Origin of the sequence: Pseudomonas sp. BRM28 (genome assembly GCF_002939405.1) — a bacterium.
Taxonomy (GTDB): Bacteria; Pseudomonadota; Gammaproteobacteria; order Pseudomonadales; family Pseudomonadaceae; genus Aquipseudomonas; species Aquipseudomonas palmensis.
On record NZ_PEFV01000001.1, the window covers coordinates 2,408,974 to 2,523,094 of the forward strand.

Annotated in this window: 99 protein-coding genes, 4 tRNA genes, 1 rRNA gene, 5 pseudogenes and 1 riboswitch (2 of these 110 running past the window's edge); of the genes and pseudogenes, 70 read left to right on the plus strand and 39 right to left on the minus strand. The window is 63.2% G+C overall.

What is annotated here, in order from left to right:
- Together CR917_RS11515 and CR917_RS11520 are read left to right on the plus strand one after the other, a co-directional pair.
- Positions 1-383, plus strand: the 3' end of a protein-coding gene (locus tag CR917_RS11515) for a LysR family transcriptional regulator (protein WP_078481788.1). The gene continues 529 nt to the left of window position 1, outside the view; the window shows 383 of its 912 coding nt (coding positions 530-912); the start codon falls outside the window, past its left edge; it ends in the stop codon at positions 381-383.
- Between the two features lie 100 nt (positions 384-483).
- Positions 484-954, plus strand: a complete 471-nt coding sequence (locus CR917_RS11520) for a hypothetical protein (RefSeq protein WP_078481789.1) — start codon at positions 484-486, stop codon at positions 952-954.
- Between the two features lie 6 nt (positions 955-960).
- Here the strand turns inward: CR917_RS11520 and pcaG are convergent, their stop codons facing one another.
- Together pcaG and pcaH are read right to left on the minus strand one after the other, a co-directional pair.
- Entirely contained in the window at positions 961-1,566 is a 606-nt protein-coding gene (pcaG, locus tag CR917_RS11525; protein WP_078481790.1) for a protocatechuate 3,4-dioxygenase subunit alpha, read from the minus strand.
- An 11-nt stretch (positions 1,567-1,577) separates the two neighbouring features.
- On the minus strand, positions 1,578-2,297 hold the full coding sequence (gene pcaH / locus CR917_RS11530; RefSeq protein WP_043860698.1) for a protocatechuate 3,4-dioxygenase subunit beta: 720 nt from the start codon (positions 2,295-2,297) through the stop codon (positions 1,578-1,580).
- Between the two features lie 193 nt (positions 2,298-2,490).
- On the opposite strand from pcaH, the gene CR917_RS11535 reads away from it, so the two are divergent.
- On the plus strand, positions 2,491-3,375 hold the full coding sequence (locus CR917_RS11535; RefSeq protein ID WP_043860699.1) for a neutral zinc metallopeptidase: 885 nt from the start codon (positions 2,491-2,493) through the stop codon (positions 3,373-3,375).
- 195 nt (positions 3,376-3,570) lie between these two features.
- Entirely contained in the window at positions 3,571-5,478 is a 1,908-nt protein-coding gene (locus tag CR917_RS11540; RefSeq protein ID WP_043860700.1) for a methyl-accepting chemotaxis protein, read from the plus strand.
- 97 nt (positions 5,479-5,575) lie between these two features.
- Here CR917_RS11540 and ggt read toward each other — a convergent pair whose 3' ends face one another.
- The 3 genes from ggt to CR917_RS11555 form a co-directional block, all read right to left on the minus strand.
- On the minus strand, positions 5,576-7,243 hold the full coding sequence (gene ggt, locus CR917_RS11545; RefSeq protein ID WP_043860701.1) for a gamma-glutamyltransferase: 1,668 nt from the start codon (positions 7,241-7,243) through the stop codon (positions 5,576-5,578).
- Positions 7,244-7,323: 80 nt separating this feature from the next.
- A complete protein-coding gene (locus CR917_RS11550) occupies positions 7,324-8,220 on the minus strand; it encodes a LysR family transcriptional regulator (protein WP_054916552.1) in 897 nt (298 codons plus the stop codon).
- 67 nt (positions 8,221-8,287) lie between these two features.
- The gene (locus CR917_RS11555; RefSeq protein WP_054916551.1) at positions 8,288-8,878 is read right to left on the minus strand and encodes an NAD(P)H-dependent oxidoreductase; all 591 of its coding nucleotides are present in this window, start codon (positions 8,876-8,878) and stop codon (positions 8,288-8,290) included.
- A gap of 186 nt (positions 8,879-9,064) precedes the next feature.
- Between CR917_RS11555 and CR917_RS11560 the strand changes: the two genes are divergently transcribed.
- The gene (locus tag CR917_RS11560) at positions 9,065-9,379 is read left to right on the plus strand and encodes a putative quinol monooxygenase (RefSeq protein ID WP_043860704.1); all 315 of its coding nucleotides are present in this window, start codon (positions 9,065-9,067) and stop codon (positions 9,377-9,379) included.
- Here the strand turns inward: CR917_RS11560 and CR917_RS11565 are convergent.
- Positions 9,369-10,133: a sulfite exporter TauE/SafE family protein gene (locus CR917_RS11565; RefSeq protein ID WP_104572308.1), complete on the minus strand. Its 765-nt coding sequence runs from the start codon at positions 10,131-10,133 to the stop codon at positions 9,369-9,371. The two genes, CR917_RS11560 and CR917_RS11565, sit on opposite strands and share 11 nt — an antisense overlap.
- 77 nt (positions 10,134-10,210) lie before the next feature.
- On the opposite strand from CR917_RS11565, the gene CR917_RS11570 reads away from it, so the two are divergent.
- Genes CR917_RS11570 through CR917_RS11600 form a run of 7 tightly spaced genes read left to right on the plus strand, consistent with a single transcriptional unit; the run spans position 10,211 to position 16,920 of the window.
- On the plus strand, positions 10,211-11,149 hold the full coding sequence (locus CR917_RS11570; protein ID WP_088513835.1) for a LysR family transcriptional regulator: 939 nt from the start codon (positions 10,211-10,213) through the stop codon (positions 11,147-11,149).
- Positions 11,150-11,190: 41 nt separating this feature from the next.
- Positions 11,191-11,796 (plus strand): CDP-alcohol phosphatidyltransferase family protein, encoded by a 606-nt coding sequence (locus CR917_RS11575; RefSeq protein ID WP_054916548.1) that lies wholly within the window; start codon positions 11,191-11,193, stop codon positions 11,794-11,796.
- Positions 11,797-11,826: 30 nt separating this feature from the next.
- Positions 11,827-13,584, plus strand: a complete 1,758-nt coding sequence (locus CR917_RS11580) for a bifunctional alpha/beta hydrolase/class I SAM-dependent methyltransferase (protein ID WP_043860708.1) — start codon at positions 11,827-11,829, stop codon at positions 13,582-13,584.
- Positions 13,581-14,900 carry a phosphatase PAP2/dual specificity phosphatase family protein gene (locus CR917_RS11585; protein WP_043860709.1) on the plus strand — a complete coding sequence of 440 codons (1,320 nt, stop codon included), beginning with the start codon at positions 13,581-13,583 and terminating at the stop codon, positions 14,898-14,900. The genes CR917_RS11580 and CR917_RS11585 overlap by 4 nt, the downstream gene beginning before the upstream one ends.
- Positions 14,897-15,352: a hypothetical protein gene (locus CR917_RS11590; RefSeq protein ID WP_043860710.1), complete on the plus strand. Its 456-nt coding sequence runs from the start codon at positions 14,897-14,899 to the stop codon at positions 15,350-15,352. The genes CR917_RS11585 and CR917_RS11590 overlap by 4 nt, the downstream gene beginning before the upstream one ends.
- A gap of 10 nt (positions 15,353-15,362) precedes the next feature.
- Complete coding sequence (locus tag CR917_RS11595) at positions 15,363-15,986, plus strand: lysophospholipid acyltransferase family protein (protein ID WP_104572309.1); 624 nt, start codon at positions 15,363-15,365, stop codon at positions 15,984-15,986.
- A gap of 1 nt (position 15,987) precedes the next feature.
- A complete protein-coding gene (locus tag CR917_RS11600) occupies positions 15,988-16,920 on the plus strand; it encodes a phosphatidate cytidylyltransferase (RefSeq protein ID WP_043860712.1) in 933 nt (310 codons plus the stop codon).
- 96 nt (positions 16,921-17,016) lie between these two features.
- On the opposite strand, the gene mmsB is transcribed toward CR917_RS11600, so the two are convergent.
- The gene (gene mmsB, locus CR917_RS11605) at positions 17,017-17,904 is read right to left on the minus strand and encodes a 3-hydroxyisobutyrate dehydrogenase (RefSeq protein WP_043860713.1); all 888 of its coding nucleotides are present in this window, start codon (positions 17,902-17,904) and stop codon (positions 17,017-17,019) included.
- Between the two features lie 10 nt (positions 17,905-17,914).
- Positions 17,915-19,441 carry a CoA-acylating methylmalonate-semialdehyde dehydrogenase gene (locus tag CR917_RS11610; RefSeq protein WP_104572310.1) on the minus strand — a complete coding sequence of 509 codons (1,527 nt, stop codon included), beginning with the start codon at positions 19,439-19,441 and terminating at the stop codon, positions 17,915-17,917.
- A 134-nt stretch (positions 19,442-19,575) separates the two neighbouring features.
- On the opposite strand from CR917_RS11610, the gene CR917_RS11615 reads away from it, so the two are divergent.
- The gene (locus CR917_RS11615; RefSeq protein ID WP_043860715.1) at positions 19,576-20,523 is read left to right on the plus strand and encodes a LysR family transcriptional regulator; all 948 of its coding nucleotides are present in this window, start codon (positions 19,576-19,578) and stop codon (positions 20,521-20,523) included.
- Here the strand turns inward: CR917_RS11615 and CR917_RS11620 are convergent.
- From CR917_RS11620 to rrf, 7 genes are all read right to left on the minus strand, one after another.
- Positions 20,520-21,011, minus strand: coding sequence for an OmpA family protein (locus CR917_RS11620; RefSeq protein WP_054916704.1), 492 nt, complete (start codon positions 21,009-21,011; stop codon positions 20,520-20,522). The two genes, CR917_RS11615 and CR917_RS11620, sit on opposite strands and share 4 nt — an antisense overlap.
- 5 nt (positions 21,012-21,016) lie before the next feature.
- Positions 21,017-22,294 carry a diguanylate cyclase domain-containing protein gene (locus tag CR917_RS11625; protein ID WP_043860716.1) on the minus strand — a complete coding sequence of 426 codons (1,278 nt, stop codon included), beginning with the start codon at positions 22,292-22,294 and terminating at the stop codon, positions 21,017-21,019.
- Positions 22,291-22,866: a YfiR family protein gene (locus CR917_RS11630; RefSeq protein ID WP_043860717.1), complete on the minus strand. Its 576-nt coding sequence runs from the start codon at positions 22,864-22,866 to the stop codon at positions 22,291-22,293. Before CR917_RS11630 ends, CR917_RS11625 begins: the two co-directional genes overlap by 4 nt.
- A gap of 115 nt (positions 22,867-22,981) precedes the next feature.
- Positions 22,982-25,060, minus strand: a complete 2,079-nt coding sequence (gene recD, locus CR917_RS11635) for an exodeoxyribonuclease V subunit alpha (protein ID WP_104572311.1) — start codon at positions 25,058-25,060, stop codon at positions 22,982-22,984.
- Positions 25,057-28,740 (minus strand): exodeoxyribonuclease V subunit beta, encoded by a 3,684-nt coding sequence (gene recB / locus CR917_RS11640; protein WP_104572312.1) that lies wholly within the window; start codon positions 28,738-28,740, stop codon positions 25,057-25,059. The genes recD and recB overlap by 4 nt, the downstream gene beginning before the upstream one ends.
- Positions 28,737-32,216 carry an exodeoxyribonuclease V subunit gamma gene (recC, locus tag CR917_RS11645; protein WP_078481802.1) on the minus strand — a complete coding sequence of 1,160 codons (3,480 nt, stop codon included), beginning with the start codon at positions 32,214-32,216 and terminating at the stop codon, positions 28,737-28,739. The genes recB and recC overlap by 4 nt, the downstream gene beginning before the upstream one ends.
- A gap of 135 nt (positions 32,217-32,351) precedes the next feature.
- Positions 32,352-32,467, minus strand: a 5S ribosomal RNA gene (gene rrf, locus CR917_RS11650).
- 123 nt (positions 32,468-32,590) lie between these two features.
- Between rrf and CR917_RS11655 the strand changes: the two are divergent.
- Positions 32,591-36,244, plus strand: a pseudogene (locus tag CR917_RS11655) (Ig-like domain-containing protein); the annotation flags it as partial.
- A 124-nt stretch (positions 36,245-36,368) separates the two neighbouring features.
- On the opposite strand, the gene CR917_RS11660 reads toward CR917_RS11655, so the two are convergent.
- Positions 36,369-36,791, minus strand: coding sequence for a YbaN family protein (locus CR917_RS11660; protein ID WP_370409172.1), 423 nt, complete (start codon positions 36,789-36,791; stop codon positions 36,369-36,371).
- Positions 36,745-37,332, minus strand: a complete 588-nt coding sequence (locus tag CR917_RS11665; RefSeq protein ID WP_104572314.1) for a YecA family protein — start codon at positions 37,330-37,332, stop codon at positions 36,745-36,747. Before CR917_RS11665 ends, CR917_RS11660 begins: the two co-directional genes overlap by 47 nt.
- 245 nt (positions 37,333-37,577) lie before the next feature.
- Here CR917_RS11665 and recQ point away from each other — a divergent pair, with 245 nt between their 5' ends.
- Positions 37,578-39,710: a DNA helicase RecQ gene (gene recQ, locus CR917_RS11670; RefSeq protein ID WP_043864126.1), complete on the plus strand. Its 2,133-nt coding sequence runs from the start codon at positions 37,578-37,580 to the stop codon at positions 39,708-39,710.
- A gap of 118 nt (positions 39,711-39,828) precedes the next feature.
- Positions 39,829-40,263: a MarR family transcriptional regulator gene (locus tag CR917_RS11675; protein WP_043864125.1), complete on the plus strand. Its 435-nt coding sequence runs from the start codon at positions 39,829-39,831 to the stop codon at positions 40,261-40,263.
- Here CR917_RS11675 and CR917_RS11680 read toward each other — a convergent pair.
- Positions 40,260-42,449, minus strand: a complete 2,190-nt coding sequence (locus tag CR917_RS11680) for a patatin-like phospholipase family protein (RefSeq protein WP_043864124.1) — start codon at positions 42,447-42,449, stop codon at positions 40,260-40,262. The two genes, CR917_RS11675 and CR917_RS11680, sit on opposite strands and share 4 nt — an antisense overlap.
- A 70-nt stretch (positions 42,450-42,519) precedes the next feature.
- On the opposite strand from CR917_RS11680, the gene CR917_RS11685 reads away from it, so the two are divergent.
- Entirely contained in the window at positions 42,520-42,804 is a 285-nt protein-coding gene (locus tag CR917_RS11685) for a SelT/SelW/SelH family protein (protein ID WP_054916592.1), read from the plus strand.
- Position 42,805: 1 nt separating this feature from the next.
- Here CR917_RS11685 and CR917_RS11690 read toward each other — a convergent pair whose 3' ends face one another.
- Positions 42,806-43,690, minus strand: a complete 885-nt coding sequence (locus CR917_RS11690; protein WP_104573156.1) for a DMT family transporter — start codon at positions 43,688-43,690, stop codon at positions 42,806-42,808.
- A 141-nt stretch (positions 43,691-43,831) separates the two neighbouring features.
- Here CR917_RS11690 and CR917_RS11695 point away from each other — a divergent pair.
- Positions 43,832-44,650: pseudogene (locus CR917_RS11695) on the plus strand (UDP-2,3-diacylglucosamine diphosphatase).
- 25 nt (positions 44,651-44,675) lie between these two features.
- On the opposite strand, the gene CR917_RS11700 reads toward CR917_RS11695, so the two are convergent.
- Positions 44,676-44,987, minus strand: coding sequence for a DUF962 domain-containing protein (locus CR917_RS11700; protein ID WP_043864120.1), 312 nt, complete (start codon positions 44,985-44,987; stop codon positions 44,676-44,678).
- 159 nt (positions 44,988-45,146) lie between these two features.
- Here CR917_RS11700 and CR917_RS11705 point away from each other — a divergent pair, with 159 nt between their 5' ends.
- Complete coding sequence (locus tag CR917_RS11705) at positions 45,147-46,232, plus strand: AraC family transcriptional regulator (protein ID WP_043864119.1); 1,086 nt, start codon at positions 45,147-45,149, stop codon at positions 46,230-46,232.
- Here CR917_RS11705 and CR917_RS11710 read toward each other — a convergent pair.
- Positions 46,189-47,643: a TrkH family potassium uptake protein gene (locus CR917_RS11710; RefSeq protein ID WP_043864118.1), complete on the minus strand. Its 1,455-nt coding sequence runs from the start codon at positions 47,641-47,643 to the stop codon at positions 46,189-46,191. The genes CR917_RS11705 and CR917_RS11710 overlap by 44 nt on opposite strands.
- Before the next feature lie 100 nt (positions 47,644-47,743).
- On the opposite strand from CR917_RS11710, the gene CR917_RS11715 reads away from it, so the two are divergent.
- Complete coding sequence (locus CR917_RS11715) at positions 47,744-48,307, plus strand: nitroreductase family protein (RefSeq protein WP_104572315.1); 564 nt, start codon at positions 47,744-47,746, stop codon at positions 48,305-48,307.
- A gap of 128 nt (positions 48,308-48,435) precedes the next feature.
- Here the strand turns inward: CR917_RS11715 and CR917_RS11720 are convergent, their stop codons facing one another.
- The 6 genes from CR917_RS11720 to CR917_RS11745 form a co-directional block, all read right to left on the minus strand.
- Positions 48,436-49,773, minus strand: coding sequence for a HAMP domain-containing sensor histidine kinase (locus CR917_RS11720; protein ID WP_043864116.1), 1,338 nt, complete (start codon positions 49,771-49,773; stop codon positions 48,436-48,438).
- Positions 49,774-49,830: 57 nt separating this feature from the next.
- Positions 49,831-50,247 (minus strand): Spy/CpxP family protein refolding chaperone, encoded by a 417-nt coding sequence (locus CR917_RS11725; protein WP_043864115.1) that lies wholly within the window; start codon positions 50,245-50,247, stop codon positions 49,831-49,833.
- 163 nt (positions 50,248-50,410) lie between these two features.
- On the minus strand, positions 50,411-51,088 hold the full coding sequence (locus CR917_RS11730; RefSeq protein WP_043864114.1) for a response regulator transcription factor: 678 nt from the start codon (positions 51,086-51,088) through the stop codon (positions 50,411-50,413).
- A gap of 7 nt (positions 51,089-51,095) precedes the next feature.
- A complete protein-coding gene (locus CR917_RS11735; protein ID WP_043864113.1) occupies positions 51,096-51,497 on the minus strand; it encodes a translation initiation factor 2 in 402 nt (133 codons plus the stop codon).
- Between the two features lie 202 nt (positions 51,498-51,699).
- Positions 51,700-51,999 (minus strand): YciI family protein, encoded by a 300-nt coding sequence (locus tag CR917_RS11740; RefSeq protein ID WP_088514522.1) that lies wholly within the window; start codon positions 51,997-51,999, stop codon positions 51,700-51,702.
- Position 52,000: 1 nt separating this feature from the next.
- A complete protein-coding gene (locus tag CR917_RS11745) occupies positions 52,001-52,597 on the minus strand; it encodes a septation protein A (RefSeq protein ID WP_043864111.1) in 597 nt (198 codons plus the stop codon).
- 66 nt (positions 52,598-52,663) lie between these two features.
- Here CR917_RS11745 and CR917_RS11750 point away from each other — a divergent pair, with 66 nt between their 5' ends.
- The 7 genes from CR917_RS11750 (at position 52,664) to arfB (ending at position 59,637) form a co-directional block, all read left to right on the plus strand.
- The gene (locus tag CR917_RS11750) at positions 52,664-53,527 is read left to right on the plus strand and encodes a PHP domain-containing protein (RefSeq protein WP_043864110.1); all 864 of its coding nucleotides are present in this window, start codon (positions 52,664-52,666) and stop codon (positions 53,525-53,527) included.
- Positions 53,528-53,540: 13 nt separating this feature from the next.
- Positions 53,541-54,170, plus strand: a complete 630-nt coding sequence (locus tag CR917_RS11755; RefSeq protein ID WP_043864297.1) for an L-threonylcarbamoyladenylate synthase — start codon at positions 53,541-53,543, stop codon at positions 54,168-54,170.
- A gap of 128 nt (positions 54,171-54,298) precedes the next feature.
- Positions 54,299-54,997 (plus strand): ScpA family protein, encoded by a 699-nt coding sequence (locus CR917_RS11760; protein WP_162484885.1) that lies wholly within the window; start codon positions 54,299-54,301, stop codon positions 54,995-54,997.
- 18 nt (positions 54,998-55,015) lie between these two features.
- The gene (gene scpB, locus CR917_RS11765) at positions 55,016-55,780 is read left to right on the plus strand and encodes an SMC-Scp complex subunit ScpB (protein ID WP_043864108.1); all 765 of its coding nucleotides are present in this window, start codon (positions 55,016-55,018) and stop codon (positions 55,778-55,780) included.
- A gap of 153 nt (positions 55,781-55,933) precedes the next feature.
- Entirely contained in the window at positions 55,934-56,998 is a 1,065-nt protein-coding gene (gene rluB / locus CR917_RS11770) for a 23S rRNA pseudouridine(2605) synthase RluB (RefSeq protein WP_054916588.1), read from the plus strand.
- Between the two features lie 703 nt (positions 56,999-57,701).
- A complete protein-coding gene (locus CR917_RS11775; protein ID WP_043864106.1) occupies positions 57,702-59,123 on the plus strand; it encodes an amino acid permease in 1,422 nt (473 codons plus the stop codon).
- 100 nt (positions 59,124-59,223) lie between these two features.
- The gene (arfB, locus tag CR917_RS11780) at positions 59,224-59,637 is read left to right on the plus strand and encodes an alternative ribosome rescue aminoacyl-tRNA hydrolase ArfB (RefSeq protein ID WP_043864296.1); all 414 of its coding nucleotides are present in this window, start codon (positions 59,224-59,226) and stop codon (positions 59,635-59,637) included.
- On the opposite strand, the gene CR917_RS11785 is transcribed toward arfB, so the two are convergent.
- From CR917_RS11785 to phhA, 5 genes are all read right to left on the minus strand, one after another.
- Entirely contained in the window at positions 59,631-60,830 is a 1,200-nt protein-coding gene (locus CR917_RS11785; RefSeq protein WP_058540765.1) for an MFS transporter, read from the minus strand. The two genes, arfB and CR917_RS11785, sit on opposite strands and share 7 nt — an antisense overlap.
- 137 nt (positions 60,831-60,967) lie before the next feature.
- Positions 60,968-61,099, minus strand: coding sequence for a hypothetical protein (locus tag CR917_RS27680; RefSeq protein ID WP_255002693.1), 132 nt, complete (start codon positions 61,097-61,099; stop codon positions 60,968-60,970).
- A 203-nt stretch (positions 61,100-61,302) separates the two neighbouring features.
- Positions 61,303-62,496, minus strand: a complete 1,194-nt coding sequence (locus CR917_RS11790) for an amino acid aminotransferase (RefSeq protein ID WP_104572316.1) — start codon at positions 62,494-62,496, stop codon at positions 61,303-61,305.
- Positions 62,496-62,852, minus strand: coding sequence for a 4a-hydroxytetrahydrobiopterin dehydratase (locus CR917_RS11795; RefSeq protein WP_036994257.1), 357 nt, complete (start codon positions 62,850-62,852; stop codon positions 62,496-62,498). The genes CR917_RS11790 and CR917_RS11795 overlap by 1 nt, the downstream gene beginning before the upstream one ends.
- A 44-nt stretch (positions 62,853-62,896) precedes the next feature.
- The gene (gene phhA, locus CR917_RS11800) at positions 62,897-63,685 is read right to left on the minus strand and encodes a phenylalanine 4-monooxygenase (RefSeq protein WP_043860279.1); all 789 of its coding nucleotides are present in this window, start codon (positions 63,683-63,685) and stop codon (positions 62,897-62,899) included.
- 272 nt (positions 63,686-63,957) lie between these two features.
- On the opposite strand from phhA, the gene CR917_RS11805 reads away from it, so the two are divergent.
- Complete coding sequence (locus tag CR917_RS11805; protein WP_043860280.1) at positions 63,958-65,517, plus strand: sigma-54-dependent phenylalanine hydroxylase transcriptional regulator PhhR; 1,560 nt, start codon at positions 63,958-63,960, stop codon at positions 65,515-65,517.
- A gap of 87 nt (positions 65,518-65,604) precedes the next feature.
- On the opposite strand, the gene CR917_RS11810 is transcribed toward CR917_RS11805, so the two are convergent.
- Positions 65,605-65,865 carry a DUF2790 domain-containing protein gene (locus CR917_RS11810; RefSeq protein ID WP_043860281.1) on the minus strand — a complete coding sequence of 87 codons (261 nt, stop codon included), beginning with the start codon at positions 65,863-65,865 and terminating at the stop codon, positions 65,605-65,607.
- 414 nt (positions 65,866-66,279) lie between these two features.
- Here CR917_RS11810 and acs point away from each other — a divergent pair, with 414 nt between their 5' ends.
- The 13 genes from acs (at position 66,280) to astE (ending at position 80,894) form a co-directional block, all read left to right on the plus strand.
- On the plus strand, positions 66,280-68,241 hold the full coding sequence (gene acs / locus CR917_RS11815; RefSeq protein WP_043860282.1) for an acetate--CoA ligase: 1,962 nt from the start codon (positions 66,280-66,282) through the stop codon (positions 68,239-68,241).
- 533 nt (positions 68,242-68,774) lie between these two features.
- The gene (locus CR917_RS11820) at positions 68,775-69,557 is read left to right on the plus strand and encodes an ABC transporter substrate-binding protein (RefSeq protein WP_043860283.1); all 783 of its coding nucleotides are present in this window, start codon (positions 68,775-68,777) and stop codon (positions 69,555-69,557) included.
- A gap of 90 nt (positions 69,558-69,647) precedes the next feature.
- Entirely contained in the window at positions 69,648-70,337 is a 690-nt protein-coding gene (locus CR917_RS11825; RefSeq protein WP_054916585.1) for an ABC transporter permease, read from the plus strand.
- Positions 70,334-71,032: an ABC transporter permease gene (locus CR917_RS11830; protein WP_054916584.1), complete on the plus strand. Its 699-nt coding sequence runs from the start codon at positions 70,334-70,336 to the stop codon at positions 71,030-71,032. Before CR917_RS11825 ends, CR917_RS11830 begins: the two co-directional genes overlap by 4 nt.
- Before the next feature lie 65 nt (positions 71,033-71,097).
- Positions 71,098-71,862, plus strand: coding sequence for an ABC transporter ATP-binding protein (locus tag CR917_RS11835; protein ID WP_043860285.1), 765 nt, complete (start codon positions 71,098-71,100; stop codon positions 71,860-71,862).
- A 107-nt stretch (positions 71,863-71,969) separates the two neighbouring features.
- Positions 71,970-72,950: a transcriptional regulator ArgR gene (argR, locus tag CR917_RS11840; RefSeq protein ID WP_043860286.1), complete on the plus strand. Its 981-nt coding sequence runs from the start codon at positions 71,970-71,972 to the stop codon at positions 72,948-72,950.
- A 318-nt stretch (positions 72,951-73,268) separates the two neighbouring features.
- Positions 73,269-74,489, plus strand: coding sequence for an aspartate aminotransferase family protein (locus CR917_RS11845; protein WP_043860287.1), 1,221 nt, complete (start codon positions 73,269-73,271; stop codon positions 74,487-74,489).
- A 128-nt stretch (positions 74,490-74,617) separates the two neighbouring features.
- Positions 74,618-75,637: an arginine/ornithine succinyltransferase subunit alpha gene (gene aruF, locus CR917_RS11850; protein WP_043860288.1), complete on the plus strand. Its 1,020-nt coding sequence runs from the start codon at positions 74,618-74,620 to the stop codon at positions 75,635-75,637.
- 62 nt (positions 75,638-75,699) lie between these two features.
- Positions 75,700-76,728: an arginine N-succinyltransferase gene (gene astA / locus CR917_RS11855; RefSeq protein ID WP_043860289.1), complete on the plus strand. Its 1,029-nt coding sequence runs from the start codon at positions 75,700-75,702 to the stop codon at positions 76,726-76,728.
- Positions 76,725-78,191: a succinylglutamate-semialdehyde dehydrogenase gene (gene astD, locus CR917_RS11860; RefSeq protein ID WP_173925083.1), complete on the plus strand. Its 1,467-nt coding sequence runs from the start codon at positions 76,725-76,727 to the stop codon at positions 78,189-78,191. Before astA ends, astD begins: the two co-directional genes overlap by 4 nt.
- 25 nt (positions 78,192-78,216) lie before the next feature.
- Entirely contained in the window at positions 78,217-79,566 is a 1,350-nt protein-coding gene (gene astB, locus CR917_RS11865) for an N-succinylarginine dihydrolase (protein WP_104572317.1), read from the plus strand.
- Between the two features lie 14 nt (positions 79,567-79,580).
- Positions 79,581-79,871, plus strand: coding sequence for a hypothetical protein (locus CR917_RS11870; RefSeq protein WP_043860292.1), 291 nt, complete (start codon positions 79,581-79,583; stop codon positions 79,869-79,871).
- 12 nt (positions 79,872-79,883) lie between these two features.
- Positions 79,884-80,894: a succinylglutamate desuccinylase gene (astE, locus tag CR917_RS11875; RefSeq protein WP_104572318.1), complete on the plus strand. Its 1,011-nt coding sequence runs from the start codon at positions 79,884-79,886 to the stop codon at positions 80,892-80,894.
- An 89-nt stretch (positions 80,895-80,983) separates the two neighbouring features.
- On the opposite strand, the gene CR917_RS11880 is transcribed toward astE, so the two are convergent.
- Positions 80,984-81,490, minus strand: coding sequence for a 6,7-dimethyl-8-ribityllumazine synthase (locus CR917_RS11880; protein WP_043860294.1), 507 nt, complete (start codon positions 81,488-81,490; stop codon positions 80,984-80,986).
- A gap of 93 nt (positions 81,491-81,583) precedes the next feature.
- Positions 81,584-81,735: riboswitch (FMN riboswitch) on the minus strand.
- Between the two features lie 213 nt (positions 81,736-81,948).
- Here CR917_RS11880 and alaS point away from each other — a divergent pair.
- From alaS to mgtE, 7 genes are all read left to right on the plus strand, one after another.
- Positions 81,949-84,567 carry an alanine--tRNA ligase gene (gene alaS, locus CR917_RS11885; RefSeq protein WP_043860295.1) on the plus strand — a complete coding sequence of 873 codons (2,619 nt, stop codon included), beginning with the start codon at positions 81,949-81,951 and terminating at the stop codon, positions 84,565-84,567.
- A gap of 90 nt (positions 84,568-84,657) precedes the next feature.
- Positions 84,658-85,893, plus strand: coding sequence for an aspartate kinase (locus CR917_RS11890; protein ID WP_043860296.1), 1,236 nt, complete (start codon positions 84,658-84,660; stop codon positions 85,891-85,893).
- Positions 85,894-86,077: 184 nt separating this feature from the next.
- A complete protein-coding gene (gene csrA, locus CR917_RS11895; protein ID WP_010226667.1) occupies positions 86,078-86,266 on the plus strand; it encodes a carbon storage regulator CsrA in 189 nt (62 codons plus the stop codon).
- A gap of 72 nt (positions 86,267-86,338) precedes the next feature.
- Positions 86,339-86,429: transfer RNA gene (locus CR917_RS11900), tRNA-Ser, on the plus strand.
- Between the two features lie 108 nt (positions 86,430-86,537).
- Positions 86,538-86,614, plus strand: a tRNA-Arg gene (locus CR917_RS11905).
- Between the two features lie 77 nt (positions 86,615-86,691).
- A tRNA-Arg gene (locus CR917_RS11910) sits at positions 86,692-86,768 on the plus strand.
- 383 nt (positions 86,769-87,151) lie between these two features.
- Positions 87,152-88,594 (plus strand): magnesium transporter, encoded by a 1,443-nt coding sequence (gene mgtE, locus CR917_RS11915; protein ID WP_043860297.1) that lies wholly within the window; start codon positions 87,152-87,154, stop codon positions 88,592-88,594.
- A gap of 56 nt (positions 88,595-88,650) precedes the next feature.
- Here mgtE and CR917_RS11920 read toward each other — a convergent pair whose 3' ends face one another.
- Positions 88,651-88,977, minus strand: a complete 327-nt coding sequence (locus CR917_RS11920; protein ID WP_003254499.1) for an Arc family DNA-binding protein — start codon at positions 88,975-88,977, stop codon at positions 88,651-88,653.
- A 4-nt stretch (positions 88,978-88,981) separates the two neighbouring features.
- Here CR917_RS11920 and CR917_RS11925 point away from each other — a divergent pair, with 4 nt between their 5' ends.
- The 17 genes and pseudogenes from CR917_RS11925 (at position 88,982) to CR917_RS12005 (ending at position 103,592) form a co-directional block, all read left to right on the plus strand.
- The gene (locus CR917_RS11925; protein WP_104572319.1) at positions 88,982-89,332 is read left to right on the plus strand and encodes a hypothetical protein; all 351 of its coding nucleotides are present in this window, start codon (positions 88,982-88,984) and stop codon (positions 89,330-89,332) included.
- Entirely contained in the window at positions 89,322-89,912 is a 591-nt protein-coding gene (gene phnN / locus CR917_RS11930) for a phosphonate metabolism protein/1,5-bisphosphokinase (PRPP-forming) PhnN (RefSeq protein WP_104572320.1), read from the plus strand. The genes CR917_RS11925 and phnN overlap by 11 nt, the downstream gene beginning before the upstream one ends.
- Before the next feature lie 109 nt (positions 89,913-90,021).
- A tRNA-Arg gene (locus tag CR917_RS11935) sits at positions 90,022-90,098 on the plus strand.
- 228 nt (positions 90,099-90,326) lie between these two features.
- On the plus strand, positions 90,327-90,755 hold the full coding sequence (locus CR917_RS11940) for a GNAT family N-acetyltransferase (protein ID WP_104572321.1): 429 nt from the start codon (positions 90,327-90,329) through the stop codon (positions 90,753-90,755).
- A gap of 294 nt (positions 90,756-91,049) precedes the next feature.
- Positions 91,050-91,475 (plus strand): annotated as a pseudogene (locus CR917_RS28065) (RHS repeat-associated core domain-containing protein); the annotation flags it as partial.
- A 326-nt stretch (positions 91,476-91,801) separates the two neighbouring features.
- Positions 91,802-92,419 carry a hypothetical protein gene (locus CR917_RS27080; RefSeq protein ID WP_146095004.1) on the plus strand — a complete coding sequence of 206 codons (618 nt, stop codon included), beginning with the start codon at positions 91,802-91,804 and terminating at the stop codon, positions 92,417-92,419.
- A gap of 97 nt (positions 92,420-92,516) precedes the next feature.
- Positions 92,517-93,722: pseudogene (locus CR917_RS11950) on the plus strand (RHS repeat domain-containing protein); the annotation flags it as partial.
- A gap of 5 nt (positions 93,723-93,727) precedes the next feature.
- Positions 93,728-94,153 (plus strand): hypothetical protein, encoded by a 426-nt coding sequence (locus CR917_RS11960; protein ID WP_058540068.1) that lies wholly within the window; start codon positions 93,728-93,730, stop codon positions 94,151-94,153.
- A gap of 557 nt (positions 94,154-94,710) precedes the next feature.
- Positions 94,711-95,214: a hypothetical protein gene (locus CR917_RS11970; protein WP_201023422.1), complete on the plus strand. Its 504-nt coding sequence runs from the start codon at positions 94,711-94,713 to the stop codon at positions 95,212-95,214.
- Between the two features lie 67 nt (positions 95,215-95,281).
- Positions 95,282-95,503 (plus strand): hypothetical protein, encoded by a 222-nt coding sequence (locus tag CR917_RS11975; protein ID WP_063611984.1) that lies wholly within the window; start codon positions 95,282-95,284, stop codon positions 95,501-95,503.
- Positions 95,504-95,660: 157 nt separating this feature from the next.
- On the plus strand, positions 95,661-96,089 hold the full coding sequence (locus tag CR917_RS27085) for a DUF6756 family protein (protein WP_146095005.1): 429 nt from the start codon (positions 95,661-95,663) through the stop codon (positions 96,087-96,089).
- A 997-nt stretch (positions 96,090-97,086) separates the two neighbouring features.
- Entirely contained in the window at positions 97,087-97,704 is a 618-nt protein-coding gene (locus CR917_RS27090) for a hypothetical protein (RefSeq protein WP_146095006.1), read from the plus strand.
- Positions 97,705-97,853: 149 nt separating this feature from the next.
- Positions 97,854-98,053: pseudogene (locus CR917_RS28070) on the plus strand (RHS repeat-associated core domain-containing protein); the annotation flags it as partial.
- A gap of 40 nt (positions 98,054-98,093) precedes the next feature.
- Positions 98,094-98,609, plus strand: coding sequence for a hypothetical protein (locus CR917_RS11990; protein ID WP_104572324.1), 516 nt, complete (start codon positions 98,094-98,096; stop codon positions 98,607-98,609).
- A 321-nt stretch (positions 98,610-98,930) separates the two neighbouring features.
- Positions 98,931-100,973 (plus strand): TonB-dependent siderophore receptor, encoded by a 2,043-nt coding sequence (locus CR917_RS11995; protein WP_104572325.1) that lies wholly within the window; start codon positions 98,931-98,933, stop codon positions 100,971-100,973.
- Positions 100,960-102,261 carry an ABC transporter substrate-binding protein gene (locus tag CR917_RS12000; protein ID WP_104572326.1) on the plus strand — a complete coding sequence of 434 codons (1,302 nt, stop codon included), beginning with the start codon at positions 100,960-100,962 and terminating at the stop codon, positions 102,259-102,261. The genes CR917_RS11995 and CR917_RS12000 overlap by 14 nt, the downstream gene beginning before the upstream one ends.
- The gene (locus CR917_RS12005) at positions 102,258-103,592 is read left to right on the plus strand and encodes a di-heme oxidoredictase family protein (protein WP_218278974.1); all 1,335 of its coding nucleotides are present in this window, start codon (positions 102,258-102,260) and stop codon (positions 103,590-103,592) included. The genes CR917_RS12000 and CR917_RS12005 overlap by 4 nt, the downstream gene beginning before the upstream one ends.
- A 91-nt stretch (positions 103,593-103,683) precedes the next feature.
- Here the strand turns inward: CR917_RS12005 and CR917_RS12010 are convergent, their stop codons facing one another.
- Positions 103,684-103,941: a hypothetical protein gene (locus tag CR917_RS12010; RefSeq protein ID WP_104573158.1), complete on the minus strand. Its 258-nt coding sequence runs from the start codon at positions 103,939-103,941 to the stop codon at positions 103,684-103,686.
- Positions 103,942-104,294: 353 nt separating this feature from the next.
- Here CR917_RS12010 and CR917_RS12015 point away from each other — a divergent pair, with 353 nt between their 5' ends.
- Positions 104,295-105,521 (plus strand): MFS transporter, encoded by a 1,227-nt coding sequence (locus CR917_RS12015; protein ID WP_043859956.1) that lies wholly within the window; start codon positions 104,295-104,297, stop codon positions 105,519-105,521.
- Between the two features lie 102 nt (positions 105,522-105,623).
- Here the strand turns inward: CR917_RS12015 and CR917_RS12020 are convergent, their stop codons facing one another.
- The 3 genes from CR917_RS12020 to CR917_RS12030 form a co-directional block, all read right to left on the minus strand.
- Complete coding sequence (locus CR917_RS12020; protein ID WP_146095007.1) at positions 105,624-106,208, minus strand: hypothetical protein; 585 nt, start codon at positions 106,206-106,208, stop codon at positions 105,624-105,626.
- Positions 106,201-106,848 carry a hypothetical protein gene (locus tag CR917_RS12025; protein WP_218278975.1) on the minus strand — a complete coding sequence of 216 codons (648 nt, stop codon included), beginning with the start codon at positions 106,846-106,848 and terminating at the stop codon, positions 106,201-106,203. The genes CR917_RS12020 and CR917_RS12025 overlap by 8 nt, the downstream gene beginning before the upstream one ends.
- Positions 106,849-107,158: 310 nt before the next feature.
- Positions 107,159-107,581: an NUDIX domain-containing protein gene (locus CR917_RS12030; RefSeq protein WP_104572328.1), complete on the minus strand. Its 423-nt coding sequence runs from the start codon at positions 107,579-107,581 to the stop codon at positions 107,159-107,161.
- A gap of 333 nt (positions 107,582-107,914) precedes the next feature.
- Here CR917_RS12030 and CR917_RS12035 point away from each other — a divergent pair, with 333 nt between their 5' ends.
- The 4 genes from CR917_RS12035 to CR917_RS12050 all read left to right on the plus strand — a co-directional run.
- A complete protein-coding gene (locus tag CR917_RS12035) occupies positions 107,915-108,787 on the plus strand; it encodes a universal stress protein (RefSeq protein ID WP_058540078.1) in 873 nt (290 codons plus the stop codon).
- 177 nt (positions 108,788-108,964) lie between these two features.
- Complete coding sequence (locus CR917_RS12040; RefSeq protein ID WP_100632841.1) at positions 108,965-109,867, plus strand: GGDEF domain-containing protein; 903 nt, start codon at positions 108,965-108,967, stop codon at positions 109,865-109,867.
- Between the two features lie 120 nt (positions 109,868-109,987).
- Positions 109,988-111,145, plus strand: coding sequence for an efflux RND transporter periplasmic adaptor subunit (locus tag CR917_RS12045; protein WP_104572329.1), 1,158 nt, complete (start codon positions 109,988-109,990; stop codon positions 111,143-111,145).
- Positions 111,142-114,121, plus strand: partial view of an efflux RND transporter permease subunit gene (locus CR917_RS12050; protein WP_104572330.1) — the 5' portion only. The gene runs 197 nt beyond the window's last position; 2,980 of the gene's 3,177 nt are visible here — the first part of the coding sequence; it begins with the start codon at positions 111,142-111,144; its stop codon lies beyond the right edge, outside the window. The genes CR917_RS12045 and CR917_RS12050 overlap by 4 nt, the downstream gene beginning before the upstream one ends.

Genomic DNA, 114,121 nt, shown 5'->3' on the forward strand with positions numbered 1-114,121 from the left:
CGGCCCCCATCGAACCGCACACCCTGGGCGAGCATGCGTTGCTCGGCTACAACCGCCTGGCCCAGCCGCAACGGCTGAGCCTGCAGGGGCCCGACGGGCAGCGCCTGGACGTGGCAATGCCCAGCCGGCTGAGCGCCAACTCGCCGATGGCGTTGCGTGCGGCGGCCATTGCCGGCCTGGGTATCGCCAGCTTCGACCGCTTCATCGTGCATGACGCCCTGCTCGACGGGCGCCTGGTACAGGTGCTGCCCGAATGGCAGCAGCCCTCCCGGCACGTGTACGCGATGTTCCCCCAAAGCCGCTATCTGGCGCCCAAGGTTCGGGCATTGGTCGAGTATGCGCGGGCGTACTACGCTGAACCACGATGGGAAATCAAGATGTGATCTGTGCAAGAAGCACACAGGTTCTGGGCTGCTTCTGCCGTATTTGTGCGTTCGTTGTTTGATTAACCTTCTTTCGATTGTTCATCAGAGGGTTTCAACCATGAAAGCACTTCGAGTTACCGCCGCCGGCTTGCTGTTGGCAGCTTGCGCCACTACCGCCGTGGCTGCGGTCTGCTACTGCACCGCCCCACTCATCTCCCTGCCGAAAAATGCGCTGACCTGGAAAGTGGTACCGGGCACCAACAACAACGTCACCTACGCTAACGTGCAGGGCGACATCCTGGGCAATGGTGCCTACGAGGCCTTCGTCAGTTTCCGTCCCGGTGTGGACAATGGCTACCACACCCACACCGAGACGTTGCCGACCGTGGTGATGAGCGGCGTGTTCTACGCCCGCATCAAGGACAAGAACGGCAAGCTGGTCGAGACCGAGTACCCGGCCGGTTCGTACTACCAGTTGCCGGCCGGGCTGGAACATGAGAGCGGTTGCAAGATGACCGCCAAGAAGGAGCCTTGCCTGCTGTTCCAGTACCAGCGCAACCACTTCGACCTGAACCCGGTGCCCCGCTAGGCGGCCTCAGAAATCGAAGAACACCGTTTCGCCTTCACCCTGGATGCGGATATCGAAACGGTAGGCCAGCTTGCCATCCACTTCGCAGCGCCGCGCGACCAAGGTCTCGCGGCGTTGTGGCTGTTCGATCAGGTTGAGCACCGGGCACTTGGCATTGGCCTGGCCCTCGTCGTCGAAGTACAGCCGCGTGTGCAGATGGATGTTGATGCCGCGGGCGAACAGGCTGACATTGATATGCGGTGCCATCGGCACGCCGGCGGCATTGGCGACCACACCGGGCTTGACCGTATGCAGCGTCCATTCACCGGCATCGAAGGTGGTGGCGGTGCGTCCGAAGCTGTTGAACGGTTGTTCCAGGTTGAATTCGCTGTGGTACTGCCCGGCCGCGTCGGCCTGCCAGAACTCCAGGAACGAGTCGCGCACCAGGTGGCCGTTGCCGTCGTAGACGTGACCGATCAGCAGGATGTGCTCGCCGGGCGCATCGCTGCGCGCCATGCGGTTCCAGATTTCCTGGTCACGGGTCGGGTTGCCGGCCGCTTCCAGGGCTAGGCCGATGTGCACGTAGGGGCCGGCGGTCTGCGATGGGGTTTCCGGCAGCAGTTCGATAGGCATGGCGGGGCTCCTCAGCGGTTTTCGAAGTGGGTCTTGCGCTGGCCGCGCAGAACGATGTCGAAGCGGTAGGCCAGGCAGTCCATGGGGTTGGCATTGGCCATGTCGAGCCGGGCGATCAGGCTCTGTACCGCGTCCGGGTTGGCGATCGACTTGACGATCGGGCACATCGGGATCAGAGGGTCGCCTTCGAAGTACAGCTGGGTGATCAGACGCGTGGCAATCGACGGGCCGCTGATCGACACGTGGATATGCGCCGGGCGCCAGTCGTTGGGGCCGTTGCGCCACGGGTACGGGCCCGGCTTGATGGTACGGAAACTGTAGTAGCCCTCGCTGTCGGTCAGCGCGCGCCCCACACCCCCGAAGTTGGGGTCCAGCGGCGCCAGATAGCGATCGTTCTTGTGGCGATAGCGGCCGCCGGCATTGGCCTGCCACATTTCGACCAGGGTGTGCGGGATCGGCTTGCCATACTGGTCGCACACGCGCCCGGCCACGATGATGCGCTCGCCGATGGGCAGGCCGCCGTGGTTGAAGTTCAGCAGCAGGTCATTGTCGTGCTCGGCAAATTTCAGGTGGGAGAAATCCGGCCCAGTGCTTTCGCTGACGGACTGTGGAATGCTCACCAGCGCCTGGCGAGGCGAGCGCGCGACGGAGGTCTTGTAGTCGGGGGTAAGGGCTTTCGGATGCCAGTTCCGATCACGGATAACGAAACGACTGGTGTCTTGTGCAGACATGCCGTTCTCCTCTTATTGGATTTTTGGAGGCCTGTACGGGCAGGAGTGATGGGCAGTGTGGCCGAGGCATGCACCGGCGAACATTGAAAAGAATCCTTGAACCCATAACCGTATGGTTATGTCCAAAGCGCTAACGCCGCCGGGCCGGGTGGACTAATCTTTATCTTCATATTTCAAGCTTGGGAGAACGCTCATGCTCTGGCGAAAAGGCAGGCGCAGCGACAACGTGGTCGACGCTCGCGGTGAAGGCGGCGGTGGTGGTGGCATGCGCCTGGGCGGCAAGGGCCTGAGCCTGACGGCGGTGGTACTGATCGTGGGGATCGGCCTGCTGACCGGGCAGGACCCGATGCAGATCCTTGGCCAGCTGAGCGGGCAGATGAGCGAACAGAGCGCGCCGGCAAGCACCGGCGAGCGCAAGGCACCACCGGCCGGCGACGAACAGGCCGAGTTCGTCGCCAGCATCCTGGGCGACACCGAGGACACCTGGCGCGCCCTGTTTGCCCAGGCCGGGCGCCAGTACAAGGACCCGACCCTCAAGCTGTTCAGCGGTCAGGTCAACTCCGCCTGTGGCTTTGCCTCGTCGGCGACCGGCCCGTTCTATTGCCCGGCCGACCAGCAGGTGTACCTGGACATGAGCTTCTTCAAGGAGATGGAAACCCGCTTCGCGGCAGCGGGCGACTTTGCCCAGGCCTACGTGATCGCCCACGAGGTCGGCCACCATGTGCAGACCCTGCTGGGGGTGTCAGCCAGGATCGACCAGGCCCGTCGCAGCGGCCAGCGCCTGCAAGGCGACAACGGCCTGCTGGTACGTCAGGAACTGCAGGCCGACTGCCTGGCAGGCGTGTGGGCCTACCAGGCACAGCAACGCCATAACTGGCTGGAGCCGGGCGATATCGAAGAGGCCCTGAACGCCGCCAACGCGATCGGCGATGACCGCCTGCAGCAGCAGAGCAAAGGCCGCGTGGTGCCCGACTCGTTCACCCACGGCACTTCCGCGCAGCGCGTGCGCTGGTTCAAGACCGGCTTCGCCAAGGGCGACCTCAACCAGTGCGACACCTTTGGCGCCAGCAGACTCTGACGCCTGTAATGGGGTGTTTGCGGCCTGGCGCAAACACCCTAAACATTTTGTTGATGGTTTTCGTCGGAATTGGAGAAAAAGCGTTTCAGCTCTGCAACATCCCGCCGATAAAGGCAGCTCACGTCAGCTGGCCTCCAAGAAAAACAACCTCCAGCGATTTAGATCAAAGAGCGCACAGAATCCTGGAGGGATCGCATGAACAGCTGGTTTGCCAATATCAGCGTCAACCTGAAACTCGCCCTGGGCTTCGGCCTGGTGCTGCTGCTGACCGGCCTGTTGGCCCTGACCGGCTGGACCAGCCTGGGCGGTCTGATCGACCGCAGCAACTGGATGAGCGACATCACCCAGCTCAACAACGAGCTCACCGAACTGCGCATCGCCCGCCTGCAGTACATGATTGCCGACGGTGACGACAAGCTCGCGCAGAATGTCCAGGCCAAGCTGGATACCTTCAAGGCCCGCCAGCAGAACCTGCTGAACACCTTCAAGAGCCCGGAGAACGTCAAGCTGCTGCGCGAACAGGCGCAGGTGGTCGCCGCCTACGAGGTGTCCCTGGCCAAGATGCGCAGCGCCTACAAGCAGGGTGGCGAAGCGCGCCGTAGCATGGGCGTTACCGCCAATGAGGCCGGTGCCCTGATGGAAACCCTGCTGGCCGACAGCCTGTCCTCTGGCCAGAGTGACAGCGAGCGCCTGGAACATCTCAAGCGCCTGACCACCGTACGCCAGCACCTGCTGCTGGCCCGCTTCGAGGTGCGCGGCTACATCGCCGACCTCACCCCGGAAACCGAACAGGTCGCCGCCCGCCAGCTCGACGCCACCCTGGCCGAAACCCGCCAGCTGGCCGCCACCGATGCTCGTGCCCGACCGCTCGAGGCCGCCACCCTGCACTACGCCGAAGCGGTGCGCAGCTTCAAGGCCGCCAACACGGCGATCGGCGAGGCGCGCAAGGAAATGACCACCCAGGGCTACGATATCGTGCGCCTGAGCGATGAGCTGTACGCCATCCAGCTGCAACGTCGCGACCTCGAAAGTGCCCAGGCGCGTACCTGGCAACTGGCAAGCACCCTGGCGGCGCTGCTGTTCGGCGTGCTGGCGGCGATCATCATCACCCGCCAGATCACCCGCCCGCTGCGCGAAACCCTGGAAGTGGTGGAGAAGATCGCCACCGGCGACCTAACCCACACCCTGCGCGTCACCCGCCGTGACGAACTGGGCGTGCTGCAACAAGGCATCCAGCGCATGGGCGAAACCCTGCGCGACCTGATCGGCGGCATCCGTGACGGCGTGACCCAGATCGCCAGTGCGGCCGAAGAGCTGTCGGCGGTCACCGAGCAGACCAACGCCGGGGTCAACAGCCAGAAGGTCGAGACCGACCAGGTGGCCACCGCCATGCACGAAATGGCGGCCACCGTGCAGGAAGTGGCGCGCAATGCCGAGCAGGCGTCCGAGGCCGCCACCGACGCCGACGGCCAGGCCCGCGCCGGTGACCAGGTGGTGGCCCAGGCCATCGCGCAGATCGAGCGCCTGGCGGTCGAGGTCAACCGCTCCACCGAGGCCATGGGCCAGTTGCAGCAGGAAAGCCAGAAGATCGGCAGCGTGATGGACGTGATCAAGTCGGTGGCCGAACAGACCAACCTGCTGGCGCTCAACGCCGCGATCGAAGCGGCACGGGCGGGTGAAGCCGGGCGTGGTTTTGCCGTGGTGGCCGATGAAGTGCGCGGCCTGGCGCAGCGCACCCAGAAGTCCACCGAGGAAATCGAGGTGCTGGTGGCGGGCCTGCAAAGCGGCACCCAGCAGGTGGCCAACGTGATGCATGGCAGCCGCAGCCTGACCGACAGCAGCGTGGAGCTGACGCGCAAGGCGGGTGCCTCGCTGGAGAACATCACCCGCGTGGTGTCGAACATCCAGTCGATGAACCAGCAGATCGCCGCGGCGGCCGAGCAGCAGAGCGCGGTGGCCGAAGAGATCAGCCGCAGCATCCTGAACGTGCGTGATGTGTCGGAGCAGACGGCGGCGGCGAGCCAGGAGACGGCGGCATCCAGCGTCGAGCTGGCGCGCCTGGGCAATCAGTTGCAGATGCTGGTCAGCCACTTCCGCGTCTGACCGCATCGGACGGCGTAGCCATCGCGGGTCAAGCCCGCTCCCACCAGGTTCAGCGAAACCTTGTGGGAGCGGACTTGGCCCGCGATGCTGTCAGCCCTTACTTGACGACCTGCCCCACCCCGCGTCCACGCGGGTCAGACGCGGTTTCCAGCGCCGAACCCGTCACCCGGATCGCCTGGATATCGCCCATCTCCCAGCCCTGGTCCTCCAGGGTGTAGCCCATCTTCTTCAGTTCCTCGGCCACCTTGCCATCGAGCGGCGCATAGGCGTCGTAGTAGATAGTGTCCTTGGGCAGCAACTGGTGATGCACACGCTGCGCCGCCACCGCCTTCTCCAGCGGCAGGTTGTAGTCGTACAGGTTGTTGAGCACCTGGAAGATCGAGGTGAAGATCCGCGAGCCACCCGGCGTACCCAGCACCAGCGTGACCTTGCCATCGCGGGTCACCAGGCTCGGGGCCATCGACGACAGCATGCGCTTGCCCGGCTCGATGGCATTGGCATCGCCACCGACCACACCGAAGGCGTTCGCCACACCCGGCTTGGCACTGAAGTCGTCCATCTCGTCATTGAGCAGGAAGCCCGCGCCCTTCACCACCACGCCGCTGCCGTAGTCCCAGTTCAGGGTGTAGGTGTTGCTGACCGCGTTGCCCTGCTTGTCGACGATGGAGAAGTGCGTGGTCTGGTGCGGCTCCAGCCCCGGGCGCACCTTGGCGGTGTCGGAGATGGCGGTCGGGTTGACCTCTTGCGCGCGCTTGGCCAGGTAGTCCTTGGCAATCAGCTGCGCCACCGGCACCTTGGAGAACGCCGGGTCGCCCAGGTAGTCGGCACGGTCGGCGAACACACGCTTCTCGATTTCCGAAAGCAGGTGGATATAGCGCGCCGAGTTCAGCTCGACACCCTTGAAGTCGGCTGCGCGGTTTTCCTTGATGCCCAGCAACTGCGCCAGCGCGATGCCGCCCGAGCTGGGCAGCGGCGCGGTGTAGACCACGTTGCCACGCCATTCGATGCCCATCGGCTCACGCCACACGGCCTTGTAGTCCTTGAGGTCTTCCTTGCTGACCAGGCCCTTGTCGGCCTGCATCTGCGCCACCAGCAGGTCGGCGGTCTTGCCCTGGTAGAACTCGCTCACACCCTTGTCGGCAATGCGCTCCAGGGTCTGCGCCAGCTCGGGCTGCCTGAAGGTCTCGCCCACCTTCATGCTGCCGAAATAGTCGTTGAAGTTGGTGCTGTCCTTGAACAGCCCCTGGGCATCTTCGCGGTACTGGTACTGCTTGGCGGCGATCTTGAAGCCGTTCTTCGCGTAGCCCACCGCCGGGGTCAGCAGCTCGGCCCAGGGCAGCTTGCCGAACTTCTGGTGCGCCTCCCACAGGCCCATCACCGTGCCCGGCACCCCGGCGGCGCGGGCGCCCACCAGGCTGAGGTTCTCGATGATCTCGCCTTTGTCGTCCAGGTACATGTTGCGGCTGGCCGCCTTGGGCGCCACTTCACGGTAGTCGAGGAAGTAGGGTTTGCCATCCATGTACAGGGTCATGAAACCGCCGCCGCCGATGTTGCCGGCCTCAGGGTAGGTAACGGCCAGGGTGAAGGCAGTGGCCACCGCGGCGTCCACTGCGTTGCCGCCCTTCTTGAGGATGTCGGCGGCGACCTGTGCACCATATTGATCGGGCGCGGCCACCGCGCCGCCGTCCAGCGTCACGGCATAGGCTGATGAGCTGGCGACGATCGCAGCGCTCAAGGTCAGCGTTCGAAACATCAGAGTGCGCATGCGGGTTTCCTTGGTGTTGTTTTTATCGAACAACCATTAAGGCGCATGCCCAGGGATTTTTCAAATGCCGCCTGCGGTTTTCAGCAGGCGTAGATCGACAGCTTGTGCTGGATGAAATCCAGAAAGCACTGGATACGCAGCGCCAGTTGCGAGTTGCGGTAGTACACCGCGTTGATCGGCTGGCGATAGCCGCTGTTGGCCTCGGCCAGCACCAGTTGCAGGCGGCCGGCCTGGAGGTCTTCGTGGGTCATGAAGTGCGACAGGCAGGCGATGCCTTCGCCGGCCAGCGCCAGGTGGCGCAGGGTTTCGCCGCTGGAGGCGCACAGGTCGGGGCGGATCGCCAGGCGGTCGCCTTCGGTGTGGCGCAGCGGCCAGTGATTGAGGGTTTCGGTCTGGGTGAAGCCCAGCAGCGAATGCCCGGCCAGTTCCTCCACATGCCGTGGCGTACCGCGCCGCGCAAGGTACGCGGGGCTGGCCAGCACATGCAGCGGGCTGCACCCCAGCGAGCGGGCGTGCAGGCTGGAGTCGGCCAGCTCGCCGATGCGGATGGCGATATCGGTGCTCTGTTCGAGCAGGTCGATGATCAGGTCGTCGGTGTTGAGCTCCAGCTGGATATCCGGGTACAGCTGGCGGAACTCCCCCACCCAGGGCACGATGGCATGCAGCATGAACGGCGCCGCCGCATTGATGCGCAAGCGCCCGGACGGGGTCTGGCGGTGCAGGCTCAGGCGCTCTTCGAGTTCGTCCATCTGTTGCAGGATGGCCTTGGCACGCTCGAAGAAAAACCGCCCCTCTTCGGTGAGGTCCATGCGCCGCGTGGTGCGGTTGATCAGCGTGGTGCCCAGCTTGGCCTCCAGCCGCGACAGGCTGCGGCTGATGGCCGACGGGGTCTGCCCGCCCTGTTCGGCGGCGGCGGAAATAGAGCCGCACTCGATGACCGAGACGAACATCTGCAATTCATCGGACCTGGCTTTCACGGCTGTTCCCTGGTGTGGCGTTCAGCCGTGATAGATAGCCGCTTGGCGTTGCCCGCGCAACCCTTCATCAGGCGCCAGTGTGGAAAACCCGGGCCAGGTGCTGCTCGTAGCCGGCCACGGCAGCCTCGACGTTGGGGTTCTTCATCACGTCGGTGGCCAGGTAGGTCGGCAGACCGCTCATGCCCAGGAACTGGTTGGCCTTGTGGAACGGGAAGTACACCGCGTCCACGCCCTTGCCTTCGAAAAACTGCGCCGGATCGTCGAACGCTTCCTGCGGTGCGTTCCAGGTCAGCGACAGCATGTACTGCTTGCCCTGGATCAGGCCGCCGCTGCCGTACTTGCTCGACGCATCGGAGCGGGTGCGCCCGTCGCTGGCGTAGAGGCTGCCGTGGCCGGCGGTGAACACTTCGTCCAGGTACTGCTTGACGGTCCACGGCGCGCCCATCCACCAACCGGGCATCTGGTAGATGACCACGTCGGCCCAGAGGTACTTCTGCACTTCTTCGGCAACGTCGTAGCCGCCATCGATGTAGGTGCTCCTGACGTCGAAACCGGCGCGGTCGAGAAACGCCAGCGCGGCCTCGTGCAGGGTCTCGTTCAGGCGGCCATCGGAGTGGGCGAACTGCTTGCCGCCGTTGAGCAACAGGATCTTCTTCATCATCTGCCTCATGTGTGTTCGGGGCGGCCAACAGAAGGGGCGGCCCGGTGAATGTGATGGCGGCAGATTAATCAGTTCAGCGCAGCGGAAATACCCTCGCGCGGGCAAAACGCTTTTGACCAAAAAGCACGAATTCAGCGCTTATTGTTGAAATAAGATTGGCTCACTTTTTACTGGAGCCTCCCCATGAGCGAACCCTACGGTTTCATCCTCAAAGCCAAGACCCGCCCCGAAAAGGCCGAGGAGTTCGAGGCGCTGTTTCGCAGCTATGTAGAACCCAGCCGTGCCGAGCCCGGCTGCATCGAGTACCACATGCTGCGCGACCGGCAGGACCCGAGCCTGTTCGTGTTCTACGAAATCTGGGCCAGCAAGGCCGCATTGGATGTGCATTCGGCGCTGCCGCACATGCAGCAGTTTGCCGAGCGGCGCATGGAGTACCTTGAGCGCGACTTCGACATCCAGCTGATCGAGATGCTCAGCCCGTCCTCGGCTAGCCGTTGAGCGCCAGATGGGCGCCCAGCAGCGCCAGGCCGATGAAAAAGCAGCGTTTGAACAGCACGGCACTGATGCGCTGACGCAGGCACTGGCCCAGCCACATGCCCAGCAATGCCGGTATCAGCACCACCAGCGAGGCCCCCAGCGCCTCGCCGCCCAGTGCGCCCTGCCCGGCAAGGCCCACGGCCAGCGCCAGGGTCGAGACGGTGAACGACAGGCCCAGCGCCTGCACCATCTGTTCACGGTGCAGGCCCAGGGCCTGCAGGTACGGTACGGCCGGTATCACGAACACCCCGGTGGCGGCGGTGATGATGCCCGTCACCAACCCGCACAGCGGGCCCAGCCAGCGCTCGTGGCGGGGGGCCAGGTGCAGGCCTGGGTGGCACAGGCCGTACAGTGCATACACCAGCAACGCCACGCCCAATGCGTGCGCCGCCCACGCGCCACTGTCGATGCCCAGCCAGATACTGCCCAGCAAGGTACCGATGAAGATCATCAGTTGCATCGGCCAGAGCCTGCGCAGCAATGCACGCAAGTGGCCACCCGCCGCCAGCTGCCAAAGGTTGGTGACCGTCGACGGCACGATCAGCAGCGCGGCAGCCTGCGCCGGTGACATAGCCAGCCCCAGCAACCCCATGGCCACGGTGGGCAGGCCCAGGCCGATCACGCCTTTGACCGTGCCTGCCAGCACGAAGGTAAGCACAACCAGCAGCGATAGCGCCGGGCCGATAGCCTGATAGAAGCCGAATAAAGTCGTCATGGGCCCATGCTGCCCTGCCCGCACGTCCCTGAACAGTTGCCATATACTGAGCCAGACTATTGCCCAGGCAGAGGCTCATGCATTTCGATCTGATTGACCTACGACTGTTTCTGCACACCGTGGAGTGCGGCAACATCACTGCCGGCGCCCAGCGCAGCCACCTGTCGCTGCCGGCGGCCAGCGCGCGCATTCGCGCCATGGAAAGCTCGCTGGGCGTACCGCTGCTGCAGCGCAACCGGCGCGGCGTGCACCCCACGGCCGCCGGCCAGGCCCTGGTCAACCATGCGCGCCAGATCGGCCAGCAGGTGCAGCGGCTGCAATTCGACCTGGGCCAGTATGCCCAGGGGTTGCAGGGCCAGGTGCGGCTGCTGTGCAACACCGCGGCGCTGACCGAGTACCTGCCCGAGCTGCTGGCGACGTTTCTGGCCCGCCACCCGGCCATCGACGTGGACGTGGTCGAATTGCCCAGCCTGCGTATCGTGCAGGCGATCACCCAGGGCGAGGCCGACCTGGGCATCATCTCCAATGCCGTGGCCAGCGAGCACCTGCAGAGCGTGGCGTTTCGCGACGACCCGCTGGTGCTGATCATGGCGCCGGATCACCCGCTGGCCAGCCACCCGCACCTGCGCTTTGCCGACACCCTTGAACATGGCCATGTCGGCCTGCAGGCAGACAGCGCGCTGGCCCTGTACCTGGAGGAACAGGCCCTGCACCTGGGGCGCCGGCTGCAGGTGCGGGTACGTGCCGAAGGCTTCGACGGGGTGATCCGCATGGTGGCCCATGGCGCAGGCCTGGGCATCGTGCCGCAGGCTGCCGTGCAACGCTGGCAAGGGGTGCTGGCGCTGCACAGCCTGGCGCTGGACGAACCCTGGGCACAACGCCAGCTGCGCCTGTGCAGCCGCAATTTTTCGGCGCTTCCCGGGCACACGCGCACACTTCTGCAAAGCTTGTCGGCAGGCGCTATTGCCCCGGCAGGGACAATCCACCCACAATCGCCTTCGCGCACCGCTATGTAACAAGACAATGCCGTGCCTACGAGCCGTAAAGGGAGTTTTCCGTGCCGTCGATCTACCAGTTGAAACCGCGCTTCCAGGCGCTGCTGCGCCCTATGGTCAAGCGTCTGTACGAGCGCGGCATAACTGCCAACCAGGTGACGGTCGCCGCCGCGGCGGTCAGCGTTGCGCTCGGCCTGTTGCTGGCCGCCGCACCGCACATCACCTGGCTGTTCGCCCTGGTGCCGGCCTGGATGCTGCTGCGCATGGCGCTCAACGCCATCGACGGCATGCTCGCCCGGGAATTCGGCCAGCAGTCACGCCTGGGTGCCTACCTCAACGAGCTGTGCGACGTGGTCGCCGACAGCGCACTGTACCTGCCCTTCGCCCTGCTGCCGGGCGTGTCGCCGGCGCTGGTGGTGATCGTGGTGCTGGCCGCGCTGGTGAGCGAATACGCCGGGGTGATGGGCCCCCTGGTAGGCGCCGAACGCCGTTATGACGGCCCGATGGGCAAGAGCGACCGTGCCTTCGTGTTCGGTGTGCTCGGTGCCGGCGTGGCCACCGGCCTGCTGAGCGCAGCGTGGCTCAACGGCGTGTTGCTGGTGGTGCTGCTGCTGTCGCTTCATACCCTCTACAACCGGGTGAGCCGAGGCCTGGCGCAACCCCGCTGAAGCCCTCCGAGCCAGATAAGGATATTTGCCATGCGCACCGCGCAATCCCTGCATTTCACCACCCATGACGGCGTAGAGCTGCATTACCGCCACTGGCCGGCCAACCGCCAGCCCGGCCAGCCGCGCCGCGCCGTGGTGCTGTTCCACCGTGGCCACGAACACGGCGGGCGCATGGCCCACCTGGTGGATGAACTCGACCTGCCCGGCCATGACTTCTTCGCCTGGGACGCCCGTGGCCATGGCGAGTCGCCCGGGGCCCGTGGCGACAGCCCGAGCTTCGCGTGCAGCGTGCGCGATGTGCAGACCTTCATCGAGCACATCGCCCGCGAGCATGCCATCGACGAACAGGACATGGCGGTGCTGGCGCAAAGTGTCGGCGCCGTGCTGATCGCAACCTGGGCGCATGACTATGCGCCGAAGGTGCGCTGCCTGGTGCTCGCCTCGCCGGCCTTCAAGGTCAAGCTGTACGTGCCGTTCGCCCGCCCGGGGCTCAAGCTGATGCGCGCCTGGCGCGGCAACTTCTTCGTCAACAGCTACGTCAAGCCGCGCCTGCTCAGCCACGACCCCGAGCGCATCGCCTCGTATGAAAACGACCCGCTGATCAGCCGGCCGATTTCGGTGAACATGCTGCTGGGGCTGTACGAAGCTGCCGATCGCGTGGTGGCCGATGCCCAGGCGATCCAGGTGCCGACCCAATTGTTGATTTCCGGCGCCGACTTCGTGGTCAAGCGCCAGCCGCAGGAGCAGTTCTTCGAGCGCCTGGGCAGCGTACACAAGGAAAAGCACGTGCTGCCCGGCTTCTTCCACGACACCCTCGGCGAGCGTGATCGCGGGCATGCGCTGGCGCGTATCCGGCGCTTCGTGGAGCACTGCTTCAGTGTGGCGCCCCAGCGCCCGTCGCTGCTCGATGCCGACCAGCTCGGCGCCAGCTGCGCCGAGGCCGAAAGCCTGGCTGCGCCGCTGCCACGCAACTCGCCGGCCGACCTGTACTGGCGCGCAACCCGCGCCGGCCTGCGCCTGGGCAAGGGCCTGTCGAGCGGGGTCAAGCTGGGCTTCGACACCGGTTTCGATTCGGGCAGCACGCTGGACTACGTCTACCGCAACCAGGCCACCGGCAAGGGCAAGCTGGGCCGCATGATCGACCGCAACTACCTCGACGCCATCGGCTGGAAGGGCATCCGCCAGCGCAAGCTGCATGTGGAAGAGCTGTTGCGCCTGGCCATCGAGCGCCTGCGCGAACAAGGCGCACCGGTGCATATCGTCGACATCGCCGCCGGCCATGGCCGCTACATTCTCGAAGCCCTGCAGGGCCTGGAGCAGCGCCCGGATTCGATCCTGCTGCGCGACTACAGCGAGCTCAACGTGCGCGAAGGCACGGCGCTGATCGAACACAAAGGCCTGGCCGACATCGCCCGCTTCGTGCAGGGCGATGCCTTCGATGCGCAGAGCCTGGCCACCCTTGAACCGCGTCCGAGCCTGGCGGTGGTATCGGGGCTGTATGAACTGTTCGCCAGCAACCAGATGGTCGGCGACTCGCTGGGCGGCCTGGCCCAGGCCGTGGCGCCGGGCGGCTACCTGGTATACACCGGCCAGCCGTGGCACCCGCAGCTGGAGATGATCGCCCGCGCCCTGACCAGCCACCGCGCCGGTCAGGCCTGGGTGATGCGTCGGCGCAGCCAGGTGGAGATGGACCAGCTGGTGGAAGCGGCAGGCTTTCGCAAGGTGTGCCAGCGCATCGACGAGTGGGGCATCTTCAGCGTCAGCCTGGCCCAGCGAGTTGCTGAATGAGCACAGTGCGCGAGCCGGGCCTGATCCGGCGCGGCGTGCTCTGGCTGCTGTTGCTCGGGCCGCTGTTCTTCTTGAGCTATGGCCTGAGCAACACCTTCACCGCCGGGCGCAGCGACGTCGGCAGCCTGGTGTTCGCCTGGGAAAGCAGCATCCCGCTGTGGCCGTGGACCATCCTGCCGTACTGGTCCATCGACCTGCTGTACGGGTTGTCCTTCCTGCTGCCGCTCAGCCGCCTGGAGATGGACCGGCATGCCTTGCGCCTGCTGAGCGCACAGTTGATCTGCATCGCCGGCTTTCTGCTGTGGCCGCTGCGCTTCACCTTCGAGCGCCCTGAACTGCAGGGCGTGTTCGGCTGGCTGTTCGATGTGCTGATGGGCTTCGACAAGCCGTTCAACCAGGCCCCTTCGCTGCACATCGCGCTGCTGGTGATCATCTGGGCGATGTTCGCCCGGCACACCCGTGGGCAGCTGGTGCGCTGGCTGCTGCATGGCTGGATGGGGTTGATCGGTTTGTCGGTGCTGACCACCTGGCAGCACCACTTCATCGACGTGCCCAGTGGCGCAGTGGCAGGCGCGCTGTGTGTATGGCTGTGGCCCGTGGAGGGCCGGCCGGTACTGGGCAGCCTGCAGCCGACCCGTGACCGCCGGCGCTGGCGCCTGGCCGCGTACTACGCGCTGGGCAGCGCCGTGCTGGGTGGGCTGGCGCTGTATGCCGGCGGTATCGCCCTGTTGCTGTTGTGGCCCGCCCTCGCACTGCTGATGGTGGCGCTCAACTATGCCGTGTTGGGCGCCGAGGGCTTTCAGAAAGGCCCGAGCGGCCAGTTGTCGTATGCCGCGCGCTGGCTGCTGGCGCCGTACCTGATCGGCGCCTGGCTCAATTCGCGTTGGTGGACGCGCCGCCATCCACAGGCCGACGAGGTGTGCGAGGGGGTGTACCTGGGGCGGGTGCCTGCACGAGGTCAGGCGGCATCGTTTGCCGCGGTGGTCGACCTGTGTGCAGAACTGCCGGCGGCACACACGCCGGGCCAGGCCTATTGCAGCCTGCCCTGCCTGGACCTGGTGGTGCCCAGTGCCGAACGTTGCCGCGAGGCGGCCCAGGCCATCGAGCGACTGCGCCAGCAGGGCCCGCTACTGGTGTGCTGCGCCCTGGGTTACTCGCGCAGTGCCTGCGCCGTGGCCGCCTGGCTGGTACTCGGCGGGCGCTGCCAGAACGCGCAGCAGGCCCAGCAACTGATCGCTCAGGCCCGCCCAGGGGTCGTGCTGCACCCGGCGCACCGCCAGGTGATCGACAGCCTGCCGGCGGGGGGCGGCCTGTGAGTAGCCAGACCCACCTGGCGCTGGTGGCCAGCCTGTTGCGGCGCGGGCGCCAGGTGGAACGCCTGTCGGACGGCATCAGCCTGCTGGCGCTGGCCTATGGCCTGGCGCCACTTGCCGGCGCGCCGGCCCCTGTGATTGGCGCCCTGTTGTGCGTGCTGCTGCTGGCAGCCGGCCTGCTGCAAAAATACTGGGGCATGCGGGTTGCGCTGGACGCCGAGCTGTTCGCGCACCTGGCCACCCAGGCCGCAACCTTGTCGCCAACTACCCGCGTGCTGGACCAGGCGCTGTTCGACCTGGGCCTCAAGCCCGCCCCGGTCGACGACCGCGACTGGCAGGCGCGCAGCCGGGCCGCACTGCGCCTGATGCGCCAGCAACTGCTGTGCCTTGGCGTGCAGGTACTGCTGGCGATTGCCGGCATCCTGTGCCTGCCCTGGCTTTCTCTCGTCGGATAAGGACCTCGTCATGCTTGCCGCCCTCACCGCCTTCGCCATTACTTCGGTGGCCCGCCTGATCACGGGCGCCCGCGCCCTGTGGCTGGGCTGTACACCGCAGCCGGTGCAACGCCTGTACTACGCCAACCACAGCAGCCACGGGGACTTCGTGCTGATCTGGGCCTCGCTGCCCCAGGAACTGCGCCGGCACACCCGCCCGGTGGCCGGGGCCGATTACTGGCAAAAACCGGGCATTCGCCAATTTCTGATCAACCGGGTGTTCAACGGCGTACTGATCGACCGCCAGCACAGCGAGGCCCAGAGCGACCCCTTGCAGCCGATCCATGCGGCGCTGGAGCAGGGCGACTCGCTGATCTTCTTTCCCGAAGGCACGCGCAACCTGGGCGACGAGCCCTTGCTGGCGTTCAAGAGCGGGCTGTTCCATCTGGCCAGTGCCCACCCCGAGGTGGAGGTGATCCCGGTGTGGATCGCCAACCTCAACCGGGTGATGCCCAAGGGCCGTGCCCTGCCCCTGCCGCTGCTGTGCACGCTGAGCTTCGGCGAGCCGCTGCAACGCTTGCCCGATGACAGCAAGCACGCGTTTCTGGAACGGGCACGCCTTGCCCTGCTGGCCCTGGCCCCCAAGGAATCCTGAGATGGACCACAACACACTTCTGCTGTTTGCCGGTATCGGTGGCCTGCTGCTGCTCGCCAGCCTGATCGGGCGCCTGCTCAAATGGCGCGCGGGCCCGGCCCCGCACGCGGTCATCGACAACCTCAATGCGCGCATCAATGCCTGGTGGGTGATGGTGCTGGTGATCGGCCTGGCCTTCGTGTTCGGCAAGCTGGGGGTCATCCTGCTGTTCTATTGCGTGTCGTTCTATGCGCTGCGCGAGTTCCTCACCCTCACGCCCACCCGGCGTGGCGACTACCCGGCACTGGTGGCGGCGTTCTATGTGGCGCTGCCGGTGCAGTACCTGCTGATCGCGATGGACTGGTACGGGTTGTTCAGTATCTTCATCCCGGTGTACCTGTTCTTGCTGCTGCCGATCCTGGCCAGTTTCGGCGGCGATACCACGCGCTTTCTGGAGCGGGCCTCGAAGGTGCAGTGGGGGCTGATGATCGCGGTGTACTGCCTGTCGTCGGTACCGGCCCTGATGACGCTGGATATCCCCGGGTTCGAGGGGCGCAACCTGCTGTTGATCGCCTGGCTGATTCTGGTGGTGCAGATTTCCGATGTACTGCAGTACGTGTGCGGCAAGCTGTTCGGCAAGCGCAAGGTGGCGCCGCGGCTGTCGCCGTCCAAGACGCTGGAGGGGTTGCTGGGCGGTGTGGCACTGGCCACGCTGATCGGCGCGACGCTGTTCTGGATCACCCCGTTCACCTTCTGGCAGGCGGCGCTGATGGCGCTGACCGTGAACGTCATGGGCTTCTTTGGCGGGCTGGTGATGTCGGCGATCAAGCGTGACCGCGGGGTGAAGGACTGGGGGCACATGATCGAGGGGCACGGCGGCATGCTGGACCGCATGGATTCGGTATGTTTCGCGGCGCCGGTGTTCTTTCACTTTGTACGGTACTGGTGGGCTTGAGGGCCAGGCGAGTGCTGCGCACTCGATCGCGGGTCAAGCCCGCTCCCACAGGTACAGCACAGTCCCTGTGGGAGCGGGCTTGACCCGCGATGCTTTCTACTCGGGCTTGCGGTAGCCCTCGATGATCGCCGAGAAGTCCTTGCCACCCTCCCCGCGCAGGCTCATCGCCTGGTACAGCTGCTGCGCCACCGCGCCCAGAATCACGGGCTGGTGCGCCTGACGCGCCGCCTCGGTGGCCAGCCCCAGGTCCTTGAGCATCAGCTCCGCACCAAAGCCACCGGTGTACCCGCGTGATGCCGGCGCCGTCTCGACGATGCCCGGCCACGGGTTGTAGGTGTCCGAACTCCAGCAACGCCCGGTGGAGCTGTTGATGATGCCGGCCAGCACCTTGGTGTCGATGCCCAGGGCATTGCCCAGGGCCATGGCCTCGGACACGCCGATCATCGAGATGCCCAGCAGCAGGTTGTTGCAGATCTTGGCGATCTGCCCGGTACCCACCTCGCCGCAGTGCACGATGTTGCGCCCCATCTGCGCCAGCACCGGCTGCAGGGTGGCGAACAGCGCCTCACTGGCGCCGACCATGAAGGTCAGGGTACCCGCCGCCGCGCCGCCGGTACCGCCCGACACCGGTGCATCGGCCAGGTCCACACCCTGCCTGGCCGCCGCTGCATGCACCGCACGCACGGTCTGCGGGTCGATGGTGCTGCAGTCCACTACCGGGGTACCGGCGCGCACGCCGGCCAGCACGCCGTCTTCGTTGAGGTACACGCTGCGCACATGGGCAGCGGCCGGCAGCATGGTGATGACCAGCTCGCTGGCGCTGGCCGCGTCCTTGGGCGAGGCACTGATCTGCCCGCCGAGTTCGGCCAGTTCTGCCAGTACCTCCTTGTTCAGGTCGAACAGACTGAGCTGATGGCCGGCCTTGATCAGGTTGCGCGCCATCGGCGCGCCCATGTTGCCCAGCCCGATGAATGCAATACGCATGGTCGACTCCTTAACGCAGGCTGATGGTGGTGTTCACGCCATCGTTGACGCTGTCGTCGTCGAACCAGCGCGCGGTGACGGTCTTGGTCTGGGTGTAGAACTGCACCACTTGCTTGCCGTAGGGGCCCAGGTCACCCAGCTTGGAGCCGCGCGAACCGGTGAAACTGAAGAACGGTACCGGCACCGGGATCGGAATGTTGATGCCCACCTGGCCCACGTCGATCTCGCTCTGGAACTTGCGCGCCGCGGCGCCGCTCTGGGTGAACAGGCCGGTGCCGTTGCCGAACGGGTTGCGGTTGACCAGCGCGATGGCCTCGTCGAGGGTGTCGACCTCCAGCACCACAAGCACCGGGCCGAAGATTTCCTGGGTGTAGATCTGCATGTCGGTGGTCACGCCGGAGAACAGCGTGGGGCCGACGAAGTTGCCCTGCTCGTAGCCGGGCACCTGCACGTCGCGGCCATCGAGTTCGAGGGTGGCGCCTTCCTCGATGCCGCTTTCGATCAGGCCCAGCACACGCTCCTTGGCGCGCTTGGAGATCAGCGGGCCCACATCGGTGCCAGGCTCGCTGCCGGCGTTGACCTTGAGCTTGGCGGCCAGGGCCTTGAGCTCCGGCAGCCATTCGCGGGCCTTGCCCACCAGCACCGCCACCGAGGTGGCCATGCAGCGTTGACCGGCGGCGCCGAAACCGGCACCTACCAGGGCATTGAGGGTTTGCGTGCGGTTGGCGTCGGGCAGCACCACGGCGTGGTTCTTGGCGCCCATCATCGACTGCACGCGCTTGCCGTGCTGGCCGGCCAGGTTGTACACGTGGGTACCGACCTCGGTGGAGCCGACGAACGAGATCGCCTTGATGTCGGTATGGGTGCACAGCGCATCCACCACCTGCTTGCCGCCGTGCACCACGTTGAGCACGCCGGCCGGCACACCGGCTTCCAGCGCCAGCTCCACCAGCATCATGGTCGACAGCGGGTCCTGCTCGGACGGCTTGAGCACGAAGGTGTTGCCGCACACGATGGCCATCGGGAACATCCACAGCGGAATCATTGCCGGGAAGTTGAACGGGGTGATGCCGGCGCACACGCCGATGGGCTGGCGCAGGGTGTAGGTATCGACGCCGCCGGCCACGTTCTCGGCGAACTCGCCCATCTGCAGGGTGCCGATGGAGCAGGCATGCTCGACCACTTCAAGGCCGCGGAAGATGTCGCCTTCTGCGTCGGCGATGGTCTTGCCCTGCTCGGCGCTCAGGGTCACGGCGATGCGCTTGGAGTGTTCGCGGATCAGCGCCTGCAGCTTGAGCATGATGCGCATGCGCGCGCCGATCGGAGTGTCGCGCCAGGTCTTGAACGCACGCTGGCCGGCAGCGATGGCGGCATCGACTTCTTCGGCGGTGGCAAAGGGTACGCGGGCCAGCACCTGCTGGGTGGCCGGGTTGACCACGTCGCGCCATTCGGTGGTTTTCGACTCGACCCACTGGCCGTCGATCAGCAGCTTGACGCTGTCGACCTTGGTCTGGCCGGGCGTGAGGGATGCGTTCATGAGGGGTTCTCCTGGATTTATTGTTAGGGAGAGAAACGCCGACGCGGCAGCCGCGACGGTGCTTGGGTCCTGGGCTGAATTGGAGTATAGATGTGCAAACTTCTAATAAGAACGCACATAAAAGCCGGACCAACATGCAAAAAAACATCACATCCCTGGGGTCGCTGAACTGGGACGACCTCAAGTTCTTCCTCGAAGTGGCGCGCACGCGCAAGGCCAGCAGCGCGGCCAAGCGCCTGGGCGTGGACTACACCACGGTGTCGCGGCGCATCAGTTCGCTGGAGGTGGCGCTGGGCACGTTGCTGTTCGAAAAGTCGCGCACCAGCGGCTTCGTGCTCACCGCCGAGGGGCAGCGCCTGCTCAGCTATGCCGAGGCCATCGAGAGCACCCTGCACATGGCCTGCGAGCAGGTGTCCGGCTCGGGCGTGGCGCTGTCGGGGCATGTGCGCATGGGCTGCACCGAAGGCTTTGGCAGCTTCTTCATCACCCCGCAGTTGAGCCACTTTGTCGATGCCTACCCGGCGATCTCGGTGGATATCCTGCCGCTGCCGCACTTCATCAGCCTGTCCAAACGCGAGGCCGACATCGTGATCGCGCTGGAGCGCCCGGAACACGGACCCTATGTGTGCTGCAAGCTGTGCGACTACCGCCTGCGCCTGTACGCCACCCGCGACTACCTGGACAACCACGAGCCGATCCTGCGCAGCAGCGACCTGGCCCGACACCCGTTCATCAGCTACGTGGACGACCTGGCATTCAGCTCCGAGCTGCTGTACCTGGCCAACCTGCTGCCCACCGCCACCGCACACCTGCGCAGCACCAGCGTGATCGCCCAGTACGTGGCGGCCCAGCAGGGTCGCGGGCTGGCCATCCTGCCGTGTTTTCTGGCCGCACAGGACCCGCGGCTGGTGCCGGTGCTGCCGGGGGAAGTGGAGATTACCCGGCAGTTCTGGATGTACTGCCGGGAAGACTTGCGCAAGCTCAAGCGCATCACGCTGCTGTGGGACTACATCCGCGACGTGACCGAGCGCAACGCGCCCCTGCTGATGGGCGAGTCGCACACGATGAGTTTTGCCGACTAGTCGGAGGCGACCACGATCGCCACGCGGCGGTTTTCGGTGCGCCCGGCGGCGGTGTCGTTGCTGGCCACCGGCTCGCGGCTGCCAAGGCCGCGGGTCTCGACGTTCTCCGGGCGCATGCCCACGCCCACCAGCACCCTGGCCACACTGGCCGCCCTGCGCGCCGACAGCTGTTCGTTGTAGCTGGCCTTGCCGGATGAATCGGTATGGCCATCCACCCGCACCCGCTCGATGTGCACCGACAGCAGCGCCTTGCCGATACGCTCGACGATCTCGCGGCTCTGGGTGTTGAGTGCATCCAGGTCGCTGCCGAACAGCACCTTGCCGGACAGGCCGAAGGTCCAGCCCTCGTCGGTGGGGGTGAACCCCTCCTGTTTGAGCACGGCGATCTGCTCGGGGGTCAGGCCCTTGGGCGGCGGGGTCTGGCAGCCGCCGAGGGCGAAAAGGGCCAGGGCCAGAAAGGCCAGGTGCAAGCGAAGGTATCGAGTCAGGTGAATCACGGTTCAGCTCCTGTTTTTGCGCTGGACGCAGAGAACTCCGCCTCTGCCGACTGGGGCCCGTCACGGGTGTGACGCTTGGCCTGGTACATCGCCGCATCGGCGGCATTGAGCAACTCGGCCGGGGTACGGCCGTCATCGGGAAACACTGCGATGCCAACGCTCAACGAGGTAACGACGCACTGCCCGTCCGGCAGGCGGATAGGCAGGCTCATGCTGGCGGCTATCTTGTCGGCGATACGCTGGGCATCCTCGAAGCGATGCAGAGGGGTAAGCAGCACCGCAAATTCGTCCCCCCCCAGACGCGCCACCAGGTCGTGCTCGCGCAGCTGCGCACGCACCCGGCTGGCCACGGCGACCAGCACCTCGTCGCCTGCGGCATGACCGTAGCTGTCGTTGATTTCCTTGAAGCGGTCGCTGTCCAGAAACAGCAGCGCCAGCCCGTCGCCATGCTTGATCGCGTTGCGCAGGCTGCGGCTCAGGCGGCCCTCGAAGAACGCCCGGTTGGGCAGGCCGGTCAGGCTGTCGTGGCTGGCCTGGTGGGCCAGGGTCTCGTTCTCGCTCTGCAGGTGGTTTTGCCAGGCTTCCATTTCGTCGAGCAGGGCATTGAAGTCGTTGCCCAGCTCGTTGAGTTCGGCGATCTGGGTGGAGGGCACGCGCCGGTCGAAGCTGCGTTCGCGCCGCGCCGCATGGGCCACGCTGGCCAGCCCGCGCAGGGGCCCCACGATATCGGCGAACAGCCGGCGCGACAGGTACAGCGCACTCACCGCGCTGAGCGCCGTGCACAGCAGGATGCCCGCCAGACCACTGAGCAGAAAGCGCATCAGGCTGCCGCCCTGGCCAACCAGCTCGATGCGCCCCACCTGCTGGCCCTGGTGCACCACCGGCAGCCGGATCGGCTCTTCGAGCAGGGTCCGGGCGATCTTGAGCTCCAGCTGGTCGAGCATGCCGCCTTCACTGCGCTCCCAACTGGCCAGCAACTGGTCCGCATCGTCGAAGACCTTGACGTTGGCCACTTCCTCGGCCGCAGCAATCAGCGCCAGGGCTTCGTTGGCGGCGCTGCTGTCGTTGAACACCACCGCGGCCTCGACGGTGTAGTTGATCGAACGGGCAATCAGGTGAAGGTTGTGGTTGGCATAGACGCGCAATGCCAGCACCCCCAGCACGGTCAGCGAGATGCCGGCCAGCCCGATGGCCAGCAACGCCACGCCCAGGTGCCCGCGGCTGAGCACCGCGCGCAACGTGGTCCGTTCGCGTGTCTTGAGCCAGCCGATCATGGCTGCAGCGCTCGGCGCCGCGACAATTGCAGCACGCTGGGATGGATGCGCACGCCGCTGCGCGCCACCGAGTCGAGGTTCACGTCAAAGGCCACCTGGGTGTCCTTGACCCGCAGACAGAACAGGCTGCCGACCGTACAGGGGTCATCCGCTTCGCTGATGCTCAGCACCGGCTTGCCGTTGATCGCGCTGATGAGCTGGCTGCGCGCCTCGCCACTGAGCTTGCCGATGTACACCGCGTCGCACTGGGTGAGGATACGCGGATCCCCCGCCAGCAGACGACGTACGGTCAGCGGCCGGCCGGTGGCCTGGGTGGTCCCCTTGACCAGGTCGTCGGCATATTCGGTAGGGCCGATCAGGCACAGGCGCAGCTGTTCGGGTTCCACCGGCCAGCGCGCGTAACTGAGGATACCCAGTACCACCTGGGTCACTGCCTTGGCCCGCTGCTCGGCCAGTGTGGCGGCTGCGGCGCCCTGGGCCATGCCGTGCAGCGGAAGTACCAGCACCAACGCCGCCAGCAGCATGAGCCTCCAGCGTTTTACACGTCCCGGTGTAAGGGCGGCGACCTTCATATAGGAAATCTCTTAAGACCATGCCTTGCGTGGGGGCAAGATAGCATAACGCCTGCTTTTCCCGCGAGGTCGCCTCCAAGGGCGGATCAGCCGAATCGTCGGCTGCGCCGGCGCCTTACACCTGTTCCAGCATCAGCCCGGAAATACGCTTGACCTTGCGCCGCACCGCCTCCTCGAAAATGCCCTGGCGCGGCTCTATCAGGCTGAAGCAGTCCTTGGCGCGGGTGATGCCGGTGTAGATCAGTTCCTTGGTCAACACCGGGTTCAAGGCGTCGGGAAGCACCAGAACCGTGTGGGAGAACTCCGAGCCCTGGGACTTGTGCACCGTCATGGCGTACACGGTTTCAACCTCACTTAACCGGCTGGGCAGGACGAATCTGACGCCGCCCTGGCCATCGTTCCGAGGAAACGCCACCCGCAGCAACGGTGTGGAGGCCTGGGCGTCCGGCAGGCGCAAGGCAATGCCGATATCGCCGTTCATCAGGCCCAGACCATAGTCGTTGCGCGTCATCAGCACCGGGCGACCTTCGTACCAGGGCTGTTCGCCATCGATCAGACCGGCCGCCGTCAGCACCTTGCCGACCCGCTGGTTCAGGCCCTCGACGCCCCAGGGGCCCTTGCGCACCGCGCACAGCAGCTGGAAGCGCTCGAAGGCGCGCAGCACCTTCAGTGCCCACGCCTCCCAGCGTGGATCGTCAGCGGCGGTATCCGGCGCCGGGCGGGTCTGGCGAATCAGGTGCAGGTACTCACGATAGCCCTGCGGGCTGTCGCCACCGCGGCCCAGCCCCTGCAGCAGCAGGGTGTCGAGCTTGCGGTCGTGCTCGCCGCTCAGGCGCAGGCTGTGCACGTCGGCAAGACCTTGCTCGAGCAGCGCACGGGCCTGCTCCGGCTGCTGGCCATTGACCTGGCGCGCCAGCTGGCCGATACCGCTGCCCTCACCAAAGCGGCGCGAATGGCGCAACATCACCACTTGCTGGGGCAAGGGGTCGCGCTGGGCATCGCCCTCGACCAGGCCGCTGCCGGCCAGCGACTCGCCACTGACCTGCTCCAGCCAGCTGCGGGTGGCAGCGCTGTAGCGCCCGGCCTCGGCATCGCGGCACAGGTCGCCCAGCACTGCGCCGGCCTCGACCGACGCCAGCTGGTCCTTGTCCCCGAGCAGAATCAGGCGCGCATGCTCCGGCATCGCCGCCAGCAGGTTGGCCATCATTTCCAGGTCGATCATCGAGGCCTCGTCGACCACCAGCACGTCCAGTGGCAACGGGTTGCCGGCGTGGTGACGAAAATGTCGCGAGCCCGGGCGGCTGCCCAGCAGGCGGTGCACGGTGGAGACATCGCTGGGGATGTTGCTGCGCACGGCGTCACTGACGGCCAGCCGCTCCACTTGCTGGCCGATGGATTCGGTAAGACGCGCCGCTGCCTTGCCGGTCGGTGCGGCCAGGCGGATACGCAACGGGCGCCCGACCTCCACGGCCGGGGCCTGCAACAGGGCCAGCAGGCGCACCACGGTGGTGGTCTTGCCGGTGCCGGGGCCGCCGGTGATGATGCTGAACGCACTGCGGGTGGCCAGCGCGCAGGCGAGCTTCTGCCAGTCGACCTGACCGGCCAGCGCCGAGCCTTCGAACAGCGCATCCAGGCGGGCGCGCAAATCGGCGGGCGTGGGTTCGGCCTGTTCCAGGCGTTCGCGCAGGGCACTGTCGATGCGCCGTTCATAGGCCCAGTAGCGGCGCAGGTACAGGCGCTGCCCACTCAACACCAGGGGGCGCGAAGCCTGCGCTTCGCTGCTGCCCAGGGCAACCAGCGCGCTGCCTTGCAGGCGCTGGCACCAGGTGGCCAGATCGAGGCGCTCCAGCAGTTGCGAAGGCAGCAGCAAGGGGCCGGCCAGGGCATCGCCCTCGGGTGGCAACGACAGGGCAAAGTCAGGCTCGGCCAGGGTTTCGGCCAGGTCCAGGCACACGTGCCCGTGCCCCAACTGGTGGCTGGCCAGTGCGGCGGCCAGCAGCACCAGCGGGTCGGCCTGCGGGTCGCGTTCGCCGAGGAAGGCCACGAAGGCGCGGTCCAGTGCTCGCAGCCAGCCGCGCTCGACCCATCGATCGAGCAGCGCCAGCAGGTCGGCGCCCACCGTCAACGGCGCCAGGGCCGCCAGATGCCCGGCATCCAGAGGGGTGGGCAACAGGTCGTCGAACGTGCGGCTCATGCGCTGTCTCCGGAAAACAGATCAGGTTGCTGCGGTGCGCTTGCGCCGCTGAACAGGGCATCGAGCCGCTCGATCAGCACGCGCGGCGGCTTGATGAAGTACAAGCCCTGGCTGGCCGCGTGCACCCCACGCAGGAACAGGAACACCGCGCCGCCCACATGCCGGTCGTAGTCGTAGTCGGGCAGGCGGGCACGCAACTGACGGTGCAGGGCCAGCAGGTACAGCACGTACTGCAGGTCGTAGCGATGCTCGAGGATCGCGCCCTCCATCGCCAGCTCGCTGTAGGCCTGGTCGTCGGTGCCCAGCCAGTTGGACTTGTAGTCGGCCACGTAGTAGCGCCCGTCGTGCTCGAATGCCAGGTCGATGAAGCCCTTGAACATGCCATTGAGCAGCGCCGACTGCGCGGCAGGTCGGGCCGCGCCGTCATGGGTGTGGGTGCATACCAGGCGGTCGAGGGCCAGCACGTCGACCTGATGGCTGGCGAACCAGAACTCCATCTCGATCTGGTACTGGCTCAACTGGCCCAGGGCAACCGGCGCACTGTCCGGTGCCAGGTGCAGCGGTGCGTTCAGCAGGTGTTCGAGCCAGTTGCCGAGGGTGTTGATCCAGCCGGTCCAGTCGCGCCGGTTGCAGCGCTGGGCCACGGTCTTGTGCAGTTGCTCGGGCGCCGCGACCACCTGGCCGAAGCCTTCGTGACCGGCCCATTCGAGCAGCCCGTGGAGGAAGGTGCCGGGGTTGGGGCCACGCGGGAAGCGGTGGATGTCGCCGCCCGTCGCCACGACCTCGCGCAGGGCCTGCGGATCGGCCGGTTCGTCATCGAGCAGTTGCTGGGCCTGGGAGCTGTCGGCGGTGAGCAGCTCCTCGCCGATGCGCAGTGCACTGTAGGAGGCGATCCACCAGTTCTCTGCGGCGCGGCGGCGCGGCTGGCGGGCCGGAAGCAGCTCGGCGGTGTTGCGCGGGGCCTGGTAGCGCTGGGTGTCGGCAATCGGCAATACCTGGCTGTGGATGGTCGCGCAACCTTCCTGCAATGCCTGCAGCCAGCCCTCAAGGGCGGTGGAAGCCGGCAGTACAGCGCCGCCGCCCAGCAGGTAGCCGAGCGCGCAGCGGTGCAGCAGCGACTCCTTGCCGGTGCCGCGCTTGAGGTCCGCCACCCCCAGCCAGCACGCGTGCTGGGCACGGGTCAGGGCCACGTAGAGCAGACGCAGGTCTTCGGCCAGGCGCTCGTCATCGGCCAGGGCGATCTGCTCGGCATCAGGGGTCAGGGTCAGCTGGGCATTGCCCTGGGCGTCGTGCCAGCCCAGGGGCAGGCGCTTTCCGTCCACCGGCTTGGCGGTGCTGATGAAGGGCAGGAACACCAGCGGGTATTCCAGCCCCTTGGATTTGTGGATGGTCACCACCTTGACCAGTTGCTCGTCGCTTTCCAGGCGCAGGATCTGTTCTTCACCGGCCTGGCCGGAGCTGGCCAGGTGTTCGCTCAGGTGGCGGATCAGCGCCTGCTCGCCGTCCAGCTCGGTGGCCGCCTGCTGCAGCAGCTCGGCCAGGTGCAGCAGGTTGGTCAGCACCCGTTCGCCATCGCTGCGGCGCATCAGTACCTGGGGCAGGTCGAAGTCGTGCAGCAGGTGACGCAGCATCGGCAGCACGCCCTGGGTGCGCCAGAGGTGGCGATAGTCGCGGAACTTCATGACCCAGTGTTCCCACACCCGCTCGTCCTGGTTGAGCTGGGCCAGCCGGGTCAGCGGCAGGTCGAGGGTGACGCTGGCCAGCGCCGCCTTGAGCAGGCGCTCGCTGTCGGGTTCGGCGCAGGCCTTGAGCCACGCCAGCAGGTCGTGTGCCTCCTGGGCGGCGAACACCGAGTCCTTGTCCGACAGGTAGACGCTGCGTACGTCGCGGGCGGCCAGTTCGGCGCGGATCAGCTGGGCCTCGCGACCGTCGCGAACCAGGATCGCAATGTCCGATGGCAAACAGCCACGCAACGCCTGGCCTGGCTGGACAAAGCCGCTGGTGCCCAGTTGGCCGCCGTTGAGCAGGCTGACGATCTGGGTGGCGCAGCTGGCGGCTACCTGTTGGCGATAGACCGCGCCGGACAGCGGCTCGTCGCTTACCAGGTGCCACAGGTTGAGCGCTGCCAGGGGCTGCCCGTCGACCTGCAGGTGCTCCTTGCGCCCCTGCGCCCTGACCGCCACGAAGGGGACGGGGTTCTCGGCGCCGTCGCGGAACAGGAACGCCCCGCGACCGGCCTCGCGCTGTTCGGCGCGCATGAATACATGGTTGACCGCATCGACCATCGGCTGGCTTGAGCGGTAGTTGGTATCCAGGCTGTGCAGCCGTCCGTGGGTGGCGCGTCGGGCGCCCAGGTAGGTGAAGATGTCGGCGCCGCGGAAGGCATAGATGGCCTGCTTGGGGTCGCCGATCATGAACAGCCCGGTTTCGCGCACGTCCTCCTCGATGCGATAGATACGCTGGAAGATGCGGTACTGCACCGGGTCGGTGTCCTGGAATTCATCGATCAGGGCCACCGGGAACTGTTCGCGGATCAGCCCGGCCAGGCGCTCGCCGGCCGTCCCGCCCAAGGCCGAGTCGAGACGCAGCAGCATGTCGTCGAAGCCCATTTCGGCGCGGCGGCGCTTTTCCTGCTCGAAGCGTTTCGACACCCAGTTGGCGGCGTGTTCGAGCAGGCGGGCGTCCGGGGTCGGCAACGCCTGCAGCTCCAGGCGCAGGCCGGGCATGGCATCCAGCGCCGGGTGGCTGGGCGGCTCGCCCTTCCAGGCTTCGGCCATGCCTTGCGGGGTGAAGCGGGTGAACCCGGTGCCAATATCCAGCTCCACCGCCTGCTCGTCCTGGGCCCAGGCCGCGATCTTCTCGCACCAGGGTTCGAAATAGCGCGGCTGCATCTTGCGCCCGTCCACCTGCTTGGCGGCATGTGCGGCATGGCACAGTTGCAGCAGTTCCTGGGCCCACTGTGCCCAGGGCGCCTTGAGCTGGCGCAGCCGTTCGGCACGTTGTTGCACCACCGCTTCGATCAGCGCCTGTGGGTCGGCGCTGTCTTCCTCGCTCCGCGTGCGGCCGAACAGCGCGCGCACCCTGGGCAGCAATGCCTCGGGGCTGCTCCAGTGGCTGCGCACCCAGGCCAGGGCCTCGCCGTGCATGGGGTAGCAGAAGCGCCGCCAGTAGTCGCGCATGACCTGGCCGAGCAGCTCGCTGTGGTCGGTCTCCAGGGTCTGGGTGAACAGGCTGCCGCTGTCGAACGCGTGCTCGCGCAGCATCCGCTGGCACCAGCTGTGGATGGTCGAGACGGCGGCTTCGTCCATCCACTGCGCGGCAACGTCCAGGCGGTTGGCGCAGGCGGGCCAGGTGTCCGGGGCGTAGTGCTCGCGCAGTTGCACCAGCAAGGGGTCGGCTTCGGGCAGTTCGCCACGGAAGAACCGCGCCGCTTCGGCCAGGCGGGTGCGAATGCGCTCACGCAGCTCTTTGGTGGCCGCATCGGTGAAGGTCACCACCAGGATCTGTGGCGGCAGCAGCTCGCGCCCGAAGCCCTGCTCGCCGCCATGGCCGAGCACCAGGCGCAGGTACAAGGCAGAGATGGTGAAGGTCTTGCCGGTACCGGCACTGGCTTCGATCAGTTGGCTGCCGTGCAGCGGGAAGGTCAGTGCCAGCGGCGGCTGGTGTGCGTGGGCAGTCATGGATGCGCCTCTTCACTGCCCAGGCGTTGCCAGGCGGCTTCGAACATCGGCCGGTACAGTGCCTCGCACCAGCCCTCGAATTCTTCACTCGCGGTCAGCGCCGCGAAATCACTGAACTGCCGGGCCAGTGCGGTGCTTTCGCTGCGCTCGCCGCGGGTGTTCTGGCCGTCGCCGTCGTAGGCCTTGGCTGCGGCCGTCAGGGCTTTTTCAGGGTCACTCTGGCCGAGCCAGGTGAAGGCGGTCTTGATCGCCACCGGCAGCGGCGCATTCATGCCGGCCTGCCGGGCCACCAGCAGGTCGCCAAGCAGTTCCGCGGCACGCGGTTGCTCCAGCGGGTCGAGCAACAGGGTCACGTCGGTGGCGACCACTGCGCTGCTCAACCGGTGCCCCACGGCACACGCTGCCAGGTGCATGACCCAGGTCGCCACCAGTCGGTGCCACTTGAGTGATTTGCCGCTGCTGATGCCGTTGGGCAAGGTGGTGATGCTCAGCAGCGCCTGGTCGTCACGCTGGTACACCCGCCCCAGCCAGCCTTCGAGCCGCAGCTGGCGATACTCGAAGCTGATCGGCAGCGCACTGTCGATCAGGGTTGGCCATTGGCCGAGCAGTTGAGCGTGTCGCAACAGCAGGTCGGGCAATGGCTCGATCAATTCGGCCTGCAGGCATTCTCCGAAGCCGGCCAGCGGCAGCATGCCGCTGCGTTGCAGGCGACGGGCCTGGGCCTGCAGGGCGTCGGTGCTGTTGGTGGGGTCGGCCAGGGCTGCGCCCAGCAAGCTTTCGCTCAGGCTGTAGCGCTGCAGGGCGTCGAGCACGAAGGGCTCTTCGTCGGCCAGGGGGGCTTCGGCGGCTTCGAAGAACACCTTCAGGCGCTGGCTGAAGAAGTGCCGAACGGGGTGGCGCATGAAGTCCTGGAGCAAGGTCAGGCTCAGGGGTTCTTCGGGCACGAAAGGCTCCAGTTGGTCGGCCTCGGTCGGCAACTGCGTTGGCGGCAGGTGCAGGGCGCGCCATTCGCTGGCATAGCTGAACAGGTTGCTGTGCTTGTGGAAGTAGCGGGCGCTGAACGGTTGCAGGGGGTGTTCCTGCGTCAAGGCGTGCAACAGTTGCAGACCGCCCTCCACTGGGTCGTCGGCCTTGGCCTTGGGGCTGCGCCAGCCGGCGGCGAGGTGATCGCGCAACTGGCCGATGAGCACCGACGCCGGCCGCTCGCTGTTGTCGCGAATGCTGCGGCCCACCCAGCTGACGTACAGTTGCTCACGCGCCGACAGCAACGCTTCGAGCAGCAGGTAACGGTCGTCCTCGCGTCGAGAGCGGTCGCCGGGGCGGTAGTCGCTGCCCATCAGGTCGAAGTCCAGCGGCGGCTGCGCACGCGGGTAGTCACCATCGTTCATGCCCAGCAGGCACACCACCTTGAAGGGGATGGCACGCATGGGCATCAGGGTGCAGAAGTTCACCGAGCCGGCCAGAAAGCGCTGGGACAAGCGCCCCTGGTCCAGGCCGGCGAGCCAGGCTTCGCGCACCACCGTCAACGGCAAGGCGTCCTCGAGCCCGACCGACTCGCAGGTTTGCAGCCAGGTTTCGCACAGGCCCTGCAGTTGCACCAGCAGGTAGTCATCGTGTTCGGTTTCGGCCAGGAAGAACACCTGCAGCAGGGCATGCAGGCGCGTGCCCCATTGCGCCGCCGGTGCCGGCTGCGAGAGCTCGGCATGGGCCACCTCGAGCGCATCGAGCAGGGCCACCAGCGGGCCGATCAGGGCAGCATCGAGGCCGCCGATTTCATCATAGGGTTCGATGTCGTCGCAGCTGTCGCCCGTGCCCACCGCATAGCCCAGCAGCATGCGACGCAGGCCGAATCGCCAGCTGTTCTGCTCGAGGTCATCGGGCAGGCCCAGGCCGGCACGCTGCTGTGCATTGAGGCCCCAGCGCACGCCGGCCCCTTCGATCCAGCGGTGCAACGTGGGCAGGTCGCTTTCCTTGATCGCGAAGCGGGCACGCAGGGCGGGAACATCCAGCAGATCGAGAATCTCGCTCACCGGGAAGCGGCTGTCCGGCAACTTGAGCAGGTGCTCCAGGGCAATCAGCAGCGGGTCGCGGCCGCGCTGGCCCTGGTCGGTCAGGGTGAAGGGAATGTAGCGCGGGTCGTTGCGCCCAAGCTGGCCGAACACGGCGCGGATGTGGGGCGCATAGGTGTTGATGTCCGGCAGCATCACGATCACGTCGCGCGGGCGCAGACCGGGATCGGCGCTGAAGCGGGCGAGCAACTGGTCGTGCAGGATCTCGACCTCGCGCTGCGCGCTGTGGGCCACATGAAAACGCACCGAGCGGTCCTTGGCCGGGTCGACGGCGGGCCACAAGGCGCGGGTCTCGACCAATGGGCGCAGTTCGAGAATGTCGTCCTGCAACTGGTTGAGCAGAGTGGCCTGCCCGTTTTCGGTGAACAGGTCGATGCGCCCGTCACTGAACACATTGCGATAGCTGCCCGGGTCATCGTAGCTGTCGAGCAGGTTGATGTAGTCCCGGCCCTGCTTGCCCCAGGCCGCAAGCAGCGGATGGGCATGCTGGTGCAGGGTGTCGGCGTCGATCAGGCTGGGCATGCCTTGCTTGCGCTGCTGGCGCTTGTACTGATGGCGCAGCAGGTCCTTGTCGGCGACGATATCGGCCCAGTGGTGACGGCAGGGGTTGTGCACGCATAGCAGCACCTGGCTGAAACGTGCCAGGCCTGCCAGCGCTTCAAGGGCCTGGGCCGGCAACGAAGAAATGCCGAACACGATGACACGCGATGGCAGGCCCTTGGGGGCTTGTTCCAGTGCATTGATGCGCTCGACGAAACGCTGGTGCACGCCGGCACGGCTCTGAGCCATGCCTTCCTCTCCCACATCGAGCAGCAAGGCACGCCACAGCTCTGCCTGCCAGCAGTTGGCGGGGGCCAGCGTACGGGAGTCGCCGCGAGCGTTGCTCAGCACGTGACGTCCGGCTGCCCAGTCCTTCAGCCAATCGGCACGGTACACCTGGTATTGGTCGAACAGGTCGGCAAGGCGCTCGGCCAGCTGGTAGCGCTTGCGCAGGTCGCTGTCATCGGTAAGAAAGCGCTGCAACGGCTCGAAATGCGGCTGGTTGATCACTTCCGGCAGCAGGCGCATCAGGCGCCAGGTCAAGGGCGCCTTGTCGAGCGGGGAGGTTTCAGGAATCTCTTCGCGGCCAAGTACCCGGCGGTACAGCTGCCACATGAAGCTACCAGGCAATTGCACATCGATGGCGGCCGCGATGCCGCAACCGCCCTGGTCATCGTCCTGCGGGTCTTCGGCCAGGGCCAGCTTGAGCCACTGGGCGATACCGTTGCTCTGCACCAGCACCATCTCGTTTTCCAGGGGTGCCAGCGGATAACGCCGCATCAGGCTCACCACCAGGCCACGCAGTTCATCCAGGTGGTTGCCGTGAACGACCATGAATCCCGGTTGAAGCGTGCTTGCATGCGGCATGGGGCATCCCTTGGGCTGTGCGGATTTTGGGGGGAACCTTATCACGGTCTGCGTACAGACCGAGGGCCTGCAGCTTTTCGGCCCACAAAGACAAAACCCCTACCTGCAGATGCAGATAGGGGTTTCGGAATTTAATCTTGACGATGACCTACTCTCACATGGGGAAACCCCACACTACCATCGGCGATGCATCGTTTCACTACTGAGTTCGGGATGGGATCAGGTGGTTCCAATGCTCTATGGTCGTCAAGAAATTCTGTTGCCAGAAGGCCTTGTTCAGACACTCCAGCGAATCGGGTATGTGATGTTCGTGAGTTACAAATCTTCGGCTTACTGTGTCTTCACAACACCGCAATCTGGTCGTTCGACGCAACCGCGACGCGGACGGCGATGAAAGCACCACGACCATCACCATCAATGTCACCGACAGCAAGCTGGTGGCCTGCGCCGATACCGAGGTGAAAGTCTACGAAAAAGCGCTGGACCTGACCCAGGACCCGCAGGACCTGGCCCCGGGCACGGTGGTGGGCAGCAACCCTACCTCGCCTGGCGAGACGGGTACCGGCACCCTGGTCGGCTCGGTCACGGGCGGTTCCGGCGCGCTCACCTACACGCTGGTGGGCAGCACTACAGGTGCCTATGGGCAGATTCAGCTCAATGCCGACGGCAGCTACAAGTACACCCTGACCTCGGCGCCGCACATCGGCAACGGCGACGACGGGGCGAATATCGTCACGTCCGAGACCTTTACCTACAAGGCGACCGACCAACTGGGCAACAGCGTCACCAGCACCATCGTGATCAAGATCGTGGATGACGTGCCAAGGGCGGAGTCCGACAGCACCACGGTGGTGGAGGGCGGTACGGTCACCGGCAATGTGCTGGATAACGACACATTGGGGGCAGACGGCCCGGCCCAGGGCGGGGCGGTGGTGGGTGTGCGGTTCGGCGCCGACACCTCGACCTCGGCCATCGGCTCGCTGGGCGTGGGCATCGCCGGCACCTATGGCACCCTCATCCTGCATGCCAACGGCGAGGCCGAGTACAAGGCCAACCCCAATGCGGTGACGCAGGACGGTGCCCAAGACACCTTCACCTACACCATTCGTGACGCGGACGGCGACGAAAGCACCACCACCATCACCATCAATGTCACCGACAGCAAGATCGTCGCCTGCCCCAACAACGAGGTCACGGTGTACGAGAAGGCCCTGGACCTTAGCCAGGACCCGAACGACCTCGCCCCCGGCACCGTGACCGGCAGCGACCCCGGCTCAACGGGTGAAACCGCGACCGGCAGCCTGGTGGGCTCGGTCAGCGGAGCCAGCGGCGCGATCACCTATACGCTGGTGGGCAGCAGCACGGGCGCCTATGGGCAGATTCAGCTCAACGCCGACGGCAGCTTCAAGTACACCCTCACGTCCGCACCCAAAACCGCAGGCGGGCTCAACGACGGCCCCAACGTGGTCACCAGCGAGACCTTCGTCTACAAGGCCACCGATGCGGCCGGCAACTCGACCACCAGCAACATCGTGATCAATATCGTCGATGACGTGCCCACAACGGCCGACGCCGTGCGTTCGACCACGCCGGGGCAGGTGGACACCAACGTCATGCTGATCATCGATGTGTCCGGCAGCATGGCCGACAATTCCGGGGTGCGCGGCCTGTCGCGCCTGGAGCTGGCCAAGGAGGCCATCGGCGCACTGCTGGACAAGTACGACGACATGGGCGATGTGAAGGTGCAGGTCGTCACGTTCTCCACCGGTGCCAGTGATCGCACCGACGTGTGGGTGACGGTGGCCGAGGCCAAGGCCCTGATCAAGGACCTGACCCCGGGTGGCTCGACCTATTACGACTCGGCAGTCAACGTGGCGCAGACGGCCTACCAGACGCCGGGCAAGCTGGAGGGGGCGCAGAGCGTCAGCTACTTCTTCTCGGACGGTGCGCCGACCTCGGGGCATGCCCTGACCGAAACGCGCACCGGCAACTGGGAGAACTTCCTGGGCGACAACGGCATCAAGTCGTATGCGATCGGGCTGGGCAGCGGCGTCAACACCGGCAATCTCAACCCGGCTGCCTATGACGGCAGTACCCACACCAATACCAACTCGGTGGTGGTCACCGACCTGGCGCAACTGGACAACGTGCTGTCGGGCACCGTGCAGGGCGCGCCGATCACCGGCAGCCTGATGAGCGGTGGCGACTTCGGTGCCGATGGTGGCTTCATCAAGTCGCTGTTGATCGACGGCACCACCTACACCTTCGACCCCAAAGGCAACGCCAACCAGCCCAGCTATGCAGCCAGTGGCGGCGCAGACCGCGGCACCTTCGACGCGAGCACCCACAGCATCACGGTCAAGACCGCGCTGGGCGGGACGCTGGTGGTGGACATGGACAACGGCCAGTTCACCTATACGCCGCCCAAGGACAGCGGCAGCAATCAGGTGGAGACCATCCGCTTCGTGGCCAGCGACAACGACGGCGACCTGAGCGGTGCCAACCTGGTGATCAACGTCAACACCAATGCTGCGCCGGTGGCCGGTGCCGATCATGTCATCACCAATATCCTTGCGCCGAGCATCAGCGTGCCGGCCGCCGCCTTGCTGGCCAACGACAGCGACGCCAACCACGATCGCCTGAGTGCGGCGCCGATCACCTTCAACACCGGCTGGACCAAGGGGGCGGATTTCACGGCCGGCAACGGCAAGACGGTCATCACCTTCACCGGCCAGGACGACACGCTGGCCAATCAGGAGCGGGTTCTGGCGCGCAGTGCCTTTACCGGCGCAGCCGGGTCGATGACCGCGGCGCTGGTGGTCAGTGGCTACCTGGGGGCGGTGAGTGCTGCCAATGGCAATGACGAAGACGTGATCAAGGTAAGCCTGCGCGAGGGCGAAACCCTGACCCTGGACCACAACCGCACCGCTGATCGCAACTTGCTGATGCAGTGGAAGGATGAGGGCGGCACCTACCACACCATCGCCGATGGCGGCAGTTTCACCGCCAGCCATGATGGGGTGTACAGCATCCATCTGGTCAACCAGGTCAATGACGACGGCGGCAAGGGCGCAGAAAGCTACCAGCTGAACATGTCGATCAACTACGCCGGGGCGCATGACTACACGCCCACCTACAACGGCACCTATACCGTCAGCGACGGCCATGGCGGCAGCGCCACGGGGGCGGTGGACATCACCTACCAGGCCGGCAGTACCCTGGAAGGCACCAGCCACGACGACGTGCTGCTGGCCGGGAGCGGTGATGACGTTCTCAATGGCGGTGCAGGCAACGACGTGCTGATTGGCGGCGATGGCAACGACAAGCTCTACGGGGGGGATGGCAACGACCTGTTGATCGGCGGCAACGGCAACGATCTGCTCGACGGTGGCGCTGGCAACGACACCGCCAGCTACGCCGGGGCGAGCGCTGGGGTGACGGTGAGCCTGGCGCTGACCGGTGAGCAGAACACGATCGGCGCCGGGCTCGACAAGCTGGTGTCGATCGAGAACCTGATCGGCTCCGACCACGACGACAAGCTGACCGGCGACGACAACGCCAACACGCTGATCGGCGGCCTTGGCAACGACATCCTGATCGGGGGCGGTGGTGACGATCTGCTGATCGGCGGGCCGGGCAACAATACCCTGACCGGTGGCGCGGGCAGCGATACCTTCCTGTGGCAACAGGGCAATACTGGCCACGACAAGGTGACCGACTTTACCCCGGGTACCGATCGGCTGGACCTCTCGCAATTGCTGCAGGGCGAGAACGCGACGTCGGCGTCGCTGGACGATTACCTGCACTTCACTGTGACGGGCACGGGCAACGGTGTGATATCGACCATCCAGGTGAGTGCGGTGGCCGGCGCGGCGCCGACCCAGACCATCGAACTGGCTGGCGTGGACCTTGCCCATCACTATGGGGTGACGGCGGGCGCGGGTGGGGTCATCTCGGCGGGGGCGGATACAGCCACGGTGATCAACGGGATGCTCAATGATCATTCGTTGAAGGTGGATACGGTGTGACATGAGGCGTAGATGGCGCAGCTGACCTGCCGCTGCCATCGCGGGCCAAGCCCGCTCCCACAAGAGCAATGAAGTAGCTGTGGGAGCGGGCTTGGCCCGCGATGGGGTGGGCGCGTGGTTGCGCCTAGGTACGCTTGCGCAAGGTCTTCTGCCGCGCGATGTACACGGTCACCAGTACCGCACTGGTGAGCATGAACCCGCGTGCCCACGGCAAGGGCACCAGGTAGCACGAAAAACCTATGCTTAGCCACATCAGCCCGATGGCGTATACCTTGGCCTTGAGCGGAATGCCCTCACCGCCCAGGTAGTCGCGAATCCACGGCCCAAGCCGCGGGTGATTGACCAGCCATGCGTGAAAGCGGGGCGAGCTGCGCGCAAAGCAGGCTGCCGCCAATAACAGAAAAGGGGTGGTCGGCAGCACCGGGAGGAAGATGCCGATCACCCCCAGCGCGACGCTGAGCCAGCCGATGGCCAGCAGCAGGTAGCGCATGGATGCAGACTCAGTGGTGGCGAGGCTTGAGCAGCGCAGGTTTCTCGTCCGGGGCATGGCACAGCAGGTACAAGGCCGTCAGCGCCTCGGGGATCTGCACGATCATGTCGTCCATCAGGTTGGCGTCGCTGGCGATGTCGGCGAACTCGGCCTCTTCGTCGAACAGGCCGGAACCGACCATGATCGGCAGCAGCATTTCGCTGACCTCTTCCTCGGCGCTTTCGAACCAGGCCGCTTCACGCAGGAACACCCCTTCCATGAAGCCGATGCACCAGCCGCGCAGCTCGGAGTCGTCCGGCTCGCCGCCAAGGTCCAGGTCGCACGGCAGCTCGAACTCCTCATCGCTGGCCAGTTGGCGGGCGATGTGATCCTTGAGCTTGATCAGTGTGCTTTCGATTTCTTCGCGCTGGGCCTCGTCCTTGTAGTGCGGCGGCTCGGCGAACAGGGCGTCGATCCATTCACGCTCGGGAACGGCTTCGGAGCAGATCGACAGCGCGGTCAGGTAGCCGTGTGCGGCAACGTAGTCCAGCGCTTCTTCGTGCAGCTCGTCAGCGTCGAGGAAGGCTTGCAGGCGGGTTAATTGCTCAGCGAAGGACATTACAGGGCTACCTTGGGAATAAACGATGCTGGAATTCTAGCATCTTGCGGCGCCTGCGAGGCAAAGGATGACGCCTATCGCAGAGCCCCCTGCACGGGCGCCGTGTCCGGTATAATGCCCGGCTTTTGCGCCCGGTCACGCCAGCATGCGGCCCCGGCAAAAGCCGCTTACGCAATTTCAGGTGTGGCGGGGAAGCTTTTCATCCAGCCTGTGGCCAGGATGGTTCTGCGATTTATGGAGTTTTTATGCTCGAACAGGCTCAGCGCGTCCTCAAGGACATCTTCGGCTACGACAGCTTTCGCGGGCGCCAGGGGGCGATCATCGAATGCGTGGCCAAGGGCGGCGATGCGCTGGTACTGATGCCCACCGGCGGCGGCAAGTCGCTGTGCTTCCAGGTTCCGGGGCTGCTGCGCGAAGGCCTGGCAGTGGTGGTGTCGCCGCTGATCGCGCTGATGGACGACCAGGTGGCGACCCTCGACGAGCTGGGTGTCGCCGCGGCTTCGCTGAACTCCACGATGAGCGCCGACCAGCAGCGCGAACTGGCCATGCGCATTCGTCGCGGCGAGCTCAAGATGCTGTACCTGGCCCCGGAACGCCTGGTGCAGCCACGCATGCTGGATTTTCTGCGCAGCCTGGACATCGCGCTGTTCGCCATCGACGAGGCGCACTGCGTGTCGCAATGGGGCCATGACTTCCGCCCTGAATACCTGCAACTGGGGCAACTGGCCGAACTCTTCCCCAACGTGCCGCGCATTGCCCTGACCGCCACCGCGGACATGCGTACCCGCGAAGAGATCGTCACCCGCCTGCACCTGCAGAACGCCGAGCGCTTTCTGTCGAGTTTCGACCGGCCGAACATCTTCTATCGCATCGTGCCCAAGGAACAGCCGCGCAAACAGTTGCTGGCGTTCCTCAACGAGCGGCGCGGCAACGCCGGCATCGTTTATTGCCTGTCGCGCAAGAAGGTCGACGATGTGGCCGCGTTTTTGTGCGAGCAGGGGTTCCCGGCGCTGCCCTATCACGCCGGCCTGCCTGCCGAGACCCGCGCCAGCAATCAGCGCCGCTTCCTCAACGAGGAAGGCCTGATCATGGTCGCGACCATCGCCTTCGGCATGGGCATCGACAAGCCGAACGTGCGTTTCGTGGCCCACCTGGACCTGCCCAAGTCGCTGGAAGCCTACTACCAGGAAACCGGTCGCGCCGGCCGTGACGGCCTGCCCGCCGATGCCTGGATGGCCTACGGCCTGCAGGACATGGTGATGCTCAAGCAGATGCTGCAGAACTCCGAAGGTGACGAGCGTCACAAACGGGTCGAGCAGCACAAGCTCGATGCCATGCTGGCACTGTGCGAAGAGACCCGCTGCCGTCGCCAGACCCTGCTCAACTATTTCGATGAAGAACTGCCCCAGCCCTGCGGGCACTGCGACAACTGCGTCGACGGCGTGCAGACCTGGGACGCCACCGAGCCTGCGCGCCAGGCGCTGTCGGCCATCTATCGTACTGGCCAGCGCTACGGCGTGGGCCATCTGGTGGACGTGCTGCTGGGCAAGGACAACGAGAAGATCCGCAGCTTCGGGCACGAGAAGCTTGCCGTGTATGGCGTGGGCAAGGCTCGCGCAGAAGGCGAGTGGCGTTCGCTGTTCCGCCAGCTGGTGGCGCGTGGCCTGGCCGATATCGACCTGGAAGGCTATGGCGGGCTGCGCTTGTCCGATACGTGCCGGCCCTTGCTGCGTGGCGAAGTCACCCTTGAACTGCGCCGCGACCTCAAGCCGCAGACCAGCAGCAAGAGCAGCAGCTCGGGCAGCCCGGCCAGCCAGCTGGTGCGCGGCGAGGAACGCGAACAGTGGGACGCCTTGCGCGCCCTGCGGCGCAAGCTGGCCGAGGAGCATGGCGTGCCGCCGTATGTCATCTTCCCCGACTCGACCCTGCTGGAGATGCTGCGCAGTCAGCCCGGCAGCCTCAGCGAGATGGCCCAGGTCAGTGGCGTGGGGGCACGCAAGCTGGAGCGCTACGGCCAGGCCTTCCTCGAGGTGCTGGGCGGCGCTGCAGAGGCCCCGGCCCCGGTCGCCGACCTGCGCCACGAGCTGATCAGCCTGGCCCGCGCGGGCATGACTCCGCTGCAGATCGCCGGCCAGCTGCAATGCAGTGAAAAGAACGTTTACAGCCTGCTGGCCGAGGCCATCGGTCGCCAACAGCTGTCACTGGAACAGGCGCTGGACCTGCCCGAGGACCTGATGGGCGAGATCCAGGACGCGTTCCTCGACGGCGAAGGCGAGTTGCCGCCGGTGTCGGCGATCATCGAGCAGTTTGGCGGACGCGTGCCTGAGGGCGTGCTGTATTGCGTGCGCGCCGCACTGGCGGCCGAGTTCGAGATGTAGAAAGGTTGTTTGTCATCATTTATGACGATTATGCAGCGCCTGCCGACGGCATGAGCCTTGCCTAAGGCCCAAGGGCATGATTAGCTGCCTATTAATTAGTTCTGATGATGAGTTTCCTATGCCGTTGACCGATCACCACCGTTTCGGGATGCAGTTGGCCCATATGTCCCGGGGTTGGCGCGCCGAGCTGGACCGCCGCCTGGCCGGGCTCAACCTGTCGCAGGCGCGCTGGCTGGTGCTGCTGCACCTGGCGCGCTTCGACGAGGCCCCCACCCAGCGTGAACTGGCGCAGAGCGTGGGGGTTGAAGGGCCGACCCTGGCCCGTCTGCTCGACAGCCTCGAGGCCCAGGGCCTGGTCAAGCGCCAGGCCGTGCTGGAGGACCGGCGCGCCAAGAAGATCGTGTTGTGCCCGCCCGCCAAGCCGTTGATCGACCAGATCGAGACCATTGCCAACGCCTTGCGCGTCGAGCTGTTCGAAGGCATCGACGAAGAAGAGCTGCGCGTGTGCATGCGGGTGCACGCGCGCATCCTGGGCAACCTGGAGAAGTCCTAGAAGGTCTGCCCCAGGTTGAGGTAGAACGCCTTCTGGTTCTCGGTGTTCATGCCGTAGCTGAAGTTCAGCGGCCCCAGCGGCGTTTCGAAGCCCAGGAAGATGCTCGCGGCGTTGATGTAGCCGCTGTCGAACTCGTTGTCGTTGTTCCAGGCGCGGCCGCGTTCCAGCGAGCCGCCCAGATACAGCGGGAAGTCCAGCGGCAGGTAGGAGCGCGGGGTCAGGCGCCGGTAGTAGACCATGCGCATCAGGCTCAGGTTCTGGCCTGACACCGAGTCCTGGCGAAAGCCCGACAGCTGCCGGGCGCCGCCCATCACGAAGCTCGAGGTGACCACCTCGGCATCATCCAGAGTCCGCGCATAGCGACCGCCGAATACCCAGGTGTTCGGCCCGCTGCTCAGGGCCTTGTCCAGTTTCATGTCCCATTGGCGATAGCGCTGGTCGGAGCCCAGGCCCGGCTCGAACTGGCGCAGGGTCAGGCTGACGTCTTCGCCGCTGTGGGGGAAGTAGACATTGTCCAGGGTGTCGAACGAATACTTGAGGTCATAGAAGCCTTCGTTGAAGTTCACCTTGGGCAGGCCCTGTTCGCCGATGCGTACCTCGGCCTGCCCCCAGGCCTGGCCCACCCCCAGGCGCACTTCGCCGTTGTTGCCGATCTGGCGGCCCAGGTTGAGCCCGAAGCCATAGCGTTCGAGGCGGTACTCGGCGATGGGGTCGTTGTCCAGGGTGGCCTCGATGTTCTGCGAGCCGATGTCCAGGTAGGGCGCCACGAAGTAGCGCGACCCGGTATCCAGCGGCTGGTAGAACTCGCTGTAGAGCTCCTGCTTGTCGCCGATCTGGGCTCGGGTGAGCCACTCGGCGCCCAGGCGGTTGATGCCGTTGACGCGGTAGCTGGCGCCCAGGTTGAAGGCGCTGTCGCCACGCAGGTCATCGGACAGGTTCAGCCCCAGCCGCAGATAGTCGGTGCCGCCACGTCGGCCCCGGGCGTTGATCACCAGGGTGTTCTCGTCGCCCTTGTGCACCACGCGGTACTGCACCCGGTCGAAGTAGTCCAGGCCGTACAGGGTGCCCATGTCGGTGCGCAGGCGGTCGAGCTCCAGCGGTTCGCCGATGGGCTGGCGAATGTAGTAGCGGATCACGTCGTCACTGACCTTGGAGTCGTTCTCGACCTTGATGGCGGTGATCACCGGGGTGCGTTGCCCGGCCGAGCGCGCCTCGGCCAGTTGCACCGCCGTGTCGTTGACCCGGCGCAGGCTGGCCAGGCGCGGGTCGAGCAGGCGGGTGGCGCGGTAGCCGGCGTCGATCATGTCCTGGGCCCGGCCGAAGTCGGTGACGCCAAAGCTCGACAGCGGCGGCTGTACCAGGATGTCGTCGCGGTGCAGCGAGGCCAGTTGCTCTTCGGAGTTGCGCCGGGTCATCAGGGTGATCGACTGGTTGAGCACATCGACCACCGTGGCCAACTGCTTGCGATTGCGCAGCGGCGTGCCGATATCGACGACGATCGCCATGTCCACACCCATCTCACGTACGATATCCAGCGGGATGTTGTCGACCATGCCGCCGTCGACCAGTAGGCGGCCGTCCAGCTCGACCGGGGCGAACACCGCCGGGATCGACATGCTGGCGCGGATCACCTGGGGCAGGTGGCCCTTGCGAAACACCACTTTCTCGCCGCTGGCGATATCGGTGGCCACTGCGCGGAACGGGATCGGCAGCTTGTCGAAGTCACGGGTGTCACTGGCGTGGGCCAGCAGGCTTTCGAGCAGCAGCGCCAGGTTCTGCCCCTGGATCACCCCCAACGGCAGGCCCAGGCTGCCGTCGTCGCGAAAGCTCAGGCGCTGTTTGACCAGGAAGTCGCGGTCGTCCTGCTTGCGCCTGAAGGGGATGTCCTTGCGCGGCGGTGCATCGGACAACGCCTGCTGCCAGTCGATGGCCAGGGCCAGCTTCTCCAGCTCGTCGATCTTGTAGCCCGAGGCGTACAACCCGCCGATCACCGCGCCCATGCTGGTGCCGGCGATGGCGTCGATCTTCACCCCCTGTTCTTCCAGCGCCTTGAGCACACCGATGTGGGCCAGGCCGCGCGCCGCCCCGCCGGACAGCACCAGGCCGACCTTGGGCCGGGCGGCCTCGGCGGCGCAGAGGGCAAGGGAGGTAAGGGACAGCAACAGGCACAACAGCAGACGACGCATCGCGGCTCTCGGAGCAAAGGCTAAAGGTGGCTAGTATAAGCGCGACCACCTATCAGGAGACCGTTACCCCATGTCCGTATCCAAACCCGAAATTGTCATCACCTATTGCACGCAGTGCCAATGGCTGCTGCGCGCCGCCTGGCTGGCCCAGGAACTGCTGAGCACCTTCAGTGACGACCTGGCCCGGGTGGCCCTGGAACCGGCCACGGGCGGCAACTTTCGCATCACCTGCGATGGCGTGCAGATCTGGGAACGCAAGGCCGATGGCGGTTTCCCCGAGGCCAAGGTGCTCAAGCAGCGGGTCCGCGACCAGATCGACCCGCAGCGCGACCTGGGCCACAACGACCGCGCCTGACTCAGCCGCCGGAGGTGGCGGGTGCGGTGTGTGGTGCGCCGGCGGCCAGACGGCTTGAAATCACGATGGCCAGAATGATCAGCACCCCGCCCATCAGCATGCGCAAGGTGGGCTGCTCGGCGAAGATCACCCAGGCCATGGCGATGCCGTAGACCGGCTCCATGGCAAACACCACGGCGGCGGTACGGGCCTTGATCACCGCCAGGCTGGCCACGAACAGGCTGTGTGCCACGCCGGTGCAGAACACCCCCAGCAGCCCCAGCCACAGCCAGTCCAGCGCGCTCACCGAAGGCAGCAGCGGGCCCGCCACCGGCAGCAGACACAGTGCCACCACGGCGTTCTGGCACAGCGCCGCCTGTACCGCCGGAATGTGCCGCGAGCCTGCACGGTTGAGCAGTGACAGCAGGGCGAACAGCAACCCCGAGAACAACGCCCACAGCAGCCCGCTGGTGGCCTGGCTGGCGAGGTCGAAATCGGGCGTCACCAACACCAGGCCGATGCTCACCAGCAGTACCAGCAAGGCTTCGTTGCGACGGATGCGCTCACGGAACAACAGCCCTTCCAGAATGACCGTGAACGCCGGGAAGCTGGCAAAGCCCAGGGTCGCGATGGCCACGCCGGCCACCTTGACCGCGACGAAAAAGCTGACCCAATGGCCGGCCAGCAACATCCCGGCCAATGTCAGCCCGCGCCAGTCCCGTGCCTTCAGGGGTTGCCAGTGTTGTCGGGCAACGCCGACGAAGATGGCCAGGGCCAGCACGGCGAAGGCCGCACGGCCGAACACGATGACCGGCGGGCCGGCACTGGCCAGCTTGCCGAACACGCCGGTCAGGCCGAACAACAGCGCGCCTGCATGCAGGGCGCCCAGGGCGGTACGAGGGGTCATTGGCGGGCGGTTGCCTTGGATCGGGAGCACAGGCCACGCAGTGTACATGCCCCGACGTCCTGTCACAGGACTGCCGCACTACGGTCATGGTCGATTCACTGCCCACAGGCAAGCTCGCACAAACTCTCCCGGAGCCTGCCCATGACCCATGCCGAGCTTGGCAAACCTTCGCGCAAGCAGCGCGTGCGCACGCTGTGGATCTCGGACGTGCACCTTGGCACCCGCGACTGCCAGGCCGAGCATCTGTCGCAGTTTCTCAAGGGCTACCAGGCCGATCGCATCTACCTGGTGGGCGACATCATCGACGGCTGGAAGCTGCGGGGTGGCATGTACTGGCCCCAGGCCCATACCAACGTGATCCGGCGCCTGCTGACCATGAGCAAGCGCGGCACCGAGGTGATCTATGTGACCGGCAACCACGACGAGTTCCTGCGTCGCTACTCCAAGCTGGTGCTGGGCAATATCCAGCTGGTGGACCAGGCCTAGCACCTCACCGTCGACGGCAGGCGGCTACTGGTGATCCATGGCGACCAGTTCGACGTGATTACCCGCTATCACCGCTGGCTGGCCTTCCTGGGTGACTGGGCCTATGAACTGACCCTTACCCTCAATCGCTGGCTCAACCACTGGCGCGCGCGGTATGGCTATGGCTACTGGTCGCTGTCGGCCTACCTCAAGCACAAGGTCAAGACGGCGGTGAGCTTTATCAGCGACTTCGAGGAGGCGATTGCACGCGAATGCGTCAAGCGAGGGTTTCACGGGGTGGTGTGCGGGCACATCCACCACGCCGAAATCCGCAAGGTGGGAGAGGTGGACTACCTCAATTGCGGCGACTGGGTGGAGTCGTGCACTGCCTTGATCGAGCACTGGGACGGCACGATCGAGCTGTACCGCCTGGCCGACGCCCAGGCCCGTGAGGCCCTGCGCCAGGCCCGGGCGGTGGGTGAGCCCAGCCTCTAGGCCACGCGCAGGGGGCGGGCGATGGTCAGAACTGCACCTTGCCGCGCAGCATGTCGCGGTACAGGACAAAATCGCCCAGCAGGCTGTAGAAGGGGTAGGTGAAGGTGGCGGGGCGGTTCTTCTCGAAAAAGAAGTGGCCTGCCCAGGCAAAGCCGTAGCCGGCCACCGGGACCGCCAGCAGCAGCCAGCCGTTGGCACTGGCCAGGGCGTAGGCCAGCAGGGCGATCACCAGGCTGGTGCCGACGAAGTGCAGGCGGCGGCAGACAGGATTGCTATGCTCACCCAGATAATACGGATAGAACTCGGCAAAGCTGTTGAAGCGTGGGGGGCTGTTCACTGCGTCGCTCCCGTATCGGTCGAAGGTGGCGAAACATGCACGGCGTGGAGCCTGAACCGAGTCTAGAATTGTGTCGCAGTATCAGTCAGTGACAATAAGCGCCACTTTAGTATCCTTTGCGTTCACCGCAGGAGCGGTCTTACCCAAAAGAAGCCAGCCATGAGCGAAAGAACCACGTCAGCAAGCTGGGCCTCGGGGATCGTCAAGGCACTTGAATTCGAAGGGCTCGATTGCCCTGCGCTGTTCAAGCAGCTCGGCCTGGACTTCGCCGCGCTGGACGACCCCGACGCACGTTTCACCCAGGACTCCATGACCCGCTTGTGGCAACTGGCCGAAGAGTTGTCGGGCAACCGTGCCATCGGCCTGAACATGGCGCGGGTGGTGCGCCCGGCATCGTTTCACGTGGTCGGCTATGCCTTGATGTCCAGCCGCACCCTGGCCGAGGGGTTCGAGCGCCTGGTGCGTTACCAGCGCATTATCGCGGAGAGTTCCGACCTGAGCTTTCGCCTGGGGCCGGAAGGCTACTCGCTGGTGCTGACCGTGCATGGCGATCACCTGCCGCCCACCCGGCACAGCGCCGAGGCCTCGCTGGCCTGCGCCCTGGCGCTGTGCTGCTGGTTGAGCGGGCGCACCATCCAGCTGCGCCGCGTGCTGGTACAAGGCCCGCAGCCTCAGGATATAGAACCCTACAAGCAAGCGTTTCGTGCCCCGCTGGTGTTTGGCGCGCCCCACGATGCGCTGGTGTTCGAGCGCGCCGACATGGAGGCGCCGTTGCCCACGGCCAACGAGGCCATGGCAATTCTGCACGACCGTTTTGCCGGCGAGTACCTGGCGCGTTTTTCCGAAAGCCGGGTGACCCACCGTGCACGTCAGGTGCTGTGCCGCATGCTGCCCCAGGGCGAACCCAAGCGCGAAATGGTCGCCCAGGCTCTGCACCTGTCGCAGCGCACGCTGCAGCGGCGCCTGCAGGAGGAGGGCACCAGCTTTCAGACCCTGCTCGACGATACCCGTCGCGAACTTGCCGAGCAGTACCTTGCGCAGCCGAACATGACATTGCTGGAGGCTGCCTACCTGCTGGGTTTTGCCGACCCGAGCAACTTCTTCCGGGCCTTCCGGCGCTGGTTCGACCTCACCCCCGGGGAATACCGCACACGCATGGAGCTGGCGCGCAGTGCCGGCCCCGAGGCGTCGGCCCAGGGCGTCAGTGCCGCCAGAACGCCGGCATGCACAGAACCAGCACCGTAATGATTTCCAGGCGGCCCAGCAGCATGCCGCCGGCCAGGATCCACTTGGCGGCGTCGGGCAGGGTGGCGAAGTTGCCCGCCGGGCCGATGGTTTCGCCCAGGCCCGGGCCCACGCCGGATACGGTGCTGGCCGCGCCGGTCAGGGCAGTCATCCAGTCCACGCCCAGCAGCGAAAGCAGCAGCGCGATGATGCAGATGGTGATGGCGAAGAAGAACGAGAAGGTCAGGATCGACCGCACGATCTCTTCGTCGAGGCGATGACCGTTGTATTTCTGCTTGATCACCGCGCGCGGGTGAATCAGCTGGTTGAGGCTGGCCTTGAGCAGGATGTAGGCCACCTGGAAGCGGAAGATCTTGATCCCGCCCGCGGTCGAGCCCGAACAGCCGCCGATGAAACCCAGGTAGAAGAACAGCATCAGCGAAAAGTTGCCCCACAGGCTGTAGTCGCCCAGGGCGAAGCCGGTGGTGGTGACCACCGAGGTCACGTTCAGCGCCACGTGGCGCAAGGCATCGAACCACGGCAGGCTGGTGGTGGCCCAGTACCAGGTACCCAGCACCACCCAGGTGGCCACCAGCAGGCCGAGCAGGCCCTGTACCTGCTGGTCCTTGATCAGTGCCTTGCGGTTGCCGCGCATCGTGGCCACGTAGAGGGTGAACGGCACACTGCCCAGGATCATCACCACCACCGCCACCCAGTGCACGGCCGGCTGGTCCCACTTGGCCAGCGACTGGTCGGAGGTGGAGAAACCGCCGGTGGAAATCGCCGACATGGCGTGGTTGATGGCATCGAACGGGCTCATGCCGGCCAGCCAGAACCCCAGCCCGCCGATGGTGGTGATGCCTACGTACACCGCCACGATCGACTTGGCGACCATGTGCGAGCGGGGCATGACCTTTTCGGAGCGGTCCGAGGACTCGGTCTGGAACAGGCGCATGCCGCCAATGCGCAGCAGCGGCAGGATCGCCACCGCCATGCCGATGAAGCCGATGCCGCCCAGCCAGTGCAGCAGCGAGCGCCATATCAGGATGCCCGGCGACATGCTGTCCAGGCCACTGAGCACGGTGGCGCCGGTGGCGGTGATGCCCGACATGCTCTCGAAGAAGGCATCAGTGTAGCTGATGTGCTGGGTCAGCAGGAACGGCAGGGCGGCGAAGATGCACACCACCAGCCAACTGCTCACGGTGAGCAGGTACATGTCGCGCGGGCGCAGGTGCACGTGCTCGGGGCGCCCGGGTATGACCAGGGCCAGGCCGGCAATGAAGGTGATCAGGCTGGCCCACAGAAACGACGGCAGGTCGCCGGTGCGCTCGTAGATGACCAGGGTGGCCATGGGCACGGTCATGCTGATCGCCAGGGTAATCAGGAAGATGCCGATAATGAAACCGATGATCCTTAAGGTCGGCAACGCCATGTGATCTGCTCTGGGTTGAAACGGAGGGGCGCCATTCTACCTATGGGCCTCTTTAAGTAAACGGTAGAATAGCCGCACATTTCTCGACAGGGGGTAGCCGATGGAGGCTCTCGACGCATTGCTCAACCGTGTTTCCGTTCCTCGCCTGGTAGAGCCGGCACCTGATGCTGCGCAGCGCGAGTTGCTGTTTCGGGCGGCCTCGCGTGCGCCGGACCATGGCCAATTGCGGCCCTGGCGGTTCCTGACCATCGAAGGCGCGGCCCGCGAACAATTGGGGGCGCTGCTGGCCGAGGCGGTGAAGGAGCAGGGCGAAACCACCGAGGCAGCGCTGGAAAAGGCCCATGCCATGCCGCTGCGGGCGCCGTTGCTGATTGTGGTGATCGCGAACGTGCAGGATCACTTCAAGGTGCCCAAGTCCGAGCAGCGGCTGGCGGCCGCGTGTGCGGCGCATGCCATTCTGCTGGCGGCATATGCCCAGGGGATCGGCGCGGTGTGGCGAACCGGCGAGCTGTCCTACAGCCCGCAGGTGGCCAAGGGCCTCGGGTTGGCGGATACCGAAGAGCTGATCGGCTTCCTGTATGTGGGCACGCCGCTTAACCCGCCGCGTACGGCGCCAGTGGTGTCTGTCGAGGCGTTTGTCAGCGCCTGGGAGCAGCCCCGCTAAGCTATACAGGCATCAGATGGCCCTTTCGCTGGCAAAGCCAGCTCCCACAGGTGCGCACTTGCCCTGGAGGACGGTGACATGCCTGTGGGGGCCGGCTTGCCAGCGAAGAAGCCACCACCCGTCTTTATTCAGGCGCTAGCCGGCCCCGCCACCGGCAACTCCAGCGTCGCCACGAACCCGCCCTGCGCATGGTTGCCCAGCACCAGGCTGCCACCATGACGTTCCGCCGCCTTGCGCGCGATCGCCAGGCCCAGGCCATGCCCGGCCGTGGTCTGCCCCGGAGCGCGGAAAAACGGCTCGCCCAACTGCGCCAGGTGCTCGTCGGCCACCCCCGGCCCGTGGTCGCGCACCGTCAGCACGATACGCTCGCCTTCACGCTGTGCACTCATCTCGATCGGTTGCCCCGGCGGATTGAAGCGCACGGCATTGCGCAGCAGGTTGTCCAGCGCACGTTCGATCAGTGTCGGCCAGCCCTGCAGGCTCAGCCCAGGCGTGTCGTGCAGCTGGATGTCCTGTTCCGGCGCTGCGAGCTGAGCATCCTTGCGCACGCTGGCCAGCAGCGCATTGAGGTCGACCGGTTCTGCGCTGGCGCTTTCGGCATCCACCCGCGCCAACACCAGGATTTCGCTGATCAACGCCTCGAGGCGGTCGCACTCGCGGGTCAGGCGCGGCCAGTAGGCCTGCTGCTGTGCAGGCTCTGCCCGCTCGGCCAGGGCCAGGGCGATCCGCAGGCGTGCCAGCGGTGAGCGCAGTTCATGGGACACGTCACGCAGCAGTTGGCGCTGGCTGGCAATCAGGCTCTGCAGGCGCGCGCCCATGCGGTTGAAGTCATTGGCCAGCACACCGAACTCGTCGCGCCGGTTGGCCAGGCGTGCCAGGCTGTTCTGCTGGTAGGTGGTCTGCCCCAGGTCATGTACCGCGCCACGCAGGCGACTGAGGGGGCGGGTGATCGACAGGGTCACCAGCAGGCTGAACAGGGTCAGTACCACCAGGGCAATGCCCAATGCACTCAGCGGCCACAGCAGGCTGTCGCGGTGCCAGGCGTCGAGTTCGGGGTGAGGGATGCGGTAGATCAGCAGGTAGGTGTCGCCCGTGCCGGGGCTGGTGTACTCCTCGGTGAGGCGTCGCCAGGGCAGCGGCTCGCCGTTGTGCCGGCGCGCCTCGAAGGCTGCTGCGCGGCGCGGGAACGTGCCTGGCACCACGGCCTCGCCGCTTTCGTTGAGCACCTGCACGTCGATGTTGTAGCGCCGCTTGCGCAGCTCCAGATAACGCTGCGCGGCCTCGGGCCCTTGCTGTTCGTAGCGCGCCGACCAGTTCATGGCCAGGGTATTGAGCCCCGGGTGGCGGCTGAGGATCCAGGCGTCCTGATTGAGCATGTGGCCGAGCAGGATCGACAGCCCGGCAACCAGGGTGATGGCCAGCCAGAAGCTGGCCAGGATGCGCCAGAACAGTGAACGCAAGGGCATTACCTCAAACGAAAGAAGCCCGACCTGCGGGGGCAGGTCGGGCGGGGTGTGGACAGCTTACTGGGCCTTGCTGGCTTTTTCAGCTTTCCAGGCTTTGAACTCGGCCCACTCGGCCTTGCGCTCTGCCTGCTTCTTCTTCATTTCATCGAACTGCTTCTGCTGCTCTGGCTTGAGCATGCCGCGGATCTGGGTGTCGACCTTGTCGTGGCTTGCCTTGAGTTCGTCCTTGAGTGCCTTCTGGTCGGCTGCCGGCAGCTTGGCCAGGTAGCGCTGGGTGATTTCGTGGCGGCTCTTCATCTGCTCGCCCATCAGTTGACGGATCTGCTGGCGCTGCTCGCGGGTCAGGTCCAGCTGGGCGAAAGGCGCTCCACCGCGTTGGTGCTCGGCGCCGTGACGGGGGCCGCCATCGGGCATGGCCATGGCTACGGTTGGCAGGGCGGCAGCGAACATCAGGGCGATAAGGGTCTTGCGCATGGTGACTCTCCTTGTTGAGGCCGGTCGTTACCGGATGTGCCCAGTCTAGGGAGATCAAGGTCAGCGGCGGTCAGGCAAGGGTAAAGCTTGGGTAAAGACGGTGGGCGAGGGTGTTTACACGGTGGGGCGTTGGCGTGCGCCCCTTTGCCAGCAAGGCTGGCGCCTACAGGCTGTAGTAATAGCCGCGGCTGCGCAGGGCGACGATGCGCGGCCTGCCATCGGGATGCGGGCCGATCTTCTTGCGCAGGTTGCTGACGTGCATGTCCAGGCTACGGTCGTACAGGGTCAGCTTGCGGCCCAGGGCGAGCTGCGCCAGTTCCTGTTTGTCCAGCGGCTCACCCGGCTGGCCCAGCAGGGCTTCGAGAATGCGGCTTTCGGAAAGGGTCAGGGTCAGCTCGCGTTCGTCGATGTCGACCACGCCACGGGCGGGGCTGAAGCGCAGGTCGCCCACTTCCATCTGGGTGGGTGTGGCGGCCGGGTGGCTGCGGCGCAGCACGGCGCGCAGCCGCGCGGTGAGCTCGCGGGGGTCGCAGGGCTTGGCCAGGTAGTCGTCGGCGCCCAGTTCCAGGCCCAGGATACGGTCCAGCGGCTCGCCGCGAGCAGACAGCATCAGCACTGGCAGTTCGGCGTGGTCGCTGCGCAATTGCTTGAGCAGTTCCAGGCCGCTGCCGTCGGGCAGCATCACATCCAGCACCACCGCTGCCGGGGCATGCTCGGCCAGGGCCTTGCGGGCGCTCTGGCCATCATGGCAGGCACGCACCTGAAAGCCTTCCTGGGTCAGCCAGCTGCTCAGCAGCTCACACAGTTCCTGGTCATCATCAATCAGTAGCAGCTCGCTCATGTCTCACTCAATTCAACCATTGCCGGCGCCGTCTGTGGCTGCCACTGGCAAAGATACCGCAGAGCACGGCCAACAGGGCAACTCCGGCACCAATCACGAACCATTGCTGCTGATCGGTGAGCAGCTTGGGCAGCGGGTTGGCCTGGTGTTGCTCGAGCTGCTGCTTCAGGCGCTGGTTCTCCTGGCGCAGGCGGGTCAACTGGGCGCTTTCGCGCTCGTTCTCGGCATTTTTCAGCTGCTGCTTGAGCGCTTCGTGCTGGCGCTCACTTTCCTTGAGGCGTTGCTGCAGCTCGGAGATCTGGCTACCCGCACTCAACGACAAAGGGGTGCTGGCGGAGGCTTCGGCGGCCTTGGCGAGCGGGGTCAGCAGCAACAGGCACAGCAGCATGGACAACGGACCTTGACGCATCGGAACTCCTTGATTCCAATCGGGTGTTGCGTAGGTTGTCGGCAGGTGGACGAGAATGATGAACATTCGAGTGGATTTTAAGGCGTAGCACTACAGGCCCGCTGTAGTGGGCAAAGCCAGGAAGGGGAGCAGCGAGTGTGTGCGAAGGTGCCCAGAAGGTGAGGCGAACCGGCGCGACGACGGGCTCGTCGCGCCGATCAGGTTACGGCAGGACCTGCTTGAACGGCTTCACCAGCACTTCGGCATATACACCCGCCGCAATGTAAGGGTCCGCATCTGCCCAGGCCTTGGCAGCCTCGAGCGACTCGAACTCGGCGACGATCAGGCTGCCACTGAACCCGGCCGCGCCAGGGTCGTTGCTGTCGATCGCCGGGTGCGGGCCGGCCAGTACGATGCGGCCTTCGGCCTTGAGCTGCTGCAGGCGCTCAAGGTGCGCCGGGCGTGCAGCCAGGCGGGCTTGCAGCGAATCGGCAACGTCTGTGGCGATGATGGCGTAGAGCATGTCAGTCCTCGGTCTTGGGGGTAGTAGGGTCGCTGTCGTGCAGGTGACGGGACAGGTAGACACCCTGGCCCACCAGGAACAGTACGGTCATGCCCAGGCTGCCGAATACCTTGAAGTCCACCCAGATGTCCTGGAAGGTGAAGGCAACGAACAGGTTGGCCGCGCCGCAGAACAGGAAGAACGCGATCCACGCCAGGTTCAGGCGCGTCCACACCGGCTCGGGCAAGGTCAGCGCATGGCCCATGATGCGCTTGATCAATACACGGTCACCAATGAAGTGACTGCCCGCAAAAGCGGTGGCGAACAGCCAGTTCACAGCCGGGGCCTTCCACTTGAGGAAGGTCTCGCTATGGAAGGCCAGGGTCAGGCCGCCAAATACCAGGCATGCCACCAGGGTCAGCCACTGGCCCTTCTCCAGCTTGCGCTGGCGGATCAGCAATGCGCCATACACCACCAGCGAACTGATGATCAGCACCGCCGTGGCGCTGTAGATGCCGCCCAGCTCGAACGACTGGCCGGCAACGTCGACCGTGCGCGGGTCGAGCTTGTAGACGATGAAAAACAGGAACAACGGGATGAAATCGATGAATTGTTTCACAGTGGCAGCCAGAAGCAGGATGTGACGGCATAATAACAAACATCAATGAGAGCGTATGCGCCACCTATGAATGTTGATCTGCACTGCCACAGCACCGCTTCCGATGGCGCCCTGTCGCCCACGGCGCTGGTCGCTCGCGCCCACGAACACGGCGTGCGGATGCTTTCGCTGACCGACCACGACACCCTCGAAGGCCAGCTCGAAGCCCAGGCTGCCACCCAGGCGCTGGACATGCAGTGGGTCAGCGGGGTCGAGCTGTCCTGCACCTGGGGCGGGGCGACGATTCACATCCTGGGCTACAACTTCCCGCTCGATGCCGAACCGCTGCAGCGCGCCGTCGAGTCGCTGCACCGTGGACGCTGGCTGCGCTCCGAGGAAATCGACCGGCGGCTGGCGCTCAAGGGCATGCCCGGCGCGCTGGACGGCGCCCGTGCCATCCAGCAGGAGCTGGGCGACAGCGGCAATGCGCCGGCCCGTCCGCACTTTGCCGAGTACCTGGTGCGTGCCGGCCACGTCAAGGACCGCGGCGAAGCCTTTCGCAAGTGGCTGGGCGCCGGCAAGCTGGGGGATGTGAAGCTGCACTGGCCAAGCCTGGAAGACACCGTGCAGACCCTGCGCCAGTCCCACGCATGGGTCAGCCTTGCCCACCCGATGCACTACGAATTAACCCGCAGCAAGCGTCGACGCCTGATTGCCGACTATATTCAAGCAGGTGGCCAGGCGCTGGAAGTGGTGAACGGGATGATGCCCGCCGAACAGGTGGGCACGATGTCGATCCTGGCCCGTGAGTTCGGTCTGCTGGCCAGCGCCGGCAGCGATTTCCATGGCCCGGGCGCCTGGTCTGAGATCGGTGTCTACCGGCCGTTGCCGGAGGACCTGCCACCCCTGTGGCGTCGATTCAAACATGAGCAGCCCACTGCACCCGTCTGAACAGGTAGAAAACGTGAGTCAATTTTTCCAGATTCATGCGGAAAACCCGCAACCGCGCCTGATCAAGCAGGCCGTCGAGATCATCCGCAAGGGTGGGGTGGTGGTCTACCCTACCGATTCGTCCTACGCCATGGGTTGCCAGATCGGCGACAAGTCTGCCGTGGAGCGCGTGCGCCGCTTGCGCGGGCTGGACAAGAGCCACAACTTCACGCTGATCTGCTGCGACCTGTCGCAGATGGGCCTGTTCGCCAAGATCGACACCGCCACGTTCCGCCTGCTCAAGGCGCATGTGCCGGGGCCCTATACCTTCATCCTCAATGGCACCCGCGAAGTACCGCGCCTGCTGTTGCACGAGAAGCGCCGCACCATCGGCCTGCGCGTGCCGCAAAACCCCATTCTGCTGGCCTTGCTCGAAGAGCTGGGCGAGCCGTTGATGAGCGTCAGCCTGATCCTGCCAGGCGACGACGAACCCATGACCGACCCGTACGAGATCCGTCAGCGCCTGGAAAAACAGGTCGACCTGATCATCGACGGCGGTTACGGCGACCTCAAGGCCTCCACCATCATCGACCTGACCGGGGAGGAGGCGGTGCTGGTGCGTGAAGGCTGCGGCGACCCGGCGCCCTTCATGGCCGAAGCGTGAACCAGGTCGCTGCGGTCGAGCCGGCCCTGGACCCACAGGCCGGCGCCCAGCAGGAGCTGCCACTGGTGATGGTGTATGGCGAAGCCATGACCGAGATGCCGGTGGACCTGTACATCCCGCCCGATGCGCTGGAAGTGTTCCTCGAAGCCTTCGAGGGCCCGCTCGACCTGCTGCTGTACCTGATTCGCAAGCAGAACGTGGATATTCTCGACATCCCGGTGGCGGAGATCACGCGCCAGTACATGGGCTATGTCGAGCTGATGAAGACCGTACGCCTGGAACTGGCCGCCGAGTACCTGGTGATGGCCGCGATGCTGGCCGAGATCAAGTCGCGCATGCTGCTGCCGCGCTCGGCCGAAGTGGAGCAGGAAGAGGACGATCCGCGTGCCGAACTGATTCGCCGGCTGCAGGAGTACGAACGTTTCAAGGCCGCCGCCGAAGGCATCGACGGCCTGAGCCGGGTTGGCCGCGAGGTGATCGTACCGCGCCTGGAGGCACCCCAGGCCAAGGCGCGCAAGCTGTTGCCCGACGTTGCGCTGGAAGAGGTGCTGATGTCGATGGCCGAGGTGCTGCGCCGCGGCGACATGTTCGAGAGCCATCAGGTCAGCCGCGAGGCGCTGTCGACCCGCGAGCGCATGAGCGATGTGCTCGAGCGCCTCAAGGGCGGCGGCTTCGTGCCCTTCGTCGAGCTGTTCACGGCCGAGGAGGGCAAGCTGGGGGTGGTGGTGACCTTCATGGCCATCCTCGAACTGGTCAAGGAATCTCTCGTCGAACTGGTGCAGAATGAGCCCTTCGCTCCCATCCATGTCCGCGCCCGGGCCGAGTAACCGTACACGAGCACCCCAATGAACCTGACCGACCCCCGTGACCTGGCGCCGCTGCTGGAAGCCTTCCTGCTCGCCTCTGGCAAGGCGCAATCGTTGGAGCGCCTGTACGAGCTGTTCGAAGAGGCCGAGCGCCCTGAGCCCGGCGTGTTCAAGAAGGCCCTCGAGGTGCTGCGCAAGTCCTGTGCCGGGCGCGCGTTCGAGCTCAAGGAGGTGGCCTCGGGCTACCGCCTGCAGATCCGCGAGGACTACGCGCCCTGGGTCGGGCGGCTGTGGGAAGAACGGCCGCAGCGCTATTCGCGTGCGTTGCTCGAAACCATTGCGCTGATCGCCTATCGCCAGCCGATCACCCGTGGCGAGATCGAGGATGTGCGGGGCGTGGCGGTGAACACCAATATCATCAAGACCCTGCTCGAGCGCGAGTGGGTGCGCATCGTGGGCTACCGCGAAGTGCCCGGTAAACCGGCGATGTTCGCCACCACCAAGGCCTTTCTCGACCACTTCAACCTGAAGAACCTCGACGAGCTGCCCTCGCTGGCCGAGTTGCGCGAGATGGAACCCGAGCCATTGCTGGAAGTGGATGATGCACCGGTGCCGGCCCACCTGCAGGCCCTGGCCGACGAGAGCGCCGAGCCCGAAGCCCCGGTCGAGGAGACCAGCTTTCACAGCCTGTTGCTGGAGCTGGACTCGATGGAGCAGGGGCTCAAGACCGACTTCGACGACCTGCTCGAGCAAGCCGATGAACCCGATGAGGGCCAGGCAGCGCCCGGTTCGCCGCAGGGATGAGCGGCCTTCGAGCGGAAAACAGCGTCCTGGGGTGCAATATCGGCTAGTCTGTGGTGCGTTTGTCGTCGGTTCGGCGTATGATTCGCGACCTTTTTTGGCGCTTGTTTGGCCAATTCAATGATTTTCAGCAGCACTACACCGGGAGGTGCCCAGATGAGTGAACAGGATCTGCACGATAGCCCGCCGCGTCCAGCCGGCGAAAAACTGCAAAAGGTACTCGCGCGCATCGGCGTGGGTTCGCGCCGCGACGTCGAGGCCTGGATCAGCCAGGGTCGCATCAAGGTCAATGGCGTGGACGCCACCCTTGGCCAGCGCGTCGACATGCACGACGCGATTTCGGTCGACGGCCGCCTGATCAAGCGTGAAGAAGCCGCCGAGACCGTGCGCCGCGTCATCATGTACAACAAGCCCGACGGCGAGATCTGCACCCGTGACGACCCGGAAGGTCGCCCGACCGTGTTCGATCGCCTGCCGCGCCCGAAAGAGGGCCGCTGGATCAACGTCGGTCGCCTGGACATCAACACCACCGGCCTGCTGATGTTCACCACCGATGGTGAGCTGGCCAACCGCCTGATGCACCCGTCGTCCGAAATGGACCGTGAATACGCAGTGCGTGTACGCGGCGAAGTGGACGAAGACATGATCGCGCGCCTGAAGGCGGGCGTGGTGCTCGAAGACGGTCCGGCGCGTTTCACCGACATCCAGGAAGCCCCGGGCGGTGAAGGTTTCAACCACTGGTACCACTGCGTGGTGATGGAAGGCCGCAACCGTGAGGTGCGTCGCCTGTGGGAATCCCAGGGCCTGGTGGTCAGCCGCCTGAAGCGTGTGCGCTTTGGCCCGGTGTTCCTCAACAGCGACCTGCCGATGGGCCGCTGGCGCGAAATGAGCCAGGGCGAAGTGGACATCCTGGCTGCCGAAGTGGGGCTCAAGCCGGTGGCGATGCCAGCGATGAAGGCCAAGGTCAAGGACAAGCTCGAGCGCATGCAGCGCAAGTCGTCCAAGCCGGTGGGCCGTGGCGAGCGCGTGCGCACCCTGCGCCCGGCCAAGGAAGGTGGCGCGACCACCGAGCGCGCAGCGCGCCAGCCGCGTGACGACTCGCCACGCAAGGGCCGCAGCACCGTGGCCGAGCGTCCGAGCGACATGAACAAGCGCAAGCCGGCCGGCTCCGCACCCAAGCGGCCGGGCAGCAGCCGTGGCAAGCCGCCGCGGGCTGAGTAAGCGCTCACACAAGCCAACCTTCGGGTTGGCTTTTTTGTGCCTGTGGTGTTTTCACGTGCCCTTCGCCGGCAAGGCCGGCTCCTACAGGCATTGCACTCGCAGTGTAGGAGTCGGCGTTGCCGGCGGAGGGCCGGCGCAGACACTCCAAGGCAACCAGTGGAAACTTTTTGAACCACGTCGTAAATAATTCGTTACGACTTGTGGCGTACTGATTGGGCAAGCCAGCCCATCCTTCAGGCTGTAAACAAACCTTGCCGAAAACGTCGGCGACCCTCACCTTCCGTCCACGTCAACCTCTTGCCCAACCCCCGCAACCACGGTGTGATAGCCGCCATTGCCAAGTGCAAAAGCCCCGCCGCAGAGCCGGGCAAGCCATAACAAGAAATGGAGGCGCCATGCACGCCGTACACTCCCCCAGGCTTCAGAACCCCCGCCGGACCGCTGCGTCTTGTCATCCGACAGTCACGCAACGTGTTGACCCCTGCGCCAAAGCAAGGGTATACAATGCGCCGCGTTTTAACTGTGACCCAACTGCGTACCGCGCAACCTTGCTGACTCCGGGCTGATTCGCCTCGGGCTGCCGCCCGTACCGAAGGCTCTGGTCCAAGACTCCTCAAGGTATACCACCTTGTTAATTCCGCTGCGCCACGAGCGCGGTGGGTCCGATTCCGTCACAGATAAAAACAAACAGGTGACTCCGTTCATGAGTGGACAAAACTCGCATTCAGGTGAGCTCAAGCGTGGCCTGAAAAACCGCCACATCCAGCTGATCGCCCTCGGTGGCGCCATCGGCACCGGCCTGTTCCTGGGGTCGGCCGGGGTGATGCAATCGGCCGGCCCGTCGATGATCCTGGGCTATGCGATCTGCGGCTTCATTGCCTTCCTGATCATGCGCCAGCTGGGCGAGATGATCGTCGAAGAGCCGGTGGCCGGCTCCTTCGCCCACTTCGCCCACAAGTACTGGGGCGGTTTCGCCGGCTTCCTGTCGGGCTGGAACTGCTGGGTGCTGTACATCCTGGTGGGGATGTCGGAGCTGACCGCGGTCGGCAAGTATGTCCACTACTGGTGGCCGGAGATCCCCACCTGGGCCTCGGCAGCCGCATTCTTCATCCTCATCAACGCGATCAACCTGGCCAACGTGAAGGTGTTCGGCGAGGCGGAGTTCTGGTTCGCGATCATCAAGGTGCTGGCCATCGTCGGCATGATCGGCCTGGGCAGCTACCTGCTGGTCAGTGGCAGCGGCGGCCCTGAAGCCTCGGTCACCAACCTGTGGGCCCACGGCGGTTTCTTCCCGCACGGCGTCGGCGGCCTGGTGATGGCCATGGCGATCATCATGTTCTCCTTCGGCGGCCTGGAAATGCTCGGGTTCACCGCAGCCGAGGCCGACAAGCCGAAGACCGTGATCCCCAAGGCGATCAACCAGGTCATCTACCGCATCCTGATCTTCTACATCGGTGCCCTGGTGGTACTGCTGTCGCTGACCCCGTGGGACAGCCTGGTCAGCAGCCTGACCAGCTCGGGCGATGCCTACAGCGCCAGCCCGTTCGTGCAGGTGTTCTCGCTGCTGGGCAGCAACACCGCAGCGCATATCCTCAACTTCGTGGTGCTGACCGCGGCGCTGTCGGTGTACAACAGCGGCACCTACTGCAACGCGCGCATGCTCTACGGCATGGCCGAGCAGGGTGATGCGCCGGCCAGCCTGGCCAAGATCGACAAGCGTGGCGTGCCGGTACGCTCGATTCTGGCGTCGGCAGCCGTTACCGTGGTGGCGGTGCTGCTCAACTACCTGATGCCGCACAGCGCCCTGGAGCTGCTGATGTCGCTGGTGGTGGCGACCCTGGTGATCAACTGGGCGATGATCAGCTACTCGCACCTCAAGTTCCGCCAGCACATGGACCGTACCGGTCAGAAGTCGCTGTTCCGCGCGCTGATCTACCCCTACGGCAACTACCTCTGCCTGGCGTTCGTGGTGTTCATCCTGGGCATCATGCTGCTGATGCCGGGCATCCGTGTATCGGTGTACGCGATTCCGGTATGGCTGGTGGTGATGTGGGGCTTCTACTGGCTCAAGAGCAAGCGCAGCGCCAACGGCGCCCCTGCAGTGCCGAGCGCCGCCCTCAAGTAAGCGCAGGATGCTGCAATGAAAGCCCGGCCTTGTGCCGGGCTTTTTGGTTTTGTGCACCAGGGCGGGTATCCTGAAGGCCAATTCGCGCAAAGCCAGGCCCATGCTGATCATTTCCAACGCCGTGCACATTCCCGATGACGAGATCGAATTGAACGCCATTCGCGCCCAGGGCGCCGGTGGGCAGAACGTCAACAAGGTCTCCAGCGCCGTGCACCTGCGCTTTGACATCAATGCCTCGTCACTGCCGCCGTTTCACAAGGAGCGGTTGCTGGGCCTGCGTGACAGCCGGATCACCAGCGACGGGGTGATCGTGCTCAAGGCCCAGCAATACCGTACCCAGGAGCAGAACCGGGCCGACGCCCTGGAGCGCTTGCGCGAACTGATTCTGGCGGCGGTGAAGGTCGAGAAGGCGCGGCGGCCTACGCGCCCGACCCTGGGCTCCAAGACCCGTCGCCTGGAGTCAAAGAGCAAGCGCGGGGCGATCAAGGCCGGGCGCGGCAAGATCGACTACTGAAGCGTGTGGCGTACCGGGTTCAGTCGTGCCTGGCGGTACAGGTAAAGGCTGAGCAGCAGGCCGCACAAGGCGGCGATTGCCGCAAACAGAAAGATCGAGGCAAAGCCGAAACCTGCCGCCACGGCCCCCGCCAGTGGGCCAGTGATACCCAGCGACAGGTCGATGAACAGTGAGTAGGCCCCCACCGCGGCACCGCGGTTGGCTGCCGGCACCAGATTGACCGCCTCTACCCCCAGCGCCGGGAATACCAGCGAAAAGCCGAAGCCGCTCAGTGCCGCACCGGCCAGTGCCAGTTCGGCGCTGGGGGCCAGCCACAGCAGCAACAGGCCGATCGTCTCCACGCTCAGGCAGGCAATGGCGACACGGTAGCCGCCCAGACGGTTGATCAGGTTGCCGAACAGCAGGCGTGCGCTGATGAAGCTGGCGCCGAACAGGCTCAGGCACAGCGCGGCGTTGTGCCAGGACTGGCTGGCGTAGTACAGGGTAATGAAGGTGGCGATGGTGCCAAAGCCGATCGAGCCCAGCGCCAGCCCCGAGCCATGCCCGAACACCCGCCCCAGCACGTGCAGAAACGGCATGCGCACGCCACTGACGATCGGCGCCGCCTGCTTGGGCCAGGCCAGCGCCAGGCCTGCCGCGCACAGCAGCAGGATGCTCACGCCCATGCTCCACAGCCCCAGCTGCTGTACCAGCACCACCCCCAGCGGTGCGCCGATGGCCAGCGCGCCGTAGCTGGCGATGCCGTTCCAGGAGATCACCTTGGCGGTGTGCTGCGCGCCCACCCGGCCGATGCCCCAGCCGATGGCGCCCGAACCCACCAGGCTTTCGGCGCTGCCCAGCACCAGGCGCCCCACCAGCAGGCTGGTCAGGCTCATCCAGGGCGTGGCCTGCAGCCAGGCGGCCAGCAACATGAACACGCCGCTCAGGCCGCAGCCGGCCAGGCCGTACATCACCGCACGCTTGCAGCCCTGATTGTCGATGAGGCGGCTGGCATAGGGGCGGCTGAGCAGGGTGGCGAGGTATTGCACGCTGATCACCAGGCCGGCGACCACGGCGCCGAACCCCAGGGTGTCGTGCACGAAGCCGGGCAGCACGGCCAGGGGAATGCCGATGTTGAGGTAGCCGATGAAGGTGAACAGCACGATGGAGACGACTTGCAGGGTGACCGCCAGGGGGCGCGGTGTGACAGGCATGGAAGGTCCGGGAGGTGACGGGCTGGAGTGCCTATCATAGACCTGTGGAACGCGGGGAGGGTTCTTGGCGGTGTGAAAACCCGTTGCCGGGGTCGTCCCCTGTCGTAGTGGTTTTCACACGCCGGGTAGTGCGCGGTTTATTCCTGTTCGGCGCTCGGGGTTTCGTCGCCATCGGAATCTGCCACGTGGGCAGGTTCGGCGCTGAGAGGAGCAGCAGGCTGCTCGGCTTGGTTCAGGCTTGGGAAGGGAAGATTCGGGATTTCATGCATCTCGTCGTTCCTCGCAAGTTTATAAGGTGGAAAGGCTGCGCAAGGCGCGCTTGGCTTCGATAAAGCCTGGGCAGGATACAGGAGTCTGGATGACAGTATGAATTTTCCTGCTGATTGGTGGCCTTCAACGGCTTCGCCGGCACGGCCAGCGCCTACACGGATCGACGTCGTCCCTGTAGGAGCCGGCCTTGCCGACGAAGGGTTCAGCGACAGACGTCCGCGATGGCCGCCGCCAGCACCTGCAGCCTGGCCGCATCCGCCCCGGCGATGTTCGCCCGCCCGGTACCGACCATGTACACACTGTGCTTCTCGCGCAGTTGCGTCACTTGCTGCGGTGAGAGGCCGGTGTAGGAGAACATTCCGCGTTGCGCGGCGATATGCGCGAACCGCTCGCTCAGCCCATGGGGCTGCAGCGCCTCGACCAGGCCGACCCGCAGCATGGCGATGCGCTGGCGCATGGCGTCGACTTCGTCGGCCCACAGGCGCTTGAGCGCCGGATCGCCAAGAATCGTCGCCACCACCGCCGCGCCATGGTCTGGCGGCGTCGACCACAGGTTGCGTGCAATCGATGCCAGCTGACTGCGCACATCCTGCAGCTTTTCGGCGCTGTCGGCGCATACCAGCAGCGCACCGGTGCGCTCGCGGTACAGGCCGAAGTTCTTCGAGCACGAACTGGTCACCAGCAGCTCCGGCAGGGCCTGGGCAAACAGCCTCACGGCCCAGGCATCCTGCTCCAGCCCGTCACCGAAGCCCTGGTAGGCGAAGTCGATCAGCGGCAGCAGTTCGCGGCGCTTGACCACTTCCAGCACCGCCTGCCAGTCCTGCTTCGACAGGTCGAAGCCGGTGGGGTTGTGGCAGCAGGCGTGCAGCAGCACCACGTCGCCCGTGGGCACCGATTCCAGTGCCGCGAGCATGCCGGTCACGTTCAGGCGGTTGTCTGCGCCCACATAGGGGTAGTGGCTGACCTTCAGGCCGGCACTGGCGAACAGCGTTTCGTGGATCGGCCAGGTCGGGTCGCTCAGCCAGATGCCACGCCCTGGCAGGCACTGGCGGATGAACTCCGCCGCCAGTCGCAGTGCGCCGGTGCCGCCCGGGGTTTGCGTGGCGCCTGCGCGCCGGGCTGCGAGCAGTGGCGCGTCGTCACCGAGTACCAGTTGCGCGATCAGTTGTCCGAAGGCTGCATCCCCGTGACCGCCTACGTAGCTCTTGCTGGTCTGGCCGTCGAGCAGGCGCTGTTCGGCCAGCTTGACCGCCCTGGGCACCGGGGTAAGGCCCTGGGCGTCCTTGAACAGGCCAACCCCCAGGTCGAACCTGTCGGGGTTGGTGTCCCTGGCGTACGCCTCCATCAGCCCCAGAATCGGGTCGCCCGGCACGCGCGCGATGGCGCCGAAGTGCATTACTTGCGACCTTCTGCGGTGCTGGCGACCTCATCGGTGCGCGCGGCCATGATGAAGTCGTTGCGGTGCAGGCCCTTGATCGAGTGGCTCCACCAGGTCACGGTGACCTTGCCCCACTCGGTCAGCAGGCCAGGGTGATGGCCTTCGGCTTCGGAGATCTCGCCCACTGCGTTGGTGAACGCCAGGGCATGTTTGAAATTCTTGAACAGGAACACTTTTTCCAGCTGCATGATGCCGTCGCGCACTTCGATGTTCCAATCCGGGATCTGCTTGATCAGTACCGGCAGTTCTTCGTCGCTGACCTGTGGGGCGTCGGCACGGCAGGCTTCGCAATGGGCTTGGTTCAAGGCGTTCATAGGTGATTCTTCCGCAAGTGGTTGTTATAGGTGTACAGGGTGGCTCAAGCGGCCACCTTGGGGGGGAATTTGGGGGCGTGCAGGCCCAGCTGCATGGCGCGTTGAACCATGCCCATGATGTCTTCGTGGGCCAGGTCGAACAAGCGCTTGAGCTGCGGCAGGGCGAAGTACACCGGCTGCAGGATATCGATGCGGTAAGGCGTGCGCATGGCCTCGAGCGGATCGAAGGCCTGGTGTTCCGGTTCGTCGGACAGGCTGTAGACGGTCTCCTTGGGCGAGGAGAGGATGCCGCCGCCGTAGATCCTGCGGCCCTGCGGGGTGTCCACCAGGCCGAACTCGATGGTCATCCAGTACAGGCGGGCCAGGTAGACGCGCTGTTCCTTGGTCGCGGCCAGGCCGAGCTTGCCGTAGGTGTGGGTGAATTCGGCAAACCAGGGGTTGGTCAGCAGCGGGCAGTGGCCGAAGATCTCGTGAAAGATGTCGGGCTCTTGCAGATAGTCGAGTTCTTCTTCGGTGCGAATGAAGGTGGCCACCGGAAAGCGCTTGCTGGCCAGCAGTTCGAAGAAGGTCTGGAAGGGGATCAGGGCCGGCACGCGGGCAACTTGCCAGCCGGTGGTGGCGCCCAGTACCTGGTTGATCTCGCTCAGTTGCGGAATGCGGTCATGAGGCAGGTTCAGTTGTTCGATGCCGTCCAGGTACTCCTGGCACGCGCGCCCCTCGATCACCTTCAGCTGGCGGGTGATCAGGGTATTCCACACCGCATGTTCCTGCGGCGGGTAATCGATAAAACCCTGCGCATCGGGCTCGCGGGCCACGTAGTGCGTCTGTTTCATGCTGCTCTCCTGATGAGGGCCTTTATTGTTATAGGGTGGCTTTCGCCATGCCCTAGGAATACCCCCTCACCCTGGTGTTTGCATCCCGTTGCCTCGTGCCCGGCGGGCCGTTCAACCGTATTTTTGTAACGCAGATTTTACGGTGGTGCCGAAGTGCCGAGAAAACGCAGGTGCTGGTAGCTGTGAATCCGCCTTTTTGTAACGTATTCTTTACGAGAATTCATGCCGTTGTGCAGATAGTTGGCCTCGTCTTCTTGTTTGTAGGACCTTTCATGCGTATCAAAGTGCACTGCCAGAACCGCATCGGTATCTTGCGCGACATGCTCAACCTGCTGGTCGAGTACGGGATCAACGTGGCCCGCGGCGAGGTGGGGGGCGAGCATGGCAATGCCATCTACCTGCACTGCCCGAACCTGATCAACCTGCAGTTCCAGGCGCTGCGCCCCAAGTTCGAAGCCATTACCGGCGTGTTCGGGGTCAAGCGGGTGGGCCTGATGCCCAGCGAGCGCCGGCACATGGAGCTCAATGCCTTGCTGGGTGCGCTGGATTTTCCCGTGCTGTCGATCGACATGGGGGGCTCGATCGTCGCGGCCAACCGTTCGGCGGCGCAGTTGCTCGGGGTGCGGGTGGACGAAGTGCCGGGCATTGCATTGTCGCGGTATGCCGAGGATTTCGACCTGCCGGAGTTGGTGCGGGCCAACAAGTCACGCATCAACGGCTTGCGGGTGAAGATCAAAGGCGATGTGTTCCTGGCCGATATCGCACCGCTGCAGTCCGAGCACGATGACAGCGAGGCGCTGGCAGGGGCCGTGCTGACCCTGCACCGGGCTGACCGAATCGGCGAACGCATCTACAACGTGCGCAAGCAGGAGCTGCGTGGGTTCGACAGCATTTTCCAGAGCTCCAGGGTGATGGCGGCGGTGGTGCGCGAGGCACGTCGCATGGCGCCGCTGGATGCGCCACTGCTGATCGAGGGCGAGACCGGTACCGGCAAGGAGTTGCTGGCCCGTGCCTGCCACCTGGCCAGTCCGCGTGGGCAGGCGCCGCTGATGGCGCTCAACTGTGCCGGGCTGCCCGAGTCGATGGCCGAGACCGAGCTGTTCGGCTACGGGCCGGGGGCGTTCGAAGGCGCCCGCGCCGAGGGCAAGCTTGGCCTGCTGGAACTGACCGCGGGCGGCACGCTGTTTCTCGACGGCGTGGGTGAGATGAGCCCGCGCCTGCAGGTGAAGCTGTTGCGCTTTCTGCAGGACGGTTGCTTTCGCCGGGTGGGCAGTGACGAGGAGGTGTACCTGGATGTGCGGGTGATCTGCGCGACCCAGGTGGACTTGTCGGAGTTGTGCGCCCGCGGCGAGTTTCGCCAGGACCTGTATCACCGCCTCAACGTGCTGTCGCTGCACATTCCACCGCTGCGCGAATGCCTGGACGGCCTGGCGCCGCTGGTGGAGCATTTTCTCGACCAGGCCAGCCGCCAGATCGGCTGCCCGTTGCCGAGCCTGGCACCGGCGGCGATGGAGCGCCTGAGCCAATACCATTGGCCGGGCAACGTGCGGCAACTGGAGAACGTACTGTTCCAGGCGGTTTCATTGTGCGACGGCGGGGTGGTCAAGGCCGAGCATATTCGCCTGCCCGATTATGGCGCGCGCCAACCTTTGGGCGAGTTTTCCCTAGAAGGTGACTTGTCGCAAATAGTCGGTCGTTTCGAAAAAGCCGTACTTGAAAGTTTGCAGGGTGAATTCCCCAGTAGCAGAGCACTGGGTAAACGCCTGGGCGTTTCGCATACCACCATTGCCAACAAGTTGCGTGATTACGCAATCGGCAAAGTTGTGGAGTGACTTTAAAGGCGGGGAAGTTACTGTTTGCAGCGAGGGTGCGCCTCGTCGACACAAGGCCCGAGGCGCAACTACCGTCAGTGTGCTCTATCAGCCGTTGGAGCACCCGTTACCCATGACGCGGTATTCGAGAATGTGCTTCTGGCCTTGGGAGTCCTCGTAGGTCATGCGGGCCGGAACCACTTCGCAGACGTTCGGGACTTCGGTCATGGAAATGACTTTGGCGATGTCCAGATGTTGCGAGTAACTGTATTGTTCAACCGGAATCTGCTCGGCGGAAACATCTGCAACTTCAGCCGCCATGGCCGATGCGCAAAAACTACCGAGTGCCAATACCAGTAAAGCTTTCATCTTCAAGTTACCTGTCTAAGGTCGTAAGGGGTCACGCTGCGCTTGTGGCGCGGCGTGTGCAGCAAGTTGAAACTTTCAGGGTTATCGCGGGATTAACATGCCTTCGTGGGGGCTGTTACCAGTTAATTCGCGTTGCCGTTGCTGGCGAGGTGAATTCTAGGAGTGTGGCGGGCCCCGAAACAGAGCCCGTTTTGATAAACACTGTTGGCGGAAACTGTAACAATCAGTTGAAATTTCACCTCGGGATTTATTTTTCTATCTGTTGCCGCGCTGGAACGCCCGTGCCAGAGCGGTCGGCGCGCAGTGTTGGACCAAATGCAGGTCCCGTTACTACCAACGTCGAATGGCCCTTGGCGCTCTGGTACAGTTAAAACGAGGTCATACAAAAACAACTATTACACCGAGGTAACAAAGATGAGTGCGGCTCCCCTGTATCCCGTGCGTCCCGAGGTTGCGGCCAACACGCTGACCGACGAGGCGACCTACAAGGCCATGTACCAGCAGTCGGTGATCAACCCTGACGGCTTCTGGCGCGAGCAAGCTCAGCGCCTCGAGTGGATCAAGCCCTTCACCAAGGTCAAGCAGACCTCGTTCGACGACCACCATGTCGACATCAAGTGGTTTGCCGACGGCACTCTGAACGTTTCCTACAACTGCCTGGACCGTCACCTGGCCGAGCGTGGGGATCAGCTGGCGATCATCTGGGAAGGCGACGACCCTTCCGAGCACCGCAACATCACCTATCGCGAACTGCACGAGCAGGTCTGCAAGTTCGCCAACGCCCTGCGTGGCCAGGACGTTCACCGCGGCGACGTGGTGACCATCTACATGCCGATGATTCCCGAAGCCGTGGTCGCCATGCTGGCGTGCGCGCGTATCGGCGCGATCCACTCGGTGGTGTTCGGCGGCTTCTCGCCCGAGGCGCTGGCCGGCCGCATCATCGACTGCAAGTCCAAGGTCGTGATCACCGCCGACGAAGGGCTGCGTGGCGGGCGTCGTACCGCACTCAAGGCCAACGTCGACCTGGCGCTGACCAACCCGGAAACCGCCAGCGTGCAGAAGATCATCGTGTGCAAGCGCACCGGTGGCGACATTGCCTGGCACCAGCACCGCGACATCTGGTACGAAGACCTGATGAAAGTGGCTTCTGCCCATTGCGCGCCGAAAGAGATGGGCGCCGAAGAAGCGCTGTTCATCCTCTATACCTCCGGCTCCACCGGCAAGCCCAAGGGCGTGCTGCACACCACTGGCGGCTACCTGGTATACGCCTCGCTGACCCATGAGCGCGTGTTCGACTATCGCCCTGGTGACGTGTACTGGTGTACCGCCGACGTGGGCTGGGTGACCGGCCACAGCTACATCGTCTATGGCCCGCTGGCCAACGGCGCCACCACCCTGCTGTTCGAAGGCGTGCCGAACTACCCGGACATCACCCGTGTGGCGAAGATCGTCGACAAGCACAAGGTCAACATCCTCTACACCGCGCCCACCGCCATTCGCGCGATGATGGCCGAAGGTCAGGCGGCCATGAAGGATGCCGACGGTTCGAGCCTGCGCCTGCTGGGCTCGGTGGGGGAGCCGATCAACCCTGAAGCCTGGAACTGGTACCACACCACCGTGGGCAAGGAGCGTTGCCCGATCGTCGACACCTGGTGGCAGACCGAGACCGGCGGCATCCTGATCAGCCCGCTGCCGGGCGCCACTGCGCTCAAGCCGGGCTCGGCCACCCGTCCGTTCTTCGGCGTGGTGCCGGCGCTGGTGGACAACCTGGGCAACCTGATCGACGGCGCCGCCGAGGGCAACCTGGTGATCCTCGATTCGTGGCCGGGCCAGTCGCGTTCGCTGTACGGCGATCACGACCGTTTCGTCGACACCTACTTCAAGACCTTCCGCGGCATGTACTTCACCGGTGACGGCGCGCGCCGCGACGAAGACGGCTACTACTGGATCACCGGCCGGGTCGACGACGTACTCAACGTCTCGGGCCACCGCATGGGGACCGCCGAGATCGAGAGCGCCATGGTTGCGCACCCGAAGGTCGCCGAGGCGGCGGTCGTCGGTGTGCCGCATGATCTGAAGGGGCAGGGCATCTATGTCTACGTCACGCTCAACGGTGGCGAGGAGCCGAGCGAAGCATTGCGTCTGGAGCTGAAGAACTGGGTGCGCAAGGAGATCGGGCCGATCGCCTCGCCAGACGTGATCCAGTGGGCACCAGGGCTGCCTAAAACCCGCTCGGGCAAGATCATGCGCCGTATCCTGCGCAAGATCGCCACGGCCGAGTACGACGGCCTGGGCGACATCTCGACGCTGGCCGACCCGGGTGTGGTGCAGCACCTGATCGACACGCACAAGTCGATGAACCTGGCGTCAGCCTGAGTCATCGCCGGCAGGCCGGCCCTTGTAGGGCGACCTGCCGGCGATAGGGCCGGTTGGCTGTCAGCACAAAGCCCCGCACTGCGGGGCTTTTTCATGCCTGTTACGCCGACTTTCATCGGTAACCTTTTCTGTCACCGGTTTCGCACACAAACGGGGCATTGGGAAACGCCGCCGCCCGATCCGGGCGCATCCACCACGCCAATTTTGCATGGCTGCCACGCTGCACTTGCCGGATTACAAGGCTTTGCCAATAATGGGCGCGGTTATTGCTTGATTGATAGGTTATTTGTCTCTCGCTTTTGCATATTCCGCGAAAGCTGTCAATATCTCCGACCCTGACTTCCGGCGCTTCTGTAACTAGTTGTCGCATTGAAGAAATATCGGGTTCGGAGCTGTCGCTAAAATGCCAATCACTCGCTCGTGATGCCTCGACCCTGTTTCGTCGAGCCCTGCGCAGCTCGCGTTGTACCCATTCGCAACGTCGACGGCCAATCGGCCTGTCACGTATTGCCCTTTACCGATGGAGTTCCCAGATGAAGAAACTCGCACTGCTTGGCGCCCTGGCGCTGTCCGTGTTTTCCCTGGCATCGCTGGCTGATGAAAAACCACTGAAGATCGGCATCGAGGCCGCCTACCCACCGTTCGCTTCCAAGGCGCCGGACGGCAGCATCGTGGGCTTCGACTACGACATCGGCAACGCGCTGTGTGCAGAGATGAAGGTCAAGTGCGTTTGGGTCGAGCAGGAATTCGACGGCCTGATCCCGGCGCTCAAGGTGCGCAAGATCGACGCCATCCTGTCGTCCATGTCGATCACCGATGATCGCAAGAAGTCCGTGGACTTCACCAAGCGCTACTACCTCACGCCGGCCCGCCTGGTGATGAAGGACGGTACCACCGTCAGCGACAGCCTGGACGAACTCAAGGGCAAGAAGATCGGCGTTCAGCGTGGCTCGATCCACGACCGTTTCGCCAAGGAAGTGCTGGCCCCCAAAGGCGCCACCATCGTTCCCTACGGCACCCAGAACGAAATCTACCTGGACGTTGCCGCCGGTCGTCTGGATGGCACCGTGGCCGATGCGACCCTGCTCGAAGACGGCTTCCTCAAGACCGACGCCGGCAAGGGCTATGCATTCGTAGGCCCGTCCTTCACCGACGCCAAGTACTTCGGTGACGGTATCGGTATCGCCGTGCGCAAGGGCGACGCCCTGAAGGACAAGATCAACACCGCCATCGACGGCATCCGTGCCAATGGCGAGTACAAGAAGATCCAGGACAAGTACTTCAACTTCGACATCTACGGCCCTGACGCGCAGTAATCCGTCGACGTTTCACCTGTTCAATGGTGCAAGCAGCAGAAGCGCTGAGGTTTGCACCATTTTTTCATCCCTAAGGTCGAGGACCTCAACATGTTGAAAGGCTACGGGGCAGTCATCCTCGATGGAGCATGGCTGACGCTACAGCTCGCCTTGTCGTCCATGGCCCTGGCCATCGTACTGGGCCTGATCGGCGTGGCGCTGCGGCTGTCGCCGGTGCGCTGGCTGGCCTGGCTGGGCGACCTGTACGCCACGGTGATCCGCGGGATCCCCGACCTGGTGCTGATCCTGCTGATCTTCTACGGCGGTCAGGACCTGCTCAACCGCGTCGCACCCTTGCTCGGTTTCGACGATTACATCGACCTCAATCCGCTGATGGCGGGTATCGGTACCCTGGGCTTCATCTTTGGTGCATACCTGTCCGAAACCTTCCGCGGCGCTTTCATGGCCATCCCCAAGGGGCAGGCCGAAGCCGGCATGGCCTATGGCATGAGCGGCCTGCAGATCTTCTTCCGGGTGCTGGTGCCGCAGATGATTCGCCTGGCGATCCCTGGCTTCACCAACAACTGGCTGGTACTGACCAAGGCCACCGCACTGATTTCGGTGGTGGGCCTGCAAGACATGATGTTCAAGGCCAAGCAGGCGGCGGACGCGACCCGCGAGCCGTTCACGTTCTTCCTGGCGGTCGCGGCGTTGTACCTGGTGATCACCAGTGTCTCGTTGCTGGCCCTGCGTTACCTCGAGAAACGCTACTCGGTTGGCGTAAAGGCGGCTGATCTATGATTTTCGATTACAACGTCATCTGGGAAGCCATGCCGCTGTACCTGAGCGGCATGCTGACCACGCTCAAGCTGCTGGCGCTGTCGTTGCTGTTCGGCCTGCTGGTGGCAGTGCCGCTGGGCCTGATGCGGGTGTCCAAGCAGCCGCTGGTGAACATGAGCGCCTGGCTCTACACCTACGTGATTCGTGGCACGCCGATGCTGGTACAGCTGTTTCTGATCTATTACGGGCTGGCCCAGTTCGAGGCGGTGCGCGAGAGCTTCCTGTGGCCGTGGCTGTCCAGTGCGACCTTCTGTGCGTGCCTGGCCTTTGCCATCAATACCAGTGCCTACACCGCCGAGATCATCGCCGGCAGCCTCAAGGCCACGCCCCACGGCGAGATCGAGGCGGCCAAGGCGATGGGCATGTCGCGGGTCAAGATGTACCGCCGCATCCTGCTGCCCTCGGCCCTGCGCCGGGCACTGCCGCAATACAGCAATGAAGTGATCATGATGCTGCAGACCACCAGCCTGGCGTCGATCGTGACCCTGATCGACATCACCGGTGCGGCGCGCACGGTCAATGCCCAGTACTACCTGCCGTTCGAGGCGTACATCACCGCCGGTGTCTTCTACCTGTGCCTGACCTTCATTCTGGTGCGCCTGTTCAAGCTGGCTGAACGCCGCTGGCTCGGCTACCTGGCGCCGCGCAAGGGCTGAGCCCGGCGGCAACTTTTTCGCCCCGGGCGCAGGCCCGGGACTGACGCTTTGTGAGAACCGACAGCATGTACAAACTCGAAGTCCAAGACCTGCACAAACGCTATGGCAGTCACGAAGTGCTCAAGGGTGTGTCCCTGGCGGCCAAGGCGGGCGATGTGATCAGCATCATCGGCTCCAGCGGCTCGGGCAAGAGCACCTTCCTGCGCTGCATCAACCTGCTCGAGCAGCCGCATGCCGGCAAGATCCTGCTCAACAACGAAGAGTTGAAGCTGGTGGCGAACAAGGACGGCGCGCTGAAGGCGGCCGACCCCAAGCAGTTGCAGCGCATGCGCTCGCGCCTGTCGATGGTGTTCCAGCACTTCAACCTGTGGTCGCACATGACTGCGCTGGAGAACATCATCGAGGCACCGGTTCACGTGCTGGGCATGAGCCGCAAGGACGCGCTGGAAAAGGCCGAGCACTATCTGGCCAAGGTCGGTGTGTCCCATCGCAAGGATGCCTACCCGGGCCATATGTCCGGTGGTGAGCAGCAGCGTGTGGCGATTGCCCGTGCACTGGCGATGGAGCCTGAAGTGATGCTGTTCGACGAGCCGACCTCGGCGCTGGACCCGGAGCTGGTGGGCGATGTGCTCAAGGTGATGCAGGCGCTGGCCCAGGAAGGCCGCACCATGGTGGTGGTGACCCACGAGATGGGCTTCGCCCGCGAGGTGTCCAACCAGCTGGTGTTCCTGCACAAGGGTGTGGTCGAAGAGAGCGGCAACCCGCGTGAAGTGCTGGTCAACCCGCAGTCCGAGCGGTTGCAGCAGTTCCTGTCCGGCAGCCTGAAATAATCGACCGTGCTACAGTTCGAGGCTGCCGCTTTGCACCAGAATAGGGCATGCTGCGCCTCGATCGAGGCTTTTCTCCCAGACTCCTCTCAGGTTTCGGACCTTACCCAATGACCACCCAGCGAATCGGTTTTCTCCTCTGGCCCAGCACCAAGGCCTTGACCCTGGCGCTGGCCGAAGAGGTCTTGCGGGTGGCCCAGAAGGTGCACCCCGAAGTGGTCTACGAGCTGCTGTTCCTGCAGGCCGAACCTGCGCCGGAGGGCGCCTGGCGCTTGCCTGGCGAAGCCTGGGTGGGGCGGCTGGAAGGTTGCCAGAAGCTGTTTCTGCTGGCCGATGAGCCGCCGCAGGCGGTAGGCGCGGCGCTGGGCAGCGCGCTCAAGCAACTGGTGCGCTCGGGGTGCGTGGTGGGCGGTCTTTCGGCAGGTGTGTATCCGCTGGCCCAGCTGGGCCTGCTGGATGGTTATCGCGCCGCGGTGCACTGGCGCTGGCAGGATGACTTCGCCGAGCGCTTCCCCAAGGTCATCGCCACCAGCCACCTGTTCGACTGGGATCGCGATCGGCTGACCGCCTGTGGTGGCATGTCGGTACTGGACCTGCTGCTGGCCGTGCTGGCCCGTGACCATGGCGCCGAGCTTGCCGGTGCGGTGTCCGAAGAGCTGGTGGTCGAGCGCATTCGCGAGGGGGGCGAGCGTCAGCGCATCCCGCTGCAGAATCGCCTGGGCTCCAGCCATCCGAAGCTGACCCAGGCGGTGCTGCTGATGGAGGCCAATATCGAAGAGCCGTTGACCACCGACGAGATTGCCCAGCATGTGTGCGTATCGCGCCGGCAGCTGGAGCGGATCTTCAAGCAGTACCTCAATCGGGTGCCCAGCCAGTATTACCTGGAGCTGCGCTTGAACAAGGCGCGCCAGATGCTGATGCAGACCAGCAAGTCGATCATCCAGATCGGCCTGTCGTGCGGGTTCTCGTCGGGGCCGCATTTTTCCAGCGCGTACCGCAACTTCTTTGGCGCAACGCCACGCGAAGACCGCAACCAGCGCCGCAGCAACAGCCCGTTCGAGTTGTCGTCGGCGCCTGCCGAGCGCGGCTGATTCGGTAGCGCAGCGCGACCTTCGGCGGCAAACCAGCGCCCACAGCTTCGAAGGGGGCTGCACAGGCCCGAGGGCGCTGGCTTGCCAGCGAAGAAGCCCCCGCAAATCCGTGCGTGACACAATCTCCCCGCCAGCACCGCGCACCGTTTAAACTGCGCCTTTGCGACCCTATTTGTCGCATTGCCGAAAGCCTTGGCAAAACAGGGTTTGGCGCTATAAGAAGTTGTCGCTTGGCGGCAAGGCCGGGCGTTCATCAGTCCTTACAATCCCCCCATCGCTCGCCAGTTCCAGGCAGGCGTTCCTCTTCAGGAGACTCCGATGTCCGTTGAGCAAGCTCCGGTGCAACGCGCCGATTTCGACCAGGTAATGGTCCCCAACTATGCGCCGGCCGCTTTCATCCCCGTGCGTGGCCAGGGCTCCCGTGTATGGGACCAGGCGGGGCGCGAGCTGATCGATTTCGCTGGCGGCATCGCCGTAAACGTCCTGGGGCACGCCCACCCGGCACTGGTCGGTGCGCTGACCGAGCAGGCCAACAAGCTGTGGCACGTGTCCAACGTGTTCACCAACGAGCCAGCCCTGCGTCTGGCCCACAAGCTGGTCGACGCCACCTTTGCCGAGCGTGCGTTCTTCTGCAACTCCGGCGCCGAGGCCAACGAGGCCGCCTTCAAGCTGGCCCGTCGTGTCGCCCACGACCGCTTCGGCCCTGAAAAGCACGAGATCATCGCTACCGTGAACAGCTTCCACGGTCGCACCCTGTTCACCGTGAGCGTCGGTGGCCAGCCCAAGTACTCCGACGGCTTCGGCCCTAAGATCACCGGCATCAGCCATGTGCCGTACAACGACCTCGAAGCGCTCAAGGCGCAGATCAGCGACAAGACCTGCGCGGTGGTGATCGAGCCGATCCAGGGCGAGAGCGGCGTGGTGCCGGCCGACAAGGCCTATCTGCAAGGCGCGCGCGAGCTGTGCGACAAGCACAACGCACTGCTGATCTTCGACGAAGTGCAGACCGGCGTCGGCCGTACCGGCGAGCTGTTCGCCTACATGCACTACGGCGTGACCCCCGACATCCTGACCAGCGCCAAGAGCCTGGGCGGCGGTTTCCCGATTGCCGCGATGCTGACCACCGAAGCGCTGGCCAAGCACCTGGCCGTGGGCACCCACGGCACCACCTATGGCGGCAACCCGTTGGGCTGCGCCGTGGCCTCTGCGGTGCTGGATGTGGTCAATACCCCTGAAGTGCTGGCGGGCGTCAAGGCCAAGCACGAGCGCTTCAAGGCGCGCCTGGAGAAGATCGGCCAGCAGTACGGCCTGTTCACCCAGGTCCGCGGCCTGGGCCTGCTGATCGGTTGCGTGTTGTCCGATGCCTGGAAGGGCAAGGCCAAGGACGTGTTCAACGCTGCCGAGAAAGAAGGCCTGATGGTTTTGCAGGCCGGCCCGGACGTGGTGCGTTTCGCCCCCAGCCTGGTGGTGGAAGATGCCGACATCGATGAAGGCCTGGACCGCTTCGAACGCGCTGCCGCTGCACTGACCAAGGCCTGATACCGGCCTGCGGTCCTTCGCTGGCCCCGGTGGCCAGCGAACCGATTCTGGTGGCCCGTGCCCGTGGCACGTGCCGCTTCTTCTGCGCCGGCAGCTGTCGGCCCGATTTTCCCTAAAGGAGTGACACCATGCTGGTGATGCGCCCCGCGCAAATGGCTGACCTGGGTGAAGTGCAGCGTCTGGCCGCGGACAGTCCCATCGGTGTCACGTCCCTGCCGGATGATGCCGGTCGCCTGGGCGACAAGATCGCCGCGTCCGAAACCTCCTTTGCCGCCGAAGTGAGCTTCAATGGCGAGGAGAGCTACTTCTTCGTGCTCGAAGACAGCGAGACCGGCAAGCTGGTCGGCTGTTCGGCCATCGTGGCCTCGGCCGGCTATTCCGAGCCGTTCTACAGTTTTCGCAACGAGACCTTCGTGCACGCCTCGCGCGAGCTGAAGATCCACAACAAGATCCATGTGCTGTCGCAGTGTCACGACCTGACCGGCAACAGCCTGCTGACCAGCTTCTACGTGCTGCCCGAACTGGTGGGCACCGGCTGGGCCGAGCTCAACTCCCGCGGCCGGCTGCTGTTCATGGCAGCGCACCCGGAGCGGTTTGCCGATTCGGTGGTGACCGAGATCGTCGGCTACAGCGACGAGCATGGCGATTCGCCGTTCTGGGATGCCATCGGGCGCAACTTCTTCGACCTCAACTACGCTGCCGCCGAGCGCCTGTGCGGGCTCAAGAGCCGTACCTTCCTTGCCGAGCTGATGCCGCATTACCCCATCTATGTGCCCCTGCTGCCGGATGCCGCGCAGGAGGCCATGGGCCAGGTGCACCCGCGCGCGCAGATCACCTTCGACATCCTGATGCGCGAAGGCTTCGAGACCGATCACTACATCGACATCTTCGACGGTGGGCCGACCCTGCATGCGCGAGTGTCCGGCATCCGCTCCATCGCCCAGAGCCGGCTGGTGCCGGTCAAGCTGCAGGAGCAGGCCGTCAAGGGTGGGCGCCCGTACCTGGTATCCAACGGCCAGTTGCAGGATTACCGCGCCGTGATGCTGGAGCTGGACTGGGCCCCTGGCAAGCCAGTGCAGCTGGACCTGGCCGCCGCCGAGGCGCTGGGAGTGGGTGAGGGCGCCAGCGTGCGCCTGGTCGCGGTCTGATTGCCTGGCTACCCCAGGTCGAGTTTCGCAGGGGCCAGCAGGCACCTGCCCGAGGAGATAGCATGATTGTTCGTCCCGTACGCAGCAGCGACCTACCGGCGCTGATCGAGCTGGCGCGCAGCACCGGCACCACCGGCCTGACCACTCTGCCGGCCAACGAAGAGCGCCTGGCCCACCGGGTGGGCTGGGCCGAGAAGACCTTCCGCGGCGAAGCCGAGCGTGGCGATGCCGACTACCTGTTCGTGCTCGAGAACGACGAAGGCGAAGTGGTGGGCATTTCGGCCATCGCCGGTGCCGTTGGGCTGCGTGAACCCTGGTACAACTACCGGGTGGGCCTGACCGTCAGCGCGTCCCAGGAACTGGACATCTACCGCGAGATCCCCACGCTGTTTCTGGCCAACGACCTGACCGGCAACTCCGAGTTGTGCTCCCTGTTTCTGCGCAGCGACTACCGCAGTGGCCTCAATGGTCGTCTGCTGGCCAAGGCTCGCCTGCTGTTCATTGCCGAATTCAGCGAACTGTTCGGCAACAAGATCATTGCCGAAATGCGCGGCATGTCCGACGAGCAGGGCCGTTCGCCCTTCTGGGAGAGCCTGGGCCGACACTTCTTCAAGATGGAGTTCAGCCAGGCCGACTACCTGACCGGGGTCGGCAACAAGGCGTTCATCGCCGAGCTGATGCCCAAGTTCCCGCTGTACACCTGCTTTCTGTCCGAGGCGGCGCGCAATGTGATCGGGCGCGTGCACACCGATACCGAACCGGCGCTGGCCATGCTGCAGAGCGAAGGCTTCAGCTATCAGGGCTACGTCGACATCTTCGACGCGGGCCCGGCGGTCGAGTGCCAGACCAGCAAGATTCGCGCGGTGCACGACAGCCAGGCCCTGGTGCTGGCGATCGGCACGCCGGGCGACGATGCCACCCCTTTCATCATCCACAACCGCAAGCGCGAGGACTGCCGTATCACCGCAGCGCCCGCGCGCTTGGCTGCGGGCACCCTGGTGGTCGACCCGCTGACGGCCAAGCGCCTGCGCCTGAGCGCCGGTGACCAGGTACGTGCGGTGCCACTGTCCGCAGCACGGGAGGCCAAATAATGACCACGCACTACATTGCCGGTACATGGCAGGCCGGCCAGGGCGAGGCCCTGCAGTCGCTGAACCCGGTCAGCCAACAGGTGATCTGGCAGGGCCAGGGCGCCGACGCGGGGCAGGTCGAGGCCGCGGTACAGGCTGCGCGTCAAGCCTTTGCTGGCTGGGCTCGCCAGCCGCTGGAGGCGCGTATCAGCGTGCTCGAAGCCTTTGCCGCGAGCCTCAAGGCCCACGCCGATGAACTGGCCCGCTGCATCGGCGAAGAAACCGGCAAGCCGCTGTGGGAGGCCACCACCGAAGTGACCAGCATGGTCAACAAGGTGGCCATTTCGGTGCAGAGCTACCGCGAACGTACCGGCGAGAAGAGCGGCCCGCTGGCTGACGCCACGGCGGTACTGCGGCACAAGCCCCACGGTGTGGTGGCGGTGTTCGGCCCGTACAACTTCCCGGGCCACCTGCCCAACGGGCATATCGTGCCGGCGCTGCTGGCCGGTAACAGCGTGGTGTTCAAGCCCAGCGAGCTCACGCCGAAAGTGGCCGAGCTGACGCTCAGGTGCTGGATCGAGGCCGGGCTGCCGGCTGGCGTGCTCAACCTGGTGCAGGGGGCGCGGGAAACCGGGGTGGCCCTGGCGGCCAACCCCGGCATCGACGGCCTGTTCTTCACCGGCTCCAGCCGCACCGGCAACCTGCTGCACCAGCAGTTTTCGGGGCGCCCCGACAAGATCCTGGCCCTGGAGATGGGGGGCAACAACCCCCTGGTGGTCGACCAGGTGCAGGACCTGGACGCTGCGGTATACACCATCATTCAGTCGGCCTTCATTTCCGCCGGCCAGCGCTGCACCTGTGCACGCCGCCTGCTGGTACCCCAAGGCGAATGGGGCGACACCCTGCTGGCGCGGCTGGTGGCCGTCAGCCGGAACATTTCGGTGGGCGCGTTCGATCAGCAGCCGGCGCCGTTCATGGGCTCGGTGATCTCCCTGGGGGCAGCCCGCGCGCTGCTCGATGCCCAGGCCCAGTTGCTGGCCAGCGGCGCACAGTCGCTGCTGCCGATGACCCAGCCACAGGCCGATGCGGCGTTGCTGACCCCGGGCATCATCGACGTGACCTCGGTGGCCGAGCGCCCGGACGAGGAGTTCTTCGGGCCGCTGCTGCAGGTTATCCGCTACAGCGATTTCGATGCCGCGATCCGCGAAGCCAACAACACCCAGTACGGCCTGGCCGCAGGGCTGTTGTCCGATTCCGAGGCGCGCTACCAGCAGTTCTGGCTGGAAAGCCGCGCCGGTATCGTCAACTGGAACAAGCAACTGACCGGTGCCGCCAGCAGCGCACCGTTCGGTGGTGTCGGGGCCAGTGGCAACCATCGGGCGAGCGCCTATTACGCGGCCGACTACTGCGCCTACCCGGTGGCGTCGCTGGAGGCATCCAGCCTTGTGCTGCCCGCCACGCTGACGCCCGGCGTCACCCTATAACAACAGCTTCACGGAGCCTTAGCCGATGAAATCATTTGAAGTGAATTTTGATGGCCTGGTGGGGCCGACGCACAACTACGGCGGGCTGTCCTACGGCAACGTTGCTTCGCAGAGCAACAGCCAGCAGGCATCCAACCCGCGTGAAGCGGCGCGCCAGGGCCTGGCGAAGATGAAGGCGCTGATGGAGATGGGCTTTGTGCAGGGCGTACTGGCCCCGCAGGAGCGTCCGGATGTGGCTGCGCTGCGTCGCCTGGGCTTTGGCGGCAGCGATGCGCAGGTCATCGAGCGGGCGGCCAGGGAGGCGATGCCGTTGCTGGTCGCCAGTTGCTCTGCGTCCAGCATGTGGGTGGCCAACGCCGCCACGGTCAGCCCGAGCGCCGATACGGCCGATGGACGCGTGCACTTCACGGCGGCCAACCTGAACTGCAAGTACCACCGCAGTATCGAGCACCCGACCACCAGTCGTGTGCTGGGCGCGATGTTCGCCAATACGCAGCACTTTGCCCACCATGCCGCGTTGCCGGCGGTGGCGCAGTTCGGTGACGAAGGTGCTGCCAACCACACGCGCTTCTGCCGTGCCTATGGCGAACCGGGCGTGGAGTTCTTCGTGTTCGGGCGCAGTGCATTCGATGCGCGCTACCCGGCGCCGCACAAATACCCGGCCCGCCAGACCCTGGAGGCTTCCCAGGCGGTTGCCCGGCTGCATGGCCTGAGTGCCGACGGCGTGGTCTATGCTCAGCAGAACCCTACCGTGATCGACCAGGGCGTGTTTCACAACGATGTGATCGCGGTGGGCAACGGCGAGGTGCTGTTCTATCACGAGGATGCCTTCCTCGACACCGAAGCGGTGCTGGCCGAGCTGCAGGCTAAACTGGCCGGATGTGGCGGCAAGTTCAAGGCCATCTGCGTGCCGCGGGCCCAGGTGACGGTCGAGGACGCCGTGCGTTCGTATCTGTTCAACAGTCAGTTGCTGTCCCGTGAAGACGGTTCGATGCTGCTGATCGTGCCGGAGGAATGCCGCAACAACGAGCGGGTCTGGGCCTATCTGTCGGCCTTGACCGGCCAGGGCGGGCCGGTGACCGAGGTCAAGGTCTTCGACCTCAAGCAGAGCATGCAGAATGGCGGCGGCCCCGCGTGCCTGCGTTTGCGCGTGGCGCTCAACGAAACGGAACTGGCGGCCGTCAACCCAGGGGTTATCATGACCGCGCCGCTGTACGACACCCTGACCCAATGGGTCGACAGGCACTACCGCGACAGCCTGAGCGAACGCGACCTGGCTGACCCGCAGCTGTTGCTGGAATGTCGCACGGCACTGGATGAGCTGACCCAGATCCTCAAGCTGGGTTCGGTGTATCCGTTCCAACTCCAACCTTGAAAGAGAACTCGATTATGTCCGACGCCCTGCAGCTGATCCTCGAAGATGAAGATGGCACCCAGCTGGAAACTTCCTGCACCCGTTTTGCCGTGCTGTGGCAAGGCAAGGAAGTGTGGATTCAGCAGGATGGCCGCGGCCAGCTGCTGATCGGTGTCGATGTTGAAGAAGGCGACGCCGAGTATGCCAACCTGCTGCTGCGCCCGCTGGCCACCAACCTGGTGAGCCTGCAGCTGGAAATGGAGCCGGCCGATGCTGGCGAAGATGACGACCACGTCCATGGCCCCGATTGCGGGCATCACCACTAAGGAACACCGCCCATGCTCGCCCTCGGCAAACTGCTTGAACTGACCCTTGCCGGTCGTGAACCGGCAGAGAAGACCCAGCTGACTGTCGAAGGCGTGCGCATGCGCTGGCTCGACGAGGGGGCGCTTGAAGTGACCCCGCCCGAGGGGCGTGACGATGGCATGGACCTGCTGCTGTCTGCGGGTATTCATGGCAACGAGACTGCACCGATCGAGTTGCTCGACGAACTCCTGCATGGCATTGCCAGGGGGGAGATCAAGCCGCGGGCGCGTGTGCTGTTCCTGTTCGGCAACCCCGAGGCGATGCGCACGGGTGCGCGGTATATCGAGCACGACGTCAACCGTCTGTTCAACCGGCGTCATGAGCAGTCCAGTGGTGTCGAGGCATTGCGTGCCTGTGCGCTGGAGCGTCTGGCAACGGCCTTTTTTTTCTATAAAGAGGGCCGTACCCGCCTGCACTATGACCTGCACACCGCCATTCGCGGCTCCAAGATCGAGCAGTTTGCGCTGTATCCCTACAAGGAAGGCCGTCAGCACTCGCGTCGGGAACTGGCTCGCTTGCGCGCCGCCGGCATGCAGGCTGTGCTGCTGCAGAGCAAGCCTTCGATCACCTTTACCGCATTCACCTACGAAACCCTGGGGGCCGAAGCGTTCACCCTCGAGCTGGGCAAGGCGCGGCCGTTCGGCCAGAACGGCGAGATCAAGCTCGGCAAGCTCGAAGCGCGGCTCAGGGCGATCATCGAGGGTAACGAGCCGGCTGAAGATGAAGGGATCGGCGGGCTGCAACTGTTCAGCGTCGCGCGCGAGATCATCAAGCACAGCGACAGCTTCCACCTGCACCTGCCGGCGGATATCGAGAACTTTTCCGAGCTTTCCAGAGGGTATCTGCTGGCCGAGGACCTGGCCGAGACGCGCTGGGTTGTCGAGGAGGAGGGCGCGCGGATCATTTTCCCGAACCCCAAGGTGAAGAACGGGCTGCGTGCGGGGATGCTGATCGTGCCTGCGTCGGATGAGCAGTTGGGCTGAAGATGAAACACCTTCGCCGGCAAGGCCGGCTGCTACAGGTGCCGCGTATCCCGTAGCAGCCGGCCCTGCCGGCGAAAGGGGTAGGGCAATCAGCCCGCCATCTTCTGCGGTACTTCATTGCGGCGCAGCGAGCGCAGCTTGAGCAGGGTGTCGGCGCACGTCACTGCCGCTTCGGCGCCCTTGTGCACGAAGTGATCGAAGAAGAACTTCTGGTGCTCGTCGCCGGCATGGAAGTGATGAGGGGTCAGTACCACCGAGAACACCGGCACTTCGGTTTCCAGCTGCACCTGCATCAGGCCGCTGATCACCGACTGGGCGACGAACTCATGGCGGTACAGGCCGCCGTCCACCACCAGGCCTGCAGCCACGATGCCGGCGTAACGGCCGCTGCGGGCCAGCAGCTTGGCGTGCAGCGGGATTTCGAAGGCACCGCCGACTTCATAGAAGTCGATATCGCTCAGCTGATAGCCTTGCTTGGCCATCTCTTCGACGAAACCCTTGCGGCTCTGGTCAACAATATCCTTGTGCCAGCAGGCCTGGACGAAGGCGATGCGATCGTTGTGATGGCCTTTGCTGTCGATTGGGGTAGCTTGCATTGAAACGAACTCCTGTTTGTATGAGAAACAGGGCAGTGGATCGAAGGGGATTGTCGTTGCGCAGATGTGCAGACGCAGGCACTCGCGTGCCTATCCCGCTCTCTCTTTATCCGGACTATGACCGTCGGCCCCGGAATCACACCGGGTCTGCTGACCTTGCAGGGTTGCCTGCAAGCGCTCGCGGGCTATGCGCAATGGGCGCAATTACCGCCGGTGGGGAATTGCACCCCGCCCTGAGAACGTGCCGCCAGTGGCTGGCGACGCACACGTTGTAGCATAGATGTCGGCAGAACGTATAGCCTGCTAAGCAAACCGCGCCGGATGAAGGTCATTTCATCCTCAAATGGCGGTTGGCGATGTATAAACTCACTGCACCTCGTGTTAAGGCTCGATATAATGCGGCCCTTTGCCGTCGTTTCGTCAATTTGACGCAGGCCGCCGTTTCCGTGGAAGAACCTATGAAAAGCGCAGAAATCCGTGAAGCCTTCCTTCGCTTCTTCGAAGAGCAGGGCCATACCCGAGTTGCCTCCAGCTCCTTGATCCCGGGCAACGACCCGACCCTGCTGTTCACCAACGCGGGGATGAACCAGTTCAAGGACTGCTTCCTTGGCCAGGAAAAGCGCGCGTACACCCGCGCCACCAGCAGCCAGAAGTGCGTGCGCGCCGGCGGCAAGAACAGCGACCTGGAAAACGTCGGGTATACCGCGCGTCACCATACGTTCTTCGAAATGCTGGGCAACTTCAGTTTCGGCGACTATTTCAAGCGTGATGCCATCACCTACGCCTGGACCTTCCTCACCGGCGTGCTGCAACTGCCCAAGGAAAAGCTCTGGGTCACCGTGTATGCCACCGATGACGAGGCCTACGACATCTGGACCCAGCACATCGGTGTGCCGGCCGAGCGCATGGTGCGCATTGGCGACAACAAGGGCGCGCCCTACGCCTCGGACAACTTCTGGACCATGGGCGATACCGGCCCGTGCGGCCCCTGCACCGAGATCTTCTATGACCACGGCGCCGACATCTGGGGTGGCCCGCCAGGCTCGCCGGAAGAAGACGGTGACCGTTACATCGAGATCTGGAACAACGTCTTCATGCAGTTCAATCGCACTGCCGACGGCGTGCTGCACCCGCTGCCTGCACCGTCGGTGGACACCGGCATGGGCCTGGAGCGCATCAGTGCGGTGATGCAGCATGTGCATTCGAACTATGAAATCGACCTGTTCAAGAACCTGCTGAGCGCGTCGGCTGCCGCCATCGGCTGCAGCAACGAAGACCAGTCGTCGCTCAAGGTAGTGTCGGACCACATTCGTTCGTGCAGCTTCCTGATTGCTGATGGCGTGCTGCCTTCCAACGAAGGCCGTGGCTACGTGCTGCGTCGCATCATTCGTCGTGCCTGCCGTCACGGCAACAAGCTCGGTGCCACCGGCAGCTTCTTCTACAAGATCGTTGCGGCGCTGGTTGCCGAGATGGGCGAGGCGTTCCCGGAACTCAAGCAGCAGCAGGCCAACATCGAGCGCGTGCTCAAGGCCGAGGAAGAGCAGTTTGCCAAGACCCTGGAGCAGGGCCTGAAGATCCTCGAGCAGGACCTGGCCGAACTCAAGGGCAGCGTGGTGCCCGGTGACGTGGTGTTCAAGCTGTATGACACCTACGGTTTCCCGATGGACCTGACGGCCGACATCGCCCGTGAGCGCAGCCTGACCATCGACGAAGTCGGTTTCGAGCGCGAGATGGAGGCGCAGCGTGAGCGCGCGCGTTCGGCCAGCGCCTTCGGCCTGGACTACAACACCCTGGTCAAGGTCGATGTGGCCACCGAATTCACCGGTTATGCCACCACCGAAGGCGCTGCCAGCGTCGTTGCACTGTACAAGGACGGCAAGGCCGTCGAGCAGCTGGGTGAAGGCGAGGAGGGTGTGGTGATCCTCGATCGCACGCCGTTCTACGCCGAGTCCGGCGGCCAGGTGGGTGACTGCGGGTACCTGCAGGCCGGTGCTGTCCGCTTCGATGTCCGTGACACCACCAAGACCGGCGGTGCCTTCCTGCACCACGGTGTGGTTGCCAGCGGCAAGCTGAGCGTCGGTGCCCAGGTTGAAACCCGGGTCGATGCGCAGGTTCGTCATGCCACCTCGCTCAATCACTCGGCCACCCACCTGCTGCACGCGGCATTGCGTCAGGTGCTGGGCGAGCACGTACAACAGAAAGGCTCGCTGGTCGACAGCCAGCGCCTGCGTTTTGACTTCAGCCATTTCGAGGCGGTCAAGCCAGAGCAGCTCAAGGCGCTGGAAGACATCGTCAACCGCGAAGTGCGCAACAACACCGAGGTCATGACCGAAGAGACCGACATCGAGACTGCCAAGCAGAAGGGCGCCATGGCGCTGTTCGGCGAGAAGTATGGCGACAGCGTGCGCGTGCTGAGCATGGGCGGTGATTTCTCCGTCGAGCTGTGCGGCGGCATCCATGCCAAGCGCACCGGCGATATCGGTCTGCTCAAGATCATCAGCGAAGGCGGTGTGGCCTCCGGGGTGCGTCGTATCGAAGCGGTCACTGGCGCCGCCGCACTGGCCTACCTGAACGCTGCCGAAGAGCAGCTCAAGGAAGCTGCCCAGCTGGTCAAGGGCAGCCGCGAGAACCTGGTCGACAAGCTGTCGGCGGTGCTCGAGCGCAACCGTCAGCTGGAAAAGCAACTGGAGCAACTGCAGGCCAAGGCCGCCAGTGCTGCCGGCGATGACCTGTCTGCCAGCGCAGTCGACGTCAAGGGCGTCAAGGTGCTGGCCGCGCGTCTGGACGGGCAGGACGGCAAAGCCTTGCTGGCCCTGGTCGACCAGTTGAAGAACAAACTCGGCCGCGCAGTGATCCTGCTCGGAAGTGTCCACGAAGAAAAGGTCGTACTGGTCGCAGGCGTGACCAAGGACCTGACCGGCCAACTCAAAGCCGGTGATCTGATGAAGCAAGCCGCTGCAGCGGTGGGCGGCAAAGGCGGTGGTCGTCCGGACATGGCGCAAGGCGGTGGCGTGGATGCCGCAGCGCTGGACGGTGCACTGGCTCTGACCGTGCCATTCGTAGAACAGGGTGTCTGAAGCGCCCGGTGGCCCGCCTTCCGATGGCGGGCCCTGGCGTTGGGTAATTGTGTTTATTGGGTGCCCTTCACGGGCTGAGGCGGCTTTGAAATGGCGTTGATCGTACAGAAATTTGGCGGCACCTCGGTGGGCACGGTCGAGCGCATCGAACAGGTTGCCGACAAGGTGAAGAAGTTCCGCGAGGCTGGCGACGACCTGGTGGTCGTGCTGTCGGCAATGAGCGGGGAAACCAATCGTCTGATCGAGCTGGCGAGGCAAATCAGCGATCAGCCGGTTCCGCGCGAGCTGGACGTGATCGTGTCCACCGGCGAGCAGGTGACCATCGCGTTGCTGGCCATGGCGCTGATCAAGCGGGGTGTGCCTGCGGTGTCCTACACCGGCAACCAGGTGCGTATTCTCACCGACAGTGCGCACAACAAGGCGCGCATCCTGCAGATCGATGATCAGAAGATTCGTGCCGACCTCAAGGCAGGTCGCGTGGTCGTGGTAGCCGGTTTCCAGGGCGTTGACGAGCACGGCAGCATCACCACGCTGGGGCGTGGCGGTTCCGATACCACCGGCGTGGCCTTGGCGGCTGCATTGAAGGCTGACGAGTGCCAGATCTACACCGACGTCGATGGTGTCTATACCACCGACCCGCGCGTGGTGTCCCAGGCGCAGCGGCTGGACAAGATCACTTTCGAAGAGATGCTGGAAATGGCCAGCCTCGGGTCCAAGGTGCTGCAGATTCGGGCCGTGGAGTTTGCCGGCAAGTACAACGTACCGCTGCGTGTACTGCACAGTTTTCAGGAGGGTCCGGGTACCCTCATTACTATTGATGAAGAGGAATCCATGGAACAGCCGATCATTTCCGGCATCGCCTTCAATCGCGATGAAGCCAAGCTGACCATTCGCGGTGTGCCGGATACCCCGGGCGTGGCATTCGGGATTCTGGGCCCCATCAGTGCAGCCAATATCGAAGTCGACATGATCGTGCAGAACGTTTCGCACGATAACACTACCGACTTCACCTTCACCGTACACCGCAACGATTACGAAAAGGCGCAGAAGGTACTGGGTGAAACCGCCCTGAAGCTCAATGCCCGCGAAGTGGTGGGTGATACCAAGATCGCCAAGGTATCGATCGTGGGTGTGGGCATGCGCTCGCATGCGGGCGTTGCCAGCCGCATGTTCGAATCGCTGGCCAAGGAGAGCATCAACATCCAGATGATCTCCACTTCGGAAATCAAGGTGTCGGTGGTTATCGAAGAGAAGTACCTGGAACTGGCTGTGCGTGCCTTGCACACCGCTTTCGAACTCGACGCGCCTTCCCGTCAGGGCGAGTAAGCGTTGTGCTCACTGGGGCGCGGCCTGGCCGCGCCCTTCGTGTTTTTGAACGGCACAAGAAACCTGTGGGTTGTCGGGTGTCGGTCAACGTTCAGGCGTAGGTCCGCCGCTGTTCTGGCGGCGGGTTGAAGCCCTTTTTTTTGCAGACTGTTATCCCTGAACTGAATTGCGTGAGGAGAAAGGTATGTTGATTCTGACTCGTCGGTGCGCAGAGAGCCTGATAATTGGCGACGGCGAAATCACCGTGACCGTGCTCGGCGTCAAAGGAAACCAGGTACGGATTGGGGTGAACGCGCCCAAGGAAGTGGCCGTGCACCGTGAGGAAATCTACCTGCGGATCAAGAAAGAGAAGGACGAAGAACCAACCCATTAATTTTTATCGATATTTTTTCAAAAAAGGGTTTGCAAACGGGGAAGGCTCTGGTTATTATACGCCCCGTGTTGCGGAGAGGTGGCCGAGTGGCCGAAGGCGCTCCCCTGCTAAGGGAGTATACCTCACAAGGGTATCGGGGGTTCGAATCCCCCCTTCTCCGCCATTATTCATGTAGGGCGCTGTAATCTTGCTTGAATCGCTAAGTAGTTGAAATTAAACGAAAAAGTGGTTGGCAAATCGATTAAGCGGTCTATAATGCGCGGCAACAAATGCACTCGTAGCTCAGCTGGATAGAGTACTCGGCTACGAACCGAGCGGTCACAGGTTCGAATCCTGTCGAGTGCACCATACGACGAAGCAGTTTCCAGTCTGGAAGTTGTTTCAGCTTCAACCAGAGGTGATCTGGTCTATCAAGCGCCAACCCTGCACTCGTAGCTCAGCTGGATAGAGTACTCGGCTACGAACCGAGCGGTCACAGGTTCGAATCCTGTCGAGTGCACCATACAACAGAAGGCCCGCTTTTTGAGCGGGCCTTCTGCTTTTCGGCTTTTCACTTTTCCGTAAGGCGCGATGAATAAACTGTCATCGATGCGTTTACCGGCCTCTGCTAACTTTTGTGTCTTCAATGTGTTCTTTGGGGTGTGCCAGCCGTCGCACTGTCAGAGCTGGACGTTGTCACAGCTTTATCTCGCAAGCGATTGTTCTGGCCAATATTTTCAGCCCGAGCAGCCCAAGCCGTGTATGATTGCGCCCGTCAGCTCCGCCGGGGATTGTGGAATACCACCATGGACTTACCCAGTAGTTACTCAATAGCTTGTTTTGCCAATCACGATCTGACTGATTGATTCTCCTGGCGTGCTCCGCTGCTGGGAGTGGAGTACGCGTATGACCGAAAGTGAAGTAAAAAAATCGCAAGAAAGCCTGCAGGATCGCCTGGCCCAGGTGGTCGAATTGCTGCAGCGCCAACGAGTGGTCGAAGACCTGACACATCGTCAGGAAGGGCACCATAACGATCGGGTCGAAAATCTCGTACACCGCCAGAATCTGGTCGAGCTGCAACGCAAGCTCGATGATCTGCACTCCGCTGACGTTGCCTACATTCTCGAAGCCCTGCCGCTGGATGATCGTCTGACGGTCTGGCAACTGGTCAAGGCCGAGCGTGATGGTGACATCCTGCTCGAGGTATCCGATTCGGTTCGGGAAACCCTGATCGCCGACATGGACGATCACGAGCTGCTTGCCGCTGCCAAGGAGATGGACGCCGACGAGCTGGCCGACCTTGCGCCGGAGCTGCCGCGCGACGTCGTGCATGAGCTGATGGAAACCCTCGATGCCCAGCAGCGTGAGCGCGTACGCTCCGCGTTGAGCTATGACGAGGACCAGGTCGGTGCCTTGATGGACTTCGAGATGGTGACCATCCGCGAGGACGTCAGCCTTGAGGTGGTGTTGCGTTACCTGCGCCGGCTCAAGGAGCTGCCAAGCCATACCGACAAACTGTTCGTGGTCGATTACGACGGCAAGCTCAAGGGTGTGTTGCCCATCAAGCGGCTGCTGGTGAACGACCCCGACAAGCAGGTTGCCGAGGTGATGGCCAGTGACCCGGTGAGTTTTCATCCCGATGAAGACGCCTACGATGCGGCACAGGCCTTTGAGCGCTATGACCTGATTTCGGCACCGGTGGTGGACAAGAGCGATCGCCTGATCGGCCGTTTGACCATCGACGAAATGGTCGACCTGATCCGTGAGGAAAGCGAGAACGAAGTCCTCAACATGGCGGGTCTGCGTGAGGAGGAAGACATCTTCGCCTCGGTCTGGCGTTCGCTTCGCAACCGTTGGGCATGGCTGGCAATCAATCTGATCACGGCCTTTGTCGCTTCGCGAGTGATCGGCCTGTTCGAGGGGTCGATCGAGAAGCTGGTGGCGTTGGCTGCACTGATGCCCATCGTGGCCGGTATCGGGGGCAACTCCGGCAACCAGACCATTACGATGATCGTACGTGCCATGGCGCTCGATCAGGTCAGCCCGGGCAATACTGCGCGATTGATGCGCAAGGAGCTTGCGGTGGCCTTGATCAATGGCCTGGTGTGGGGGGGCGTGATCGGCGTTGTGGCCTACCTGCTCTATGGCAGCTGGTCGCTGGGGGTAGTGATGACTGCGGCGATGACCCTGAACCTGCTGTTGGCGGCCCTGATGGGCGTTCTTATCCCGATGACGCTTGCTCGAATGGGGCGCGATCCTGCGATGGGCGCAAGTGTGATGATCACTGCCATGACCGACAGTGGCGGGTTCTTCATCTTCCTGGGCCTTGCTACGATCTTCTTGCTGTAAAAAGGCAAGGCATAAAAAAAGCCAGCGAAAGCTGGCTTTTTTGTGCGTGGGTGGAATCAGGAAGCGTCTGCGGCCATCTCGACGTCATGGGCGATCAGTGCGACCAGAGCATTTTGCTGGCGATGGGACAGCTGGCGGAAGCGTTGCAGCAGTTCACGTTCGTGCAGTGACAGCTCTGGGCTGTCCAGGCGCATGCTCAGCTCGTCGCCCAGTGCACCTTCCTGAATAAGGCTCTGCTCCAGGCGTGCAATGATCTCGGAGTTCATGCTGCGGTGGTGGTTACGCGCAACCTCGGCAATGCGCTCACGCATTCCGTCTGGCAGGCGGACGACAAATTTGTCAGCGGTGCGGCTTGAGTAGATAGCCTGTTTCATTGGGCGCATATAATTGACCGGTTTAGTTCAGGGGGAAGCGGTTCTCGAAATCGGCCGCACGATGAGTGTTACGACCATCGTTAAGACAAAATGTTCAACCTGGGGTACGAAAGAGGTCTTCATCATGCCTCAGTATCGCCAGTTCCTTGGCGTCAATTCTGTGACAAATATTGAACTGGGTAAAGGCGTTATGCCAGTACCAATTATCAGAAATGCGCACTGGTTTGAAAAGTTTTCATTTGGCGCTCGCCCTGGCCACCTCGGCGGCTCGACTTTCCGTCACCGGCAAAGGCGCAAAGACCGTGCAATGCGCCTAAAATGCGCGAGCTTTCCTTTCTCTGAGCATAGTGGCTATGCAGTATGACGCAAGCGACGTTCCCTTGGCGGGGGCGGGTAGGGTGATCTATTTGATGGGGCCGTCCGGTGCCGGCAAGGACAGTCTTCTGGATGCGGCGCGTGAGCTTTTGCTGGCAAGCCATGTGCGCATTCCTAAGCGTGTCATCACCCGCTCCGCCGAGGCGGTGGGGGAAGACGCAGTCGCCGTATCGGTCCAGCAGTTCGAGCAGATGGCTGCCCGTGGCGAATTTGCCCTGCAGTGGCGCGCCAATGGGTTGGCTTATGGGGTTCCTGCTTATATAGATGCGTGGCTTGCCGAAGGCTGGCACGTGATGGTCAACGGGTCGCGCGCGCACCTGCCGGTGGCGCAGGCGAAGTACCCGGACCTGTTGCCCATATTGCTTTGTGTGAATCCGCAGGTATTGCGCGGGCGATTGCTTCAACGGGGCAGGGAGGGGCAGCACGAGATCGAGCAGCGAATGGCGCGCAACCAACAGTCCATGACACAGGTTGATGATCGGGTCCGGCGGGTGGACAACTCGACCAGTCTTGACGATGCAGTGCGCCGCCTGCTGATGGTTTTGCAGGAGGCAGGCGTACGTGCCTGAGGCTGGAAACCACCTACTGGTAAAAAGCGCAGAGACGACATGACAAATCCTGGCTCGCTGGGTAACATGCTCGCCGTTCCGTATGGCGGGCCATGTACGCCAGACGCACGTCTCAGTAGCTCAATTGGATAGAGCATCCCCCTCCTAAGGGGAAGGTTGCAGGTTCGAACCCTGCCTGGGACACCATCCTTCGTTCGAGGGCTGGCTGCTTCCTGCGCTTTACCTTCTCTTCTTCTGCTCCATCCATCCCTTCTCGTTTCTGCGCATGATTCGCTACCTTGGCTGACGTTCGTGCTGCCCCCTGGCGAGCCTCCTTCTACCTGTGAACCCGAATTCCGATTTAACATCCGGTGCGAGCCGGAGCCTGCAGGCTCGCAGCGTACTCATGTAGTCCAATGCCGCACAGGAGAGCTTATGACAGATGCCCCTTACCGATTCACCCTGGGCGCTGACGCCGATGCCATGGCAGTGGTGCGTGAAGGGCTGCGCCGCTTCAACATCGAACAGATCGGCCCTTACACCTATGAAGATTTCCAGCTGTATGCCCGCGATGGCGGGGGCCAGGTGAGAGGTGGGCTGTTCGGTCATTTCGCAATGGGTTGGCTCTATATCGACTACTTCTGGTTGAGCGATGCCGCACGCGGTCATGGGTTGGGCAGCGAACTGCTGATGCGAGCCGAAGAGGAGGCGCGGGCGCGGGGCTGCACCGGTTTGTTTCTTTATACCTATAGCTTCCAGGCCCCTGACTTCTACCAGAAGCAGGGATACCAAATCATGGGGATGCTGGAGGATTGCCCGCCTGGTTATCAGCGCTACTACCTGAAAAAGACGCTTCAGTCTTGAAATGCTCATGCTGACCTATGTGCCGAGGTTATTTTGAAATAAACCCTTGACGCACAATTTAATCTCTCTATAATTCGCCCCACTTCCGGCGTAGTCGGAACGAAAAACTCCTTGAATATCAACGAGTTGGACGTTTCAGGTCAGGCTGGAGGTGCTTCGATCGAAAGATCGGCGGCGGTGAAAAAGGTGGTTGACAGCAGGTTGTAACGCTGTAGAATTCGCCTCCCGCTACGAGAGATCGAAGCGAGTCAAGTGTTTGAAGTGAAACGAAAAACTTCAAAATAAACGCTTGACAGGCTGCACAAGCAGCCGGACTGGAGCCAGCGCAGTTACGACTTCGACCAGGACCCGTTGTGGCAAACGCACATGCCGCCGCAGGCGTTTGATGCGATTGCGTGGTACCAGTGCGATCACCTGGGCACGCCAATGGAGCTGACCGACCACAATGGCGAGATGGCGTGGGCGGGGCAGTACAAGGCGTGGGGGGAGGTGCGTGAGGAGCGCTCGGGCTGGGCAAGGCAGGTTGGGCTAAGTAACCCAATACGGTTTCAGGGGCAGTATCACGACCGGGAGACTGGCCTGCACTACAACCGGTATCGGTACTATGATCCGGGGGTTGGGCGATTTGTTAGCAACGACCCGATTAGTTATTCGGGTGGATTAAATCTTTACCTGTATGCAGCAAACCCTGTCGAATGGACGGACCCACTCGGACTGGAGAAAGTTGTTGCTGCGAGAAGCCGTGCGCATGCGTTGAGGCTTGCACAGCAGCATGCTCAAGTTCCGAGGGTTGGTCGAGGAGGTAAGGAAATCACTACAGATATCCTTAGGGATGAGAGTAAAGGAAAAAATTATGCTTGCCTGTGCGCTAGAGGAAGTATGCTTGGGCGAAGAGGAAATGATACTTCGCTAGTTTTTGATCACCCAGATGGGCACCCTCACATGGTGGGGGAAGTATTTCCTGAGCATCATAATGGGCCGCACGTGCACGCAAGAAACAAAAAAGGCGAAACATTAGTGATTACTTATCCAGGGTGATTGGGAAAATGTTGGATATCTTGGTTCACAGGTCGAAATTCAAATATTTCAAGAAAGGAGGCAGTGATCTTATATCTTCTTTGCCAGCGAGTGATGAGGATGAGTTTGCTGCTGTTATGGCTCGTGGTACAAATGGGTTGTTGGGGTTTAACGTTAGTCCAGCGGCGCGAAGTATCCTGAAAGCGTTACTTTGCGAGTGCTATTGCCTTGATGCTCCTGACACTATTTTCCACCCAGGAGAACGGCGTGAGGGTGGAATGCCAGATTATTTTTTCAAAGATAAAGGTGGTGCGTTCAATGGTTTGTTGGTGGAGCATGAGCGTTATGTATTGAGTTTAAAAAAATATAATATCATTTCCCGGCATAAGCATATTGAAGTGCCTCTGCCTTCCATGCTGGCTGAGTTTATGAGGGATGGTGGTCGCCTCGAAAATGAACTATATAAACACTTGCTGTCTTCGTGCGAGTACTTTGGGATTTTACAGCACTCGGAAGAGCACGGGTGGGGGGCGTTTGATTTGATTTCCCATGATATAGATTATTTTCTTAACAGATTAGAACGCTTGGTGGGTGATCATGGGCGTCTAGTGTTTATCGAAAATATGCGGGATATGCCTTGTTGGTAGTGCGGTCAACGCAATATTGACCTGCGTGGCTGGCCGAACGTACGACTCACCTGACTGATTAGTCGCAGTCCGAGAGCTTGCCTACGATCGCACGGTCATGAAGCTCGACCATCACGAAATACTCAGCTACGAGTGCGATGACCTGCACCGTGAAGTGGTGCGCCATCAGGGCAACAGGCTGATGCAGACCCAGGCCTGGAACCCGGCCGGACGGTTAGCCCGATGCTGCCGGGCAACTGACCGATATCCACGATAGCCACAGTGACGACAAGCTCAAGGTCGAGTACAGCTATGACGCCCTCTGGCGGCGATTGCACAAACACTCGGTTGCGCATTATTCGAACAAGCCGCAGGCCGGCACGGGCTGGAATCAGCTTGAACGGGCCAAGCGCCAGCGTGAGCTGGACTGTGGCTTCACGCTGTTTGGCTGGGACGGCTACACACTGGCGTGGGAAAGCTCCCCGCCGCGTGATGAAGGCGATACGGGCCGCACGGTGCATTACCTGTATGAGCCGGGCAGCTTTGTGCCGGTGGCCCAAGCCCTGCGCAGGGGGCCGGTGCGGCTGCACAAGCAGCCGGACTGGAGCCAGCGCAGTTACGACTTCGACCAGGACCCGTTGTGGCACACGCACATGCAGCCGCAGGCGTTTGATGCGATTGCGTGGTACCAGTGCGATCACCTCGGCACGCCGATGGAGCTGACCGACCACAAGGGTGAGGTGGCGTGGGCGGGGCAGTACAAGGCGTGGGGGAGGTGCATGAGGAGCGGTCGGGCTGGGCAAGGCAGGTAGGGCTGAGTAACCCGCTACGGTTTCAGGGCCAGTATCACGACCGGGAGACTGGGCTGCATTACAACCGGTATCGGTACTATGATCCTGGGATTGGACGGTTTGTTAGCAAGGACCCGATTAGTTATTCGGGTGGGTTGAACCTGTACCAATACGCACTAAATCCGACGGATTGCGTTGATCCATTGGGTTTGGCGGGGCGAAAAAAAGCTAAACCTCGTATTGATCCTGGCAATCGAAAAGAAGGCTGGCAACATATTGATGAGCGGCATGTGAGTGGCACCCATCCAGGGGGCCATGGCGACCTGTTTCCTGAGGGGACAACGCAAGAACAAATTCAGACGGCATGTGAGTGTCTTGTGAAAAAGGGTAACGGAGTTTCTGATCCTAGTAGCAGAATGCAAATCTATGAGAAGCGCATAAAAATAAATGGTCGCACCGACCGGGTTCGTGGTGTATTCGACTCTCATAATGGAAATAGGACAATTACGGTTTCCCCTGTTAGAGGAGGCTAATAGTTATGGAGTTCTACATTTCGAGATCCGAGGAGGACGGTGAGCCAGAAGGATTTGACATGGGGGATATGAGGCTTTCCTCTGGCGATCAAGGTATAGACTCCAAGGAAGATTCAAGACTTCGGATGATGATATATTTGTCAATTACTTCCTTAATTGATGGCTTGGTGGAATTGAAAAACACAAGGTCTTTTGAATTTATCGGAGTTGATTCATCTTTTGCGTTATTATTTAAGATTAAAGGAGAAGTGCTTTCTGTTTTTTATCAGGGGCGTTTTTTTGCCGAAGCTAGTTATCGTGTTTTTTTAGGGGTTATTGATCGTGAAGTCGATAGGTTCCTTGCTGAAGAAGGAATTTCTATTGTCGACTCGGTTTTTGATGATATGGAGGCTTCTAGGAAAAAAATCAAATCTTCAATCAATACTAAATAGAGCGTGTGGAAGTTTCCATTAGGAGTTGGCATTTTCTAAAAGAAATGCAGCCGCCAGGTGAGCAATCCTCAATGAATATGGCGATGTAATGAAGGAGAAGCACAAAGGGCCGAAAGGATAAATCATGACAAGTACATCACGCAAAGCAATACAATTTCTCATGATGTTATTGGGTTTTTTCTCCGCCAGTAAACATTGCAATACGAGACATGGCATTGCAATGAAGACGTCGGGAGAGAGGTGCTAATCAAGTTGTAGCGCAACGAGCATCCAATAGTTAGTCGGGCGGTTGCAGTAAACGAAAAAAACACCGCGTGCAACGTTGAGATAGTTATGCCCTGATGTTGATCATAGAGTTAGTCAAGTTGCGGACTGATGGCCAGTAAACGACACACTATGGGGATGGTACGTGGAAGCAGTACCGTGTGTCGGGAAAAGACCACGGAAATATTCCTAGGCCGAATATTAAATAAGCAAAAAAGAGTCCACGCCAGATGGTAGGGTTCTTATCCACCAGGGGCGTGTATTAGCACCTCTCCCACATGAGGTTCCAAAAGGTGAATGAGTCAAACCATTTCAAATCATATGATTATAAATCATTTGCGTTAGCGAATAATGATCATGTTGTGACGGGCGTTGATTATTTGTGTTCAATTTATAAGTCGCACGAGCTTGCAGGCGATTTTATTCTTTGGTTCGCTAGACTTATATGGCCGGCGTTCAAAATGCTAGATGGCAAGGTTTTTGTTGTTGAGTTGTTTGATGCCGAGCTATACCAACAACATTTAGATGTGAAAAGCACGCCTGGTAAAACTCAGTTCTGGGTGAACCTGCTAGAGATAACGGGCGTATTCGACAAGCTTTCGTTTGATCAGGCCATGGAGGTTGCTGTAATAGTATCTGAAAGCTGGAACTCTAAGATTTTGAAAGAATTTGGCGCGGAGCATGCCTTGGCACGATATATATTGGATGAAGATACGGGGGAGATATTCGTTACCATAGGGCTTTCATCCGAAGAAAATAACGAGCCTCAAGTAGATTTCAGTCTAAAACCGCACTAGGCAGGCAGGGATGATTCTGCTCGCCCGTTATGTGTAATGAGGGCAAGTTACTTACTTGCGAGTGATGATGAAGATGCCACCTCTAGGCGTAGTCGGTAAAGTTGTCAGCGGTCACGATGCGGGGTTGTATGTTAAGGTGATTTTTGATTTGGGTGATACGGACGGTTATTATGTATTAACCTCAAATAAATATGATTTCAGCGTGGGGTTTGATGACTGGATTGAGTCGAAAGAGAGTTTGATAAAGTACTTTGCAGAGTCGGGTTGGGTTGTTGATTGGTTGGGCTAAGGCGTTTATTGGGGGGCGACTAGACTCTGTTAAAAGTGCATGCATACAGCATCTGGTGTTTTGAGTGCGCTGCAATACAGCACTTTTGAGGATTTGCAAAATATGTTGTCCGGCTGGAGCTACATCCTCACCGGCCTGATAAGAAGTAGGTAAAGTTATGTGTGAGAGTGAAGAAATAAATTTGAGGTCAGAGTTGTCTGCTGCATTGGTTTCAGAGGGGCTGAGTCCTAACGAAATCGAAGATAAAGAAAGAGTTACTTCTTTGATTGAAAAGAGATTCATCTCAGGAACCCCTAGGGCTTGGTGGTTATCACTGGTCAGTAAGCCGGAAGTGTATAGCTTTCCGGACAATTCTGGCTATCAAAACTTGCTTGAAATATTTCCCGCGGGTAATGATAAAGTTTGGTTTGTGGTGGATGATGATAACAAGGAAAAATTTGTATTTTTTATTCCATTGAATAAAGTTCAGGGCATTATTGAAAGTTGTCGTTTTTTTGAGTATTACGTGGTCGATGAAAATATTTCTTGGATGTTGGCTGAGAATGATCATGGTGAGATCTTGGTTTGTAGAGGGGGGAGTTTATAGTTGAGGTGTATTTATATTTAGTGGTTGAGCTTAGGAAATTTCGATCTATTTAATGAGGTCGTAACGAGAAAAATACTCAAAGCGGCACATTCTGGATATTAGCTATTACGGCGGCCTGAACCTCTATAGTTACGTCGTTAGCCCAGTCGGATGGATTGATCCTTTAGGCTTGGCCGCACACAGGGGACGTATTCAAGCACAAGGAAAAACCTTGAAGAGTCGGTGAGTTGGAACAAAGAAAATCCACTCACAGCAGAGGGCGCAAAGTTGAAAATCACAGAATTGAAAGACAAGCTAAGCAAAGAGGCATCTCAAAGTTAGGGAGGACACATTCAAACGAGCCGAAAAATTTATAGACAAAGCATGCCCATGCGGCGTTCAGGGAGACAGCAAAAAAACATTTCTGGTTAAAGGCACTGCAAGCGAGATAGTCGAAACTACATTGCTGGATAGAAAATCCGACAACTCACAAAGTTTTTGTATTTTTGGCAGCACAGATATTCTTCGTAGAATTCATGAGAAGATGTCTGAGTGGATAAATAAACAGAAATAGGGCTAGTCGGGTGGAGCATGTCGAAGGTGAAATTTCAATGAGGGCCGTAGCTGAATAACCAGCAGGGATGAAGTGAACTTGAGCAGGACATGAACCATTCGCGCTCGCTAATAATGATCATGCCGTGACGGGCATCGACTATTTGTGTTAAATCTACAAGGCGCATGAGTTTTCAGGTCAATTTTATGTTTGCCTCGATAGGCAGGATATTCTAGTTGCCGAGCTTAATTCTGAAAGCAGGGGGAAAAATTACGCATGTCTGTGCGCTAGAGGAAGTACGCTAGGACGGAAGGAAGAAGGCGCTAAGCCGCTAGTTTTTGATCACCCAGACGGGCACCCTCATATGGTAGGCGAAGGATTTCCTGCTCATCACGACGGGCCGCATGTGCACGCGAAAAACAAGAAAGGCGAAGTCATAGTATTTACTTATCCGGGGTAGCTGGGATGTTCGAAGTTTTGATTTGCAGATCGGAATTTAAGTATCTAAAAAAATACGCCAATGAGCGTATATCTTCACTACCGGCAAATGGTAATGATGAGCTTTCTGCTGTAATGGCGCGTGATCCGAATGGTAAGCTGGGGTTCGATGTGAATCAGGTAGCTGAAAGTATTTTAGATGAATTGTTAGGAGAGTGTTACTGCTTACGCGGCTCAGGCAGTGTTGATCATCCAGGAGTATTCCCCAAGGGAGGCATGCCGAATTTTTTCTTCAAAGATAAAGGTGGCGCATTTAGCAGTTTAGTTGCCTCGCATGAGCGCCATGTGCTAGCCATGAAAAAATACAGCATTCTTTCCCGCTATAGGCACACTGAAAAGCCAAAGCCTTCTGAGTTGTCACACTTCCTGCAAGATGACAGCTGGATTGAAGAACCATTGTATGAAAGTCTGCTATCTTCTTGCGCATATTTTGGGATTTCTCAATGTGCGCAAGAGCATGGCTGGGGGGCATTTTATTTGATCTCCCAAGACATGGATGGTTTCTTGACTAAGTTAGAAAACTTAGTAGGCGATGAAGGGCGCCTAGTGTTCATCGAAAATATGCGAGAAATGCCCTGTTGGTAGGGCGGCCATCGTTGTGATGAACTACGTTTTGACCCCATGGGACGGCTGGCCGGACGTACCGCCAGCCTGGGTGTCCAGCCGCAGACCGAGCGCTTTGCCTATGCCGGCAATAGCAAGCTGATCCAGGCGGTCAATGCGGCGAGCACGCTGGTGAGGTGCATGAGGAGTGGTCGGCTTGGGCGAAGCAGGTAGGACTGGGTAACCCGCTACGGTTTCAGGGGCAGTATCACAACCGTGAGACCAGGCTGCATTACAACCGGTATCGGTACTATGATCCGTGGTAAGGCGATTTAGTGGGCAGAGCCCGATTAGTTGTTCGCGTGGATTGAATATGCAATGCCGCGCCCCGGTGTTTTACATTAAAAATACATATGCTGAGATTCAAATAGATGAAGTTACACGGGTTGTACGCAAAGATAATAAAAAAAGAAGCCTACAATGATCTGCGTTGCCTGACGGGCGCGTTCGACGATTTTGAAGAGTTCCCCATCATTTCACGGGAGAGCATATTAAAAAAATTACAGAGAAAACTCGAGAAAAAAGACATCTCGGATTTTCTGTTGGGGCTTGCTGTTTTCGTATTGAATACCGTACGTGCACTCGCCCGCAGCAATCAAAGGCAGTTAGAGCTGACCGCCATCACATTCACACGCTTCGATGCCAGCGGTGGCTCCACGTTGGTGCCCCGACTCTTCATATACCCAAGTACCGCAGCCGGCGCACTTCGCCAAACGCTTATCAAGAATCAACCTGAAACGGACTCAATGGAAATGGCCAAGGTCAAGCAGCTGTTCACGACCTGCGGCTTCGTTGAGAGCTTAGTTTTTCTAGAGAGCAGGTTCTTTGACCACGCCTGCAACGAGGAACTTGTACGTATTTATGCCATCCCTCGACAGACGATGTAGCGCGTGCCTGAGGGGTAGGGGGTTCGATGCGCTTGCCGGCACTCCGCTGACACCTTGCCGTCGAGCGCAAAGCCGCTAGAAGCCCCGCTTCTGGGTTGGTCAATTCGCTATATATTTTTGTGTACAGCGTTGTAACGTCCTGTGAACAACGCTAGCATTCCTGCCGTTTGGCCCTGCGCCATCCCGCTTTCCCCCCTAAAGCAACCACCGGCTGATCACCTCCTGGGGAGGTCGTGACCAGAAAAACCGTCGGTCGCTATATAAAATAATACACAACGTCGCCCGGGCGCCGCCTACGTCAAGGCCGACACAGGAGCAGCAATGAAGCCGCTAACACCGCACGCCCTGATGGTTGCCGTCGCAGCCCTGGGCGCTGAATCCGCCCTCGCGGAGCAGAAAAACACCTTCACCCTCGGCGAAATCCAGATCTCCGCGCCCCAGGACGAAGCCCTGTCCACCGGCGGCTCGGTCATCGACCTGAAGGACATCCGCCTGCACGACCGCGAAACCGTCGCCAGCGCGCTCACCCTGGCCCCCGGCGTCAACCTGGGCTATATCGGCGGTCGCGCCGAGCAGGTGGTGTTCGTGCGCGGCTTCGATCGTCTGCAGGTGCCGGTGTATATCGACGGCATCCCCACCTACGTGCCCTACGACGGCAACATCGACCTGGGCCGCTTCACCACCTACGACCTGTCGCGCATTCAGGTGGACAAGGGCTTTGCCTCGCTGCTGTACGGCCCCAACACCCTGGGCGGGGCGATCAACCTGGTTACCCGGCGCCCGGTGCAGGAATTCGAAGGCGAAGTGGGCGGGGGGCTTGAGCTGACCGATCACGGCAACGTGAACGCCTACCGCACCTACGCCAACGTGGGTTCCAACCAGGGCGCGTGGTGGATGCAGGGCGGGGTGTCGTATGTGGATTACGACTACACCCTGCTGCCCGACGACTTCAAACCCACCAACAACCAGCAAGGCACCGGCCGGCGCGAGAACAGCGACCACCGCGACACCAAGTTCAGCTTCAAGCTGGGCTTCACCCCCAACGAAACCGATGAATACGTGCTCGGCTACGTTCAGCAGGAGGGCAGCAAGGGCCAGCCCACCTATGCCGGCAAGCTGCCGCCGACCGGCCAGCGCGCACGCTGGTGGGAGTGGCCGCGCTCGGACAACACCAGCGTGTTCATCGCCACCAAAACCGGCATTGGCGAGCACTTTCTGAAAACCCGCGTGTACCACGACACCTTCAAGAACTCGCTGGAAAGCTTCGCCTACCGCAACGGCGTGGTGGGTAACCTGCAGAAGGGCTTCCCGAGCAAGTACGACGACGAGAGCACCGGCTTCTCGGTGGAAGGCGACCTGGCCCTGACCGAGAACAACCGCCTGGGCATCGCCTACCACTTCAAGGATGACGTGCACCGCTCCCGCGATGGCGACAGCCCGCAAACCCACTTTCGCGACCAGACCCAGTCGATTGCCCTGGAAGATACCCTGCGCCTGAACGAGATTTTCAGCGTGGTGGGCGGCGTTTCCTACAACTACCGCAAGAGCCTGGATGCCGAAAACTACGGCACCACCGCCAGCTCGCCCAAGCAGGCCGTGCTGTACGACGAACCCACCGGCAGCAACGACGCGGTCAACGCGCAGCTCGGCCTGTTCGCCAACACCAACCCGCTGCTGGGCACCGATGACAACGGCCAACTGCGCCTCACCGTGGCGCGCAAAAGCCGCTTTGCGACCATCAAGGACCGCTACTCGACCCGCTTCGGTACGGTCATCCCCAGTCCGGACCTGAAGTCCGAACGCGCCACGCACTACGAGTTCGGCTACAGCGGCCAGGTTGCCCCGCAATGGCAGCTGGACGCGGCGCTGTTCGTGGCCAATATCGAAGACTCCATCCAGAAGGTCACCGTGCCCGCGCAGGACAACTGCGCCGCGCCCTGCGGCCAGTTCCAGAACATCGCCAAGGCGCGCAACCAGGGGGTGGAGCTGGGCATCAACGGCGACCTGGGCGAGTGGGAGCTGGCAGCCAACTACACCTTCCTCGACCGCGAGAACCGCAGCGACCGCGACCTGCACCCCACCGACACCCCGCGCCACAGCCTGTTCGGCTCGGCCTCGTGGAACCTCGACGCCTGGAAGCACACCGCCAGCGTGGAGGCGGCCTCGCGTCGCTACAACACCTCCGACGCCACCCAGATGGCACCGGGCTACGCGGTGTACAACCTCAAGACCGGCTACCGCTTCAGCAACGACGTGCTGATCGAGGGCGGCGTGCGCAACCTGTTCGACCGCCTGTACGAGTACAGCGAGGGCTACCCGGAAATGGGCCGCCAATACTTCGTGCAATTCAATGTGCCGCTGTAACTGCTGGCTGGCGGGCCTGCTGCTGGCGTTCAGCGGCCTGCTGAGCGCGGCCCCGCAAAGCGTGGTGGTGATGACCAGCTACCCCGAGGAGGTGATGACGCGGGTGGAGGATGGCTTTGCCCAGGCCCACCCGGAGTATCGCCTGCAGGTCCTCTGGCGCCAGGGCTTCGATGCCTTGCCCTACCTGCTGCAAGCCAGACAGGGCGGGGTGGATGTGTACTGGGCGCCGTCGCCGGGCAACTTCACCCGGCTGGCGAAGGCGGGCAGTTGGCAGCCGCTGGGTATCAGCCTGGAGGGCCTGCCGGCGCAGATCGGCGGCCTGGCGTTGCGTGATCAAAAAAACCTGTACCAGGCGACCGAGCTGGCAGGTTACGGCTTTGCCATCAACACCGCGTCGCTGGCCGAGCTGGGCGTGCCCACGCCCAAGGACTGGCCCGACCTGCTCGACGCTCGCTTGCGCGGGCGGGTGGCGCTGCCCGACCCGGGCCGGGTCGGGTTTGCCCCGGTGCTGCTGGATATCGTGCTGCGCGCCTATGGCTGGGAGCGCGGCTGGGCCCTGTGGAGCGAACTGGCCGGGCAGGCGCGGCTGGTCACGCGCGGCGGTACGCTGGTGAGTGACGAGGTCACCAGCGGGCGGGCAGCGGTTGGCTTGTCGATCGACTTCTTCGTCGCTTCGGCCAAGGCCAACGGCGAGCCGGTGGACTTCGTGTACCCGGCCCACGGTGGGCTCAACCCGGCATTCATCGCCATTACCGCAAGCACCCAGGCGCCGGCCGGTGCCCGGGCGTTCGCACGGTACGTGTTGTCCGACGCCGGGCAGGCGCTGCTGGCCGATGCCGACATTCGCAAGCTGCCGGTGCGCCCGAGCGTGTATGCGCAGCTGCCCGCGCAGTACCACGACCCGTTCGTTGCCGCAGGGCACGGCGCCTATGACTACGGCAACGGCAGCTCGCGCGAACGCCTGGCGCTGATCAGTTCGCTGTTCACCCAATGGCTGGGCCTGCCCCACGAGGCGCTGAACGAACTCTGGACGCGGCTGCACGCGGCCGAAGCGGCGGGGCATGACGTAGCCGCCATACGTCAGCTGTTGACCGCGCCGCCACTGACTGCCGGGCAAGCCGAGGCCAAGCCGTTGCTGGGCCTGTTCGCGGCACGTCAGGACAAGGGCATGGCCCACGAGCCGGCAACCGACCAGGATGCACTGGGCCGCACCGAGATCACCTGGCAGTTCCAGGCCGCGCTGCAGCGGGCAGAGGCGGCGCGGTTGCTGGAGGGGCTGGGTCAGTGACCGTTGTGCGCATCGCCGGGCTGTCGATCGGTTTGCTGGTGAGCGCGCTCGCCAGCGCCGATGTCACCCACACCGCAGTCAACCGTGAGGCCTACGCCCAGCCCTTCGCCGGGCTGGACGAAGGCCAGCTGGAGCGCTTCTTTCGCGGGCGCAGCCTGTTCCGGCAGGCGTGGGTGGTCGCGCCGTCTCGCGACGAAGCGGTGGATGGGCTCGGGCCGTTGTACAACCGGGTGTCGTGCATCGCCTGCCACCCCAAGAACGGTCGTGGCCAGGCGCCGCAGCAGGGGGAGGCGATGCGCAGCCTGTTGCTGCGCCTGTCCGTGCCGGGCCGCGATGCCCACGGCGGGCCGAAGCCTCATCCTGTGTATGGCGACCAGCTCAACGACCAAGGTGTGCCCGGCGTGCCGGGGGAAGGGCGAGCCCATGTGTACTGGCAGGAGCACGCGGTGCAGCTGGGCGATGGCGAAACCGTGATGCTGCGCATGCCGCGTGTCGAACTGCGCGAGCTGGCCTATGGGCCACTGGACGGGGTGTTGACCTCGGCGCGGGTGGGCTCGCCGGTATTCGGCCTCGGTTTGCTGGAGGCCATCGAGGCCAGCACGCTGCAGGCCATGGCGGCTGAAGCCAAGCCCGACGGCGTGACCGGGCGCGTCAATCAGGTATGGAGTGTGGAGCGACAGCGTGCCGAGGCGGGCCGCTTTGGCCTCAAGGCCAACCAGCCCGACCTGCGCCAACAGATCGCCCACGCCATGCTGGGCGACCTGGGCATCACCTCCACGCTGGCTCCTGAGCAGAACTGCACCCCTGCCCAACAGGCCTGTGCGCAGGCGCCCCACGGCGGCGAGCCGGAGCTGGACGCGATGCAGCTTGGTGACCTGCATTTCTACCTCGCCCACCTGGCCGTGCCTGCGCGCCGGCAGCAGACCGAGCCTGCGGTTGTGCAGGGTGAAAAACTGTTTGCCGCGATTGGCTGCACGGCCTGTCACCGGCCCGAACTGGTCACGGGCACACACCCGCTGTACCCGGCGCTGAGCCAGCAACGGATCGCGCCGTACACCGATTTGTTGTTGCACGACATGGGCGAGGGGTTGGCCGATGGCCGTGAGGACTTTCTCGCCAACGGCCGCGAGTGGCGCACCCCTGCGCTGTGGGGGCTTGGGCTGGGTGAGCGGATCAACCCCGGCAGTGGCTACCTGCACGACGGCCGAGCGCGCACGCTGGAGGAAGCCATCGTGTGGCATGGCGGTGAAGCGCAAGTGGCCCGGCAGCGCTATGTAACGCTGGGGGCGAAGGAACGGGCGGCGATTCGGGCGTTTCTTGAGTCGCTGTAGGGCGCTGGACCCAAGGCGATCATCTCTCAGTGACGGGAGCGCGATTCAGCGTGAGAAGGCCAGGGCATGAAGCCCTGGCCAATCGCAACCGTCACTTTTTCTTTTTCGCAGGTTTATCTGCCTTGTCCGACTTCTTGGCCTTCTCGGGCTTGCTGTCCGATTTTTTTGCAGATTTCTTGGGTTCGGCATCTTTTTTCTTGTCTTTCTTGTCTTTCTTGTCTTTCTTTTCAGAGGCTTTGGAAAGAGCCGATGCCGCAGCTGATTTCTTTGCCGATGATGACTTCTTGTCTTTCAAATCCTTGCTGGCTTTTGAAGACCCGTCTTTGCTTTTCTTCTCGTCCTTAGCCACGTTGACCACCTCTGATAGCGCTTGCCGGTATTGGCACGTTGCCTGTGGGATCATCCACATGCTGATCATTAGGCGAGTTCGCCCAGAGGCGGTTCAAATTATTTGAGGCGCTGGGCAGGGCCTTGGCGGATGTTGCGTCAGGTACCGGGGCTTGGCATGCCCGGCAAGCTGGGCCAAGCTTGCATGGGCCTGCAGCAGTTGCTCTACTACGGGCCTTTCATCGATAGCGCTGATGATTACTATCAAAGGGCCCGCCTGTCGGCGCGGCAAAACCCGCTTGTATAATCGCGTTCGATTTTTCCCCGCTTCCCGCGCCTGCTCAAGGCGTCATTTCCCCCATGGAACCCAGCACCATGCCAAGCGCAAGCCAGGCCCCTAGCGGCCTTCCCGAACACAATCAACAGAGCGTCAAACAGCAGTGGCTGGCGATTCTCTCGGTCGCGGTGGGCGCCTTTGCCCTGGTGACCAGCGAGTTTCTGCCGGTGGGCGTACTCAACGATGTCGCCAGCGACCTGGGCATCAGTGCCGGTCATGCCGGCCTGATGGTGACGCTGCCCGGCATCATGGCCGCACTCGCTGCGCCCTTGCTGTCGGTGGGCATCGGCGCGATGGACCGGCGCTACCTGCTGATCGGCCTGACCCTGATCATGATCATCGCCAATGCGGTGGTGGCCTACGCCACCGACTTCAGCCTGCTGCTGTTCGGCCGTGTGCTGCTGGGGGTGAGCATCGGCGGGTTCTGGGCCACGGCCATCGCCCTCAGCGGCCGCCTGGCCCCCAAGGGTGTTGGGGTAGCCCAGGCCACCTCGATCATCATGGTGGGTGTGACCCTGGCCACCGTGCTGGGCGTGCCCGTCGGCACCTGGCTCAGCGGCCTGATGGGCTGGCGCATGACCTTCCTGGTGACCGCGCTGGTGGGTGTACCGGTGCTGCTGGCCCAGGTGTTCCTGCTGCCGCGGCTCAACCCCGACAAGGCCATTCGCATCAGTGACCTGCCGGCACTGTTCATCAATCCGCAAGCCCGGGTCGGCCTGATTGCGGTGTTGCTGATCGGCCTGGCGCACTTTGCCGCGTACACCTACGTGGCACCGTTTTTCAAGCAAAGCGCCGGCTTCGATGGGCCGACCATTGGCTCGCTGCTGTTGCTGTATGGCGTGGCCGGGGTGCTGGGGAATGTCTTCGCCGGGTTTGCCGCCAACCGCAGCGTGCGTTACACGCTGATGCTGGTGGCGCTGATGATTGCCGTCAGCACGGCGCTGTTCCCTTACTTCGCCACCGGCATGACCGGTGCGGTGATGCTGATCGCGCTGTGGGGCTTTGCCTTCGGTGCCTTTCCGGCCTGCGCCAGCATCTGGATGTTCGTGGTGGCGCCCAAGGATGTCGAGCGTGGCATGCCGCTGTTCGTGGCTTTGTTTCAGGTGATCATTGCGCTGGGGTCGTTCTTTGGCGGGCGCATCGTCGACCAGATGGGCAGCTCGGTGCTGCTGAGCCTGGCCACGGCACTGGTGGGCTGCGGTTTTGTCACGGTGCTGGTGCTGGGGCGCAAGGTAAGTAACCGAATGGCGGTTCAGCCTTGCTAGCAGCCCGGCGCATGGGCTGACGTCAATCTTGATGGGGCCGCGTGTGCGGCCTTGCAGATCGCTGAGATTCGATAGCACCCAAATCAGCACTTCATTGCTGATCTACGGCGCATAGAAACACCCGCCCAGCGGGTCAGTCCACACCAGCTCCCCGGTAGCGGGGCGGCGCATCAGGTTGTCGAGCTTGGCATCCACGTCACATTCATGGCGCTGCGCAAATTCCGCCGCCCTGGCGAGTGTGATCAACACCCCCGCCAGCGCGGGATGCTCACCGGCCAAAGCCAGGCACTGTTCAGCAAGCACGGCGTTGGCCGGCAGATCATCATTGTCGTCGAGCAACCCCGACAGCAGGCTGGCAAGCAACGGCTCGCTGGCCTCATCCACGCTTATCAACCTTTCCACTTCGGCCAGCCAGTAGAACTCGTTTTCGCTTCCCCTGAATGAAGCGTCAGAGGGCCCCACGGCGCCATAGTCGTGAATGACCTCGACGACATTACGGTTGCCCTGGGCCCACTGCCGGGCAAGAAAATTGTGGCCGCAACCTTCGAGCGTGAGGCGATAGAGCCTGGTACCGTGCTCGAACAGCATGCTGCTCGAACCCTGGCAAAGGAACGTCGCCTGGTTCAGCGGTGCGCTTGCCAGAATCGCCTGGAAGTTTTTGCCCGCCAGCACCGGTTGATCAGCCATGCCCATTCCCCCCGCTGAAGTTGCCGACCCCTGATGCTTGAACAGCCGCTTTCGAGAGCAGGCCAAGCCTGCTTCTCGGGTGATTCCTTTCCCCAAGCCAGTTGGGGATCAAGGCGCCTTGCGCCGCAAAGTGCTCGACATGCACCACGGTGATTCTGCCGTCTGTGTAGGCCACGGCGTTGATCATCTTCCATGCGCCGGGGCGGGCATGGCGCAACAGCGCGTAGGCAGACGCGACATAGTTCATCCCCGTGCCCAGGCCGAACATCACGATCAGTCGGGTCTCTTGCGGCAGGTCGCGAAGAAAGGCCGTTGTACAGTTGCTGGCCACCGACTTGCCGAACGGGCTGGCAATGAACTTGTCCAGCATCCCGCCGCCTGATCCTTTCCAGGTACCAGCCTTGCGGTCGTGGCGCTCTACGGTGCAACGGATGAGCGATGCGAAATGAAAGCGCCCGTCGTTGTCCGCAATAAGGCGGTCCACCTGTTGCTTGAGCCTGTCAGGCGGGGCGGCGGGGATAAGGCCCACGTGGGCCAGAATCTTGCCCACATTGAGACGACTGCCCTTGTAGGCGATGTCGTCGTGAGGTGTGCTGGCAAGTGCCCCCGCCTGAGTGGGGCCCTTGGAGAAGCCCAGCACAACCACCTCTGGCGTAGTACTGCCCCATGCCAGCGGGTTTGCCGTAATACGCCACTCGCCCTCGGTGCGAGTGGCTACATCGAATGCTGGCGCACTCTCGGTGTGGCAACGCGAGCAGGAGACTCTGCCGTGACGGGGTAAGCAACTCATCAATCCTCCCAAGGTGCCGACGTTTGAAGTAGCAGGGCGCCACAAGATGGACTCGATCCGGCTATTACGCGGCAACTGCGAGCAGCGTAGTTGACGTTGTTTACTTTGCCATCAGCGTGTCTACCGCCCGTTTGTGCTCGGCCAATAGCCGACATGGCGCCTAGCCGGGCACGGGTGCTTCAGTGAGGCCAAGTCGAAGGAAGCTCAATGCATCCTTGTAGAGTGGGTGCCATGCGTCGGATGGCTCGCTATGGAGTGGATGCCAGAAAAACCTGAACGCGTGCCCTCCGTCATCCTGGGTAAAGTGAACCCAGGTGTCGGGAAGCTCGTGGGTGACGTGACACTCATGAAATGCCCACACATGCCCGGTTACCTCAGCGCGCCACACGCCAAGATTTCGTCCCACCGTGCCATTAATTCCGGCTTCCTCGAACAGTTCTCGTACAGCAGCGTCTTCACTCGGCTCACCTGGCTCCACACTTCCCTTGACCAACTGCAGGCCCGCCAACGGATGCGCGAACGCCAGAACCTCCAACGTTTCACGGCTGCGCAGCACCACCGGGCAAGCTTTATCCACTGCCATGTTGTTCTCCCCTTGGCTCATTGCTGTTGAGTGTTGAGCGCGTCGAAAGCTGAACGATGTCAGCTGCCTTCAACACTGCACGATCTTAAAGCATCCATCCGGCTCTGCCGGGTTTTTGCCTCCCTCCCACGTTCAGGACAAACCAGGCAGCACACTGATGAACCCTGCCCACATGTTGCAGTTTGTTGCCGCAGCCAGATGCCTGGCCTTGAGGTTGACGCAAATCAAGCCGCCGCCTATAGCGTTCGGGAGACCATGGCGGCACGAAAGGAGCGGATCGACAGCAGGCCAACGCCTCGATCCGCATGCGCCACATTGCATAAGGAGCCCCACATGAGCCCGTTGAAGCACGTACTGGTTGCCACCGATTTGTCCACTTCTGCGCGCAACGCAGCAGAGCGGGCCGCACTCCTGAGCCAGGCGCAGCATGCCGCGCTGGATCTTCTCTACGTTGCCAACCCCGCGCCTTACGAGCGCCTCAAGCAGGTTGTGGTACCCGATGACAACCTGTTGAATCGCGTGCTGGAAAGTGCCGGCGAAAACCTGCGTGCAGTGGCTGCCATGCTGTTCCACCGCTACGCCATCTCCGCTGGCACACAGGTCGCGCCCGGTTCGGTGGCTACCGAAATCACCCGTGTGGTGCAAGACAAACACACCAACCTGCTGGTATGCGGGGCCAAGGGGCAGAACCTGGCGCGCCGCCTGCTGGGCTCCACCGTGCAGCGCATGCTGAGCCGCATGCACTGCCCGATGCTGGTGGTCAAACAGGCCCCGCGCGAGGCGTACCGCCGCGTGCTGGTGCCGGTTGATTTTTCGCCTTCGTCGCTGCGTGCCATCACCCTGGCAAAAGCCGTGGCCCCGCAGGCCGAAATCATTCTGATGCACGCGTTCGAAGCGCCCTTCGAGGGCAGCATGCGCTTTGCCTACATCGACCAGGACACCCTCACGCACTACCGCAACGCCATCAAGAAGGATGCCGTGGAGCAACTTGCGGCCCTGAGCGAAGCCGCCGGCCTGCCCAATGCTCGGCAGATCGTGGCACACGGCGACGCAGCCTGGCGGATCGTGGAAACCGAGCAGGAGCTGGACTGCGACCTGATCGTGGTCGGCAAGCAGGGCGAAAGCGCGCTGGAAGAGCTGCTGGTGGGCAGCGTCACCAAGCACGTGCTGAGCGAATCGCAGTGCGATGTGTTGGTGTCGATCTAGGGGCTGTAGGTAGGGCAGGGGGCCGGAAACGCTTGGCACAGCACACGCGATAACGGTTCTGTCGCAAGCGCCGTGCGGCGTTGGTGGCATCCGCAAGGCCCATGTTGCGGATGATGGCGTAATGGTATTGTTGGCTACCGTTACGCCATTCATCAATCGGCACAGAAGAAGTGCTTCATGATCGACACCGCACAGATGGCCCTTATTCTTGATGCGCTGCCCGACCCTGCCTTCATTCTGTCGCGCAGCGGCAAGTACGTTGCGGTGTTTGGTGGCCGCGACGCGCGTTATTACCACGATGGGTCCGGCCTGATCGGCCTGTATATTTCAGACCTGATCAATGCCGACAAGGCGAACTGGTTTCTGGAGCAGATTGCCAGGGCACTGGCCTCGGGAAACCTGCTGGTCGCCGAGTACGAGCTGAGCAACAGGGACGTGAAGGGCTTGCCCGATGAGGGCCCCAAGGACCCCATCTGGTTCGAAGGGCGCATCCAGGCCCTGAACTTCAGGGTGGACGAAGAGGAGGTCGTGCTGTGGGTCGCCAGCAATATCTCCGAACGGCACACACTGGAAGTCAGGCTCAGGGAACTGAGCGATACCGACCAGCTCACCGGTCTGTTCAACCGCAGAAAGCTCGAACATGACCTGAAACTGCACCACGAGTCCCTGACACGTTATCGCGTGCCGACGTCGGTGTTCCTGTTCGATCTGGACAACCTCAAGAAAATCAATGATACCCAGGGGCATCACGCCGGCGATCAGATCATCCAGGCGGTGGCCGAGATCTGTCGTTGCGCGCTGCGCGCAACGGATTTCGCCTGCCGCCTGGGTGGCGACGAGTTTGTGGTGGGCCTGCCCAATACCGAGCGAGAGCAGGCGCTGCAGCTTGCCGAGCGTCTGCATGAGCGCTTTCGCAAAGAGCTGAGCCGCTATTGGGCAGGCGACACGGTGGTCACCGTGAGCATTGGCGCAACGGCCATGCTGCCCGAGGACCACGCTTACGAGGACACCTTGAAACGGGCCGATCGTGCCCTGTACGTGGCCAAGAGCATGGGCAAGGACCGGATTGTGTGGCTCTGACGCCAGGGTATGGCCAATGTCAGAAAACCCTTGACCTTCCAGACGTGGCAAGTCGGATAAGTACGCGAACGTTGCTTTGCCCCCGCAAAGCAGGTCGACACTCGTGCGAAAGGCCATGTGATGAACGTCAAACGCGTAACCCTTTTCACTGCGGCGCTAAGCGTCGCGCTCACCAGCGTCGGGTGCAAGGAGACGGCACCCGCGACTGAACCCGCCAAGCCTCCCAGTGTTCCGGTAGCCGAGGTGATCGTGCGCCCGGTAACGCCCCATGCCGAATTCACCGGGTCGCTGACCGCGATCAAGCGGGTCGAACTGCGCCCGCGGGTGGCCGGCTATATTCAGGCGGTGAGCGTGCCCGAGGGCCGCATGGTAGAGAAGGGCAGCCAGCTCTTTGTCATCGATCCACGGCCCTTCCAGGCCGCGCTCGACGCCGCCACCGCACGCCTGCAGGAGGCCCGGGCGGCGTGGCTGCTGGCCCAGGCAGACCATGCCCGAGCCCGGCAACTGTATGCGCAAAAGGTCGTTGCGCGGGACCGGCTCGACAGCGCGATTGCGGCGCTCGATGCGGGCCAGGCCCAGGTCGATGCCGCAAAGGCCGCGCTGGACGCTGCAAAGCTCGACCTGAGCTTCACGCGGGTCACCGCACCGATCAGTGGGCGTGTAGGGCAAACCCTGGTCACCGAAGGCAACTACGTCACCAATGGGGTGACGCCACTGACCACCATCGTCTCTGTCGACCCCCTGCATGTGTACTTCGATGTGGACGAGCGCACGTACCTGCGCTCGCTCGCATCAAGCCGGCCTGGCGCGGGCGCGCAGGCGGCGAAGGTGAGTGTGGCGCTGACCACCGACAAGCAGTACGCGCGGCCCGGCCGCGTCGATTTTCTGGCCAACGCCGCCGATCGCAACACCGGCACGCTGCGTGTTCGCGCGGTGGTCGACAACCCCGACGGGCAGCTGACGCCCGGTTTGTTTGCCAAGGTGAAGCTTGAGACCGGCACGCCACAGGCCAGGGTGCTGATCTCGGACCAATCGATTTCGACCGATCAGGGCCGCCGCTACGTACTGGTAGTGGGCAAGGACGACAAGACCCAGTACCGCCCGGTCGAACTCGGCCCGATGGTGGAGGGCCTGCGCGTGATCGAAAAAGGCCTGCAGCCCGGCGAGCGCATCGTGGTCAAGGGCCTGGTGCGCCCGGACATGCAGGTTACGCCGCAGCCCACCTCGATCGAGGGTTCGCCCGTCAAGGCGCAGCAAACCCTGGGGGCGGCGCAATGACATTCCCGCGCTTCTTCATCGATCGTCCCATTTTTGCCATCGTCCTCTCGATACTGATGATGATTGCCGGCATCGTCGCCTTCTTCCAGCTACCGCTGAGCGAGTACCCGGCGGTCACGCCGCCGACCGTGCAGGTGACGGCGTCCTATCCGGGGGCCAACCCCCAGGTAATCGCACAAACCGTGGCCGCGCCACTGGAGCAGGCGATTACCGGGGTCGAGGGCATGCTGTACATGGCGTCGCAGTCTGCCACCGATGGCCGGATGGTACTGACCATCACTTTCGCCCAGGGCACCAATGCCGATATTGCCCAGATCCAGGTGCAGAACCGCGTTTCGCGGGTTCTGCCGCGCCTGCCGGCAGAGGTGCAGCACCAGGGCGTGGTCACCCAGAAGACCTCGTCGGACATGCTGATGGTGGTTCACCTGCTGTCTCCCGACAAACGCTACGACCCGCTCTACATGTCGAACTACGCCTACCTTCAGGTGCGTGATGAACTGTCGCGCCTGCCCGGCATCAGCGATGTGCTGGTGTGGGGCGCCGGGGAGTACAGCATGCGGCTGTGGCTCGACCCGGACCTGATCGCCGCGCGCGGGCTCACCGCAGGCGAGGTGATCGAAGCGGTGCGCGAGCAGAACGTGCAGGTGGCAGCGGGGTCGGTCGGCCAGGCGCCCAACGCCACCGCCGCGTTCCAGGTAACCGTGAACACCCTGGGGCGGCTGACCGATGAGCAGCAGTTTGGCGACATCATCATTCGCACCGGCGGCGACGGTCAGGTCACGCGCCTGCGCGATGTGGCCCGTATCGAGATGGGCGCCGACTCTTACGCACTACGCAGCCTGCTCGATGGCGAACCGGCCGTTGCGCTGCAGATCATCCAGAGCCCGGGCGCCAATGCCCTGGACGTTGCCCAGGCGGTGCGCGAAACCATGCAGCGGCTGGAGGCGAACTTCCCGGCGGGGCTCACCTCGCGCATTGCCTATGACCCCACGGTGTTCGTGCAGGCCTCGCTGGAGTCGGTGGCCATCACCTTGCTGGAGGCGATCATGCTGGTGGTGATCGTGGTGGTGCTGTTTCTGCACAACTGGCGCGCGTCGCTCATCCCGCTGATGGCGGTGCCGGTGTCGCTGGTGGGCACCTTTGCGGTCATGCACCTGATGGGCTTTTCGCTCAACACCCTGTCGTTGTTCGGCCTGGTGCTATCGATCGGGATCGTGGTGGACGATGCCATCGTGGTGGTGGAGAACGTCGAGCGTCATATCGAGAACGGCGAGGCGCCGGCCCAGGCCGCCAGGCTTGCCATGGACGAGGTGACCGGGCCCATCATCGCGATCACCTCGGTGCTGGCTGCGGTGTTCATCCCCACGGCGTTCCTCAGCGGCCTGCAGGGCGAGTTCTATCGCCAGTTCGCGCTCACCATTGCCATCTCGACGATTCTGTCGGCGGTCAATTCGCTGACCCTCAGCCCAGCACTCGCCGGGTTGCTGCTGCAGCCACGCCAGCACGGCATTACGCCCGACCCCCGCAGCCTGCGCGGGCGTGCCCGGCGGTTGCTCGGCACCCTTGGCCGGCCGTTCCAGCGTGCACCGCAGGCCTATGGCAACACGGTGCGCAAGGTGGTCCGGCTCAGCGGCCTGGTGCTTGTGGTGTACGTCGGCCTGCTGGGGTTGACCGCGTTCGGCTTCAATGCCGTGCCGCCGGGCTTTGTACCGATGCAGGACAAGTATTACCTGGTGGCTATCGCCCAGTTGCCCAACGCGTCGTCGCTGGACCGCACCGAAGCGGTGGCCAGGCAGATGTCACAGCTGGCCCTGGCCGAGCCGGGCGTCGAAAGCGTGGTGGCGTTCCCGGGGCTTTCGATCAACGGTTTCGTCAATGTGCCCAACGCCGCGGTGATGTTCATCATGCTCGACCCGTTCAAGGAGCGTGCCTCGCCGGACCTGGCTGCAACCGCCATCGCCGGGCGCCTGCAGGCCAGGTTTGCGGGCATTCCCGATGGTTTTCTTGGGGTGTTCCCGCCACCCCCGGTGCCCGGCCTGGGTGCCACCGGCGGCTTCAAGATGCAGGTCGAGGACCGCAGCGGCGCGGGGCTGGAGGCCCTGGTGCAGCACACCCGCATCCTGATGATGAAGGCCACCGAGTCGGGGCAGTTGGCCGGGCTGATGACCAGCCTCGATATCAATGCACCGCAGCTCGACGTGGTCATCGACCGGGCCCAGGTCAAGAGCCAGGGCGTGCGCCTGACCGATGTGTTCGAGGCGCTGCAGGTGTACCTGGGTTCGCTGTACGTCAACGACTTCAACCGCTTTGGCCGCACCTACAAGGTCACGGCGCAGGCCGACACGGACCACCGCATGCAGGCCGAAGCCATCGGCCGCCTGCAGGTGCGCAATGCGGCCGGGGCCATGCTGCCGTTGTCGGCGTTTGTCAGCGTTACGCCAAGCTCCGGCCCGGACCGGGTGATTCACTACAACGGCTACCCCTCGGCGGACATTGCGGGGGGCGCAATGCCGGGCGTGAGTTCAGGGCAGGCGGTTGCGCTGATGGAGCGTCTGGCTGGGGAAATGCTGCCTGAAGGCATGACCTTCGAATGGACGGACCTGACCTACCAGCAGAAGCTGGCCGGCGATTCGGCGCTGTTCATCTTCCCGCTGTGTGTGTTGCTGGCCTACCTGATTCTGGCGGCGCAGTACAACAGCTGGCTGCTGCCCCTGGCGGTGCTGCTGATTGTGCCGATGTGCCTGTTGAGCGCGATCATCGGGGTGTGGCTGATGGAGGGCGACAACAACGTGTTCGTGCAGATCGGGCTGATCGTGCTGGTGGGCCTGGCCGCCAAGAACGCGATCCTCATCGTCGAGTTCGCCCGCACCCTGGAAGCGCGGGGGGCGAGTGTGCTGGAGGCGGTTGTGGAGGCTTGCCGGTTGCGCCTGCGCCCGATCGTGATGACGTCCCTGGCCTTCGTCGCCGGCGTCGTGC

Excerpts from the sequence above, each read along its gene's own strand:
- CR917_RS11870 (WP_043860292.1), top strand. The coding sequence starts at position 79,581 with ATGTCCGACGCCCTGCAGCTGATCCTCGAAGATGAAGATGGCACCCAG.
- CR917_RS11975 (WP_063611984.1), top strand. The coding sequence starts at position 95,282 with ATGAAGATGCCACCTCTAGGCGTAGTCGGTAAAGTTGTCAGCGGTCAC.
- CR917_RS12040 (WP_100632841.1), top strand. The coding sequence starts at position 108,965 with ATGATCGACACCGCACAGATGGCCCTTATTCTTGATGCGCTGCCCGAC.
- CR917_RS11705 (WP_043864119.1), top strand. The coding sequence starts at position 45,147 with ATGAGCGAAAGAACCACGTCAGCAAGCTGGGCCTCGGGGATCGTCAAG.
- CR917_RS12045 (WP_104572329.1), top strand. The coding sequence starts at position 109,988 with ATGAACGTCAAACGCGTAACCCTTTTCACTGCGGCGCTAAGCGTCGCG.
- argR (WP_043860286.1), top strand. The coding sequence starts at position 71,970 with ATGACCACCCAGCGAATCGGTTTTCTCCTCTGGCCCAGCACCAAGGCC.
- alaS (WP_043860295.1), top strand. The coding sequence starts at position 81,949 with ATGAAAAGCGCAGAAATCCGTGAAGCCTTCCTTCGCTTCTTCGAAGAG.
- CR917_RS11600 (WP_043860712.1), top strand. The coding sequence starts at position 15,988 with ATGGACCACAACACACTTCTGCTGTTTGCCGGTATCGGTGGCCTGCTG.
- CR917_RS11920 (WP_003254499.1), bottom strand. The coding sequence starts at position 88,977 with ATGCGCCCAATGAAACAGGCTATCTACTCAAGCCGCACCGCTGACAAA.
- CR917_RS27080 (WP_146095004.1), top strand. The coding sequence starts at position 91,802 with ATGTTGGATATCTTGGTTCACAGGTCGAAATTCAAATATTTCAAGAAA.
- CR917_RS11580 (WP_043860708.1), top strand. The coding sequence starts at position 11,827 with ATGCGCACCGCGCAATCCCTGCATTTCACCACCCATGACGGCGTAGAG.
- astB (WP_104572317.1), top strand. The coding sequence starts at position 78,217 with ATGAAATCATTTGAAGTGAATTTTGATGGCCTGGTGGGGCCGACGCAC.
- astE (WP_104572318.1), top strand. The coding sequence starts at position 79,884 with ATGCTCGCCCTCGGCAAACTGCTTGAACTGACCCTTGCCGGTCGTGAA.
- CR917_RS11585 (WP_043860709.1), top strand. The coding sequence starts at position 13,581 with ATGAGCACAGTGCGCGAGCCGGGCCTGATCCGGCGCGGCGTGCTCTGG.
- CR917_RS11835 (WP_043860285.1), top strand. The coding sequence starts at position 71,098 with ATGTACAAACTCGAAGTCCAAGACCTGCACAAACGCTATGGCAGTCAC.
- CR917_RS11615 (WP_043860715.1), top strand. The coding sequence starts at position 19,576 with ATGCAAAAAAACATCACATCCCTGGGGTCGCTGAACTGGGACGACCTC.
- CR917_RS12015 (WP_043859956.1), top strand. The coding sequence starts at position 104,295 with ATGCCAAGCGCAAGCCAGGCCCCTAGCGGCCTTCCCGAACACAATCAA.
- scpB (WP_043864108.1), top strand. The coding sequence starts at position 55,016 with ATGAACCTGACCGACCCCCGTGACCTGGCGCCGCTGCTGGAAGCCTTC.
- CR917_RS12035 (WP_058540078.1), top strand. The coding sequence starts at position 107,915 with ATGAGCCCGTTGAAGCACGTACTGGTTGCCACCGATTTGTCCACTTCT.
- CR917_RS11805 (WP_043860280.1), top strand. The coding sequence starts at position 63,958 with ATGCGTATCAAAGTGCACTGCCAGAACCGCATCGGTATCTTGCGCGAC.
- CR917_RS12000 (WP_104572326.1), top strand. The coding sequence starts at position 100,960 with ATGTGCCGCTGTAACTGCTGGCTGGCGGGCCTGCTGCTGGCGTTCAGC.
- CR917_RS11995 (WP_104572325.1), top strand. The coding sequence starts at position 98,931 with ATGAAGCCGCTAACACCGCACGCCCTGATGGTTGCCGTCGCAGCCCTG.
- CR917_RS11535 (WP_043860699.1), top strand. The coding sequence starts at position 2,491 with ATGCTCTGGCGAAAAGGCAGGCGCAGCGACAACGTGGTCGACGCTCGC.
- CR917_RS11785 (WP_058540765.1), bottom strand. The coding sequence starts at position 60,830 with ATGCCTGTCACACCGCGCCCCCTGGCGGTCACCCTGCAAGTCGTCTCC.
- pcaH (WP_043860698.1), bottom strand. The coding sequence starts at position 2,297 with ATGTCTGCACAAGACACCAGTCGTTTCGTTATCCGTGATCGGAACTGG.
- CR917_RS11750 (WP_043864110.1), top strand. The coding sequence starts at position 52,664 with ATGAATGTTGATCTGCACTGCCACAGCACCGCTTCCGATGGCGCCCTG.
- mmsB (WP_043860713.1), bottom strand. The coding sequence starts at position 17,904 with ATGCGTATTGCATTCATCGGGCTGGGCAACATGGGCGCGCCGATGGCG.
- recD (WP_104572311.1), bottom strand. The coding sequence starts at position 25,060 with ATGAGCCGCACGTTCGACGACCTGTTGCCCACCCCTCTGGATGCCGGG.
- CR917_RS11665 (WP_104572314.1), bottom strand. The coding sequence starts at position 37,332 with ATGTCCTTCGCTGAGCAATTAACCCGCCTGCAAGCCTTCCTCGACGCT.
- CR917_RS11845 (WP_043860287.1), top strand. The coding sequence starts at position 73,269 with ATGTCCGTTGAGCAAGCTCCGGTGCAACGCGCCGATTTCGACCAGGTA.
- CR917_RS11880 (WP_043860294.1), bottom strand. The coding sequence starts at position 81,490 with ATGCAAGCTACCCCAATCGACAGCAAAGGCCATCACAACGATCGCATC.
- CR917_RS11675 (WP_043864125.1), top strand. The coding sequence starts at position 39,829 with ATGCCGTTGACCGATCACCACCGTTTCGGGATGCAGTTGGCCCATATG.
- CR917_RS27680 (WP_255002693.1), bottom strand. The coding sequence starts at position 61,099 with ATGCATGAAATCCCGAATCTTCCCTTCCCAAGCCTGAACCAAGCCGAG.
- CR917_RS11730 (WP_043864114.1), bottom strand. The coding sequence starts at position 51,088 with ATGAGCGAGCTGCTACTGATTGATGATGACCAGGAACTGTGTGAGCTG.
- CR917_RS11570 (WP_088513835.1), top strand. The coding sequence starts at position 10,211 with ATGCATTTCGATCTGATTGACCTACGACTGTTTCTGCACACCGTGGAG.
- CR917_RS11690 (WP_104573156.1), bottom strand. The coding sequence starts at position 43,690 with ATGACCCCTCGTACCGCCCTGGGCGCCCTGCATGCAGGCGCGCTGTTG.
- CR917_RS11820 (WP_043860283.1), top strand. The coding sequence starts at position 68,775 with ATGAAGAAACTCGCACTGCTTGGCGCCCTGGCGCTGTCCGTGTTTTCC.
- CR917_RS11990 (WP_104572324.1), top strand. The coding sequence starts at position 98,094 with ATGAAGTTACACGGGTTGTACGCAAAGATAATAAAAAAAGAAGCCTAC.
- CR917_RS11560 (WP_043860704.1), top strand. The coding sequence starts at position 9,065 with ATGAGCGAACCCTACGGTTTCATCCTCAAAGCCAAGACCCGCCCCGAA.
- CR917_RS11610 (WP_104572310.1), bottom strand. The coding sequence starts at position 19,441 with ATGAACGCATCCCTCACGCCCGGCCAGACCAAGGTCGACAGCGTCAAG.
- CR917_RS11795 (WP_036994257.1), bottom strand. The coding sequence starts at position 62,852 with ATGAACGCCTTGAACCAAGCCCATTGCGAAGCCTGCCGTGCCGACGCC.
- CR917_RS11775 (WP_043864106.1), top strand. The coding sequence starts at position 57,702 with ATGAGTGGACAAAACTCGCATTCAGGTGAGCTCAAGCGTGGCCTGAAA.
- CR917_RS12020 (WP_146095007.1), bottom strand. The coding sequence starts at position 106,208 with ATGGCTGATCAACCGGTGCTGGCGGGCAAAAACTTCCAGGCGATTCTG.
- phhA (WP_043860279.1), bottom strand. The coding sequence starts at position 63,685 with ATGAAACAGACGCACTACGTGGCCCGCGAGCCCGATGCGCAGGGTTTT.
- CR917_RS11520 (WP_078481789.1), top strand. The coding sequence starts at position 484 with ATGAAAGCACTTCGAGTTACCGCCGCCGGCTTGCTGTTGGCAGCTTGC.
- CR917_RS11715 (WP_104572315.1), top strand. The coding sequence starts at position 47,744 with ATGGAGGCTCTCGACGCATTGCTCAACCGTGTTTCCGTTCCTCGCCTG.
- CR917_RS11830 (WP_054916584.1), top strand. The coding sequence starts at position 70,334 with ATGATTTTCGATTACAACGTCATCTGGGAAGCCATGCCGCTGTACCTG.
- CR917_RS11630 (WP_043860717.1), bottom strand. The coding sequence starts at position 22,866 with ATGAAGGTCGCCGCCCTTACACCGGGACGTGTAAAACGCTGGAGGCTC.
- pcaG (WP_078481790.1), bottom strand. The coding sequence starts at position 1,566 with ATGCCTATCGAACTGCTGCCGGAAACCCCATCGCAGACCGCCGGCCCC.
- rluB (WP_054916588.1), top strand. The coding sequence starts at position 55,934 with ATGAGTGAACAGGATCTGCACGATAGCCCGCCGCGTCCAGCCGGCGAA.
- CR917_RS11680 (WP_043864124.1), bottom strand. The coding sequence starts at position 42,449 with ATGCGTCGTCTGCTGTTGTGCCTGTTGCTGTCCCTTACCTCCCTTGCC.
- CR917_RS11555 (WP_054916551.1), bottom strand. The coding sequence starts at position 8,878 with ATGAAGAAGATCCTGTTGCTCAACGGCGGCAAGCAGTTCGCCCACTCC.
- CR917_RS27085 (WP_146095005.1), top strand. The coding sequence starts at position 95,661 with ATGTGTGAGAGTGAAGAAATAAATTTGAGGTCAGAGTTGTCTGCTGCA.
- ggt (WP_043860701.1), bottom strand. The coding sequence starts at position 7,243 with ATGCGCACTCTGATGTTTCGAACGCTGACCTTGAGCGCTGCGATCGTC.
- CR917_RS11790 (WP_104572316.1), bottom strand. The coding sequence starts at position 62,496 with ATGCACTTCGGCGCCATCGCGCGCGTGCCGGGCGACCCGATTCTGGGG.
- CR917_RS11625 (WP_043860716.1), bottom strand. The coding sequence starts at position 22,294 with ATGATCGGCTGGCTCAAGACACGCGAACGGACCACGTTGCGCGCGGTG.
- acs (WP_043860282.1), top strand. The coding sequence starts at position 66,280 with ATGAGTGCGGCTCCCCTGTATCCCGTGCGTCCCGAGGTTGCGGCCAAC.
- astA (WP_043860289.1), top strand. The coding sequence starts at position 75,700 with ATGATTGTTCGTCCCGTACGCAGCAGCGACCTACCGGCGCTGATCGAG.
- CR917_RS11660 (WP_370409172.1), bottom strand. The coding sequence starts at position 36,791 with ATGCCCCGGACGAGAAACCTGCGCTGCTCAAGCCTCGCCACCACTGAG.
- csrA (WP_010226667.1), top strand. The coding sequence starts at position 86,078 with ATGTTGATTCTGACTCGTCGGTGCGCAGAGAGCCTGATAATTGGCGAC.
- CR917_RS11735 (WP_043864113.1), bottom strand. The coding sequence starts at position 51,497 with ATGCGTCAAGGTCCGTTGTCCATGCTGCTGTGCCTGTTGCTGCTGACC.
- CR917_RS11710 (WP_043864118.1), bottom strand. The coding sequence starts at position 47,643 with ATGGCGTTGCCGACCTTAAGGATCATCGGTTTCATTATCGGCATCTTC.
- CR917_RS11565 (WP_104572308.1), bottom strand. The coding sequence starts at position 10,133 with ATGACGACTTTATTCGGCTTCTATCAGGCTATCGGCCCGGCGCTATCG.
- CR917_RS11890 (WP_043860296.1), top strand. The coding sequence starts at position 84,658 with ATGGCGTTGATCGTACAGAAATTTGGCGGCACCTCGGTGGGCACGGTC.
- recC (WP_078481802.1), bottom strand. The coding sequence starts at position 32,216 with ATGCCGCATGCAAGCACGCTTCAACCGGGATTCATGGTCGTTCACGGC.
- CR917_RS12030 (WP_104572328.1), bottom strand. The coding sequence starts at position 107,581 with ATGGCAGTGGATAAAGCTTGCCCGGTGGTGCTGCGCAGCCGTGAAACG.
- phnN (WP_104572320.1), top strand. The coding sequence starts at position 89,322 with ATGCAGTATGACGCAAGCGACGTTCCCTTGGCGGGGGCGGGTAGGGTG.
- CR917_RS11685 (WP_054916592.1), top strand. The coding sequence starts at position 42,520 with ATGTCCGTATCCAAACCCGAAATTGTCATCACCTATTGCACGCAGTGC.
- CR917_RS11960 (WP_058540068.1), top strand. The coding sequence starts at position 93,728 with ATGGAGTTCTACATTTCGAGATCCGAGGAGGACGGTGAGCCAGAAGGA.
- CR917_RS11720 (WP_043864116.1), bottom strand. The coding sequence starts at position 49,773 with ATGCCCTTGCGTTCACTGTTCTGGCGCATCCTGGCCAGCTTCTGGCTG.
- aruF (WP_043860288.1), top strand. The coding sequence starts at position 74,618 with ATGCTGGTGATGCGCCCCGCGCAAATGGCTGACCTGGGTGAAGTGCAG.
- arfB (WP_043864296.1), top strand. The coding sequence starts at position 59,224 with ATGCTGATCATTTCCAACGCCGTGCACATTCCCGATGACGAGATCGAA.
- recB (WP_104572312.1), bottom strand. The coding sequence starts at position 28,740 with ATGACTGCCCACGCACACCAGCCGCCGCTGGCACTGACCTTCCCGCTG.
- CR917_RS11810 (WP_043860281.1), bottom strand. The coding sequence starts at position 65,865 with ATGAAAGCTTTACTGGTATTGGCACTCGGTAGTTTTTGCGCATCGGCC.
- CR917_RS11540 (WP_043860700.1), top strand. The coding sequence starts at position 3,571 with ATGAACAGCTGGTTTGCCAATATCAGCGTCAACCTGAAACTCGCCCTG.
- CR917_RS27090 (WP_146095006.1), top strand. The coding sequence starts at position 97,087 with ATGTTCGAAGTTTTGATTTGCAGATCGGAATTTAAGTATCTAAAAAAA.
- mgtE (WP_043860297.1), top strand. The coding sequence starts at position 87,152 with ATGACCGAAAGTGAAGTAAAAAAATCGCAAGAAAGCCTGCAGGATCGC.
- CR917_RS11740 (WP_088514522.1), bottom strand. The coding sequence starts at position 51,999 with ATGCTCTACGCCATCATCGCCACAGACGTTGCCGATTCGCTGCAAGCC.
- CR917_RS11595 (WP_104572309.1), top strand. The coding sequence starts at position 15,363 with ATGCTTGCCGCCCTCACCGCCTTCGCCATTACTTCGGTGGCCCGCCTG.
- CR917_RS11825 (WP_054916585.1), top strand. The coding sequence starts at position 69,648 with ATGTTGAAAGGCTACGGGGCAGTCATCCTCGATGGAGCATGGCTGACG.
- CR917_RS11725 (WP_043864115.1), bottom strand. The coding sequence starts at position 50,247 with ATGCGCAAGACCCTTATCGCCCTGATGTTCGCTGCCGCCCTGCCAACC.
- recQ (WP_043864126.1), top strand. The coding sequence starts at position 37,578 with ATGCTCGAACAGGCTCAGCGCGTCCTCAAGGACATCTTCGGCTACGAC.
- CR917_RS11940 (WP_104572321.1), top strand. The coding sequence starts at position 90,327 with ATGACAGATGCCCCTTACCGATTCACCCTGGGCGCTGACGCCGATGCC.